Annotated in this window: 79 protein-coding genes and 2 tRNA genes (1 of these 81 running past the window's edge); 41 read left to right on the top strand and 40 right to left on the bottom strand. The window is 67.9% G+C overall.

Annotated features, from left to right (window positions below):
* Positions 1–98: 98 nt before the first annotated feature.
* The 3 genes from mgrA (at position 99) to ACT3S2_RS02545 (ending at position 4150) form a co-directional block, all read left to right on the top strand.
* Positions 99–1160, top strand: coding sequence for an L-glyceraldehyde 3-phosphate reductase (mgrA, locus tag ACT3S2_RS02555; protein ID WP_444553771.1), 1062 nt, complete (start codon positions 99–101; stop codon positions 1158–1160).
* Between the two features lie 324 nt (positions 1161–1484).
* Entirely contained in the window at positions 1485–2885 is a 1401-nt protein-coding gene (locus ACT3S2_RS02550) for an NAD-dependent succinate-semialdehyde dehydrogenase (protein ID WP_444553772.1), read from the top strand.
* Between the two features lie 56 nt (positions 2886–2941).
* Positions 2942–4150 carry an AI-2E family transporter gene (locus ACT3S2_RS02545; protein WP_444553773.1) on the top strand — a complete coding sequence of 403 codons (1209 nt, stop codon included), beginning with the start codon at positions 2942–2944 and terminating at the stop codon, positions 4148–4150.
* 325 nt (positions 4151–4475) lie between these two features.
* On the opposite strand, the gene galK is transcribed toward ACT3S2_RS02545, so the two are convergent.
* Genes galK through ACT3S2_RS02510 form a run of 7 tightly spaced genes read right to left on the bottom strand, consistent with a single transcriptional unit; the run spans position 4476 to position 15391 of the window.
* Positions 4476–5696, bottom strand: coding sequence for a galactokinase (gene galK / locus ACT3S2_RS02540; RefSeq protein ID WP_444553774.1), 1221 nt, complete (start codon positions 5694–5696; stop codon positions 4476–4478).
* Positions 5693–6841: a galactose-1-phosphate uridylyltransferase gene (galT, locus tag ACT3S2_RS02535; protein WP_444553916.1), complete on the bottom strand. Its 1149-nt coding sequence runs from the start codon at positions 6839–6841 to the stop codon at positions 5693–5695. Before galT ends, galK begins: the two co-directional genes overlap by 4 nt.
* 5 nt (positions 6842–6846) lie before the next feature.
* Positions 6847–8964 carry an alpha-galactosidase gene (locus tag ACT3S2_RS02530; RefSeq protein WP_444553775.1) on the bottom strand — a complete coding sequence of 706 codons (2118 nt, stop codon included), beginning with the start codon at positions 8962–8964 and terminating at the stop codon, positions 6847–6849.
* Positions 8961–12101, bottom strand: a complete 3141-nt coding sequence (locus ACT3S2_RS02525) for a glycoside hydrolase family 2 TIM barrel-domain containing protein (protein ID WP_444553776.1) — start codon at positions 12099–12101, stop codon at positions 8961–8963. The genes ACT3S2_RS02530 and ACT3S2_RS02525 overlap by 4 nt, the downstream gene beginning before the upstream one ends.
* A 10-nt stretch (positions 12102–12111) precedes the next feature.
* Positions 12112–13098, bottom strand: a complete 987-nt coding sequence (locus ACT3S2_RS02520) for a carbohydrate ABC transporter permease (RefSeq protein WP_444553777.1) — start codon at positions 13096–13098, stop codon at positions 12112–12114.
* Positions 13095–14006, bottom strand: a complete 912-nt coding sequence (locus tag ACT3S2_RS02515; RefSeq protein ID WP_444553778.1) for a carbohydrate ABC transporter permease — start codon at positions 14004–14006, stop codon at positions 13095–13097. The genes ACT3S2_RS02520 and ACT3S2_RS02515 overlap by 4 nt, the downstream gene beginning before the upstream one ends.
* 23 nt (positions 14007–14029) lie before the next feature.
* Positions 14030–15391: an ABC transporter substrate-binding protein gene (locus ACT3S2_RS02510; protein ID WP_444553779.1), complete on the bottom strand. Its 1362-nt coding sequence runs from the start codon at positions 15389–15391 to the stop codon at positions 14030–14032.
* 305 nt (positions 15392–15696) lie between these two features.
* Between ACT3S2_RS02510 and ACT3S2_RS02505 the strand changes: the two genes are divergently transcribed.
* The 4 genes from ACT3S2_RS02505 (at position 15697) to ACT3S2_RS02490 (ending at position 19278) form a co-directional block, all read left to right on the top strand.
* A complete protein-coding gene (locus ACT3S2_RS02505) occupies positions 15697–16482 on the top strand; it encodes a DeoR/GlpR family DNA-binding transcription regulator (protein ID WP_444553780.1) in 786 nt (261 codons plus the stop codon).
* Between the two features lie 9 nt (positions 16483–16491).
* A complete protein-coding gene (locus tag ACT3S2_RS02500) occupies positions 16492–17559 on the top strand; it encodes a CdaR family transcriptional regulator (RefSeq protein ID WP_444553781.1) in 1068 nt (355 codons plus the stop codon).
* A gap of 146 nt (positions 17560–17705) precedes the next feature.
* Positions 17706–18866 carry a glycerate kinase gene (locus ACT3S2_RS02495; RefSeq protein WP_444561156.1) on the top strand — a complete coding sequence of 387 codons (1161 nt, stop codon included), beginning with the start codon at positions 17706–17708 and terminating at the stop codon, positions 18864–18866.
* A 31-nt stretch (positions 18867–18897) separates the two neighbouring features.
* A complete protein-coding gene (locus ACT3S2_RS02490) occupies positions 18898–19278 on the top strand; it encodes an RNA-binding S4 domain-containing protein (protein ID WP_444553783.1) in 381 nt (126 codons plus the stop codon).
* Here the strand turns inward: ACT3S2_RS02490 and ACT3S2_RS02485 are convergent.
* Positions 19275–19784 carry a ferritin gene (locus tag ACT3S2_RS02485; protein ID WP_444553784.1) on the bottom strand — a complete coding sequence of 170 codons (510 nt, stop codon included), beginning with the start codon at positions 19782–19784 and terminating at the stop codon, positions 19275–19277. The two genes, ACT3S2_RS02490 and ACT3S2_RS02485, sit on opposite strands and share 4 nt — an antisense overlap.
* A 144-nt stretch (positions 19785–19928) precedes the next feature.
* On the opposite strand from ACT3S2_RS02485, the gene ACT3S2_RS02480 reads away from it, so the two are divergent.
* Positions 19929–21626, top strand: a complete 1698-nt coding sequence (locus ACT3S2_RS02480) for an ABC-F family ATP-binding cassette domain-containing protein (protein WP_444553785.1) — start codon at positions 19929–19931, stop codon at positions 21624–21626.
* A 96-nt stretch (positions 21627–21722) separates the two neighbouring features.
* A complete protein-coding gene (locus tag ACT3S2_RS02475) occupies positions 21723–23096 on the top strand; it encodes an NAD-dependent succinate-semialdehyde dehydrogenase (RefSeq protein ID WP_444553786.1) in 1374 nt (457 codons plus the stop codon).
* Between the two features lie 59 nt (positions 23097–23155).
* On the opposite strand, the gene ACT3S2_RS02470 is transcribed toward ACT3S2_RS02475, so the two are convergent.
* Both ACT3S2_RS02470 and ACT3S2_RS02465 read right to left on the bottom strand, forming a co-directional pair.
* Positions 23156–23479, bottom strand: coding sequence for an acylphosphatase (locus tag ACT3S2_RS02470; protein WP_444553787.1), 324 nt, complete (start codon positions 23477–23479; stop codon positions 23156–23158).
* Positions 23476–25464, bottom strand: a complete 1989-nt coding sequence (locus tag ACT3S2_RS02465) for a prolyl oligopeptidase family serine peptidase (RefSeq protein ID WP_444553788.1) — start codon at positions 25462–25464, stop codon at positions 23476–23478. Before ACT3S2_RS02465 ends, ACT3S2_RS02470 begins: the two co-directional genes overlap by 4 nt.
* A gap of 59 nt (positions 25465–25523) precedes the next feature.
* Here ACT3S2_RS02465 and ACT3S2_RS02460 point away from each other — a divergent pair, with 59 nt between their 5' ends.
* Positions 25524–26072, top strand: coding sequence for a DUF1697 domain-containing protein (locus ACT3S2_RS02460; protein ID WP_444553789.1), 549 nt, complete (start codon positions 25524–25526; stop codon positions 26070–26072).
* Here ACT3S2_RS02460 and ACT3S2_RS02455 read toward each other — a convergent pair.
* Together ACT3S2_RS02455 and ACT3S2_RS02450 are read right to left on the bottom strand one after the other, a co-directional pair.
* Positions 26069–27364, bottom strand: coding sequence for an MFS transporter (locus ACT3S2_RS02455; protein ID WP_444553790.1), 1296 nt, complete (start codon positions 27362–27364; stop codon positions 26069–26071). The genes ACT3S2_RS02460 and ACT3S2_RS02455 overlap by 4 nt on opposite strands.
* Positions 27364–27906, bottom strand: a complete 543-nt coding sequence (locus ACT3S2_RS02450; RefSeq protein ID WP_444553791.1) for a TetR/AcrR family transcriptional regulator — start codon at positions 27904–27906, stop codon at positions 27364–27366. Before ACT3S2_RS02450 ends, ACT3S2_RS02455 begins: the two co-directional genes overlap by 1 nt.
* Positions 27907–28021: 115 nt before the next feature.
* On the opposite strand from ACT3S2_RS02450, the gene ACT3S2_RS02445 reads away from it, so the two are divergent.
* From ACT3S2_RS02445 to ACT3S2_RS02415, 7 genes are all read left to right on the top strand, one after another.
* The gene (locus ACT3S2_RS02445; protein ID WP_444553792.1) at positions 28022–29671 is read left to right on the top strand and encodes an MFS transporter; all 1650 of its coding nucleotides are present in this window, start codon (positions 28022–28024) and stop codon (positions 29669–29671) included.
* Between the two features lie 193 nt (positions 29672–29864).
* Complete coding sequence (locus ACT3S2_RS02440; RefSeq protein WP_086995297.1) at positions 29865–30068, top strand: cold-shock protein; 204 nt, start codon at positions 29865–29867, stop codon at positions 30066–30068.
* Positions 30069–30217: 149 nt separating this feature from the next.
* Positions 30218–31084, top strand: a complete 867-nt coding sequence (locus tag ACT3S2_RS02435) for a methylenetetrahydrofolate reductase (RefSeq protein ID WP_444553793.1) — start codon at positions 30218–30220, stop codon at positions 31082–31084.
* Positions 31085–31134: 50 nt separating this feature from the next.
* The gene (locus ACT3S2_RS02430) at positions 31135–32127 is read left to right on the top strand and encodes an LLM class flavin-dependent oxidoreductase (RefSeq protein ID WP_444553794.1); all 993 of its coding nucleotides are present in this window, start codon (positions 31135–31137) and stop codon (positions 32125–32127) included.
* A gap of 95 nt (positions 32128–32222) precedes the next feature.
* Positions 32223–32501, top strand: coding sequence for a hypothetical protein (locus tag ACT3S2_RS02425; protein ID WP_444553795.1), 279 nt, complete (start codon positions 32223–32225; stop codon positions 32499–32501).
* 50 nt (positions 32502–32551) lie between these two features.
* The gene (locus ACT3S2_RS02420; RefSeq protein WP_444553917.1) at positions 32552–33478 is read left to right on the top strand and encodes a LysR family transcriptional regulator; all 927 of its coding nucleotides are present in this window, start codon (positions 32552–32554) and stop codon (positions 33476–33478) included.
* Positions 33479–33615: 137 nt separating this feature from the next.
* The gene (locus ACT3S2_RS02415; protein ID WP_444553796.1) at positions 33616–34680 is read left to right on the top strand and encodes an enoyl-CoA hydratase/isomerase family protein; all 1065 of its coding nucleotides are present in this window, start codon (positions 33616–33618) and stop codon (positions 34678–34680) included.
* A gap of 14 nt (positions 34681–34694) precedes the next feature.
* On the opposite strand, the gene ACT3S2_RS02410 is transcribed toward ACT3S2_RS02415, so the two are convergent.
* Entirely contained in the window at positions 34695–36527 is a 1833-nt protein-coding gene (locus ACT3S2_RS02410; RefSeq protein WP_444553797.1) for an FMN-binding glutamate synthase family protein, read from the bottom strand.
* A 46-nt stretch (positions 36528–36573) separates the two neighbouring features.
* Here ACT3S2_RS02410 and ACT3S2_RS02405 point away from each other — a divergent pair, with 46 nt between their 5' ends.
* The gene (locus ACT3S2_RS02405; RefSeq protein ID WP_444553798.1) at positions 36574–37239 is read left to right on the top strand and encodes a hypothetical protein; all 666 of its coding nucleotides are present in this window, start codon (positions 36574–36576) and stop codon (positions 37237–37239) included.
* A gap of 11 nt (positions 37240–37250) precedes the next feature.
* On the opposite strand, the gene ACT3S2_RS02400 is transcribed toward ACT3S2_RS02405, so the two are convergent.
* The gene (locus tag ACT3S2_RS02400) at positions 37251–39629 is read right to left on the bottom strand and encodes an ATP-binding cassette domain-containing protein (protein ID WP_444561155.1); all 2379 of its coding nucleotides are present in this window, start codon (positions 39627–39629) and stop codon (positions 37251–37253) included.
* A gap of 318 nt (positions 39630–39947) precedes the next feature.
* Here ACT3S2_RS02400 and ACT3S2_RS02395 point away from each other — a divergent pair, with 318 nt between their 5' ends.
* Positions 39948–41843, top strand: coding sequence for a hypothetical protein (locus tag ACT3S2_RS02395; protein ID WP_444553800.1), 1896 nt, complete (start codon positions 39948–39950; stop codon positions 41841–41843).
* Between the two features lie 42 nt (positions 41844–41885).
* Here ACT3S2_RS02395 and ACT3S2_RS02390 read toward each other — a convergent pair whose 3' ends face one another.
* From ACT3S2_RS02390 to ACT3S2_RS02360, 7 genes are all read right to left on the bottom strand, one after another.
* Positions 41886–42644 carry a glucosamine-6-phosphate deaminase gene (locus ACT3S2_RS02390; RefSeq protein ID WP_444553801.1) on the bottom strand — a complete coding sequence of 253 codons (759 nt, stop codon included), beginning with the start codon at positions 42642–42644 and terminating at the stop codon, positions 41886–41888.
* Positions 42645–42670: 26 nt separating this feature from the next.
* Positions 42671–43369: an N-acetylmannosamine-6-phosphate 2-epimerase gene (locus tag ACT3S2_RS02385; protein WP_444553802.1), complete on the bottom strand. Its 699-nt coding sequence runs from the start codon at positions 43367–43369 to the stop codon at positions 42671–42673.
* A gap of 149 nt (positions 43370–43518) precedes the next feature.
* Entirely contained in the window at positions 43519–44460 is a 942-nt protein-coding gene (locus ACT3S2_RS02380) for a dihydrodipicolinate synthase family protein (RefSeq protein WP_444553803.1), read from the bottom strand.
* Between the two features lie 94 nt (positions 44461–44554).
* Positions 44555–45376, bottom strand: coding sequence for an ABC transporter ATP-binding protein (locus ACT3S2_RS02375; RefSeq protein ID WP_444553804.1), 822 nt, complete (start codon positions 45374–45376; stop codon positions 44555–44557).
* Positions 45373–47550: a dipeptide/oligopeptide/nickel ABC transporter permease/ATP-binding protein gene (locus tag ACT3S2_RS02370; protein ID WP_444553805.1), complete on the bottom strand. Its 2178-nt coding sequence runs from the start codon at positions 47548–47550 to the stop codon at positions 45373–45375. The genes ACT3S2_RS02375 and ACT3S2_RS02370 overlap by 4 nt, the downstream gene beginning before the upstream one ends.
* A gap of 3 nt (positions 47551–47553) precedes the next feature.
* On the bottom strand, positions 47554–48510 hold the full coding sequence (locus tag ACT3S2_RS02365) for an ABC transporter permease (protein WP_444553806.1): 957 nt from the start codon (positions 48508–48510) through the stop codon (positions 47554–47556).
* A gap of 97 nt (positions 48511–48607) precedes the next feature.
* Positions 48608–50155: an ABC transporter substrate-binding protein gene (locus ACT3S2_RS02360; RefSeq protein WP_444553918.1), complete on the bottom strand. Its 1548-nt coding sequence runs from the start codon at positions 50153–50155 to the stop codon at positions 48608–48610.
* A 235-nt stretch (positions 50156–50390) separates the two neighbouring features.
* Here ACT3S2_RS02360 and ACT3S2_RS02355 point away from each other — a divergent pair, with 235 nt between their 5' ends.
* On the top strand, positions 50391–51131 hold the full coding sequence (locus ACT3S2_RS02355) for a FadR/GntR family transcriptional regulator (protein ID WP_444553807.1): 741 nt from the start codon (positions 50391–50393) through the stop codon (positions 51129–51131).
* 12 nt (positions 51132–51143) lie between these two features.
* Here the strand turns inward: ACT3S2_RS02355 and ACT3S2_RS02350 are convergent, their stop codons facing one another.
* From ACT3S2_RS02350 to ACT3S2_RS02340, 3 genes are read right to left on the bottom strand one after another with little or no spacing between them, the layout of a single operon-like run.
* The gene (locus ACT3S2_RS02350; RefSeq protein ID WP_444553808.1) at positions 51144–51653 is read right to left on the bottom strand and encodes a GNAT family N-acetyltransferase; all 510 of its coding nucleotides are present in this window, start codon (positions 51651–51653) and stop codon (positions 51144–51146) included.
* Between the two features lie 51 nt (positions 51654–51704).
* A complete protein-coding gene (locus tag ACT3S2_RS02345) occupies positions 51705–52268 on the bottom strand; it encodes an acyl-CoA thioesterase (protein ID WP_444553809.1) in 564 nt (187 codons plus the stop codon).
* Positions 52269–52318: 50 nt separating this feature from the next.
* On the bottom strand, positions 52319–54229 hold the full coding sequence (locus ACT3S2_RS02340) for a glycoside hydrolase family 15 protein (RefSeq protein ID WP_444553810.1): 1911 nt from the start codon (positions 54227–54229) through the stop codon (positions 52319–52321).
* Between the two features lie 195 nt (positions 54230–54424).
* Here ACT3S2_RS02340 and ACT3S2_RS02335 point away from each other — a divergent pair, with 195 nt between their 5' ends.
* The 9 genes from ACT3S2_RS02335 (at position 54425) to ACT3S2_RS02295 (ending at position 63283) form a co-directional block, all read left to right on the top strand.
* On the top strand, positions 54425–55210 hold the full coding sequence (locus ACT3S2_RS02335) for a DeoR/GlpR family DNA-binding transcription regulator (RefSeq protein ID WP_444553811.1): 786 nt from the start codon (positions 54425–54427) through the stop codon (positions 55208–55210).
* On the top strand, positions 55207–56214 hold the full coding sequence (locus ACT3S2_RS02330) for a 1-phosphofructokinase family hexose kinase (protein ID WP_444553812.1): 1008 nt from the start codon (positions 55207–55209) through the stop codon (positions 56212–56214). The genes ACT3S2_RS02335 and ACT3S2_RS02330 overlap by 4 nt, the downstream gene beginning before the upstream one ends.
* Before the next feature lie 2 nt (positions 56215–56216).
* On the top strand, positions 56217–58232 hold the full coding sequence (locus tag ACT3S2_RS02325; RefSeq protein WP_444553813.1) for a PTS fructose transporter subunit IIABC: 2016 nt from the start codon (positions 56217–56219) through the stop codon (positions 58230–58232).
* Positions 58233–58276: 44 nt separating this feature from the next.
* Entirely contained in the window at positions 58277–59977 is a 1701-nt protein-coding gene (locus ACT3S2_RS02320) for a putative PEP-binding protein (protein WP_444553814.1), read from the top strand.
* Positions 59978–60014: 37 nt separating this feature from the next.
* Complete coding sequence (locus ACT3S2_RS02315; protein WP_444553815.1) at positions 60015–60293, top strand: HPr family phosphocarrier protein; 279 nt, start codon at positions 60015–60017, stop codon at positions 60291–60293.
* A 156-nt stretch (positions 60294–60449) separates the two neighbouring features.
* On the top strand, positions 60450–61202 hold the full coding sequence (locus ACT3S2_RS02310; RefSeq protein WP_444553816.1) for a mycothiol-dependent nitroreductase Rv2466c family protein: 753 nt from the start codon (positions 60450–60452) through the stop codon (positions 61200–61202).
* Positions 61199–61696, top strand: coding sequence for an SRPBCC family protein (locus ACT3S2_RS02305; RefSeq protein ID WP_444553817.1), 498 nt, complete (start codon positions 61199–61201; stop codon positions 61694–61696). Before ACT3S2_RS02310 ends, ACT3S2_RS02305 begins: the two co-directional genes overlap by 4 nt.
* 130 nt (positions 61697–61826) lie before the next feature.
* Positions 61827–62498 (top strand): DUF4956 domain-containing protein, encoded by a 672-nt coding sequence (locus ACT3S2_RS02300; RefSeq protein ID WP_444553818.1) that lies wholly within the window; start codon positions 61827–61829, stop codon positions 62496–62498.
* Positions 62495–63283, top strand: coding sequence for a polyphosphate polymerase domain-containing protein (locus ACT3S2_RS02295; protein WP_444553819.1), 789 nt, complete (start codon positions 62495–62497; stop codon positions 63281–63283). The genes ACT3S2_RS02300 and ACT3S2_RS02295 overlap by 4 nt, the downstream gene beginning before the upstream one ends.
* Positions 63284–63318: 35 nt before the next feature.
* On the opposite strand, the gene ACT3S2_RS02290 is transcribed toward ACT3S2_RS02295, so the two are convergent.
* From ACT3S2_RS02290 to ACT3S2_RS02280, 3 genes are all read right to left on the bottom strand, one after another.
* Positions 63319–63615, bottom strand: a complete 297-nt coding sequence (locus ACT3S2_RS02290) for a peptidyl-tRNA hydrolase (RefSeq protein ID WP_444553820.1) — start codon at positions 63613–63615, stop codon at positions 63319–63321.
* 14 nt (positions 63616–63629) lie between these two features.
* Positions 63630–64025, bottom strand: coding sequence for a hypothetical protein (locus tag ACT3S2_RS02285; RefSeq protein ID WP_444553821.1), 396 nt, complete (start codon positions 64023–64025; stop codon positions 63630–63632).
* A gap of 116 nt (positions 64026–64141) precedes the next feature.
* Positions 64142–67873 (bottom strand): proline dehydrogenase family protein, encoded by a 3732-nt coding sequence (locus ACT3S2_RS02280; RefSeq protein WP_444561154.1) that lies wholly within the window; start codon positions 67871–67873, stop codon positions 64142–64144.
* A gap of 118 nt (positions 67874–67991) precedes the next feature.
* On the opposite strand from ACT3S2_RS02280, the gene ACT3S2_RS02275 reads away from it, so the two are divergent.
* The 7 genes from ACT3S2_RS02275 (at position 67992) to ACT3S2_RS02245 (ending at position 74267) form a co-directional block, all read left to right on the top strand.
* The gene (locus ACT3S2_RS02275; RefSeq protein WP_444553823.1) at positions 67992–68921 is read left to right on the top strand and encodes a LysR family transcriptional regulator; all 930 of its coding nucleotides are present in this window, start codon (positions 67992–67994) and stop codon (positions 68919–68921) included.
* Positions 68922–69083: 162 nt separating this feature from the next.
* Complete coding sequence (putP, locus tag ACT3S2_RS02270) at positions 69084–70604, top strand: sodium/proline symporter PutP (protein ID WP_444553824.1); 1521 nt, start codon at positions 69084–69086, stop codon at positions 70602–70604.
* A 253-nt stretch (positions 70605–70857) separates the two neighbouring features.
* Entirely contained in the window at positions 70858–71121 is a 264-nt protein-coding gene (locus ACT3S2_RS02265; RefSeq protein WP_444553919.1) for a GlsB/YeaQ/YmgE family stress response membrane protein, read from the top strand.
* A gap of 115 nt (positions 71122–71236) precedes the next feature.
* On the top strand, positions 71237–72640 hold the full coding sequence (locus ACT3S2_RS02260) for a DUF1731 domain-containing protein (RefSeq protein WP_444553825.1): 1404 nt from the start codon (positions 71237–71239) through the stop codon (positions 72638–72640).
* Between the two features lie 6 nt (positions 72641–72646).
* On the top strand, positions 72647–73165 hold the full coding sequence (locus ACT3S2_RS02255) for a methylated-DNA--[protein]-cysteine S-methyltransferase (protein WP_444553826.1): 519 nt from the start codon (positions 72647–72649) through the stop codon (positions 73163–73165).
* A gap of 16 nt (positions 73166–73181) precedes the next feature.
* Positions 73182–73580, top strand: coding sequence for a hypothetical protein (locus tag ACT3S2_RS02250; RefSeq protein ID WP_444553827.1), 399 nt, complete (start codon positions 73182–73184; stop codon positions 73578–73580).
* A gap of 57 nt (positions 73581–73637) precedes the next feature.
* Positions 73638–74267, top strand: coding sequence for a DUF2249 domain-containing protein (locus ACT3S2_RS02245; protein WP_444553828.1), 630 nt, complete (start codon positions 73638–73640; stop codon positions 74265–74267).
* A 7-nt stretch (positions 74268–74274) separates the two neighbouring features.
* Here ACT3S2_RS02245 and ACT3S2_RS02240 read toward each other — a convergent pair whose 3' ends face one another.
* Entirely contained in the window at positions 74275–75192 is a 918-nt protein-coding gene (locus tag ACT3S2_RS02240; protein WP_444553829.1) for a 2-dehydropantoate 2-reductase, read from the bottom strand.
* A gap of 38 nt (positions 75193–75230) precedes the next feature.
* Between ACT3S2_RS02240 and ACT3S2_RS02235 the strand changes: the two genes are divergently transcribed.
* Positions 75231–75767 carry a DUF421 domain-containing protein gene (locus ACT3S2_RS02235; protein WP_444553830.1) on the top strand — a complete coding sequence of 179 codons (537 nt, stop codon included), beginning with the start codon at positions 75231–75233 and terminating at the stop codon, positions 75765–75767.
* 57 nt (positions 75768–75824) lie between these two features.
* Here the strand turns inward: ACT3S2_RS02235 and ACT3S2_RS02230 are convergent.
* Positions 75825–75900 (bottom strand) — tRNA-Ala (locus ACT3S2_RS02230).
* Positions 75901–76101: 201 nt separating this feature from the next.
* Between ACT3S2_RS02230 and ACT3S2_RS02225 the strand changes: the two genes are divergently transcribed.
* Positions 76102–76527 (top strand): VOC family protein, encoded by a 426-nt coding sequence (locus tag ACT3S2_RS02225; RefSeq protein WP_444553831.1) that lies wholly within the window; start codon positions 76102–76104, stop codon positions 76525–76527.
* A 158-nt stretch (positions 76528–76685) separates the two neighbouring features.
* Positions 76686–78068, top strand: coding sequence for a sugar porter family MFS transporter (locus ACT3S2_RS02220; protein WP_444561153.1), 1383 nt, complete (start codon positions 76686–76688; stop codon positions 78066–78068).
* Positions 78069–78081: 13 nt separating this feature from the next.
* On the opposite strand, the gene ACT3S2_RS02215 is transcribed toward ACT3S2_RS02220, so the two are convergent.
* The 3 genes from ACT3S2_RS02215 to ACT3S2_RS02205 form a co-directional block, all read right to left on the bottom strand.
* Positions 78082–79317: an MFS transporter gene (locus ACT3S2_RS02215; RefSeq protein WP_444561152.1), complete on the bottom strand. Its 1236-nt coding sequence runs from the start codon at positions 79315–79317 to the stop codon at positions 78082–78084.
* 145 nt (positions 79318–79462) lie between these two features.
* A complete protein-coding gene (locus ACT3S2_RS02210; RefSeq protein ID WP_444561151.1) occupies positions 79463–80671 on the bottom strand; it encodes an NAD(P)/FAD-dependent oxidoreductase in 1209 nt (402 codons plus the stop codon).
* A gap of 93 nt (positions 80672–80764) precedes the next feature.
* Positions 80765–81916 carry a N(5)-(carboxyethyl)ornithine synthase gene (locus tag ACT3S2_RS02205; protein ID WP_444561150.1) on the bottom strand — a complete coding sequence of 384 codons (1152 nt, stop codon included), beginning with the start codon at positions 81914–81916 and terminating at the stop codon, positions 80765–80767.
* Positions 81917–82023: 107 nt separating this feature from the next.
* Between ACT3S2_RS02205 and ACT3S2_RS02200 the strand changes: the two genes are divergently transcribed.
* Complete coding sequence (locus tag ACT3S2_RS02200) at positions 82024–82932, top strand: cation diffusion facilitator family transporter (RefSeq protein ID WP_444561149.1); 909 nt, start codon at positions 82024–82026, stop codon at positions 82930–82932.
* On the opposite strand, the gene ACT3S2_RS02195 is transcribed toward ACT3S2_RS02200, so the two are convergent.
* The 6 genes from ACT3S2_RS02195 to ACT3S2_RS02170 form a co-directional block, all read right to left on the bottom strand.
* Positions 82929–84401 (bottom strand): enoyl-CoA hydratase/isomerase family protein, encoded by a 1473-nt coding sequence (locus ACT3S2_RS02195; RefSeq protein WP_444561148.1) that lies wholly within the window; start codon positions 84399–84401, stop codon positions 82929–82931. The genes ACT3S2_RS02200 and ACT3S2_RS02195 overlap by 4 nt on opposite strands.
* Before the next feature lie 14 nt (positions 84402–84415).
* Entirely contained in the window at positions 84416–85627 is a 1212-nt protein-coding gene (locus ACT3S2_RS02190) for an acetyl-CoA C-acetyltransferase (protein WP_444553838.1), read from the bottom strand.
* A 16-nt stretch (positions 85628–85643) separates the two neighbouring features.
* Positions 85644–85874, bottom strand: coding sequence for a hypothetical protein (locus ACT3S2_RS02185; RefSeq protein WP_444553839.1), 231 nt, complete (start codon positions 85872–85874; stop codon positions 85644–85646).
* Positions 85875–85949: 75 nt separating this feature from the next.
* Positions 85950–86025 (bottom strand) — tRNA-Ala (locus ACT3S2_RS02180).
* Between the two features lie 83 nt (positions 86026–86108).
* Complete coding sequence (locus ACT3S2_RS02175) at positions 86109–87263, bottom strand: alanine racemase (protein WP_444553840.1); 1155 nt, start codon at positions 87261–87263, stop codon at positions 86109–86111.
* On the bottom strand, positions 87250–87465 hold the full coding sequence (locus tag ACT3S2_RS02170; protein ID WP_086994207.1) for a helix-turn-helix domain-containing protein: 216 nt from the start codon (positions 87463–87465) through the stop codon (positions 87250–87252). Before ACT3S2_RS02170 ends, ACT3S2_RS02175 begins: the two co-directional genes overlap by 14 nt.
* Before the next feature lie 397 nt (positions 87466–87862).
* Here ACT3S2_RS02170 and ACT3S2_RS02165 point away from each other — a divergent pair, with 397 nt between their 5' ends.
* The gene (locus ACT3S2_RS02165) at positions 87863–88336 is read left to right on the top strand and encodes an Lrp/AsnC family transcriptional regulator (RefSeq protein ID WP_444553841.1); all 474 of its coding nucleotides are present in this window, start codon (positions 87863–87865) and stop codon (positions 88334–88336) included.
* A gap of 21 nt (positions 88337–88357) precedes the next feature.
* Here ACT3S2_RS02165 and ACT3S2_RS02160 read toward each other — a convergent pair whose 3' ends face one another.
* Together ACT3S2_RS02160 and ACT3S2_RS02155 are read right to left on the bottom strand one after the other, a co-directional pair.
* A complete protein-coding gene (locus tag ACT3S2_RS02160; RefSeq protein ID WP_444553842.1) occupies positions 88358–89824 on the bottom strand; it encodes an SDR family oxidoreductase in 1467 nt (488 codons plus the stop codon).
* Positions 89825–89879: 55 nt separating this feature from the next.
* A protein-coding gene (locus ACT3S2_RS02155) for a tryptophan-rich sensory protein (protein WP_444553843.1) crosses the window boundary here: on the bottom strand, positions 89880–90183 show its final stretch. The gene runs 509 nt beyond the window's last position; only the last 304 of its 813 coding nucleotides appear in the window; its start codon lies beyond the right edge, outside the window — the gene reads right to left on this strand; the stop codon is at positions 89880–89882.

Here is a 90183-nt window from a genome sequence, read left to right as displayed (position 1 = left end):
GCTAAGGGACACCGCCTGGTATCGATCACTGAGGGGTAGTTCCCCGGGCACCGCGTAGCATGGGGCTGACCTTGTCTTCCCGTCCCCAGGAGCACCCCATGGCTGATGACGTCCACACCCCCCGCACCCCGGAAACCCACGATCCCTACGTCGCCGCCCTCGAGCGCTACGACGACCTCCAGTACCGCAGGGTCGGCAACTCCGGCCTGCTGCTGCCCCCGTTGAGCCTGGGCCTGTGGTGGAACTTCGGGGACAACAGGACCTTCGGCACCCAGCGGGAGATCCTGCGCCACGCCTTCGACCACGGGATCACCCATTTCGACCTGGCGAACAACTACGGCCCGCCCGCCGGTTCCGCCGAAGAGAACTTCGGACGCATGATGCGTACCGATTTCCGCCCCTACCGCAACGAGATGATCATCTCCTCGAAGGCCGGTTACGACATGTGGCCGGGCCCGTACGGGAACTGGGCCTCGGCCAAGTACCTCCGGGCCTCCGCCGATGAATCCCTGCAGCGTCTGGGCCTGGATTACGTCGACATCTTCTACTCGCACCGACCCGATCCGAACACGCCCATCGAGGAAACCATCGGCGCACTGGACCAGCTGGTCCGCCAGGGCAAGGCCCTCTACGTCGGCATCTCCTCCTACTCACCGGAGCGGACCGCCGCCGCGAAGGCCGTGGCCCGTGAACTCGGCACCCCGCTGGTCATCCACCAGCCCTCTTACTCGATGCTCAACCGCTGGGTCGAGGACGGGTTGCTGGACACCCTGGAGGAACTGGGCATGGGCTCGATCGCCTTCACCCCCTTGGCCCAGGGCCTGCTGACCGGGAAATACCTGGACGACAAGAACGCGGTCCCCGCCGGAGGCAGGTCCTCGCTGGCCGGACTCACCGAGGAGAACCTGTCCACGGTCCGCGAACTGGCCCGGCTGGCCGAGCAACGAGGCCAGACCCTGCCCCAGATGGCCATCGCCTGGCTGCTGCGCGAGGGCGGGGTGACCTCCGTGCTCATCGGGGCCTCCTCGACCCGGCAGCTTGACGAGAACCTTTCGGCCGTGGAAAACACCTCCTTCACCCCGGAGGAACTGGAACTGATCGATGGAATCACCAGCGGAGCCGACAGCGTGGACATCTGGCGCCGCTTCTCCCAGTCCTAGGCAGGTGCAGCCGGTGGACACCGCACCCAGGAGCCGCTCCCCCAACGACCCCGCCTCGGCGGGCACCTCGCCGCAGCGGCACCGGCCGTCGCCGCCCTGAGCGGGGACCGGCTCCGGCGGCAGCGGCGGCAGCTTCTCCGGCTCCGGAAGCTCCTCCAGCGTCCAGCCCCGCACCCCCGCGGCCCCGGGCCCTTGCACTGAAGCAGGGCCGCCAAAATGTGCAGATGCAGTGACTCGATTCACAAAGCCGGGGATCCGGGACATGATGGATCCGTGCGGCCTCCGCCCAGGGCGCCGTGAGTTTCAACGAAGAGGAGACCGGCAGTGACCACCACCGCCCAGCAGTCCAACCCGTCCGGCTACCGCGTGCAGAACCCCGCCACCGGTGAGGTCGTCGAGACCTTCGAAACCGCAACCGACGCCCAGGTCCGCGAGGCCGTGGACGCCGCCCAGGCCGCCTACGATTCCTGGGGCGCCCTGCCCATCGCCGACCGGGCCGTCATCGTCAAGCGCGTCGCCGAACTGTTCACCGAACGGGCCGACGAGCTCGCCTCCACGATCACCCTGGAGATGGGCAAGCCGTTCTCGGAGTCCAAGGACGAGGCCGAGTTCTGCACCGACATCTTCAACTACTTCGCCACCGAAGGCCCCACCCTGGCCGCCGATCAGGAGATCAAGGCCATCGGCGGGGGCCGCGCCATGGTCCAGCGGTTGCCGGTCGGCCCGCTCCTGGGGATCATGCCGTGGAACTTCCCGTACTACCAGGTCGCCCGCTTCGTCGCGCCGAACCTGATGCTGGGCAACACGATCGTGCTCAAGCACGCCGAGACCTGCCCCCGCTCGGCCTTGGCCATCAAACAGATCATGGACGACGCCGGGGTCCCGGCGGGCGCCTACGTGAACCTGTTCGCCACGCATGACCAGATTGCCGATGTCATCGCCGACCCGCGCATCCAGGGGGTCTCGCTGACCGGTTCCGAGCGGGCCGGGGCGATCATCGGGCAGCTGGCCGGCAAGAACCTGAAGAAGGCAGTACTTGAACTCGGGGGTTCGGACCCCTACGTGGTGTTGGATTCCGCGGACGTGGCGGCCGCCGCCAAACTGGCCTGGGACACCCGGGTCGAAAACACCGGACAGGCCTGCAACTCCAATAAGCGCATGATCGTCATGGAGGACATCTACGACGATTTCGTGGCGGGTCTCACCGCGCAGGCCCACGGGCTGGTCCCCGGGGACCCGGCCGCCGAGGAGGCGGGCACGTTCGGCCCGCTGTCCTCCCGCGCCGCCGCCGAGGCGGTGCACGAGCAGGTGCAGGACGCCGTCGCCCAGGGCGCCACCCTGCATGCCGGCGGAACCCTCCATGACGGCCCGTCCTGCTACTACTCCCCCGCCGTGCTGACCGGCGTCACCGAGGACATGCGGGCCTACCGCGAGGAACTCTTCGGCCCCGTCGCGGTCGTCTACAAGGTCTCCTCCGACGAGGAGGCCATCCGCCTGGCCAACGACACCCAATACGGTCTGGGCGGCGCGGTCTTCAGCACCGACGAGGAGCGGGCCCGCAAGCTCGCCCAGCGGTTGCAGGTCGGCATGGCCAACGTCAACGGCATCGGCGAGGACGCTGATCTACCGTTCGGCGGGGTCAAGCGTTCGGGCTACGGCCGCGAACTGGGCCCGCTGGGAATGGATGAATTCGTGAACAAACGTCTGTTCTACATCGCCGATTAGCAGGTCAGCGCCCGGTTGCTCGCCTAGAGTGGTGGCATGAATCCAGAGGTCATCCGATGAGTCTTCGTTTATTCCGTCGCCGCTCCAGGCGCAGCAATGCCCCGGCGCTACCCGTCAGTCCCGGCGCACGCCACGCCCAGATCGATTCGCTGGGAGCCGCGGATCCCCGCGTGGCCCCCACGGACCGGGTGGCATTGCTGTGGTCCAACGCCTTGGGCCGCACCGCGACCCGGGCCGCCCAGGTCCTGCTGGTGCTTGTCCTGGCCGGTGTCGCCGTTGTCGGGCTGGCACAGGTCAGCGTCGTCGTGCTACCGCTACTGATCGCCCTGATCCTCACCAGTGCCCTCTGGCCGCTGGTGCTGCTGATGCGGCGCCATGTCTCCGCGATGTTGGCCGCCTGGACGGTCTTTCTGGGCTCCTTCGTGATCCTGGGGGGCGTCGGGACGGCGATCGTCTTCGCTGTCCGCGCCGAATGGTCGGGCCTGGTCGACCAGGCCGTCCAGGGGTTCGGACAACTCCAGGACATGGTCAAGGACCTGCCCATCCAGATCGGCCAGAAGCAGATCGATGAAGGTGTCCACGTCGTCACCGATTTCCTGACCAGCAAGCAGTTCGGCGCCGGCGCCCTGTCGGGCCTGTCTGCGGCCGGGAGCTTCTTCACCGGCCTGTTGCTGCTGCTGGTCATCCTGTTCTTCTTCCTGAAGGACGGCGACAAGATCTGGGCCTTCTTCCTGTCCTGGATCCCGCGCAGCCACGACGCCCAATGGCGTGCCAGCGGCTACCGGACCATCCACACCCTGGGTGGCTACATCCGCGGGACCGCCACCGTAGCCTTCGTCGATGCCGCAGGTATCGGCATCGCCTTGTGGATCCTGCAGGTCCCCCTGGCCCTGCCCCTGGCCGCCATCGTCTTCATCACCGCCTTCATCCCGCTGGTCGGGGCCACCTTCGCCGGGATCCTGGCGACCCTCGTGGCCCTGGTCGCGAACGGTCCCGTCGTGGCCCTGATCGTTTTGGGCGTGGTGATCCTGGTCAACCAGCTCGAGAGCAACTTCCTGCAACCGGTCGTCATGGGCCAGGCCCTGCACCTGCACGCACTGGTCATCCTGCTGGCCCTGACCGTGGGCACCGTGCTCAGCGGTGTCGTCGGCGCCGTGCTCTCCGTCCCGCTGACCGCCGTCGGCTGGGCGATCGTGAAGATCTGGACCGGACGCGACCCCGAGGCCGTCAACGAATACGAGCCCGCGGCCGTGGAGGAGGAGTAGCGCCCCGGCGGCCCCGCACCGATCCCGGGGCAATGCCCACCCGGCGTACAGCCAACTCAAAGCTTCGGCCCCTAGAGTCATAAGTACCTCATCAGGTGCGAGTGATGAAACACAAGGCCCCAGTCCTGCCCGGACTGGGGCCTTCATCATGTCCGCCCCAGCCCCCCCTGGGCTGCGGCCATGACCGGAACCGAGGGGTTCGCAGCCAACCCCCACCCCACACACAGCGGGCAGCTAGGTTCGGCCCCTAGTGTTTTAAACACCTCATCAGGTGCGAGTGATGAATCCGGCCCCGGCTTTCTCCCCCCGAAAGCCGGGGCCTTCCTCATGCCTGGGTGGTCCGCCTCCGGGCCCCGGCCCCGGGCTGGACGGCGAAGATATCCGGGGGCCGGTATCCCTCGGCGGCGAAGCGTTCCCGAACGGCGGTCCCCACGGCCTCCGCCGCGGCGACGTCGACCAGGGCGATCGCCGATCCCCCGAAGCCTCCCCCGGTCATCCGGGCCCCGAACGCCCCGGCCTGCTGTGCCGCCTCCACGGCGGCATCGAGTTCGACGCAGGAGATGCCGAAGTCATCGCGCATCGAGGCATGGCTGGCATCCAGGAACGGGCCGATGGTGCGCGGGCCCCCGGTCTCCAACGCCGCCACCGTGTCCAGGACCCGCTGGTTCTCGGTCACGATATGGCGCACCCGGGCGAAGGTCGCGGCGTCCAGGACCTCCGCGGCCTCGACAAGCCGCTCGAGACCCACATCACGCAGTGCCGGGACCCCCAGCCCGGCGGCACCGCGGGCGCAGGCTGCCACGAGGTCCTTGTACCCGCCGGATTCATGCGCGTGGACGACCTTGGTATCGATCACCAGAAGCACCAGGGATTCGGCGGCCAGATCCAGCGGCACCTGCCGGGAGAGACGGCTACGGCAGTCCAGGAACAACGCATGGCCCGCGGTGCCCAGCAGGGACGCGGACTGGTCCAGGATCCCGGTGGGGGCCCCGACGAAGTCGTTTTCCGCCTGTTGGCAGACCAGCACCAGTTCCTCCCGGTCGATGCCGGCGTCCAGGAGCTCATCCAGGGCCAGGGCCACCGCGCATTCGATGGCCGCCGAGGAGGACAAACCGGCGCCCGAGGGGACGTCGGAGTCCAGCAGGACATCCACCCCCGGCACGTGGTGCCCGCGCTGTTGGAGGGCCCAGATGACCCCTGCCAGGTATCTGGCCCAGGGGACGACGTCGGCGGGCTCGAGCCGGTCCAGGTCCACCTCGGCGATTTCCCCGGCGAGGGCCGTCTGGCCGGTTCCCGCAGGATCCGCCCCCTGCAGCGAGGCCACCCGCAACCGGGCCGGCCCCGAGGGCCGTAGGGCCACCGCGACCCGGGCACTGTTCCGCAAGGCGAAGGGCAGAACGAACCCTTCGTTGTAGTCGGTGTGTTCGCCCATGAGGTTCACCCGGCCCGGTGCCGCCCAGATGCCATCGGGCCGGCCACCGAAGAGGGTGGCGAAGCCGGCCGAGAGCTGCTCCAGGGATGCGGCGTCCTTCTCCCCGGGCTTCATGCGCTGGCTCCGGTCGGCGTTGCGAGGGCGGCCCGTAGGCGTGCGGCGGTGGTTTCGGGGGTGACGTCGGCGATGAAGGCCCCCATCGCGGCTTCCGATCCTGCCAGGTATTTGAGTTTTTCCTCGGCCCGCCGCGGGGAAGTCAATTGCAGGTGCAGGCGCAGTTCCCCGGCCGCGGGGTGCCGGACGGGGGCCTGGAACCAGGCGGCGATATACGGGGTCGGAGTCGCATAGAGGGCGTCGACGCCGCGGAGCAGGCGCAGGTAGACATCGGCCAGGTCGGAGCGTTCCCGGGCCGTGAGCCCCGCCAGATCGGCGACGTGCCGGTTCGGGACCACATGGACCTCCACGGGCATCCGGGCGGCGAAGGGAACGAACACGGTGAAGTATTCGGTCCTCTCCACGATCCGGGTTCCTGCGGCCACCTCGAAGTCCAGGACGTCCTGCATGAGGTTGCGTCCGGTTTCCTCGCGGTGGCGTTGGGCCTGGTCCAGTTGGGTCAGGGTGCGCGGGGTGACGTAGGGGTAGGAGTAGATCTGCCCATGCGGGTGGTGCAGGGTCACCCCGATCTGCGCCCCCCGGTTCTCGAAGGCGAAGACCTGCTCGACGCCGGGCAGGGCGGAGAGCTCCGCGGTGCGCTGGGCCCAGGCGTCCACGACGGTCCGGGCCCGTGGGACATCCAGGTCGGCGAAGGAATCCCCGTGGTCGGCGCCGAAGGCAATGACCTCGCAGCGGCCCTCGGCCGGGTAAGTCTCCCCCATCGCCTCGGAGCGCTGCTGCTCCTGTTGCCCCGGCCCGAAGGAGGGGAAGCGGTTCTCGAACACGACGACGTCGTACTGTGCGGCGGCGACTTCGGTGGACCGCTCGGGCCCCGAGGGACACAGCGGGCATTCGTCGGCCGGTGGCAGATGCGTCCTGCCCTGCCGGTGGGCGGCAAAGGACACCCATTCACCGGTCAATGGGTCACGGCGTAGCCGGGCGGGGCTGGGCCGCTCCGGCAGTTCCCGCAGGTCCGCCGGGGGGACGAAGTCCTCATGCTGGCCGGGGTGGTCGAAGAAATACAGCAGTTCACGGCCATCGGCCATCCGGGCCCGGACGGGCTGGCGGAGGGCATCGGCTCCTGCGGTTTCGGTGGGGCTGTTCATGGTACTCACAAAGCCTCCAGTGCTTCGGCATGGAGCAGGATGGCCCGCTCGGGGTTCAGTGCGGGCAGGGCCAATCCCACGGTGGACAGATAACTGCCCGTGGCGGTGAAGCCGTCTTCCAGCCACGCGGGCGGTTCCCGGTGGATGAAGGTTCCCGGTTCGCGACCGGGCACGATGGCCCTGACCCGGTAGGTCTTCTCCTCCTGCAGGCCCGGCAGGGCGATGACTCCCGGGCCGGCGCCTTCGGAGGAACGCAGCAGCGCGAAGGCATACAGTGCTTCGCCGCCGTCGGCGGCGACGGTTCCGTAGAGGCTGAATGCCGCGTCCCCCAGGTCGGCCCGGACCTGGATACCGGAATGCAGCAGTCCGCGGTGCTTCTTATACAACCCGACCAGCTGGTGCAGGGTCGCCCGGTCGGCCCCGCGGGCTTCGCGGATATCCCATTCGAGCCCGAAGTGGCCGAAGAGGGCGGTGATCCCGCGGAAGGCCAACGCGTGGGTGCGCCCCGAGGTATGGGACGTGGCCGGGCCGATATGCTGTCCGACCAGTTCGGGGGCCAGCACGCGTTGGGTCAGTTCCTGGATGTGTTGGCGTTCCAGGGCGTCGTTGGAGTCCGAGGCCCAGACCCGGTCGGCGTGTTCGAGCACCCCGAGGTCCACCCGGGCCCCGCCGGAGGAACAGGATTCGATTTCCAATCCGGGATGGGCGGCCTTCAGCTGGTCCATCAGGGCGTAGGCGGCCAGCGTCTGCCCGTGCTGCGAAGGCCGGCCGGCCGAGGCCAGATCGGTCAGATCCCGGTTCTGGTCCCATTTCAGGAACGAGATCGGTGCCCCGGCCTGCGCGGCATCCGTCAACACCGCATCCAGGGCGGTGAAGAGGTGGGTGTAGGCCTCGGGCACAGTCAGGTCCACGACGTGCTGGTTCCGCCAGGTCGGGGCCAACCGGTCTCCCCGGGCCCGGCACAGCCAGTCGGGGTGGTCGGTGGCCAGTGCCGAATCGGGGTTGGCCATTTCGGGTTCGACCCAGAGACCGAATTCCATGCCCAACTCGTTGACCCGGCTGATCAACGGGACCAGCCCCTCCGGCCAGACCTGCCCGGAGACCTGCCAGTCCCCCAGTCCCGAGGTGTCGTCACGGCGGGAGCCGAACCATCCGTCGTCGAGCACGAATCGTTCCACCCCGGCCTCGGCTGCCGCATGGGCCAACGAGACGAGCTCGTCGAGGTCATGCCGGAAATAGACGGCTTCCCAGGTGTTGAGCACCACGGGCCGGGCCCGGCGCGGATGGCCCGGGCGGGAGCGCAGGTAGGTATGGAAACGGGAGGCGACCCCGTCCAGTCCTGCCGGCGAATAGGCGAAGTAGACCCACGGACCGGTATGGCTCTGCCCGGTCTCCAGGACGATCTCCCCGGTCCCCGGCAGTTCCCCGGCCCCCAGGGCGCGGGACGGGTCGGCGGTGCGTTCGGCGAAGACCGTGCTGTTTCCGCTCCAGCCCAGGTGGGCCGCCCAGAGTTCGCCGCGGCGGTGGGCGAAGCCGGGGGTTCCGGCGGCCAGGAGCAACGGGGCGTCGTGCCCGGTCCGACCCCGTCGTCCGGTCCGGGCATGGGTTCCGGTGACGAAGGGCAGGCGTTGTTCGGATCGTTCGCGGGACCAGCGTCCTGCGGTATCCAGTAGTTCGGTGGCCTGCTGTCCGACGGGGAGCATCGTGTTCAGCGCCCTGACCTCATAGCCCGCATCGCCCGTATTGGTCAGGGCGTGGCGCAGCCGCAGTAGTCCGCCGGGCAGCAATTCCACGGTGGTTTCCAGTTCCAGTCCGGCCTCGGCATCGGTGGCGGTGAGGACGAGCTGGCTGTCCCCGCGGCGCACCTCGGGATCGGTGAAGCGCACGGAGGTGTCCCGTCCGCCGCGTCCGCCCTCGAGCAACGGGGTGCCCGCCCAGCCGGCACTGGCCTGCGGCCACAACGGCATGCTCAGCGGGTGGTCGTAGTTCGAATGCAGCACCGGGCCGGTCGATTCCCGTCCGGGCAGGGCCCCCGGGTCGGCGCCGAAGTGCACGACGGCGGGATCGCCGGCGGTCTGCAGGAGCAAGGCGACCCCGTCCCCGCTGAGACGGTGCAGGCTCATGGGGTCCCACCGCGTTCCGGGAGCACGGCCAGTTCCAGGAGCAGCTCGGCACGACGGGCCGTGAAGGCCTCCGCGTCGGCGACGTCGATGCCGCAGGAGCGGCTGCCCAGCCCGTGCTGGCCGGCGTCGATCCCCAGATGCCAGTGGGTGGATTCGGGCAGTTCGGTGGGATGGCTGGCCCCGGCCAGTTCCTGCTGGCTCCAGGGGCTGAGCGTGAATCCGGTATCGGCCGGGCCCTCCAGGATGGTCAGCCGAAGGGTCCTGCCGTCCACCAGGTCCAGGTCCAGGGACCGCAGGTCGCCGCGGCGGCCGTTGGCCTGCGGGCGCGGGTAGCCGGTGCGCAGTTGCCCCACCGGCAACCGGTGGGTGCCGAAGCGTTGGGCCGAGCGGGAGTCGGCGTAGCTCTCGCCCGGTCCGGCCCCGGTGAATCGGGCGGTGCAGTCGTCGGTGAGCGCCGCGGCCGGCAGGGTGAATCCGAGGCCGAGCTGGGCCAGCGGGAATCCGTAGTCCTGCAGGGCCTGCATCTTCGCCCGGAGGCGCAGGGTCGTTCCGGTGGCGCTGAAGTGCAGATCGACGTCGAAGCCCTCGGGCCGGGCCGGGGCGCCATAGCGGTAGACGCTGGACAGTTCCCGGGCCGTGGCCCGCATGGACAGGGTCCGGCGTTGCAGCCGGTGCAATCCGGCGGTCCGCCAGTGTTCCGCCACGGCGATGACGGGGCCCGGGGCCAGCCCGGCGTAGGCCTCCCAGTCGAAGTCCTCCGGGGCCTGGGCGTTGTTCCCTGCCGTATCGGGTCCGCCGGGGCGCATGCCGCGGCTGGGTTCGATGGTGCCTTCGTCGTTGTCGGTGGGGGCCCTGTAGGCCAGTAGTTCGGGCCCGGCCAGTTCCAGGTCGGCGAGGGAGGCCAGCATTCCGGCCTCGTCGAAGGAGGCCAGTTCCCAGGGTTGCCCGGCATCCTGCGCGTGCTGCCCGGCCTGCCCGGGGGCTTCGGCAAGGGCCGGCGTTCCGGCGAGGCGTCCCTGCCCCCAGGCGACCTCGTGGCCGGCCGGCGCCCACCAGGTCGGGTCGGCCAGCTGCACGGAGACACCCAGCAGCGCGCCGGGATGCCGGCCCGCCACCACGGGGACGGGCACGGTGGCCGTGGACCGGGGCGCCGTAGGCGCCACGTCCAGGACCCCTTCGGCCAACGGTGTGCCGGACCCGTCGGGGGCCGGGTCGGCGGCGTCGAGCCGCCAACGGAAGAGGTAGTCGGAGGTGTCCGCGAAGTCCTGCCGGTTCTCGATCCGCAGCTCCTCCCCGACGGTGATCCTGACGGGTTCGATGACCTTGGCATATTCGGTCAGTCCGGGGCTCGGGGTGCCATCGGCGAAGACGAGTCCGTCCAGGACGAAGTTGGAATCGTGGATCGGTTCCGCGAAGTCCCCGCCATAGGCGTGGACCGGCTGGCCATCGGGGGTGGAGGCGAGGATGCCGTGGTCCTTGTACTCCCAGACGAAGCCGCCCGCGGCCCGGGGGTAGGCGTCGAAGAGGGCCTCGTAGTCGCTCATCCCCCCGGGTCCGTTGCCCATGGCGTGCACGTACTCGCACAGGATGTAGGGCTGGGTCCCGATGCGCCCGGAGCCTTCGGCACTGACCGAGGGGACGGGGTTCCCGGCCAGCAGCGACTCCGATTCGGTCGGGGTGGCATACATGCGGGAGTAGACGTCGGTGTAGCGGGCCTCGTGGTCGCCCTCGTAGTGGATGGGGCGCGTGGGGTCGTGGCGGCGCAGCCAGTCGGCCATGGCGGCCAGGTTGGCCCCGGTGCCCGATTCGTTGCCCAGCGAGAACATCACCACACAGGCGTGGTTCGCGTCGCGGCGCCAGGTGCGTTCGATCCTATCCAGGTAGGCCGGCAGCCAGATCGGGTCGTCGGAGGGGTTGGATTCCCAGCCGGTGGCGACGAAGCCGTGGGTCTCCAGATCGCATTCGTCGATGAGCCAGAACCCGAGCTCGTCGGCGAGGTCCAGCAGGTGGTGGTTGGGCGGGTAGTGGCTGGTGCGGATGGCGTTGATGTTGTGCCGCTTCATCGTTTCCAGCTCGCTGCGGGTGAATTCGGTGGTGATCGCCCGGCCGGTGACCGGATGGAATTCGTGCCGGTTCACCCCGCGGAAGCGGATGGGTGCGCCATTGACGCGCAGCACCCCTTCGGCGATGTCGACCCGCCGGAATCCCAGCCGCAGCGTGACGGTTTCCCCCGGGGAGGCCAGGGTGGCGGTGTAGAGCCGCGGGGTCTCGGCGGTCCAGCCGTGGACCCGGCCGACGGGGACGTCGAGCATGGCCGTGGACGTCCCATCGGTGGGGGCCTCGATCGTCTGCTCGATCCCCAGTTCCGGCAGTGAGAACCGCAGCGGGAAGGACCCCGCCGGGGCCGTCGCTTCCAGTGCCAGATGCCCGGCACCGGCGTCGTAATCGGCGACGACGTGGACATCACGGATCCCCGCGGCGGGTTCACCGATCAGGGTGACGTCGCGGAAGATGCCCGGCAACCACCACTGGTCCTGGTCCTCGAGATAGCTGGCGGCGGAGAAGGCGTGCACCCGCACGACCAGCCGGTTGGTCCCGGTTCCGTGGTGCACCGAGGAGGTGACATCGAATTCGTGGGTGAGCCGGCTGCCGGAGGCATGGCCGAGTTCGGTGCCGTTGAGCCAGGCCTTGAACGTCGATTCGACCCCTTCGAACCGCAGGATCACCCGGCCCAGGGAATCCAGGACCCCGGAATCGAAGCCCAGTTCCTCGAGCGTGAACTCGCGCAGGTAGTCGCCGGTGCCGTTCTCGTCGGGGACATGGGGCGGGTCCAGCGGGAACGGGTAGTCCACGTTGGTGTACCAGGGGCTGCCGAAGCGGTTGATCTGCCCGGTCACCAGCGGCCCGTTGGCCGCATCCAACACCCAGTGCCCGGGAACGGCCACCGCGTCGGGGAACAAGGCCTCCTGCGCGGCGGGATCCTGGTGGGCGGCGGCCACCGAGGGCGAATACCTGAACCCCCAGTCCCCGTTCAGGCTGGCTTCGGGCCGGTCCGAGCAGAGATGGGCCCGCGCCGGCAACAGGCCGGCTCCGGGTGAGGGGTCGAGGTGGTACGGCAATGCCTGCTGGTCGGTCACGGGGTTCCTCCTACTTGCTGCTGCCGAGGGTCAGCCCGGCGACGAAGTGCTTCTGCAGGATCATGAACAAGATCACTGTCGGCAGGGCGATCATGACCGCACCGGCGGCCACGAGGTTGTTGTCGGTGAAGAACGCTCCCTTGAGGTTGTTCAACGCACTGGTCACCGGCATGGCGTCGCCATCGCGGAGCAGGACCAGTGCCCAGAAGAAGTCGTTGTAGATCCAGGCGAACTCGAGGGTGGCCAGGGCCGCCAGTGCCGGGCGGGTCAGCGGCAGGACGATCTGGTAGAACTGCCGCCAGACCCCTGCCCCGTCGACCTGGGCGGCTTCTCCGAGTTCGTCGGGCAGTGCCTTCATGAAGTTGCTGAGCACGAAGACGCAGAAACCCATTTGGAAGGCCACATTGATCAGCACGACCCCGAACTGGGTGTTGTAGATGTCCAGGGACAGGAACATCCGGTACAGCGGGGTGATGATGACCTGCTGGGGCAACAGGTTCGCGGCGGTGAAGAACATCAGCATGAACAGGTTCAACTTGAAGCTGAAGCGGGCCAGGACGAAGGCGGCCATCGAGGACATGAACAACACGATGATGACCGCCGGGACGGCGATGTAGAGCGAGTTCAGGAAATAGTGCGGCAGGTCGGCCTGCGTCCAGGCGGTGACGTAGTTGTTGAAGTTCAGCGTGTCCGGCAGGGACACGTAGCCCTTCTCCGCCGTCTCCGAATAGGGACGCAGGGAGGTGTAGACGGCCCAGGCCAGCGGGGCCAGCCACAGGACCGCCCAGACGATGAGGCCCACATGGAGGATGACCCGTCCGGGGCGCAACGGGGCCTTGTTCTTCCGCCCTGGTGCGGCGGAGGGGGCCGAGGTGCTGCTCCTGCGCCCGGTTCCATGGCGGCCCCGGGGCGGCGCTTCCTGCGTCACCACGGTGGCGGAGGATGTGCCGGTGCGGTCCGGATGGGATTCGTCGGGGGTCGTGGTGGCGGCACTCATCGGGCCCCCTCCTTCTTGAAGGTCTGAACCAGGTACGTGATGATGAACACCAGCGAGATGACCAGCAGGACGACGGCGATCGCCGAACCGAAGCCGATCCGGCTGGCCTCGCCGATGATGTTGTTGGTGATCAGCACCGAGAGCAGTTCCAGCCCGTTGGTTCCCTTGTTGATGATGTAGACGATGTCGAAGGCGCGCAGCCCTTCGATGACCGTCACCACCAGGACGATCACGTTGATGGGCTTCAGGGTCGGGAAGACGACCTGGAAGAAGGTCTGTCGCTGGTTGGCTCCATCGATCGCCGCCGCCTCCTTGATCGAGACGTCGACCCCCTTCAGTCCGGCCAGGTAGAGGATCATGATGTAGCCGACATGGCGCCAGCTGGCCGCCACGAGCACGGCCCAGAGGTTGATGTCCGAGTTGCCCAGCCAGTTCACGTTGGCACCGGTGAGCTGGTTGATCAGCCCCTGGTCCTGCGAGTAGAGCAGGGTCCAGATGAAGCCGACCAGGGCCAGGGAGAGCACCACCGGAAGGTAGAAGATGCTCTGGTAGACGCGGGTTCCCTTGATGTTCTTGTCCAGCAGCACGGCCAGGAACAATCCCAGTGGGGTGGCCACCAGGGCCAGGACCAGCAACCAGATCACGTTATGCCACATGGCCGGCCAGAAGGGCGGGTAGATGGTGGCCAGTTGCTGGTAGTTCTGGAACCCGACGGGTTCCATGGCCGTCACCCCGTTCCACCGGGTGAAGGAGAGGAACACCGAGCCCAGCGCCGGCCCCCAGATGAAGGCCAGCACCACCAGCGCCGGGGCACCGAGCATCAGGGTCAGTACCACCCGGTCGGTGCTGCTGTAGCGGCGGACCTTGCGGGGTGGGGCCGCAGGCGCGCTCTGTGTCGTCGTAGTCATGGTGTTCCTCTCCTGCAGCGGCATCAGGCGGTGAAGATGGCCTTCTTCTGCGCCTCGATGTCCTTCAGGATGTTGTTGATGTCCTTCGGGTCCTTGATGAAGGCCTGCAGCGAGGGGATCATCACCGTGGAGGCGAAGTCAGGGCGGGTGTCGCGGTCCAGGAACTGTGCGGTGTGCTTGGCTTCCCCGACCAGTTCCACCGCCTTCTTCTGCAGGGCCGTGTAGTTGGAGGTGTCCACGTTCGTCGCCGGGCCCACGATCGACTTATCGGCTTCGGTGTTGATCTGCTCCGCTTCGGCACTGCCCAGGAACTCGAGGAGGTCCTTGGCGGTTCCACCGTTTTCGGTCTTCGCGCTCATCATGAACCCGTCGGTGGGGGCGTCGATGGAGTCCGTGCCGTGTTCGTCGTTGATCTTGGGGAACTTGAAGAAATCCAGGTCCTCCAAGGCCTCGCCGCCCTCCGCTCCCTGGAACTGCTGTGAGATCGACATGCCGAAGACCGCCATGCCGGTCTTTTTCTGCAGCAGCCCCTGGGCCATTTCCTGCCAGTCACGGCCCAGGCCACCCTTCTGGTGGTAGGGCATCTGCTTGGCCCACGTGTCGAAGACGTCCTTGACCTCATCCGATTCCCACGATTCTTCGCCGGCCAGGAGGCTGGTGTGGAAGTCGTAGCCGTTGATGCGCATGTTCAGGATGTCGAAGGTGCCCATGGCCGGCCACCCGTCCTTGTCGCCGAGGCCGATGGGGGTCAGCCCGTCCTTCTGCATCTCCTTGCTCAGGCTGATGTACTCGTCCAGCGTGGTGGGGATGTCGTAGCCCTTGTCCGCGAACACCGACTTGCGGTAGAACACGGCCCAGGGGTAGTAGGAGACCGGAACGAAATACTGCTTGCCGTCGGTTGCGGTCGCGGAGGCCTTGAAGGCCTCGCTGAAATCGTCACCGATGTTGTCCCAGACGGAGCTGACGTCCCCGGCCAGACCCTGGTCGGCGAAGAAGCGCATGCGGTAGCCGGCGAACCAGCTGAACACGTCATCGGGTTCGCCTTGCAGGTAGGAGTTGATCTGCTCCTGATAGGTGTTGTGGTCCACCGTGTTGATGCTGACCTTGGAACCGGAGTCCTTCTTGAAGGTGTCGATCATCTTCTTATAGGCGGCCTTCGGCACGGCATCGGACTGGTTGGAGCCGAAGGAGATGGCCCCGGTGCCCTCCTTGACGTCCGAGCCTCCTCCGCCTCCTCCGCAGGCGGTCAACGCGGCCATGGCCGACAGGCCCACGGCCCCGCCGAGCACCGAGCGGCGGCCCACCGGGACGCTGAGACCAGCTCCGAGCGAAGACGGGCTGGGTGCGAACGAATATCCGCTCTTCCGGGGGTTGGACTGTGCCACGGTGACTCCTTGGGTTGTGCCGCAGACCCGTTTCAGGTGCCAGGCGACGGAGAATTCTTGAAAAACACTCAAAGTCGATCATAAAGCAACGTAATCAGACTTATCGCTACTATGGCACGCGTCACTTTGGAGCGCAAGGGGTCGATGTCAACCAATTGTCGAGGGCGCTTTTGGCGGGATTTATCGGTATTTTTTGAAAAAAGAACCACTCGCACATTTCCGAACCTCGACTATGCTGATCTGACCGGGCCATCCCGCCCTCCGTCCGTCCGCTCCCCGCAATCCCCGAAAAAGGTGTCCCGAACATGGCAGAAATGCTCCCGCAGCAACGTCGTCGGCACATCCTGGACGAGTTGAACAAATACGGACAGGTGCGCGTCACCGAGCTCTCCCACGAACTGGGCATCTCGGAGATGACCGTCCGGCGGGATCTGAACGCGCTGGCAGCGGCCGGGGAACTGGTCAAGGTCCACGGCGGGGCCACCCGTGAACAATCGGCCACCAGCATCGAGCCCGGCTTCACCCGCAAACTCGGGCTCGCGGCCCCCGAGAAGGAGGCCCTGGCGCTGCGGGCGGCCGAACTGATCGAACCTGGCATGTCCGTGGCACTGAATTCCGGGACCACCACCTATGCCCTGGCCGGTCACTGCACGGGTATTGCCGACCTGACGGTGGTGACGAACTCCCCCCGCATCGCCGAGGTCTTCTACAGTGCCGACAACCCTTCCCAGTCGGTCATCCTCATCGGTGGCATCCGGACCCCCTCCGACGCCCTGGTGGGCCCGTTGGCCACGGCCGCCCTGGCCCAGCTGCATGTGGACATCTGCTTCATGGGGATCCATGGCATGACCGCCGAAGACGGTTTCACCACCCCGAACATGCTCGAAGCCCAAGCCAACCAGGCGTTCATGTCCGCGGCGGCGGAACTCGTCGTCGTCGCGGACCACAGCAAATGGGGCATCACCGGGTTGTGCCAGATCGCCGAACTCGGCACGGCGGATGTCCTGATCACCGGGGACAACCTCTCCCCCGAGGCGGTCGACATCCTCGGGCAATCCATCGAAACGCTCCTGCTGGCACCCACCGCCTAAACTGGCGGCATGCCCCAGCCCCTCAGCCCGGAACTGGCCCAGCGCGTCATCGACCAGGTCGCCCCGACGCTGGAGTTCAACATCAACATCATGGATCCCGCCGGACGGATCATTGCGTCCACCGACCCCGCACGGATCGGCTCGACCCACGCCGTCGCGCGGGCCGTGGCCGCCGGCGAACCGGGGATCGTGCACGACGGCGCGTCGCCCGCCGAACGCCCGGGGGCGAACCTGCCGCTGCGGTTGGACGGGAAGATCGTGGGCGTACTGGGCCTCACCGGACCTCCGGAGCGGGTCTCGCCCGTGGCCCAGGTGCTGGTTCTGACCACGGCCCTGCTGCTCGAACGCGAACGTGAACTCGATGACTCCGCCCGCCGCGAAGCAGCCGACCGCGAACTGCTGTCCGGGATGGTGGCCGGCGATATCGACGGTGCGGCCATCACCGGGGCGCTGGCCTCCGGGCTTCCCGGGCTGGCGGCCCCGTGGAGCCTCTCCGCCGTCCTGGACCGCCAGGAGAGCGGCACGGTGGAACCCGACCCCGGGGCAGTCCCTCCTCCCGGCGCCCAGCGGCGGGCCCGTTTCGGCGGGGCACAGTGGATCCTGACCGGGGCCCGGTCCACCCGCCCGGAAGACCGGGCCACGGCAGTCCCCCCGGCGGGGACCCTGATGATCGACGGCGGCCCCTGCGCCGACGGCGCCGAGCTGGCCGGGGTGGCCCAGGCCCTGGGGGCGTTGGTCGCCGCCGCCGATCTGCTGCCGGAACCACCGGCGTCGGGGATCCTCAGGCTCGATGAATTGGCTCCCGAACTCAGCGTCTCCTGCCTGCCGGCGGCGACCCGCGCCTCGATGGCCCGCCGGGTGGACTCCCTGGGCGCGGGGCACCGAGGCACGGTGGTGGCCTTCCTGCGCTGTGGTGCCTCGGTCGCGGCCGCGTCCCGTGAGCTGTACCTGCACCGGAACACGACCGTGCAACGCCTGGAGCGCATCACCGAGCTGACGGGGCTCGACCCGCGGAGCCCGGCCCAGGCGGCTTCGCTGCAGCTGGCGATCATCGCCGCCCGCCGCCGGACCCGGTAGCCACGCAGGCGGCCGCACCTCCCGGGGGCCTTCCCCGACACATCCGGAAAAACAGTGCATATTGCACATGTTCTGGTGGACCAATGCACCAAAGACCGGACAACTCATCCATATTTCTTCGTTCGGCAGTGTCCTAGAGTGGAGCCATGAGCCCCCAATCACCTCCCGTCATCGTCGTCGCCCCCGATTCGTTCAAGGGCAGTGCCTCCGCCGCCCAGGCTGCCGCCGCCCTCGCCCGCGGGGCCCGCGCCGTCGCCGGACCGGCCGCCACCATCCTCGAACTGCCCATGGCCGACGGCGGCGAAGGCACCCTGGATGCGCTGCTGGCGACCTGGGGGACGGAACCGTTGACCATGGAAACCACCGACGCCCTCCGCCGCCCCGCCACGGCACGGTACGGGCTCTCCGCGGATGGGACCACGGGCATCATCGAGGCGGCCGAAGCCAACGGGTTGCCCCAGGTCGCCGATCTCGACCTGCGCCCGCTGGAGGCCGATACCTACGGGGTCGGGCTGATCGCCGCCCGCCTGCTGGACGCAGGGGTCTCGGAGATCCTGCTGTGCATCGGCGGCTCCGCAACCACCGACGGGGGTACCGGGATGCTCAGCTCCCTGGGGGCCCGGTTCCTGGATCCCGGGGGCGAACCCGTCGCCCCGGGGGGCGGCTCGCTCTCGGCCATCTCCCGGGTGGACGTATCGGGGCTGCACCCCCGGGCCGCCTCCATATCCTGGCGGATCGCCGTGGACGTGGACAACCCGTTGTGCGGGCCACGGGGTGCCGCCGCGGTCTTCGGCCCGCAGAAGGGGGCCGGCCCCGAGGACGTCGCGGTGTTGGATGCCGGTCTGGCCCATCTGGCCACGGTGCTCGACGCCGAGGAGGTGTCCCGGCACCCCGGGTTCGGGGCCGCCGGCGGACTGCCCCTGGCCCTGGTGTCCCTGCTGGGGGCCGAAACGGTTCCGGGGGCCGAACTCGTCTCCACCGCCGTCGGACTACGCACTGCCCTGGCCGGCGCCGACGTCGTGCTCACCGGGGAGGGACGGCTGGATAGCCAGTCCCTGGGCGGCAAGGTCGTCGACGCCGTCCGCCGCACCGCGGACCAGCACAGCCGGATCGTGGTCATCGCCGGTGCCGTGCAGCTCGATGCCGCCTCCTGCCGGGAGGCCGGGCTGACCGCGGCGTTCTCCATTGCCTCGGGAGCGGCGACGCTGGCCGAGCTGCAGGCCGATGCCGAGCGCCTCATCGAGGACGCCGCGGCCCAGGCCTGCGCGGCCCTCGGCCTCGGAGCGCCGGGGGCTTCGACCCGGTAGCTCCCGCCGCGGGCGGCTAGGCTCGGGGATCATGAAGATTCTGGACAAGGCAGTGCGCATCGATGCGTGGCTCTGGGGGATCCGCGCCTTCAAAACCCGCTCCGCGGCGACGGCGGCCTGCCGGGCGGGTCACGTCAAACTCAACGACCGCCCGGCCAAGGCCGCGGCGGTCGTGGTTCCCGGAGACATGATCCGGGTCCGGGAATCCGGGTTCGAGAAGATCCTCGAGGTGCGCGCCCTGATCTCCAAACGCGTCGGGGCTCCGGCGGCGGCCAGCTGCTACACCGACCACACCCCGGAACGTCCGAAGGCGCCGTCGTTGATGATTCCGGTCCGCGACCGCGGAACGGGGCGCCCCACCAAGAAGGACCGGCGCGAACTCGAACGGCTGCGCCGCGAACTGGAAGGCTAGACCGCCTCGTCCGCGCCCGGACGCTCCGCGAGCTCCGCGTCCAGACGCAGCAACCCGTTCCCGTCCTCACCGATCAGGCGGACCCGGCCGATGATCTCCCCGACGGTCGCCTCCTCTTCGAGCTGTTCCTCGACGAACCAGTTCAGCAGCGGCAGGGCGTCGATGTCCCCCTCCTGCTGCGCCAGACGGTAGAGGCTGCGGATGGCTTCCGACACCTTGACCTCATGGGCCAGCGAGGCCTCGAAGGCCTCCAGGACGGTACCGGCCTTCACACCGGGTGCCTTGATGCCACCGATGGAAGGGCTCGCGTCGCGGTCGGTCATATGGGCGATGAACTTCTCCGCGTGGACGACTTCTTCCTGGGCCTGGGCCCGGAACCATCCGGCGATGCCCGGCAGGTCATGGACGTCCATTTCGATGGCCAGCTGGCGGTAGACCACGGAGGCCTCGAGTTCGAGGGTGACTTGGTCGTTGAATGCTTCCTTCAGTGCTCCAGTAAGTTTCATGTGGATTAATCTACGGTGATTCCACCGGGCTGTCATCGCAGTCTGGCCTAACTGACCCGGGCATGGATCCATTAGCGAACACGGGCGTTGTCCCCCACGGGACGGGGTTGGGAAGCCATGCCTGCCCGGCCCTAGACTGGCCGGATGGGTCATATTGATGTTGCCGGAATCGACTATTTCCTCTCCGACGGCACGCAGCTGCTGAACGAGGTCTCCTTCAAGGTCGGCAACGGCAGCAAAACCGCCCTCATCGGACCCAACGGCGCCGGGAAGACGACGCTTTTCAAGATCATTGCCGGTGACCTCACCGCCGACGGCGGGACCGTCGGCCTGTCCGGCTCGATGGGCATCATGCGCCAGTTCGTCGGGCAGGTCCGTGACGAGTCCACGGTGCGCGACCTGCTGGTCTCCGCCGCACCCCCGGCCCTGGCGAAGGCCGCGGCCGAGATGGCAGCCGCCGAGGAGGCCATGCTCGAAGACCATACAGACCCCGCAGCCGAGGAGAAGACGCAGATGCGTTACGCCCAGGCGATCGTGGACTGGGGTGACGTGGGCGGATACGACATCGAGACCGTCTGGGACGTGGTCTGCATGGAGGCCCTCGGTCTGCCCTTCGAGGCCGCCGCCCACCGTCCGGCGACCACGCTCTCCGGTGGCGAGCAGAAACGGCTGGTACTGGAGGCGCTTTTCGCCGGCAACGACGAGGTCCTGCTGCTCGACGAACCGGATAACTACCTTGACGTCCCGGGCAAGCGTTGGTTGGAAGGCAAGCTGCGCAGCTCCGACAAGGCAGTGCTGTTCATCAGCCACGACCGCGAACTACTCAATCAGGCCGCCGAACGCATCATCACCCTTGAACCCGGTGTCAACGGTGCCTCCGCCTGGATCCATGGCGGGTCCTTCGGGAACTACGGCGAAGCACGTGCGGACCGCAACGCCCGCTTCGAGGAACTGCGCAAACGCTGGGACGAGGAGCACACCAAGCTCAAGGAGCTGGTGAACATGTACAAGAACAAGGCGGCCTTCCGTTCCGATATGGCCACCCGGTACAGCGCGGCACAGACCCGGTTGGCGAAGTTCCTGGAGATCGGCCCTCCCGAGGCGCTGCCGATGGAACAGAACGTCAAGATGCGGCTGAAAGGCGGCCGCACCGCCAAACGGGCCGTGGTGGCCACGAGACTGGAGCTCACCGGGCTGATGAAGCCCTTCTCCACCGAGGTCTGGTTCGGGGACCGGGTGGGGGTGCTCGGTTCCAATGGTTCCGGCAAATCGCACTTCCTGCGGCTGCTCGCCGCCGGCGGCACCGACCCCGAACGCGAACATCTCCCCGTCTCGGATATCGCCCTGACCGAGGTTCCCCACGAGGGCAAGGTCAAGCTCGGCGCCCGCATCCGTCCGGGCTACTTCGCCCAGACGCATATCCGGCCGGATCTGGGTCATCGTTCCCTGCTGGACATCCTGCACCGCGGCGACGAGCACCGCTCCGGCATGGGGCGCGAGGCGGCTTCGGGGGCCCTTGATGGTTACGGATTGGCTGCACAGGCCGAACAGGCCTTTGATTCACTCTCCGGAGGGCAGCAGGCCCGTTTCCAGATCCTGTTGCTGCAACTTTCGGGAGCGACCCTGCTCCTCCTCGACGAACCCACCGACAACCTGGACCTGCACTCCGGCGAAGCCCTGGAACGGGCGGTCAATGCTTTTGAAGGAACCGTTCTGGCGGTCACCCACGACCGCTGGTTCGCCAAGTCCTTCGACAGGTTCCTGGTCTTCGGGTCCGACGGGAGGGTCTACGAGTCCGAGGAACCCGTCTGGGATGAGGCCCGGGTCCAACGGACCCGCTGAGCGGGAATACCCGTCCCGTCCGGGACGCTGTGCCCGGCAGGTGACCGTTGAAGGACAACGGCCACGATTGATCGTCCCCCACCGAAGGAGACCACGTTGAGCATGTACGCCGTCACCAACCCAGCCACCGGAGAAGTCGAGAAGGAATACGAGACCTTCACCGACGCGGCCCTGCAGGAAGCCCTCGCCGGCGCCCATGCCTCCTTCGCCACCTGGCGGAACACCTCGGTGGACGACAGGGCCGCCCTGCTCGGACGCGTCGCCGACCTGTACGAGGAACGCCGGGACGAACTGGCAGCGATCATCACCCGTGAGATGGGCAAGCCCGTCATGCAGGCCAAGGGCGAAATCGGCATCGTCGCCTCCATCTACCGGTACTACGCCGCCAACGGCCCCGGCTTCCTCGCCGACGAGGAACTCGACGTCGCCGCCGGCGGATCCGCCGTGGTGCGCAAGGAGGGTCTGGGCGTGTTGCTGGGCATCATGCCCTGGAACTTCCCGTACTACCAGGTTGCCCGGTTCGCCGCCCCGAACCTGATGAACGGCAACACCATCCTGCTCAAGCACGCCCCGCAGTGCCCCGAATCGGCTGTGGCCATGGAGCAGATCTTCCGCGATGCCGGAGCCCCCGAGGGGGCCTATGTGAACATCTTCGCCACCAACGAACAGATCGCCGAGCTCATCGCCGATCCGCGGATCCAGGGCGTATCGCTCACCGGTTCCGAGCGCGCCGGTTCCGCGGTGGCCGAAGTCGCCGGCCGGAACCTGAAGAAGGTCGTTCTGGAACTGGGCGGTTCCGACCCGTTCATCCTGCTCGATACCGAAAACCTGGAGAAGACGGTCAAACGCGCCGTCAACGCCCGCATGGGCAATGGCGGCCAGGCCTGCAACGCGGCCAAACGCTTCATCGTCATGGCGGACCTCTACGACGACTTCGTCGAGAAGTTCACCGCGGCCGCCGGCGCCATCACGCCGTCGGATCCCACCGAGGACCAGACGGCAGTGGGCCCGCTGTCCTCGCAGTCGGCCGCGGACAATCTGCAGAAGCAGGTCGATTCGGCCATTGCCGAGGGGGCCAAGGTACTGGTCGGTGGTTCCAAGGTGGCCGAGGATTCAGCCTTCTTCCAGCCCACCGTGCTGACCGGGGTCACCGATGAGATGGAGGTGTTCCATCAGGAACTGTTCGGCCCGGTCGCCATGATCTTCAAGGTCTCCAGCGAGGAGGATGCCGTGGCCCTGGCCAACGACACCCCCTTCGGACTCGGTTCGTCCATCTTCACCGAGGATCCCCAGCGGGCCCAGCGGGTGGCGCATCAGATCGACGCCGGAATGGTCTTCATCAACGAGCCCGGCGGGACCGCCGCCGAGTTGCCCTTCGGCGGGGTCAAGCGCTCCGGCGTCGGCCGGGAACTGGGCAAATACGGGATGGAGGAGTTCGTGAACCGCAAACTCATCCGCACCCGCAAGTAGACACCCCGTCAGGCCGTTTCCTTCCCACGGGAAGGAAACGGCCTGTATGCCGTGGTGGCTCAGCCGACCTCGAAGCCTCCGCGGCCGGCACGCACCTCGATCTGCCGGACGTCGAGGCGTTCAACCCGGCCCGGGGCATCGGGCGAACGCAGCCAGTCGGCCAGGGCGGCCACCGCCGCCGCGGGACCCTGCGCAGTAACGCACACGCTGCCGTCGGGGAGGTTCTGCGCGCTTCCTTCCACCCCGAGGGCTTCGGCGCGCTGCCGGGTCCGGTACCGGAATCCAACCCCCTGCACCATGCCGTAGGCCATCGCCTCGACGGCCGTGACCGCGTCGCCGGCGTCCGGGCCGCTGCTGCCGCGGGTCCCCGGCCCGCCGTTCATGCCGCCCCTGTCGATCCGCCGGTCAGTTCGATGGGTGCCACCCCGGCGTCGAAACCGAAGACGTGGGCGTAGAACGCCAAGGAGAGTTCCTGGGCGCGTACGATGTTCGCTGCCTGCCGGAACCCGTGCTGTTCCCCGGCAAAAAGCACGTAGGCATGTTCGATCCCCTTGGCCGCCAGCGCGTCGGCGAACTTCTGCGACTGGTTCGGCGGGACGACCTTGTCCTCGTCGCCCTGGAGCAACAGGACCGGGCAGTCCAGGTCGTCGACGTGGTTGATGGGGGCCCGTTCGACATACAGTGCGCGGGCCTGTGGCCACGGGCCCACCAACGACTCCATGTAGTGGGCTTCGAAATCGTGGGTATCGGCGACGAGCGCCTCGAGATCGGCCACCCCATACCGCGAGATCCCGGCGCTGAAGGCCGTGGTGTTGGTCAGGCAGGCCAGGGTGGTCCACCCGCCGGCCGAACCGCCTTCGATGGCCAGCCGGTCGGGATCGGCCAGCCCGGCATCCACGAGGCCGCGCATCACCGCGACGGTGTCCTGGACGTCGGCGACGCCCCACTGTCCGGCCAACCGTTCCCGGTAGGCCCGACCGAATCCGCTGGATCCCGCATAGTTCACGTCCACCACGCCCAGCCCACGGCTGGTGTAGTAGGCGATCTCCAACGACAGGCCGATGCGCGCCTGTCCGGTCGGGCCGCCATGCACCATGGCGATGAAGGGGGGTTTCTCGTCCGTACCGCCCAGGTATCCGGCAAGCGCCGGTTCGTAGACGTTCGCGTGCACCACCGTCCCGGTTTCATCGGTGAACTCCATCGCCCGTCCGGTCGGCAGCACCCCGGGGTCGGGGAGTTCCGCCAGCGACCGGCGGATGGTCCTCATCTGGCAGGAAGCCAGATCGAGCACCCGGATGCCGTTGCCTTCGGTCGAGTTCTGCGACACGGTGAGGACCTGTGGGCCGGTGCCCTCGTCGTGGATCTCGATGGGCAGGGCATGGGTCAGCACGGCCTCGAGGTCCTCCAGGGTCCCTGTCCGTGGATCGAGCACGCCCAGCCGCATCCCGTGGGTGCCATGGGCGGCCAGGATCCTCCCGTCCTCGAGCACCGAATACCAGGTGCTGCCGATCTGCCACAGGGGTTCGGCGAATTCCTCCTCGCGTGGGCACAGCGCCCGGGCCGTCCCGGCGTCGACGTCTTGCCTGTAGAGGTTCCACCAGCCCGAGCGGTCCGAGATGAAGGCCAGGGCCCCGGCGTCGAGCCATTCGGGTTGCAGTACGGATTCAGCCACCGAACCGGCCAGCTCAGTCACCGAGGACACGATCCCTGCGTCGTCGAGTTCCCCGACATGCAGGACGGTCCCGTCCCAGGGCATCTGCGGGTGTTCCCAGCTGATCCAGGCGATCCGCCGGGCATCGGGGCTGAGCCGGGGATAGGCGACGAACCGGGACGGCGGCGTCACCCGGCGCAGCCGCGACGCATCCTGGGCGGCACTGCCGTCCAGCGGGATGGCGACGATGTAGCGTTCCGGGGCGGGCCCGCTGAGATCCTCGCAGACGGCGAGCATCTCGCCGGCATCCGCGGAGGGGACGAACTCGGCGAAGCGCAGTTGCGGGTCCGTCTGACCGCCGGGCCGGGAATCGGGGGTCAGGGCACTGATGCCCGCGGGTCCTCGCAAATGGACCCTCTGATCAGCGAAGTTCGTGAAGACGAAGCGGCCGGTTTGGGCGGAGTCGGCCAGCGGGGCCCAGGCCGCGCCCCCGTATTCGTGGACCCGGCTGCGGACATTGTAGGGCGCTGGAAGCAACTCCACCTGCGGGTCCCCGTCGGCCATGATGGTGTTGCGTCCGCCTTCTTCCGGGCGACCTTCAACCCACCAGACCACGTCGGCCACGAACCGGGGGAAGCCCACCGGCCTACGGGTGGCGATCAGTGATGCCGCGGTGAGTGGGGAGGGCCAGGAGCCGTATGATGCACGAATACTCATGACATACGAGCCTACCGGTGGGCCTTCCGCCGTCGAACCGGCCGAGGCAGGATGGACTCATGACACGCTTTGCCGTCTTCCTCCGTGGCATCAACGTCGGCGGGGTCCGCATCACCATGAAGGACCTGGCTGCCGCGCTGGCTGCTGCCGGATATCGACGGGTCATCACCGTGCTGGCTTCGGGGAACGTGGTGCTCGATGCCGACGAAGACGACGCCGGCTCCCTGGGGACGGCGCTGGAGGCCCTGTTGGGCGAGCGCTTCGGCTATCCGGCGCGGGTCGTCGCCACGACGACGGCCCGGGTGGCGGCGTTGGTCGAGGCCTACCCCTTCCCCCCGATCGACGACGGGGTTCCCCGGCACGACTACGTGGTCCTGGCCGCCTCCGAGACAGCCGTGGCCTCGGTCATGGCTGCGGCCCCACGGCCCGCCGACGGGGAGAGCTTCGCCACCGGGGACTCGGTACTGTATTGGCAGGTTCCCCGCGGCGAATCGCTGAGCTCACCGCTTGCCAAGGTCCTGGCCCGCCCGCAGCACAAGGCGTCCTTGACCACGCGGAACCTGAACACCCTGCACAAGGTCCTGTCCCGGGCGGCTGCCGGGGACTAGACGCGTTCGGGTGTCCGGGCGGCTTCGGCGTCGTCCTCGATCTGCCGGGGCCCGTTGATCATGAAGGCACCGGCCACCATGACCACCAGGCAGATTCCCAGCATTCCGAAGGAGGCGCCCCAGCCGCCGGTGGCCTCGTGGACGACCCCGAAAAGCAGCGGGGCGATCGCGGCGCCGACGTAGCCCAGGCCCTGGCTGAATCCTGCCAGCACCCCGGATCCATAGGTCGTGCGCGAACGCAGGTTGATCATCAGCAGCGCCATGGCGAACGTTCCCTGCCCGAGCCCGGCCGAGGTGATCCACCACCAGGTCCCCTGGGTCGGGAGGAAGTACATGCCCAGATGCCCGATGACCCATAGCAGGACGAAGAAGCCGACGGCGTAGATGGGTTGGCGCATCCGCGGGACCACCAGCGGCACCAGCAGGCTCACCGGTAGTCCAAGGACCGCGAAGTAGGCCAGCGCGCTGCCGGCCACGGCCGGGGAGATCCCCTCGCCGATGAGATAGGGCGGAAGCCAGGTGAAGTAGACGTAGGTCTGTCCGGAGTTCCCGGCCAGGAAGATGGCCAGGCCCCAGGCGACCCGGGAGCGCCAGGGGTTGATCCTGCGGTCCGCTTCCACCGCGACGACGCCGGCGAGTCGGCTTTTGGTTTCGGCCGGGGTCTCTGCCGCCGCCATCCGGGCATGTTCTGCCGCCTCCGCGCCCCGCCGGCGCCGGTCGGCCGCGAACTGGATGAACCAGGGCACCAGGACGACGGCGCTGGCCAGGGTCCAGAAGCCGATGGAGAACCGCCAGTTGGACACCTGCTCGAGCGGGACCGCGAACATGGGGCTCATGGCGGTGCCGATCGCGATCAGGGTCACGTAGCCGGAGGTGACGGTGGAGATCTTATCCGCGAAGTATTTCTTCACCAGTGGCGGCAGAACCACGTTGCCCATGCCGTAGCCGATCATCGTCAGCGCGGAGAGCAGCAGGAAGGAGGTCACGTCCCCCACGAAGGCCCGGCCCGCCTGTCCGACGATGGCCAGTGCCACCGAAAGCAACAGGGTCCGTTCCAGTCCCAGCATGGCTATCATCCGCGGGGTGAACAGCCCCGAGATTCCGAAGATGATCGGGGCCAGCATGGCCAAGAGCCCGGTACTGAAGGCGGTGAAGCCCAGCTCCGGGCCGATGAGGTCCAAAAGCGGCGGAACCGAAACGACGGCGGCACGCACGCTCAGGGCCATGAGCATGATCCCCACCAGAGCGGCGATGCGCCCCTTCCATGGGCGGGACTTGAGCTTCAAGGCCATCAGTGGCCCTCCTTGAGCCGGTCGACCTGCTCGAGCAGGGCGCCGATATCACTGCCGACCAGGGAACGGGACCAGGTGCCGGGCATCGTCGAATGGTAATAGAGGCCTTCACCGATCAGCATGATGGCTTCGGCGGCATGCGGGTCGGCGACGTCTTCGCGCACCAGTCGCTCCCAGTCGCCGTGCACCTGGTCCAGGGCGGCGACCGCCGGGGCATGGGCCCCCGCCGCCAGACGGACGACGGCCTGGTAGAAGGAATCGAATTCGGTTTCCTCGACCGTGGAGGTGCGCACATAGTACCGGGCGGCCCCCTCGGGGGCGGCTTCCATGCGTTCGCTATCCTGCTGCGCGGCGTCCAGCAGACGTTCGATGACGGCTTCGGCGAGGGCGTCCTTGGAAGGAAAGTGGTACAGCAGCCCGCCCTTGGAGACACCGGCCAGTGCCGCGGTCGCGTCCATCGTCGCCGCCCGTTCGCCATCGCTGCGCAGCAGGGCCGCATAGGCGTCGAGGATTTTCTCCCGTGCTGTTGGTGGTCTGGACATGCCTTCGACTCTAGCGTTTTCGACCGCCTCCGCCGTCATCGACATCATATGGACTCCATACCGTCCGGACGGTACAGTTACTCGGGAGATTCCTCCCCACCCCAAGGACACCGGCATGAGCGCGTTGGACGACCGGCAGACCCGAAGCCTGCACCCCGGACGAGCGCGCCGTTGGGCCGCCCTGGCCGTACTGATGTTCCCGGTGTTGCTGGTCGCCGTCGACAACACCGTGCTCAGCTTCGCCGTCCCCTCGCTGTCCCGGGCCCTGGAGCCCTCGTCGACCCAACTGCTATGGATCATCGACATCTATCCCCTGGTGCTGGCCGGCCTGCTGGTTCCCATGGGGAGTCTCGGTGACCGGATCGGCCGACGGAAGCTGCTGCTGATCGGCGGGGCGGGCTTCGGCCTGGTCTCGGCGGCGGCCGCCTTCGTCCCCGACGCCACGCTGCTCATCGCCGCGCGGGCCCTCATGGCAGTCTTCGGCTCCATGCTCATGCCGGCGACCTTGTCGCTCATCCGGAACATCTTCACCGACGACTCCGAACGCCGCACCGCCATCGCCGCCTGGGCTTCGGCCTTTTCCGGAGGCGCGGCACTGGGGCCGGTCCTGGGCGGCTGGCTGCTGGAGCACTTCTGGTGGGGCTCGATCTTCCTGATGGCCATCCCGATGCTCCTGCCCTTGATCGTCCTGGGCCCGTTCCTCATCCCCGAATCCCGCGACCCCCACCCGGGGCGCATGGACCCACCGAGCATCCTGCTGGCCGTGGGGACCCTGCTGCCGATCGTGTACGGCATCAAATCGGTGACGGGCGCCGGATCCCTGGCCGTGGGGATCGTGGCGATCTCCCTGGGGCTGGCCTGCGGCACCACCTTCGTGCGCCGTCAGTTGCGCAGCAGCTCCCCCATGCTCGACGTCCGGTTGTTCTGCAACCCCGTCTTCTCCGCTGCCCTGGTGGTGAATCTCTTCAGCGTCTTCGCGCTGGTGGGATTCATCTACTTCCTTTCACAGCATCTGCAACTCATCGCCGGCCTGTCGCCGATGGAGGCGGGGCTCTTCATGATCCCCGGCCTGGTGTTGACGGTCGTCTTCGGATTCGTCGCCGTGCCGTTGGTCAAGCGGATCGGGCCCGCCGGGGTGGTCATGACCGGTCTGGCCTTCAACGCCATGGCCTATGCCCTGGTCGTGGTGCTGGGACGTTCCGGATCGTTGGGGGGCCTGCTGCTGGCCTTCTGCGTCCTGGGCATCGGGGTCGGCCTGGCCGAGACGATCTCCAACGACCTGGCCCTCTCGGCGGTTCCGCCGGCCCGTGCGGGATCAGCTGCGGCCATCTCGGAGACCGCCTACGAAGTCGGGTCGGTGCTGGGCACCGCGGTCCTGGGGAGCATCCTCAACGCCGCCTACAGCCGGGGCGTAGCCATCCCGTCCTCGCTGGACGCGGACGCGGCAGACCGCGCCCGGCAGACATTGGCCGGGGCCAACGACGTCGCCGATTCGATGCCCCCCGGCTCCGCGGCCAGCGGACTGGCCGAATCCGCGGCACGGGCCTTCGATGGAGGCGTCACGATCACCGCGGCCATCGCCGTGGGCCTCATGGTCGCCGCATTGCTGGTCGTCCGCTTCGCCCTGAGGGACAGGATCCCGGAGGCAGGGAACCCCCTCGAGCCCCCGCAGGAAACCGGCCCGGGAACCTCGGAGGAGCCCGGCGTGGAGGCCCTCTCCGACCCACCCACCGAAGAAATCCCAAAGAATTTGACCATCCAATAGGTTCTTGGCGTGATCTCGCGTATCGTAGAAGGCGTAGTCGTAGTTTTCTCGCAGTAATTTCAGTGTCAAGGCCCCGTTCGCGGGGAGTGTCTCTTTTTGACTCGCGGTAAATACTCGTAGCTGCATGTCACCGTCAAGTCCGATGGTGACAACCCCTACGTCCCCTGCGGACAGTCTCGAAAGGACACATATCATGGCAATTGGTACCGTCAAGTGGTTCAACGCTGAAAAGGGCTTCGGCTTCATCGCCCCCGACGACAACTCGGACGACGTGTTCGCGCACTACTCCGCGATCCAGTCGAACGGCTTCCGCTCCCTCGAAGAGGGCCAGCGCGTTGAGTTCGAGGTGACCCAGGGCCAGAAGGGCCTGCAGGCCACGGACATCCGCACTGTCTAAGTCTTTCATGAGGCCCTAACGGGCCGATGTGAACACCTGGAAATGGTGGCATCCCCGCGGGGATGCCACCATTTCTTTTGGTCCGGACGCACTCTGGACGAACACCCCGGGTCATGGATACGTTGGGGATCCCAGACGAAGGACCGCCCATGACCTCCCCCGCGGAGTCTCCCCCTCCCCCCGGCCTCGAACTGGTGCGCGGATTCTCCTTGGAAATGACCGGCAAGGACCGGCGTTCCCTGGCCGAAGCCGCAGGATCCCTCCCGCCCCGGACCCGCGTCAACGTCACGTTCCTGGGCAACGAGGAGACCGGGCTGCGCGTCGCTGCCGCGGCCGATGTCCGCGCCGCCGGGCTCGAACCGGTCCCCCATATTTCCGCCCGTCGACTGGTCTCCGGGGCTGAACTCGACGAATTCCTCGACCTGCTGGTCGGGCAGGCCCAGGTCACCGACGTCTTCGTCGTCGGTGGGGATCCGGTGGAGCCACTGGGCCCGTTCCCCGATGCCTTGTCGCTGATCACCTCCGGGCGCCTGCAGGCCCACGGCGTGGGAGCGGTCGCCATCGCCGGCTACCCCGAGGGGCATCCGGACATCGATGACGCGACCTTATGGGCCGCCCTCCAGAACAAGGCGACCGCGCTGCAGGAGGCCTCGTTGTCGGGGTCCATCATCACCCAGTTCGGCTTCGACTCGCGCGCGGTGCTCTCCTGGCTGGCCGAGCTGCGCCGTCGCGGCATCGACCTGCCCGTCAGGATCGGCGTGCCCGGCCCGGCCGGCATCAGGCGCCTACTGAGCTACGCCCGCCGCTTCGGCATCTCGTCCTCGGCGGGAATCGCCCAACAATACGGTTTCTCGCTGGCCAACCTGCTGGGCACCGCGGGGCCGGACCGGTTCGTCCACCATCTGGCCGCCGGCCTGGACCCGCCGACCCACGGTGAGGTGCGACTGCACTTCTATACCTTCGGCGGACTGGCTGCCACGGCCCGGTGGGTGGAGGATTTCATCGCCGGGGCCTGAGGGCGGCGCCCCCGGGGAATGTTCGGGGCCGCGAACGGGTTGTCGCCGGTGTGAGTATTCCCCTTTCCCTTCTTGACCTTGCTTCCGTTTCCGCAGGAAGCTCCATCGCCGACACCTTCCGGGGGTCCGTCGAACTGGCGCAGACCGCCGAAGCCGCAGGCTACACGCGCATCTGGTATGCCGAGCACCACAACATGGCCAACATCGCCTCCAGCGCCACCTCGGTCCTGATCGGCCATATCGCCCAGCAGACCTCCACGATCCGGCTCGGTTCCGGCGGGGTGATGCTGCCCAACCACTCCCCACTGGTCATCGCCGAACAGTTCGGGACCCTGGAGACCTTGTTCCCCGGGCGCATCGACCTCGGGCTGGGGCGTGCCCCGGGAACCGACCAGGCCACGTTCCGTGCGCTGCGCCGTGATCCGGCGGCAGCGGACGCCTTCCCCCACGATGTCCTCGAACTGCAGGGCTACCTCACCGGGAACTCCCGGATCCCCACGGTGTCCGCCGTCCCCGGGGCCGGGACCAACGTGCCGCTGTACATCCTGGGTTCGAGCCTGTTCGGAGCCCAGCTGGCCGCCCAGCTCGGACTGCCCTACTCCTTTGCCTCGCATTTCGCCCCCGATGCCCTGCATGCGGCCGTCGCGGCCTACCGGGACAACTTCCAGCCCTCCGAGCAGCTGGCGGAACCGCATGTCATCGCCGGGGTGGGGGTCGTGGCCGCCGAAACCAACCAGCAGGCCCAGGCCCAGATGGAGCAGTCTCGGCGCGACCGGGTCGCCATGTTCCTCGGTCGCGGCCGGGAGGTCCCCTTCACCGAACCCGAGATCGACCTGTTGATGGAGTCCGCCGCGGGCGAGCAGATCCTGAAGATGATGGCGTACACCGCCGTCGGCACCCCGGACGCCGTGAAGGACTACCTCGAGGGTTTCGCCCACAGCGCCCGCGCCGACGAACTGATCACCGTCCACAACGCCTCCACGGCGGCCGACCGGCTCACCTCGATCAAGCTCACCGCCCAGGCCATGGGGCTGACCGGCTGAGGCCCGTTCCCATTGCGGGCCCCACGTCCTACGCTGGAGGAGTCAGACGTGCCCCGGGCATCAGGCCCGGCACGCGGACCAGGAGGGCGACGGCCATGAGCGGAATCTACGACGAGACGGTGTTCGACGAACAGCCCGACGACGATCTCGATGAGCCCGAAGACGGGCGCTACGGCACCCCCGAGGACGGCTCCTCGGACAACCCGGAGACCATGGACCGCATCGACCCGTTGCGCCGACACAGCTATCTGGTCGTGGATGATCTGGAGGACGGCGGAGAGTCCGTGGAGGGCGACTCCGAGGACGAGACGCTGGCCTCGCAATGGGAACTCGACGATGAGCAGGAAGCCGAGCGGGAGGACGACGAAGACTAGCATGGCATAACATTGCTTGCTGTCCCCCGCCTCGACACCCAGGAGTGCTGTTGGTCAACCCGGTGCATCTGCACACCCTGCTGGAAGTCATCGCGCACGGCTCCTTTGCCGCGGCCGCGGTCCCCCTCGGCTATACGGCATCCGCCGTCTCCCAACAGATGACGGCGCTGGAACGCGATACCGGCGTCGCGCTCTTCCGGCGTTCTGCCCGGGCCATCGAGCCGACCGAAGCGGCCACGACGATGGCCCGGCACGCCCGCAAGGTCCTGACCGACATCGACGCCCTCCTGGCGGCGAGCACGACGGCGGCCGGCCGGCCCGGGGAGCACCCCGTCGAGGAGCTGCGGCTGGGGATCTTCCCTTCGCTGGCCACCTTCGCCCTGCCCCGGCTGCTGGGCTCCTCCGGCTGGAACGACCTGGGGATCAACCTGCGCATCAGCGTCGGGGAGCCGCACCAGACGATCGCCAGCCTGCAAAGCGGCAACGAACTGGATCTGGCCCTGGTCTTCCAGGTCGGCCAGACAGGGCTGGGATGGCCCGGCACCATGGACCGGCAATGGTTGGGCGACGACGATTTCCGCGTGGTCGTCCCGGCGTCCTGGAAGATCGCCGAGGGGGCCCAGGTCTCCGCCGCCCAATTGGCCGATATGCCGTGGATCATGCACCACGCCGGCACCTCGGATGCCACCGTGATCTCCCGCCTCTTCGCCTCCTGCGACCTGCACCCGCGGGTGGTGGCCTACTGCGACGATTTCAACGCCTCGCTGCATCTGGCCGGCGCCGGTCTCGGGGCCGCCCTGGTCCCGGCGCTGGCGATGCAGCAACGTCCCCCCGGGCTGGTGGTCCTGGATGTTCCAGAGATCCGGTTGGCCCGCAGCATCTTCGCCCTGCAACTGGGCAATTCCAGAAGCCCCAAGGTCGATGTCTTCATGGACAAGCTGGCCGCCGAGCTACGCAAGATCAGCATCGTCCCCTGAGCCGGCCCGGGCCTTCCTCGGTCGGCAGCCACGGGACACAGCCGGGCACGATGGCCCGCCTTCGGGATTCCACCCGCCGGGAGCGGTAGCTTCAATGAATGGGAACAACGCAGGATGCACCAAGGGGACCGGCTTCGATGACACTGACCAACGGAACGAATGCCGCGGACGATGACGACGTCCTGGTCGAGGTCATGGACGGCATCGGCCTGCTGACGTTGAACCGTCCTCGACAGATCAATGCCCTCACCCGGGGGATGGTCAAGATCCTGACCGACCAGCTCGAGCTATGGCGTGAGGACCCCGAGGTCGGCATCGTCGTACTGCGTGGGGCCGGGACCCGTGGATTCTGTGCCGGAGGGGACATCGTGGCCTTCCATACGGCCATCACCACCGGCAAGCAGCATGAGTTCCTGTCGTTCCTGGCCGAGGAGTTCCGCCTCGATGGACTCATCGCCGCCTACCCGAAACCGGTCCTCGCCTACATGGACGGGGTGTGCATGGGTGGCGGGGTCGGGTTGGCCGGACACGCCGGGATCCGCATCGTCACCCCGCGCTCCTCCATCGCCATGCCCGAAGCACGGATCGGCTACTCCCCCGACGTGGGCGGAACCCACCTGCTGGGGCTGGCGCCCGGACGGCTCGGTGAGCATCTGGCCCTGACCGCCTCGACCATGGGGGCCGGGGACGCGATCCATGCCGGCTTCGCCGACTTCTGCATCTCCGAGGACTCCTTCGAGGAGGTCCTGTCGGCGCTGCCCGATCTGGTGGGGCTGCCGGCCGGGGAGGTCTCCATCGCCCTGGAGATCCTCCACGGCACCCCGGCACCGCCCGCGCCACTGGTGGCCGAGGCCGGATGGATCGACCAGGCCTACGCCGCCGACGACGTCTCGGCCATCCTGGAACGCCTCGATTCCAGCCCCTATCCGGGGGCCGCCACGGCCGCCACCGCCCTGCGGGGCAATTCCCCGCTCTCCACACAGACGGCCCTGCGGGCGGTCCGTGCCGCCCGCGACGAGGCCCACCTGCCCTCGGCCCTGGCCCGGGAGTTGCGGGTGGCCGACTACCTGATGAAGCATCCCGACCTACCGGAAGGGATCCGCGCCCAGATCATCGACAAGGACCGCATGCCGCAGTGGTCCCCCACGGATCCGGCAGAGGTGGACCAGCAGGAAATTGCCGCGGCCATCGCCGTCGACTGACCGGGGATACCCGGCTAGCCTCCGGGACGGGATTCGGGGCGGACGCCGGAGGTTTCGACCCGCTTGGTCTTCCCGGTGTCGGTGTCATCCATCTCGTCACGCGAGGGGCCGACCCGGACCTGGTCGATGGAACTGGTCTCATCCCAACGCGCCATGTCGGGCCGGTCCCGCCGTGGTCCCCCGGAACGGACCGGCTCGCCGGTTCCCGGGCCGCCCGAAGGCTGGAGCCACGGGATGGGGGCATGTTCGCCGAAATGGTCGGCGTCTGCCTCGTCCCAGTCCCCGCTCCACCCCCGGGGCGGATCCTCCAACAACTCGCCGGGGCGCAACCAGTTGTACAGGGCGGCGTAGCTGCTGGTGGTCAGATGGTCGATCCGCCGGCGCAGCATCCGCTGGTTCAGGTTCGCCGGGGTCGAGACCCCCATGGACGCCATGATCTGCTCGGCCTCGGTGACGGTGAGCTTCTGGTAGTTGTAGACGCGGTTGCCCTTGTCCTCAACGTCGACGGCCCGCATGAGCCGCGGGTTCTGGGTGGCGACGCCGACCGGGCAGCGGTTGGTGTGGCAGAGCTGGGCCTGGATGCAGCCGGTGGCCATCATCATCGAGCGGGCGCTCATGGTGAAGTCGGCGCCCTGGATGAGGCGTTTGACGATATCGCTGCCGCTGGCGACCTTGCCGGCGGCACCGAGGCGGATCCTGTCCCGCAGACCGGCACCGACCAGTGCGTTGTGCACCAGCATCAGGCCTTCGGTCAGCGGGGTGCCGATATGGTCCTCGTATTCCAACGGGGCGGCACCGGTGCCACCTTCGGAACCGTCGATGATGATGTAGTCCGGGGTGATCCCGGTATCGAGCATCGCCTTGCACATGGCCAGGACATCGGTCCGTGAACCCACGCAGAACTTATAGCCGATCGGTTTACCCTCGGTGAGTTCGCGCAGCGTTCCGACGAATTCCATCAGCTCGCGTGGGGTGTGGAACGCCGAATGCGAGGCCGGGGACACGCAGTCCCGGTCCATGGGGATCCCGCGGGCCTCGGCGATTTCGGGGGTGATCTTCGACTTCGGCAGCACGCCGCCGATGCCCGGCTTGGCGCCCTGGCTGAGCTTGATGGTGACGGCCTTGACCGCGTCGGTGGCGGCCTTGGTCCGGAAGGTCTCCGGGGCGAACCTGCCGTGTTCGTCACGGCACCCGAAGTAGCCCGACCCGATTTCCCAGAACACGTCGGCACCGTGCTCCAGGTGGTACTTGGTCAGACCGCCCTCACCGGTGGCGTGGACGAATCCGCCCATGGCCGCGCCCTTGTTCATCGCCTGGACAGCATTCTTGGACAACGATCCGAAGCTCATCGACGAGATGTTCATCAGGGCGATGTCATAGGGCTTGCGGCAATCCGGGCCGCCGATCCGCACCCGGTGGTGCTCCTCGGGCGGGGCCAGCGGGGCGCTGGAGTGCAGCAGGAACTCGTAGCCCTGCGAGTTCACATCACGTTCGGTGCCGAAGGCCTTATGGCTATCGGCCCCCTTGGAGCGGGTGTAGATCAGCGAGCGCGTGTCCCGGTCGAAGGGCCGGCCGTCGGTGTTCCGCTCGATGAAGTACTGCTGGATCTCGGGGCGGATGGACTCCAGCAGGTAGCGCATGCGTCCCAGCACCGGGAAGTTGCGCAGGATCGCATGCTTGGTCTGGAAAAGGTCATGCAGGCCCAGCCCGACCAGCAGGAGCACGAGCACGCCCAGGACAACCCAGCCGGTGGTCCCGAACGAGGCGGCCACGACGGCGGCCGCTGCCAGGACGACGAATAAGGTCAGAAGGAAGAAACGCACCATGGGGCCGAGTTTACGCGTCATGGGGCCGTGTCGACACAGCAGCGTCCGGTCGGAGACAATGTTGGGCATGTTGGAGCATCCAGGACGGTCCGCCGCACGCTTGACGGGGCTGGTCGGCATCACGACGATCGCCGTACTATTGACCGGCTGCGCCGCCGGGAACATGATCGATCCCGGCGCACCGGATGAGGCCACCCCGACCGTGACGCGGACCCCTGCCGACACGGTCCCCTCCTCTTCCGGGGCCCCGGAGGCGAGCATCCCCGCCCATGAGTCCCCGGTGCGCCTCATCAGTGAACGCGGTCTGCCCCTCTACGCCCCGGGGGACGAACTGGCGTTGCAGGGTTCCGAAGCCGAACCACGAATCACCTTGACGGTCACCTCGCTCTCGGTCGAGCAGACCTGCCCGATCGACGGTGGGAAACCCGATCACGGCGCCTTCGCCGTGCTGGAGATCGATGCCTCCTTCGCGGCCCCGGACGACGAGACACAGCGCCCGCTGCGCCTCTCCCCGCAGATGTGGTCCTTCTTCTCCACCGATAATGTCCCGTTCGACGACGATCTGGGCACCACCGCTGCCGCCTCCTGCCAGAATGCCGGCACGGCGTTGCCCGCCGAGCTCAAGGCCGGCGCCTCGGTCCATGGGACCCTCGTCCTGGACATCCCCGAGCCGGAAGGATCGCTCACGCTGGCCGATGCCGACACCGACATCGCCGAGTGGCAGCTTCCCTGACGGACCAGGCCTCAGGAGCGGACGTAGGCCGCCAGGTGTTCTCCGGTGATCGTTCCCCTCTCCGCCAGCAGTTCGGCGGGGGTCCCTTCGAAGACCAGGGTCCCGCCGTCGTGTCCCGCCCCGGGCCCAAGGTCGATGATCCAATCGGCGTGGGCCATCACGGCCTGGTGGTGTTCGATCACGATGACGGTCTTGCCCGCATCGACCAGTCGGTCCAGCAGGCCCAGCAGCTGTTCGACGTCGGCCAGATGCAGCCCCGAGGTGGGCTCGTCCAGAACATAGATCCCGCCTTCCTCCCCCATCCGGCTGGCTAGTTTGAGCCGTTGCCGTTCGCCGCCGGAGAGGGTGGTGAGCGGTTGGCCCAACGCCAGGTAGCCCAGTCCGACCTCGCGCAGCCGTTCAAGGATCCTGACCGCTGCCGGAACCCTGGCCTCACCGGCGGCGAAGAAGCCCAATGCCTCATCGACCGGCATGGTCAGCACCTCGCTGATGTTGCAGCCACCGAGCCGGTAGTCAAGTACCGACGTCTGGAAGCGCCGGCCCTCGCATTCCTCGCACACGGTGGACACCGTCGCCATGACGCCCAGTTCGGTGAAGATGATCCCGGCTCCGTTGCAGGCCGGGCAGGCACCTTCCGAGTTGGAGCTGAACAGCGCCGGTTTGACCCCGTTGGCTTTCGCGAACGCCTTGCGGACCGGCTCCAGCAATCCCGTGTAGGTCGCCGGGTTGCTGCGTCGCGAACCCTTGATGGCCCCTTGGTCGACGGTGACGACCCCTTCCCGGCCGGCGATGGAACCGTGGATCAACGAGCTCTTCCCCGAACCTGCCACCCCGGTGATCACGCAAAGGACCCCCAGCGGAATATCCACGTCGACGTCGCGGAGGTTGTGGTGGTCCGCTGACCGGATCTCCAGCGTTCCCGACCCCCGCCGTGGCGTCTCCTTCAGTGCCGCCACATAGCCCAGGTGCCGGCCGGTGGGGGTGTCGCTGCGGCGCAGGCCCTCGAGGTCCCCCTCGTAGCAGAGCAGCCCACCCCCGGATCCTGCCCCCGGCCCCAGATCCACCACATGGTCGGCGATGGCGATCATTTCCGGTTTGTGCTCCACCACCAGGACGGTGTTGCCCTTGTCCCGCAAGCGCATCAGCAGCTGGTTCATGCGCGCGATGTCGTGGGGATGCAGGCCCACGGTGGGCTCGTCGAAGACATAGGTGACATCGGTCAACGCCGATCCCAGGTGGCGGATCATCTTCGTTCGTTGGGCCTCGCCTCCCGAGAGGGTTCCGCTGGGCCGATCCAGGCAGAGATAGCCCAACCCGATCTCCACGAACGAGGCCAGCAGCCCAGCCAATGAATCCAGCAGCGGTGCCACCGAGGGTTCGTCCAGGGTGCCGACCCAGTCGGCGAGATCACTGATCTGCATCGCGCAGGCCTCGGCGATGGACAGGCCCCGGATCCGTGAGGAGCGGGCCGCCTGGCTCAACCGGGTTCCCCCGCAGTCGGGGCAGTCGGTCAGTGTGACGGCACGCTCCACGAAGGCACGGATATGCGGTTGCATGGCGTCCAGGCCCTTGGAGAGCATGGATTTGCGGATTTGTGGGATCAAACCCAGATAGGTGAGGTTGATGCCTTCGACCTTGATCCTGGTGGCTTCCCGATGGAGCAGGTCCTCGAGTTCCTGCTCGGTGAATTCACGGATCGGCCGATCCGGGTCGAACCATCCGCAGCCCCGCAGGATGCGCCCGTGCCACCCCTGCATCGAGTAGCCGGGAATCGTCAGCGCCCCCTCGTTGAGGGATCTGTCGGCGTCGTACAACTGGGTGAGATCGAAGTCCGAGACGGTGCCGGATCCTTCGCAGAGCTGGCACATCCCGCCGGTGACGGAGAATTCCCGGCGCTCCTTGACCTTCCTGCCCCCGCGTTCCATGGTCACCGCCCCGGCACCACTGATCGAGGCGACGTTGAAGGAGTAGGCCTGCGGAGAACCGATCCGTGGTTCGGCGAGTCGGCTGAAGATGATGCGCAACAAGGCATTGGCGTCCGTTGCGGTGCCCACGGTCGAGCGCGGGTTCGAGCCCATGCGCTCCTGGTCGACGATGATCGCCGTGGTCAGCCCCTCCAGGACGTCGGCGTCGGGGCGGGCCAGCGTGGGCATGAAGCCCTGGACGAAGGCACTGTAGGTTTCGTTGATCATCCGCTGGGATTCGGCGGCGATGGTCCCGAAGACCAGCGAACTCTTCCCCGATCCCGAGACCCCCGTGAAAACGGTGATCCGCCGTTTCGGCAGGTCGAGGCAGAGGTCCTGCAGGTTGTTTTCCCGGGCTCCGCGGACCCTGATCAGATCGTGGCGATCGGCGGGGACGCCGTCTGCGGGGGCATGGGTATCGGACATGATCACCAGTGTAGGCGCACCCCGGCGAGGCGGAAGGCTACGGCGTCGAGCTCGCGGCAGCACTTTGTTACTGATTCGTAGATTTTTTCCACGAACCCCTTGAAAAGCTACCGGACAGTAGGTTCAATGTAAGGCAGGTCACAACCAACGACGTTTGTCCGCTGCGTAAATCCACCGCTCGGGCCACCGCGATCGCCTTCCACCCGGTGAGGCATCGCGGACCAATCCATCCGGTTACTGGATCCGGCCAGCACGCAGCGGCACCATGCCGAACGGTGCTGGGCCGGCCAGCCCGATCCGACCTCTTCGAGGAGACGCATGCATGCTCATCACGCTGCCAAGCAGCATTCGCTGATGCACACCATCATCACCGTCCTGCTGGGCCTGTTCCTGGTGGCCGTCCTGGCGTTCTACGTCATCTATTCGAGCCAGGTGGCCACCGGGGCCTCCAAACTGGACAACGGAATGGGCCAGGCCCAATCCGGCATCAGCGAACTGAACAACGGGGCCACCCGTGCTGCCAGCGGTGCCATCAAGCTCCACGACGGCACCGGGGAGCTCGACGACGGCGCAGCAAAGCTCTCCAAGGGCATCAGCACCGCCTCCAACGGCGCCGGGGAGCTGGACGACGGGGCCAAGGAACTGCACTCGGGCACCGGCGAACTGGCCACGGGGGCAGGAACGGCCGCCCAGGGGGCCACGAAGCTCTCCGACGGCGGCAAACGCCTGGCCGTCGGATCCCAGAAGGTCGCCGCCGGTGCCGGCCGCGCCGACCGCGCAGCCAAGAAGCTCGACGACGGCGCCGTGAAGCTGGTCGACGGCACCAAGAAGGCCGCCGCCGGCGCGGACGAACTCGACGCCGGGGCCACCAAGCTCGGCGACGGGGGCCAGAAGCTCGGCGACGGGGCCCAGGAGCTGAAGGCCGGCGCCAAGAAGGCCGCCGCCGGTTCCACCGAGCTCTCTGCGGGCACCAAGGAGCTGCATACCGGCGCCCAGAAGGCCTCGACCGGCGCCAATGAACTCTCCGCGGGCACCAAGGAACTGAACACCGGCGCCCAGAAGGCCTCGACCGGAGCCAATGAACTCTCGGCAGGGGCCAAGAAGCTCACCGCCGGCACCGGGGAAGCCCTCGCCGGCAGCGCCCAGTTGAAGGAAGGCACGGCCGAGGCCGCCCCCGGCGCCCACGAGTTGGCCGATGGTTCGGCCGAACTGGCTGCCGGGACGCAGAAACTTCTCGATGCCGCCAACGGACCGCAGGGCGCGGTCCCGCTGGGGCTGCTGAAGGCGCAGCTGAAGGAACTCAATGACGGGGCCCAGAAAATCGCTGCCGGCAATGGCGAACTCGCCGCAGGAACCGATGAGCTCAAGGACGGGACGGCCCGCCTGTATGCGGGTCTGAGCGAGATCGACAACGGCGCCAACCGGCTGAACGACGGTGCCGCCGAATTGGCCAAGGGCAATGCCGCCTTGGCCACCGGTGCCGGCAAGCTCAACCAGGGGGCCGCCAAGCTGGCCAAGGGCAACGCCGCCCTGGCCACCGGTGCCGGCAAGCTCAACAAGGGCGCCAAAAAACTGGACACCGGCAATGCCGCACTGGCTACCGGCGCCGGGGAACTCGCCAAGGGGGCCGACAAGCTCTCCGCCGGGTCCGTCCGGGTCGCGGCCGGGGCCTCGGAGCTCGCCGAGGGCAACCAGGCACTCGGCGCCGGTTCCATCAAGCTCCATAAGGGGACCAGCGAGTTGGCCCGCAAGACCCCCGATCTGGTGAGCGGTGCCGAGGAGGCCGCCGCAGGGTCGGTGAAGATCCGTGATGGGGCCGGGGAACTGGCCGTGGGCAACGGCAAGCTCGCCGCAGGGGCCGGCAAGCTCGACGCCGGGGCCGAACGTCTGGTGGCCGGCACCGGCCAGCTCGGCGATGGCCTGGGCAAGCTCGATACCGGGTCGAAGACCCTGCAGGCCGGCATCGGCAAGGTCGATGACGGGGCCGGCGAATTGGCCGACGGCAACACGAAGCTCTCCGACGGCACCGCGGAACTGTTCTCCGGCTCGACCGAACTGGCCGGCGGGACCGAGGAGTTGCGTGGATCCACCAACGCGGTTTCCGCCGACTCGATCGTCACCTCACCGAAGGGCCTGTTGCTGTTGCTCCCGCTGTTGCTCTTAGCGATCCCCGCCGTCCTGCTCCTGCGGGCACGCCGGCACCTGGGCCGCTAGGAGGACCCCGTCCGGCCCCCAGGCCGGACGGGCCGTCCGCGTCTAGTCGCTTGCCCGCTGCCCCAGTCGGGCCGCGGCTTCCCGATCCAGTACCACGGTGACCTGGGGATGGCGCTGGATCACCGAGGCCGGGAACTGCTCGCCCACCGGTCCTTCCAGGGCCAGTCGGACGGCGTCGGCCTTATGCGCGCCGTGGGCGATCAGCAGCAGGTGCCGGGCCTCGAAGATCGTGCCGATCCCCTGGGTGACGCATTGGTCCGGGACTTCCGCCAACGATCCGAAGAAGCGGGCATTATCCTGCCGGGTCCTCTCGGCCAGCGGCACCACACGGGTCCGCGAGTCGAAGGCGGACCCGGGCTCGTTGAATCCGATATGTCCATTTGATCCAATGCCCAGGATCTGCACGTCGATCCCTCCGGCCGCCGCGATGGCCGCGTCGTAGGCCGCCGCGCGGGCCGCGTGGTCCTCGCCCTGCGGATCCGGAGTGTGCACCAGCGCCGGATCCAGTCCCAATGGTTCGGTGACCTCGGTGCGCACCACTTCCGCATAGGACTGCGGATGCCCCTCGGGCAACCCGAGATACTCGTCGAGGGCGAACCCCGAGACCGCCGAGAAATCGGCGCCGGAGGCCGCCAGGGCGGAATAGAGCGGCAAGGGGGAGGACCCCGTGGCCAGGCCGATCACTGCCGCCGGGTCGGTGGTGACCACATCCAGAAGCACCTGGGCGGCCAGACGGCCGGTTTCCTCGGCGTCCTCCCCGATGAGGATGCGTGCGTTCGGATGCTTGAGGCTGCTGGCCATGTGGTCTCCTTCTGCTGCGGTGGGGCTCATGATCGGGGTCCGTTTGGGGGAAGGGCGGCGTCGAACCAGCCGGTGATGCTGGTCGGATGGGTGATGGCCGTTCCCACCACGACGGCGTGGGCCCCCGTGTCGAGTGCCGCCCGGGCCTGCGCCGGGGTGTGGATGCGCCCCTCGGCCACCAACGGCGCCCCGAGTCCTGCGTCGGCGATCGCGGCCAGCAGCTGCAGGTCGGGTCCGTCGGTCTTCGGGCGTTCGTCCGTATAGCCGGCCAGGGTGGTGCCGATGAGGTCGGCCCCCGCCTCGACGGCGGCTCGGGCATCGTCCAAGGACCCGCAGTCGGCCATGACCAGGGCCGGGGTCTCCGCATGCACCCGGGCGATGGTCTGTGCCAATGTCAGTCCGTCGGGGCGGGGGCGGCGGGTCCCGTCGAGGGCCACGACGTGGGCTCCGGCGGAGGCCACCGCCAGGGCGTGGTGGGCCGTGGGGGTGATGAAGACCCCTGTGGTCCCGTCCTTCCACAAGCCGATGACCGGGACCTCGACGGCGGACCGGGTGAATTGGATGTCGGCCAGGCCCTGGACCCTCACGGCCGCGGCCCCGCCGGCGACCGCCGAGGCCGCCATCTGTGCCATGGCCTGGGGGTTGCGCAGCGGTTCGCCGGGATAGGCCTGGGCGGAGACGATCAGGCGCCCGTGGACGGTGGAGAGGAAATCTTCGGGCGACATGCTGCGGTCCTTCTGTGCGGAGGTGCTTCGGGGCGACGACTGCGGGGCCTGCCGGTCCCGTCCGCATTCTTCCACGCTGGGGATGCGGACGGGAACCCGGCGGGTCCTCCGGCCTGTGCATGAACCGGCGGATATCCGCCGGCTGCGGATCAGAGCAATCCGGCCCGGCGCAGGATTGCGGCGATGGCCTGGCTTTCGTCGTCGTTCAACGAAGCCATGGGCACGCTCATGGTGTTGGATTCGATGATCCCGAGCAGGACCAGCGCGGTCTTGAAGGAGCCCAGTCCGGAGGCCCCGCCCGAGACACGGGTGGAGTCGGGGGTGAAGGCGATCTCAAACAGGTTCGCCAGACGGTCCTGCTCGGCGCGGACCGCCGACCAGTCCCCGGCCGTGGCGGCATCGAACATCCGCCGGTATCCGGCCGGATCAACGTTGCCCAGTCCGGGCACGACGCCGTGGGCGCCGCCGAGCAATGCCCCGTCGACCACCACCTCGTGTCCGGTGAAGACACAGAACCCTTCGATATGGGCGGTGGCCAGCAGCAGGCGGCGGCAGGCCACGTCGTCACCGGAGGAATCCTTCACCCCGACGATGACCCCGTCCTCGGCCAGGCGGATCGCCACGTCCAGGGGTAGCTTGGCGTGGGTGCGCACCGGCACGTCGTAGGCGAAGAGATCCACCCCGGTCGCCTTCTTCACCGCACGGAAGTGGTCTTCGATCTCGGCGGCGTTGGACAACGCGTAGAACGGCGTCGTGACGACCAGGGCGTCGGCCCCGAGTTCGATCATGCGCAGGCCTTCGTTGATGACACGGTTGGTGGTCTGTTCGCTGGCACCGGCCAGCAGTGGAACCCGTCCGTTGTTGCGGGCGGAAATGGTGGTCATGACCAGCTCACGCTCGTCATTGGTCAGGTACGGGACCTCCCCGGAGGAGCCCAGGACGAACAGACCGGAGACCCCGCCGTCGATCAGGTGGTCCACGACCCGTTCCAGGGAGGCCGTGTCGATCGCCCCGTCCTGGGTGCGCGGGGTGACGACCGGCGGGATGACCCCGGAGTAGGTGCGGGTGGGTGCTGACGATGTTGCGGTCACGGAATGCGTTTCCTGTTCTGCTTGATACTGGAGGGAAATTTATCGGTGGCGGCCGGAACCGGCCGCCGGTCTCGGCTGGCGGGAACGGGCCCGGCTAGCCTGCGTGGAGCAGCGAGGGGGCCGCGCCGAGCAGTTTGCGGGTGTAGTCATTCGTCGGGGCGTCGAAGACCCGGGCCGCGGGCCCCTGCTCGACGATCTCCCCGGCATTCATGACACAGATCCGGTCGGAGACGTAGCGGACGGTTTGGATGTCATGGGAGATGAACACCATGCCCAGGTTCAGTTCGGTCTTCAGGTCCGAGAGCAGGTTCAGCACCTGGGCCCGCACCGAGACGTCCAGGGCCGAGGTCGGCTCGTCGGCCACGATGACATCCGGGTCCAGGGCCAGTGCCCGGGCAATGGCCACCCGCTGTCGCTGTCCGCCGGAGAGTTGGTTCGGCACGGCGGCCCCGGCGGAGGCCGGCAGGCCCACCAGTTCGAGCAGCTCGGCGGCCTTCCGGCCGCGGCTGGCCAGGCTCCCGATCCCATGCACGGTCAGCGGGTCCATCAGGATGTCGCGGACCTGCATGCGCGCATTCAGTGCCGTGGAGGGGTCCTGGAAGACGACCGAGACGCTGCGCCCGAATTCCTTGCGCAGGGCGGCGTTGCGTTTCAGTGCCGGCTTCCCACGGAAAAGCACCTCCCCGGAGGTCGGCGGCTGCAACCCCACCAGGACGTTGGCCAGTGTCGACTTCCCGCAGCCGGATTCCCCGACGATGCCCACGGTCTCACCGCGGCCGATGGTGAAGTCCACGCCGTTCACCGCCTTGACGATCAAGGGTTTGAACGCCTTGCCGGAACGGGCCCGGTGATGGACGTGCAGGTCCTTCAGTTCGATGACCGGGGTGGCCTGCTGTTCCGATGCCGTCTGGCTCATGGCCGTACTCCCTTCGTGATGGTTCCTGCGGCCGGGTCCGGCGCCCTGTCCTGCGGGCTGGCCCAGAGGTGGCTCTCGTTGCCGCCGACCGGTGTCAGGACCAGTTGACGGGACGAATCGGCCCCCGGCAGCGTGGAGCGGTCGGCGAACCGGTCCCCCTCGCCGAAGTCGTTCGGGGACGGCACGGTCCCGGGGATCTGGTGGAGTCGTTCGGCCCCCGATTCGATGGACAGCACGGCCCCGAGCAGGCCCCGGGTGTATTCGTGCGTCGGGTTCGTCAACAGCGCGTTGACCGGGCCCGATTCGACCACCTGGCCGGCATACATGACCGTGACCCGGTGGGCCAACGAGGCCACCAAGGCCAGGTCGTGGCTGACGAACACCATGGCGAACCCCAACTGTTCACGGAGTTCGTTGAGCAGATCGACGACCTGTTTCTGCACGGTCACGTCCAGCGCCGTCGTCGGCTCGTCGCAGACCACGAGCTTGGGCGAACGGGACAGTGCCATGGCGATGAGCACCCGTTGGCGCTGGCCTCCGGAGAGCTCGTGCGGATAGGACTTCAGCGTGCGCGAGGGATCCAGCTTGACCAGTTCCAGCAATTCCGCGGGGGTCTTCCGGCCGCCGCGGCGGGTGAGCTGTCCGAGCTGGTCCTTGATGAGCATGGCGGGGTTCAGCGAGGACAACGCGTCCTGGTAGACCATGGCGATCTGTGAACCGCGCAGCCCCTTGTAGACCGTGGCATCCCCGGCCAGGGTTCCACCCCTTCCGTCGTCCGGCAGCAGCTCGCGGTCGCCGAAGCGGATGGATCCGGTGATCCGGGCGTTGTCCGGCAGCAGGCCCATGATCGCCAACGAGGTGATGGACTTGCCGCAACCCGATTCCCCGACCAGGCCCATGGTTTCGCCCTCGTGGACGGTGAAGGAGACGTTGTCCACGATGCGGGTCCGGCCATAGCGTTCCGGGAAGCGGATCGAGAGGTTGCTGACCTCGAGCACCGTGCCGGCATCGGTCCCGCCGCCGGCCAGCTGCAGCCGGTCGGTGCGGGCGGATTCCACCGACGCCAGCCGGTCCAGTTCCCGGGCCAGGCGTCGGCGGTCGGCCTCGGCATCCCCACGGGGGGAGCTTCCGGCGCCGACGGCTGCCGAGAGGTCCCCCGGACGGCTGCTGCCGGCCTCGAGGTCATGCACGTCGGAACCGTCATCCTCGGCGTCGGGGACGGTCAGTTCCTCCGTGACACGGCGGACGGTGGAGTCACCGGCGGCTTCGACCTCGACACTGGCGGTATCGGAGCCCTTGGACTTGCCACGCAGCTTCGGGTTCACCAGGGCGTCGGTCATCCCTTCGGCGAGGATGTTCAACGCCAGGACGGTCAGCAGGATGACCAGGCCGGCGAAGGTGGTGGCCCACCAGGCGCCGTTGAGCACGAGGGTGCGCCCGTAGGAGATCACGTTGCCCCAGGACGGGTCGGGGTCCTGGACGCCGGCACCGAGGAAGGACAGCGAGGCCTCGAGGATGATCGCGTCGGCCACCATGACCGTGGCGAAGACCAGGACCGGGGCCGCGGTATTGCGCATGATGTGCTTGATCAGGATGTGGAAGCGACCGGCACCGATGACGCGTTCCGCGCGGGAGTAGTCCTCGTCCCACTGGGAGAGCACGTTGGCGCGGACCACCCGGGCGATCTGCGGGGTGTAGATGATCGCGATCGCGATGATGATCACCGGAATGGAGTTCCCCAGGGAGGCCAGCAGTGCGGCGGCCAGCGCGATGCCGGGGAAGGCCATGAGCATGTCCATGATGCGCATGATGACTTCGTTGGTGGCCTTGCTGCTCGTGGCCGCCAGCGAACCCAGCAGCCCGCCGGCCAGCAGGGCCAACGCCACCGAGCCCAGGCCGATGACCAGCGAGGAACGGGCGCCGTAAAGCAAGCGGGAGAAGATGTCGCGACCGAGCCGGTCGGTGCCGAAGAGGTTCTCGGCACTGGGCTTCTGCGCAGGCATCCCGGAGAGCAGCGGGTCGTGCGGGGCGAGGACCGGGGCGAAGACCGCGGCCAGGATGATGACCACCAGGAAGCCCAGCGCGATCTTCGAACCGGTGGTCAGTGAGGTGAAGCGGGTGGCGCCGGAACTCAGGCGCGCCACCAGGGCATTGCGTGGTGCCAAGGGAGCCATCGGTTACACCGTCCTAATGCGGGGGTTGATCAAGAGGTATACGAGGTCCACCAGGATGTTGACCAGCACGAACGTCACGGCGATGGCCAGCACCACCCCCTGGACCAGATTGGTGTCGTGGGCGGTGATGCCGTTGAGGATCAGCTGACCCATGCCCGGCAGGGAGAAGATCATTTCGATCACGACGGCGCCGCCGAGCAGATAGCCGATCCGCAGGCCCAGCACGGTGACCGGGGTGACCAGCGCATTGCGCAGGACGTTGCGGCTGATCACCTCGTTGCGCGGTACGCCGTTGCCGATGGCCGTGCGGACGTAGTCCTTGTCCAGTTCCTCCACCATGGAGGTCCGCACCACGCGGATCAGTGAGGCCGACACGGGGATCGCCAGGGCGAAGGCAGGAAGGGTCATATGCGCCAGCCAGCCGCCCAGCCCCTCTCCCGGTCCCGCCATGCCGCCGGAGGGGAAGAGCGGGTTCTTGCCCAGGGCCAGCCACTGGATGAGCAGGATGCCCAGCCAGAACGACGGCGTGGCCACCGCGGCGATGGAGAAGACGCGGATCAGCTGGTCGGGCAGCCGGTCCCGGTAGAGCGCACCGAGCACGCCGAAGACCAGGGAGATCACCACGGCGATCAGCACGCCGAAGGCGGTGAGTTGCAAGGTCAGCGGGAAGGCCTGGGCGATCATGCCGGCCACCGGGCGCGATGGAGGGGTGGTGACCCCGAAGTCCAGCGTCAGCAAGCGGCCCAGGAAGGCGATGTACTGCACGGGCAGTGACAGGTTCAGACCGCGTTCGGCGCGGTAGGCTTCCTTGGCTTCGCTGCTGGCGCCCTCACCGAGGGCCTGGGTGGCCTCGTCCCCGGGGGAGAGTTTGAGGATCACGAACACCAGGAACGTGACGCCCAGGATCATGAGCGGAAGCGCGGCAAGGCGGCGTAGCAAGAGTCGCAGGAGGGTCCCCACGGTTGAACTCCCATGTGTCGGGGAAGGATGTGCTCGAAGAAGTCCGGTACGGGGTGGCGCGGACGGAGGTCCGGCGCCACCCCGTACCGGGTCGGCGCTAGGCCGTGGGGGTGACTCCCATGAAGGACACACCGGTGGTGGGCAGCGGCTTGAACCCCTCCAGCTTGTCCTCGTCCCAGGCGGTGGGCAGCTGGCGGTGGAAGATCGGGTAGAGCGGTGCCTCCTCGGCGAGGATGTTGATGATCTCGCTCCAGGCCTCGTTCGCCGTCGATTCGTCCTGGGCCGTCGCGGCCTCGTCGAGCTTCTTCTGGACCGTCTTGTACTCGGCGGTCTTGTTCCAGCGGAAGCGGTTCTTGGGCCACACATCGCCGCGATAGAACCAGCTCAGCAGCAGGTCCATGTCGTTGCCGAAGACCGAGGGGTCACCGGGGGCCGCCACGACCGAGAACTTGCCGGAGTCGACGTTCTCGTCGTACAGGGCCCCGGACTGCAGGCTCCGTAGGGTGACCTTGACGCCGGGGATCTTGTTCCAGGATTCCAGGATCAGCGGGGCGACGTCCTTGACCCAGGAGGTGTCGGTGGTCAGCAGCTCGAACTCCAGCGAGGTGACGCCGGCTTCCTTGAGCAGCGACTCGGCCTTGGACTGGTCGTAGGTGTAGACCGTATCGGCCTCCACGTACTGCGGGTGGGTGTCCTGGACGTAGGAGGTGGCCGGTTTGGCGTTGCCCAGCAGCGCGGTCTTGATGATCGACTCGGTGTCCATGCCATAGTGCAGCGCCTGGCGGACCTCCTTCTTGTCGAAGGGGGCCTTGGTGCAGTTGAACATCAGGAACAACAGACCGAAGGACTGGACCGATTCGACGTTGATCTTCGAATCCAACCGGTCCATATCCAGGTAGGGGACGTCCTCGATGGCGGCAACGCGACCGGATTCAGCGGCCGTGACCCGGGCGGCGGCGTCGGAGAGCAGGTACCAGGTCATGTCCGCGGCGCCGGCGGGGTAGTCGCCGTTGTAGTCCTCGAACTTCTTGAAGACGATCTTGTCGTCCTTGGTGGCCGAGACTAGCTGGTACGGGCCCGAGCCGATCGGCTTGGCGTCGAAGCCTGCCTGGTCCTTGGAGGCCACCTTCTCCGGAACGATCTTGACCACGGAGATGCGGGTGGCGAACAGCGGGAAGGCGTACTTGAGCTTGAAGACCACCGTGTCCTCGCCCTTGGCCTTGACCGATTTGATGAATGGCACGAATTGGGCGAACAACGAGGCGTTCTTGGGATCGATCACGCGCTCGAAGGAGTAGACGACGTCGTCCACGGTGACGTCATCGCCGTTGTGGAACGTCGAGTCGGAGCGGAGCTTGACCTCCCACGTGGTCTCATCCACTTCCTTCGGCTCCGCGGCGGCCAGCGCCAGGTAGGGCTCACGGGTGGCCGGGTGCAGATCGACCAACCCTTCGAAGATGTGCATGTTCGCGGCGAACGGGGTGGCCCCCGAGGAGGTCATCGGGTCGAATCCCGTCGACAAGGCATAGGAGATGCCGGCCTCGATCGTCCCCGTGCCGGCCGCCCCGGACGCTGCGCCGGCCCCTGCCGAATCGGTGCTGCTGCACGCCGCGATACCGGCCGAGAATGCTGCGGCGGCCCCCATCAGTCCGGAGACCTTGAGGAAGTTGCGTCGGCTGCCTTCTTTGGCCACCAGGTTGTTGAGGGGCACGGTTTACCTCTTCTGTACGATGAGAAGTCGGACGTAGGATGTCCGACGTATTCATGTAGACTGTAAGCGTCATCACAGATGATGGTCAAGTGGTGTTGCCCACATTCGAAAGAGTCATCCGTCAAGGGACCGATCACCCCGGCCCCTCCCCCGAGGAAGGAAGCCCGCCTTGAGCGCTCCCGCACGTCATATCCGACTCGGCGCCCAGGAACGCCTGCGCGCCCTGACCACGGATCTCATGGACCTCATCATCGATCGCGGACTCAGGGCCGGTGACGCACTACCCACCGAGGCCGTCCTGACTGCGGAGCTCGGCGTGGGCCGCAACACCCTGCGCGAGGCCATCAAGGTCCTGCAGGCCCTCGGGGTGGTGGAGATCCGCCACGGCTTCGGCACCTTCGTCGCCGCCAACAACCTGGTCGCCCTGGCCGACAGCCTGACGTTCCGCGGACGGATGTCCTTGCGCCATAAGGGTCATGAGGCCCATGAACTCGTCGAAGTCAGGCAGGCCCTGGAGTCCGGCCTGATCGGTTCCGCGATCGACTCCCTCGATGACGCCCATCTGGACGAGCTCGAGGCCCTGGTCGCCCGGATGGAGGTCCTGGCCGCCGACGGGCGGACCTTCGTCGAGGTCGACCAGGAGTTCCACCGGCTCCTGTTCTCCCGCCTGGAGAACGAGTTGCTGACCAACCTGCTGGGAGTCTTCTGGCAGGTCTACCGCACCATCCACGAAGCCATCGACGGCCTCGGGGGCAACACCTCCGGGACCACCCTGCCCGAGACGGCCCAGATCCACCGCGACATCCTCGGGGCGGTCCAGTCCAAGGACAAGGACGCCGCCGCACGATTGATGCATCGCCACTTCGATGGCATCCGCGAACAACTCGCGGACTTCGCCCTCGAGGCCTAGGCGTATCGGGGCCTAGGGGCCGGACGCGGCGGCCGGGCGGACGAAGCGAAGTTCGGCCCCCTCGGCGGGCTCGGGCCGGAAACCGTGGGATTCCAGCACCCGGATCGAGGCCTCGTTCCCCGGAAGGACCCGTCCCAGCAGGGCCCGCCCGCCGAAGACCGAACGGATCGGCTCCAGGGCGGCACCGAGCATCCAGCCGGCGATCCCCCGCCCCCAGGACCCGGGGTGGACCCAGTACCCGATTTCCACGGCGGGACCACGGCGCGAGGAGACGAACAGACCCACGCGATGGCCGTCTTCGAGGCCGATGAACCATCGCACGGCGCCCGGGTCCCCGCCCGGGAGGCCACCGAGGGCGTCGCGGACGCGCCGGCCGGTGTATCCGGGGCTCCAGGGCTCTCCGTTGCCGACATAGCGGGTCACCCGGGGATCGCCGGCCAGCGTCGCGACGAATGCCGCATCATCGGCGGCAAAGTCGCGCAGCACGCGCGCGGCGGGGCCCGTGGCCGGAGCATCGGTCATGTCCCGATTTTTGCACCGACCCGGCGGGCCTGTCCACGCTGCGGGACCCGTCTAGCTGCGGACCCGCCGCCCCCACGTGTGCGGGGCCGGTTTGCGCGCCCCGGGAAGCGCCGTCGATTCGCGCCACTGCGTCGCCCACTCGGGCAGCTGCAGGTCCTCGGGGACTTCGGCACCGAAAGCCGTGAGGATCTCCTCATTGGTCAGCGGCCCCTGGCGCCCCAACAGGCGGGTGCAGATCAGTGCGCTGACATAGATCTCGCCGCCGGAGACGATCCGCTGCTCGAAGTAGATGCTGCGTTCGTCCATGCCGGCGATCCGTGTTTCCACGCTGAACTTCTGGTTGAAGACCACCGACTTCCTGAACGTGATGGTCTCCGCCTGGACCACCGGGGTCCAACGGCGGCGCTTCATCGTGTCCCACGCCCCGGCGCGGACCATCAGATCGAACCGTCCCAGGTCGAAGATCGAGAAGTACATGCCGTTGTTGATGTGCCCGGCCACGTCGATGTCGGTGAGCAGGGCACGCATCGGCATCGAATCGACGTCGAAAAGGTCGAGTTTCGGCCGGCGTCGGGCCTGCAGGAGCATGAGCAGGAGGCGGAAGATCATGTGCATGCCCTCATGTTACCCATGAGTAACCAGTTCGTCACTCCCCCGGCGGCGGGTCAGCGGTTGCGCAGGGAGTATCCGTTGATCGCATCCGCCGCACGAATGAGGGTCAGATGCGAGAAGGCCTGCGGGAAGTTCCCGGCCATCCGCCCGCTGACGGTGTCGTATTCCTCGGCCAGCAGCCCCAGTCCGTTGGAATACCCCACGAGCTGGTCCATCAGGGACCTGGCATCGTCGATGCGCCCCGTGCGGGCATACTGCTCCACCAGCCAGAACGAGCAGGCCATGAAGGGATGCTCGTCACCGGCCAGGCCGTCATGTCCCGCGGAGGTCCTGTACCGCAGGAGCAATCCCGACTCGTCCATCAGATCGCGTTCGAGGCGTTCCACCGTTCCGAGCATCTTCGGATCGTCGTAATCGATGAACCCGACCTGGGGCAGCACCAGCAGCGAGGCGTCGACCTCGGTGTCACCGTAGGTCTGGGTGAAGCAGTTCTCCCCGGTGTTGAAGCCGTGCTCCATGATCTCCGCGTGGAGGCGGTCGCGCAGCTGTGCCCAGGAGGCGTCGTCGCCGTCGAGCCCGTGTTCACGCACCGCCCGCACGCCACGGTCGAACGCGGCCCACATCATCACCCGCGAGTGGGTGAAATACTGCAGGTCCCCGCGCATCTCCCAGATGCCGTGGTCCTTATGGTCGAAGTGCCGTTCCACGTACCCGAGCAGGGTCTTCTGCAGGGGCCAGGAGAAGTGGTCCTCCACGCCCCCGATGTTCCGCAGCTTCTCCAGCGCCACGAGCACCTCGCCGACGACATCACCCTGGTACTGGTCCACGGCTCCGTTCCCCACGCGCACCGGCAGCGAGCCCTCGTACCCGGGCAGGTGGTCCAGGTCGCGTTCGGGCAGCCGCCGCTCCCCGGCCAACCCATACATGATCTGCAGGTCCTCGGGGTCCCCGGCCACGGCGCGCAGGAGCCAGTCGCGCCAGTTGAGCGCCTCCTTCTCGTAGCCGTGGGTCATCATCGCCTCGAGCGTCAGGGCGGCGTCACGCAGCCAGCAGAAGCGGTAGTCCCAGTTCCGTTCCCCGCCGAAGTCCTCCGGAAGCGAGGTCGTCGGCGCGGCGACGATCCCGCCGGTGGTTTCGTGGGTCAGCGCCCGCAGCACCAGCAGCGAGCGCTTGACGACCTCGTGGTAGGACTCCTGGGCAGGAATGTCCCGGGACCAGCGCTGCCAGTAGGAGATGGTCTCCTGGATGCTCGACCCGGGATCGATGCGTGAGGGGACCTTGCGGTGCGAGGGGAACCAGCTCAGCTCGAAATCGACGGCTTCGCCGGCCGAGACGATGAAGTCCCCGAGGTGGCGGTGGCCCTCCCCGTGGGGCAGCCGGTCGCCGTGGAGCACCATGGCGTCGGGCCCGGCCATCGCGACGATCGAGCTCACCCCGGTGGAGGCGTCTTCATGGCGGCGGACCCAGGGGATCACCGACCCGTAGCCGAAACGGAAGCTGATCTCCTGGTGCATGGTCACGCTGCCCACGAGTCCTTCGACCCGGCGTACGATCGATGCCCTCCGAGCGCCGACCGGCATCAGATCGGTGACCAGCACCTGGCCTTCGGAGGTCTTCCAGAGGGTCCTGAGCACGAAGGTGGAGTCGATGTAGGTGCGCTGGACGACGACGGGGCGTCCGTCATCGGCCGGGCCGCCGGCCGACTCGGCGTCCTCGACCCCTGCGGCCCGGGCCGCCTTGATCCGCTCGGAGCGTCGGGCAGGGTGGTCCGACTCGCAGTCGTCGGCCGCGCCGGCGGGGGCCAGCAGCCAGCGACCGTGCTCGGAATCGCCCAGCAGGGCGGTGAATGCCGCATCGGAATCGAAGCGGGGGAAACAGAGCCAGTCGACACTGCCGGATTCGGACACCAGCGCACCGGTGCGCTGGTCGGAAAGAAGTGCGTAGTCTTCGATCAAAGAGGCCATCCCCCTAGCAAACCGCAGCGCGGGCGCCGGGGCAAGCCATCGTTGAAGGACACCATGTGGGCAGACGGGACCCTTCCCCACATAAGCCCGTTTATGTGTGTATTTCTGTTTTTCTGTTGACTTGCACTTCAAGGACCATCTAAAGTCAACGAAACACAGATTCATTGTGATGGAGACCACCGAAGGGACAACGCCATGTTTGCCGAGGAACGGCACCGTTTGATCGGCGACCGCGTCGCCGACCAAGGTCGGGTCACCGTCGCCGAGTTGGCGCGGCAACTGGATATCACCCGCGAAACCGTCCGCCGGGATCTGGCCCAGCTGGAGCAGGAGGGGGTCCTGCGCCGCGTCCACGGCGGAGCAGTCGCCGGGCGGACCACCAGCACCGTGGAGGAAAGCCTCAGCGTCAGGACCTCGTTGAACCACGAACAGAAGTCCCGTATCGCCGCTTCGGCCGTTGACCTGCTGCCGGCCGGAGCCACCTCGGTGGTGCTCGATGCCGGAACGACGACGGAACTGTTCGCCCAGCAGATGGCCTCCAGCCTGGGCGCTTCCCGGGCCGCGGACCTGTTGGTGCTCACGCATTCCGTCCCGGTCGCCTACCGGGTCGCCGCCAGCGGTTCCTTCCAACTCGAGGTCATCGGCGGTCGCGTCCGCGCCCTGACCAGCGCAGCGACCGGGGCCTCGACCATCGACCAGTTCCGTGCCCTGCGCCCGGATATCGCCTTCATCGGCGCCAACGGCGTCGACGCCGATTTCGGGCTGAGCACCCCCGATCCGTTGGAGGCCGCGGTGAAATCGGCGATCGTCGCCTGCGCGCGCCGCGTCGTCGTACTGGCCGACTCCAGCAAGCTCGGGGAACAGACCCTCATCCGCTTCGCCGCCCTGGAGCAGATCGACACCCTGGTCACCGACACGGCGCCGGGCCCCGAACTGGCGGCGGCGCTGGACCGGGCCGACGTGGAGGTGACGCTCGCATGATCACCACCTTCACCGCCAATCCCAGCATGGACCGCACCATCGACCTGGGGGCCACCCTGGTCCGGGGCGCCGTGCAGCGTGCCCTCCGCGCCGACGCCCAGGCCGCAGGAAAAGGGGTCAACGTCACCCGGGGGCTGGTCGCCGCGGGGGTCCCGACACTGGCCGTGCTGCCCGGGGACGCCACGGATCCCGTGGTGATCGGCCTCGGCATCGACCATCTGCCTCATCGGGCCCTGCCGATCGGGCAACCACTGCGCAGCAACGTCACGGTCACCGAACCCGACGGCACCACCACGAAAGTCAACGAGCCGGGCCCCACCATCGACGCCGCCCACCAGGCAGTCATCACCGAGGCACTGGTCCGGGCCGCCAACGGATCGTCCTGGGTCGTCCTGGCCGGCTCGCTGCCCCCGGGCCTGCCGACCGGCTACTACGCGGGAATCATCAACCACCTGCACGACTCCCTCGGAGGGAACTGCCCGCTGATCGCCGTCGACACCTCCGAGGCCCCGCTGACCGAATTGTATGCAGGAGCCGGCCCGCTTCCCGATCTGATCAAACCCAATGCCGAGGAACTGGCTAGCCTGGCCGGGAGCCACAGCGCGGCGGAACTGGAGGCGTGCCCGGAGTCGGCTGCCGCGGCGGCGCAGCGACTGGTCGAGCGGGGCACCGGGGCGGTCCTGGCCACCCTGGGCGCCCGGGGAGCGGTCCTCGTCACCGGCTCAGGCTCCTGGTGGGCCACACATCCGCCGGTGAAGGCCCGCAGTACCGTCGGCGCCGGGGACTCGTCCCTCGCCGGCTACCTCATCGCCCACGACCGCGGCGCAGCAGCCACCGACTGCCTGCGCTGGGCCGTGGCCTACGGGGCGGCAGCCACCTCGCTGCCCGGCTCGCTGATCCCCACCCCGGAACAGACCAGCCCGGATTCCGTCACCATCACGGAACTGCCCCCCTCCCCGATCGGCGGCCCCCGGTCCGCCGCACCCCAGACCGCTAAGGAATAACCATGTCCGAGCTCATCACCGCCGATCTGGTCCTGCTGGACCGGGACCTCGGCACCACCAGCGCCGAGGTCATCCGCGCACTCGCCGCGGTCGTCACCGAGGCAGGTCGTGCCACCAGTGCGGAGGCCCTGGCCGGCGATGGCATCGCCCGCGAATCCAAGACGGCCACCGGTGTCCCCGGAGGGATCGGCATTCCGCACTGCCGCTCGACGGCGGTCACCCGGGCCACCCTGGTGATGGCCCGTCTGGCACCGGCCGTCGACTTCGGGGCCAAGGACGGGCCCGCCGACCTGGTGTTCTTCATTGCCGCCCCCGAGGGTGCCGACCAGGAACACCTGAAGCTGCTCTCCAAACTGGCCCGTTCGCTGGTCAAGAAGGATTTCACCGCAGCACTGCGCTCCGCGGGCGCCGCCGCCGAGATCGTGTCATTGGTGGACGCTGCCATCTCCCCCGCCCCCGCCGCGCAGGCTCCCGTGGAAGCCACCGCCGCCCCGGAACCGGCGACCGGGCCTTCCACCCGCCGCACCTTGGTCGCGGTGACTGCCTGCCCCACGGGGATCGCCCACACCTACATGGCCGCGGATTCGCTCGTCGCCGCGGCGGCCGACGCCGGGGTCGACCTCCAGGTAGAAACCCAGGGCTCCTCCGGGTCGACCCCCTTGGACCCGGCAGTCATCGCGGCCGCGGATGCGGTGATCTTCGCGGTCGACGTCGACGTGAAGAACAAGGAGCGTTTCGCCGGGCTGCCCGTCATCCAGGTCCCCGTGAAGCGGGGCGTGGACGAGCCGGCCAAGCTCGTCGCCGATGCCCTGGCCGCCGCGGACAACCCGCAGGCCCGCCGCGTGCCCACCGGCGCGGGAACCGCGGATACCGATTCCGCCCCGGAAGGCCGGGAACGGGTCGGTGCCGCACTGAAGCGCTCGCTGTTGACCGGGGTCAGCTACATGATCCCCTTCGTCGCCGGCGGGGGGCTGCTCATCGCGTTGGGCTTCCTGCTCGGCGGCTACGAGATCTCCGATGTCGCCGACCAGGTATCGGTGGAGAACAACTTGTTCAACCTGCCCGATGGCGGGCTGCACATCTACCTTGCCGCCGTCGCCTTCAAGATCGGGAACCTCTCCATGGGGTTCCTGGTCCCAGTCCTCGCCGGATACATCGCCTATGCGCTGGCCGACCGCCCCGGCCTGGCTCCCGGCTTCACCGCCGGCGCCGTCGCCGGGTTCATGGGGGCCGGCTTCCTGGGCGGCATCATCGGCGGGCTGCTCGCCGGTGTCCTGGCCCGCTGGATCGGCAACTGGCGCGTCCCCAAGCTGCTGCGCGGGTTGATGCCGGTGGTGATCATCCCGCTGATCGGTTCGATCCTCGCCTCCGGGGCCATGTTCCTCTTCCTCGGCGGCCCGATCGCGGCCCTGAGCAACGGCCTGAACAGCTGGCTTTCGGCGCTCTCCGGCTCGGCCGCGGCCCTGGTCGGCCTCATCCTGGGGCTCATGATGGCCGTGGACCTCGGTGGCCCGATCAACAAGGTGGCCTATTCCTTCGCGGTCGCCGGTCTCGGGGCCGGGTCGATGGCCAATCAGGCCCCCTGGGAGATCATGGCGGCGGTCATGGCCGCCGGCATGGTGCCCCCGCTGGCCCTGGCCCTGGCCACCGCCCTGGACAAGAAGCGCTTCTCCGCCGCGGAACAGGAAAACGGGAAGGCAGCCTGGCTGCTTGGTGCGGCGTTCATCTCCGAAGGCGCCATCCCCTTCGCCGCGGCGGACCCGCTGCGCGTCATCCCCGCCAGCATGCTCGGCGCCGGGGTCACCGGAGCCATGATCATGGGATTCCACGTCACCAGCCAGGCCCCGCACGGAGGCATGTTCGTCTTCTTCGCCATCGGCAACGTGGCCATGTTCATCGTCTCGATCATCGTGGGCATGGTTATCTCCGCCCTCGCCGTCCTGGCCCTGAAGCGCTACGCAGTGAAGAAGCAGCCCGCCTCCGAGGACCAGGCCCTTCCGGTCACCGTCCAGGGATGACCCCGGACACCCTGACCCCCCCTCGACACAGTAAGGACAGACAGATGAGCACCATCCACGGAATCGGCGTCAGCCCCGGCCGCATCATCGGTCAGGTCCGCCGCATGGCCGATCCCATCGACGCCCCGCAGGACCCCGGAGCCCAGGAACTGGCCTCCCCCGGATACGTCGAGGAGGCCACGGCCCGGTTGACGGAGGCCGGTCGGGCCGTCGCCGCGGGGCTGCGCGCCCGGGCCGGGCAGGCCCATGGTGCCGGCGCCGAGGTCCTCTCGGCGACCGCATTGATGGCCACCGACTCGATGCTCCACAAAACCGCAGGAAAGGCACTGGCCGCCGGACGCGGGCTCGAACCGGCGATCTGGGAGGCGGCGGAAACGGTGGCGGCGATGCTGACGTCGTTGGGCGGCTACATGGCAGAACGGGCCGCCGACGTGCTCGACGTCCGTTCGCGCCTCATTGCCGAGCTGCGTGGCGTCCCCGCCCCGGGGATCCCCGACTCCGGGAGCCCGTTCATCCTGCTCGCCCGGGATCTGGCTCCCGCCGACACGGCCACCCTGGATCCGGCACAAGTCACCGCCCTGGTCACCAGCGAGGGCGGGCCCCAGTCCCATACCGCCATCCTCGCCCGGGCCCTGGGCCTGCCCGCGATCGTCGCCGCGGTCGGCGCGGAGTCCATCGTCGAGGGCACCGACATCTATGTCGATGGTGCCGCCGGGACCGTCTGCACCTGCCCCGGGACGGAGGAGCAGGCCGCGGCCCTGGCCTTCGCGGCCCGGGGCCCTTTGGAGGTCTTCAACGGTCACGGCACGACGGCGGATGGGCATCCGGTGCCCCTGCTCGCCAATGTCGGCGGCGGGTCCGATGCCGTCGCCGCGGCGGCCGCCGGGGCCGAGGGCGTGGGGTTGCTACGCACCGAATTCTGCTTCCTGGGACGTGATGCCGAACCCGGGCACGACGAGCAGGTCGCCGCCTACGGGGCCGTCTTCGTCGAATTCCCCGGGCGGAAGGTCGTGGTCAGGACCCTGGACGCCGGAGCCGATAAGCCACTGCCCTTCCTCACCGATGCCACCGAGCCGAATCCGGCGCTGGGCGTGCGGGGGTTCCGCACCAGTGCCGGCACCCCGGGGGTATTGGCCCGGCAGTTGGCGGCGATCGCCGCCGCGGCCGCGGCCCATCAGGCGCAGGTGAAGGTCATGGCCCCGATGATCTCCACAGCCCAGGAGGCCACCGACTTCGCTGCCCTCTGCGCCGTGGCCGGGCTGCCGGACCCCGGGGTCATGGTCGAGGTTCCCTCCGCGGCGGTACGTGCCGCCTCGGTGCTGCGTCCGGTCGCCTTCGCCTCGATCGGGACCAACGACCTCACCCAGTACACCCTGGCCGCCGACCGCCAGCTCGCTCCCCTGGCCGCCTTGAACGATCCCTGGCAGCCGGCGGTCCTGGAACTCATCCGGCTCACCGTCGCCGGGGCCGAAGCCGCGGGGGATTCCTCCGCCCCGCTCCGGCCGGTGGGCGTCTGCGGGGAGGCCGCCGCCGATCCTGCCCTCGCCGTCGTCCTGGTGGGCCTGGGGGTTGCTTCCCTGTCGATGACCGCCCGGGCGTTGGCCCCGGTGGCCGCCGTCCTGCGGACCGTCACCCACGCACAAGCCGTCTCGCTGGCCGCCCTGGCGGTGGAGGCCGAAGGCCCCGCCCAAGCCCGCGCCGCAGTGCGCGCGGCCTTGCCGGTTCTGGACGAGCTTGGACTCTGACCACCCACCATCCGAACCACCACCACAGGAGAAAACCATGGCAGAACGTACCGCAACCATCGCCAGCCGCGTGGGGCTCCATGCCCGTCCGGCCGCCATCTTCGCCGAAGCCGCCGGGGAACTCGATCTGGAGGTCACCATCGCCCTGCCGGGCGAGCCCGCCGATGAGGCGATGGACGCCTCAAGCATCCTGTCCCTGATGGGCCTGGGCGCCGAACACGGGACCACGGTAGTCCTGCGGGCCGAAGGGCCGGGGGCCGACGCCGCCCTGGACCAGCTCGTCGGCATCCTCGAAACGGACCACGACGCCGAATAGGCTCCCGGAGGGGAGCCAGGGCGACCGTGCGTCGCCACGGCCTGCGGGTCGGCGGTGGAACCGCCGGCGGCTCGTCCCAGCACCGAATGTGCATTTTTGGTCCCAGGGCCTGGCCCGGCATGGACGCGGGTTGCCACCCGGTGCCAAGGTGGGGGGATGAGCGCCACCATCAACTTCTACTTCGACCCGGTCTGCCCCTTCGCCTGGATGACGAGCAAATGGGTGCGGCAGGTGCAGGCACAGCGCGACTACACCGTGGACTGGCGTTTCATCTCGTTGCGCCTGATCAACGCCGAGGTCGACTATGACGCGCATTTTCCGCCGGAGTACGAGGCCGGGCACACGGCAGGCCTCCGCCTCCTGCGGGTGGCCGCTCGAGCGCGTGCGGAGCATGGCCGCGCCTCGGTGGCCGGATTATATGCGGCCCTCGGGGCACACATCTTCGACGCTGCCCCCGACCCGGCCGACCAGCGAGGCGAGGGTGGGGTGCGTGAGCGTCGAGGCACGCGTGGGTTCGTGGAGCCGATCCTCGACGAGGCCGGCCTGCCCCGGGCGTTGGCGCAGGCCCTCGACGACGAGTCCTGGGACCGCGGGATCCGCCAGGAGACCGACGAGGCGCTGGCGCTGACCGGAAAGGACGTGGGCACGCCCATCATCCACTTCGAACCACCCGCCGGTGTGGCGTTCTTCGGGCCGGTGATCAGCCGGCTGCCGGACGAGGATTCGGCCGCCAAGCTGTGGGACCACGTGGTCGGGCTGGCCCGGTTCCCGGGCTTCGCCGAACTCAAGCGCAGCCTGCGTGAGCAGCCACAATTGGCTGCCCTCCGCGGCAACACCACCACGGTCGGCCAGCAGGAGGACTGGCAGGGCGGCAGAAAGGCCGACCCGTCAGGAAGGAACAACCCATGACCCGGACCGCCCTCCGCCACCATGAGCAGTCCATCACGGTCGCAGCCACAACCGGGACGCTCTACGATCTGGTCTCCGACATCCGCCGAACCGGGGAATGGAGCCCGGTATGCACCTCCTGCTGGTGGGACGACGAGGCCGGCGCCGGGCTGCCCGGCGCCTGGTTCACCGGCCGGAATGAACTCCCGCACCGGACCTGGGAGACCCGTTCGCAGGTCGTGGCTGCCGAGTACGGGCGCGAGTTCGCCTGGATCGTCGGTGGCAGCTTCGTCCGATGGGGCTTCACCATGACCCCCGCCGATCCCGGAACGATCCTGCGCGAATCCTGGGATTTTCTGCCGGACGGGATCTCGATGTTCGAGGAGAAATTCGGTGACGGAGCGGACGCCCAGATCACCGACCGTACCCAGCAGGCTCTCGACGGCATCCCGAAAACACTCGCGGCGATCAAACGGATCGCCGAGTCCATCGGCCTGCATGAGGACGCCCGGTAACCTCGCCGCCCTCCGGCGACCCAGCAGCGCGAACCACCCATCAAGTGGTCTCATTCTTCTCTCCTTGCGGTCTCATCTTCGTCTCATCTTCGGTCCCTAGAGTTGTCCACCAGAGCAACGAGAGGGAATCATGTTTACGTTTTGGATGGCCTTGCTGGCCAATATCCTGGGCACCGCCGTCCTGGTGTACGTCGTCTACTTCCGCAGGCACCACCGCCGGGATCTTGCGCTGGCCTATGTCGCCCTGAGCATGGGGATCTTCGCGGTCACCCTGCTGCTGACCACCAGTGACGCAGGAATGGGCCTGGGCCTGGGGCTGTTCGGCATCCTGTCGATCATCCGACTGCGTTCAAATACCCTGACCCAGGAGGAAGTGGCCTACTACTTCGTTTCCCTGGCCATCGGGCTGGTCAATGGCCTGCATCCGGATCCCGCCTGGCTCGCCCCGACGATCACCGCCGCACTGCTGGTGGTCATGTTCGCCGCAGACCACCCGCGCTTCGCCGCCACCACGACCCGCCAGGTCGTGACCATGGACACGGCCTACCCGCGCCGGGCGGAGATGGATGCCACCCTGGAGCAGCTGCTCGGGGCCCGCATCCTGCGCACGGTGGTCCTGGAACTGGACATGGTGCGTGACACCACCGTCGTGGATGTGCGCTTCCGCGAATTGCCGGCCAAGACCAGCCGTCGGGCCCGGGACACCGTGGCCGAGCCGGTCCCCCGGCAGGAAACCACCGGTGCTTCCGCGCCCGCCGCGGCCGAAAGGGAGTACGCCACCCAGGGCCAAGGCTCCAAGTGAAGGCCCGCCAGGCGTTGGAGGACGCCGTCGCCGCCCGGGAACCAATCGGGCTGCAGGAGGTCAACGAAGGGGCCGCCCTGCAGACCCGGGTGGACCATAAGTACCTGCTGACCCCCGGGCAGTTCACGGCCCTGGCCGCGAAGCTGGACGACCGGTTCCGGGTGCTCACCATCGATGGCAGACGCACCTTCCGCTACGAATCGGTCTACTTCGACACCCCGGAATTCGAGCAGTATCGCGCCCACCGGCAGGGTCGCCGCCGCCGCTACAAGGTCCGCACCCGCACCTATGCCGACACCGGGCTGTGCATGTTCGAAATCAAGACCAAGGGCCTGCGCGGGGCGACCGTCAAACACCGGATCCCCCACCAGATGGACGACGCCGGCCGGATGACCTCCGACGCCCGCTCCTTCCTGGACGGGGTGATCGCCGCCGAATATTCCATGTCCCCCGCCGCACTGCAGCCGGTGATGGAAAGCGACTACCGGCGGGCGACCTTCGTCGATCCCGTCGACGGCGAACGCCTGACCTGCGATGTCGATCTGGTCTACTCCGACCAGGCCCGCACCTTGCACGGCCCCGAGCTGTTCGTGATCGAAACCAAGACGGCCTCCGGGCAGGGGGCCGCCTCCACCGCACTGTCCGAACTGGGCATCCGTCCGGTGAGCATGAGCAAGTACTGCGTGGGGATCGCCATGCTCCACCCCGAACTCCCGGCGAATAAGTGGAGCCGGCTGCTCCGGCGCAACTTCCAGTGGGAACCGGACCGCGCCGCCGCCGCCTGATCCCCTCCCCCTGACGGGCAAGGCCCGGGCCTTCTTCATCGTTTCCGACCGGTGAGCTGCCACCAGCGGCGCCGGCGGGGAGTCCCCGCTGGGACCGGGGCGACCACCAGTGCGGTGACGGACCCGGGGGCGATTTCGGTGTGCCCGGCGTCGTGGATCAGTGGCCCGGCGCCCACGGCGGCCGCACCGGCCAGCAGTTCGACTTCCCCTTGCCACCCGACGCAGACCTGTGGGCCGGCCCGGAACCATTCGACGCTGGGTTCCGGCCCCAGTTCCATCACCCAGGCGAAGAGTGCGTGGGCCGCCTGGGCTGCCGCCTTCCCGGTGCTCATCCCCAGATCCCGGTTCAGCACGATCCTCGGCCGGTCACCGGGTCCTCCGGGCCCGCAGGCAGCCGGGTCCCGGAGACCTGGAGCCGGGCCAGCGTCCTGGGCAACGCATCCATCGGCAGCGGAGGCAGGGCCATGGCCCTGCCCCGGCCGTGGGTCGCTTCGACGGCTTCGGGGTGGGCGGCGGCGGTCTTCGCGTAGTTTTTGGCATCGGCCCGGCGCACCGATTTGCCGACGGGACCTGACAACCACCGCTCCCAGGCGGGATTGGAAGGGTCCCTGGCCCGGGCCATCACCGAGGCCAGCGCCACGGCGGCGAGGCCATCGGGCTCGGGGGCCGGGCTTTCGCGGTCCACGAGCAGGACAATGACCTGGACCAGGGCCGCGGAGGAGCCCGGGGTTTCTTCGCTCATGGGCGGGCGGCTTTCGTGATGGGAGGGTAGTTGACTCCACCGATGATGCCACACAGACGAACGACGCCGGCCCGGGGTCGGAACCCCGGGCCGGCGTCGTTGGACACGCTGCGGATCTAGATGATCGCGTCGCTGAGGTGGTCGGGCGTACCGAAACGGTGGGCCGTGATCGAGATCGCCTGTTCACGCAGGAACGGGAGCATCTCGACCCGCCCCGCGGCCACGACCGGGTGGTCGTAGATCGCGACGTCGGGTTTGCCCTGTGCCGCGGCGTAGGTGGCCCGCGACGAGGCGCCGATGTAGCGGATCCGGGTTCCGGAATCGGGGCCGGTCCGGCGTGCCAGACGCTCGACGTGTCCCTTCCACATCCGGTCGTCCTCGACCGCCACCTCGACGCCCTCGGAACGCAGTGCCGCCAGCACGCGGGCCGGCAGTTCGGTGGTGACGCTGACACTGATCCCCGCCCCCGGGCGTTCGGTGGTGCCGATCCGTCCGCTGGCCCCGGCGCTGGAGGTGGCCTTATGGGCGCGGAGCCCGGCAGCCACCACCCGCAACAGTTCGGCCATCCCGTGGCCGGAGGTGCCCTCCTCGTAGCGCACGGTCACCGGGACCGGACGATAGCGGAAGAGGTTGCGTTCGGCCTGCAGCATGGAGACGTCCTTGACGGCCCCGAACTCCTTGACCACCTGGTGGTAGTCGGTCGCCCGGGCGGTCTGCAGCCAGAGGAAGTCCTCGGCGGCGATGGCGTTGCCCGTCGCGGGACCGGCCTCGGCTGCGACGACCCCGAGGATGTCGCTGCCTCCGGCGACCTCCGCGTTCGAGGTGGCCGAGGTGTCGGTCCCCGTCGCGGTGCGCACGGTGGCGTGGGAGACGGCCGCATGGGATTCGGCCGCGGCTTCGGCCTCGGCGCTGACCGGGGCGTCGGCCCAGGAGCCCATGCCGACCAGGTAGTTCGGCCCACCGGCCTTGGTCCCGGCGCCGACGGCCGACTTCTTCCAGCCCCCGAACGGCTGCCGGCGCACGATCGCCCCGGTGATGCCGCGGTTGACGTAGAGGTTGCCGGCCTTGACGTTGTCCAGCCAGTACTCCAGCTCATCGGGGTCCAGCGAGTGGAGCCCGGTGGTGAGTCCGTACTCGATGTCGTTGACCATTTCGACGGCTTCTTCGAGGGTCTCGGCGGTCATGACCCCCAGGATCGGGCCGAAGTACTCGGTCAGGTGGTATTCGGAGCCACGCTGCACCCCGGTGCGCACCCCCGGGCTCCACAGTTGGCCGGTGTCGTCGAGTTGGCGCGGTTCCAGCACCCAGCGTTCACCGGCCCCCAGGGTGGTCAGCCCGCGCAGCAGCTTGCCCTGCGCCGGTTCGATGACCGGGCCCATCTGGGTTCCGGCGTCGTCCGGGTAGCCGACCTGTAGTGAACGGACGGCGTCGATGAGCTGGCTGTGGAAGCGCGGCGACTTGGCGACCGCGCCGACCATGATCACCAACGAGGCAGCCGAGCACTTCTGTCCGGCGTGGCCGAAGGCGGAGGCCGCGACGTCGCGGGCCGCCAGATCCAGGTCGGCCGAGGCCGTCACGATGAGCGCGTTCTTGCCCGAGGTCTCCGCCAGCAACGGCAGGTCCTCGCGGAAGGAACGGAACAGTTCGGCGGTTTCATACCCACCGGTGAGGATCAGCCGGTCGACGCTGGGATGCGAGACCAGCCGGGTGCCCAGATCGCGTTCGGAGAGCTGGACGAAGGAGAGCAGTTCGCGACCGATCCCGGCCGCGTCCAACGCCTCCCAGATGGCCTGGACCATGATGGCCCCGGAGCGCGCCGCCTGCTTGGCCGGTTTGATGACGACGCCGGAGCCGGCGGCCAGTGCCGAGAGGGTGGAACCGGCGGGGATGGCCACCGGGAAGTTCCACGGAGGGGTCACCACGGTCAGCCGTGAGGGGACGAACGTGGCCCCGTCGACGGTGTCCAACGCGCGGGCGGATTCGGCATAGAAGTGGGCGAAGTCGATGGCTTCGGAGACTTCCGGGTCGCCCTGGTCCAGGGTCTTGCCGCATTCGGAGGCCATGACCTCAAGTAGTTCACCGCGATGGGCGGCGAGCCGTTCGCCGGCGTGGTGCAGGACCGCGGCACGCTCGGCACCGCTGAGCCCGCCCCAGGATTCCGCTGCCGCGTGGGTGGCCGCGATGACGGCGTCGACCTCGTCGGTGGTGTTCAGCAGATGGGATTCGATGGTGTCCCGGCCCAGTGTGCTGTGCGGGACCCTGGCCAGGATGTCGTTGGCCCAGGCCCGGTTCCCGGCCAGATCGGGGTCGGTGTCGGGGGTGTTGGAGAACTTCCGTTCCCCCGAGGCGTATTCGGCGACCTCCGCGGCGGCTGCTTCGGTGTCGTAGCTGCCGCGGTCCTGGATGCGGTTCGGGGTGGGGACGACATCGCTCAGGTCCTCCAGGGAGGCCCGGAACCGGTCCGTCTCGCGTTCGAAGAGGGCTTCGTTCTCGTGCAGTTCGAAGACGGCCGACATGAAGTTCTCCTGGCTGGCCCCTTCTTCGAGCCGGCGGATGAGGTAGGAGATCGCCACGTCGAATTCCCCGGGGTGGACCACCGGGGTGTAGAGCAGCAGGGAGCCGACGTCGGCCTTCACGGCCGCTGCCTGGCCGGTGGCCATGCCCAACAGCATCTCGAAGTCGATGCCTTCGGAGATCCCGCGGGCCTTCGCCAGCAGGTGGGCCAGGGCGACGTCGAAGAGGTTGTGCCCGGCGATGCCCAGGTGCACGTTGGCGGTGCGCTCGGGACGCAGTGCGTAGTCGATCACTGCCTTATAGGAGGTATCCGTGGCCTGTTTGGAATGCCAGGTCGCGGCCGGCCAGCCGTGGATGTCGGCTTCCATGATCTCCATGGGCAGGTTGGCGCCCTTGACCAGGCGGACCTTCACCGGTGCGCCGCCGGAGCCGACGCGTTCGGCAGCGAACTCCTGGAGTTCGATCATCGCCGGCAGGGCGTCCGGCAGGTACGCCTGCAGCACGATGCCGGCTTCGACGTCCTTGAACTCGGGCAGGGCCATGAGCCGTTTGAAGACGGCCATGGTCAGGTCGAGGTCCTTGTATTCCTCCATGTCCAGGTTGATGAACTTGCGCGGGGAGGAATCGCGGGCCTGCCGGTAGAGCGGGGTCAGCTGCTCCACGATGTTCCCGACGGCCGTGTCGAAGTCCCAGTGGTTGTGCGGGGCGACGCTGGAGGAGACCTTCACGGACACGTAGTCCACGTCGGGGCGGCGCAGGAGCCGGGAGATGCCCGCCAGCCGGCGACCGGCCTCCTTCTCGCCGAGGATGGCCTCGCCGAGCAGGTTGATGTTCAGCCGCACGTCCTCCTGCTGGATCTTCTCGATGGCCGGACCGAGTTTGGCATCGGTGGCATCGACGATCAGGTGGCCGACCATCTGGCGCAGGACGCGACGGGCGACGGGGATCACGACCCCGGGCAGGGCGGGGGCCATGGCCCCTCCGAGGGCGACGGCGGAACGCATGTACCAGGGCAGGAAGGAGGGGACCTTCGGGGCCAGTGCCCGCAGGTTCCGGGCGGCGACATGCAGGTCCTCCGGGCGGATCACCCCGTCGACGAAGCCGACGGTGAAGTCCAGACCCTGCGGATCCTTCAGCACTCCGGCCAGTTGGCGGGCCGAGGCATCGACGGGTTGTTTGGAACCTTCGGTCAGCCAGTGGCGGACCAGGGCAATGGCGTCGTCGGCCAGGTCCCGAGGGGAAATGGGGTCCGTCCCGACGGAAGGAGAAGTAGTGGTCACGTCAGTGATGCTCCTAGCAGAAAACGACCGGTGGGGAACCGGCCTGCGCGACATGGGGCAGAGTCCCCCACGAAGTAAGTATCCAACGCCCATGAGTTAAGGAAAAGCGACGAATAGTGAAGGATGATGTTAAGCGGAAGTGAATCGACGATGAATCGTGAAAGGGGTCACCATGCTGGAGGTCAGGAGGCTGCGCCTTTTACGGGAATTGAGCATCCGCGGCACGGTATCCGGGGTCGCCGCGGCGCTGAATTACAGTCCGTCGGCTGTCTCACAACAGTTGTCCCTGCTCGAGAAGGAAGCCGGGGTGGCACTCCTGCGCCGTAGCGGTCGGATGTTGGCCCTCACCCCGCAGGCGCAGGTCCTGGTTGCACACACCACCGAGTTGCTCGCGGCGCTGGAACGCGCCGAAGCCGCCCTGTCCAGCACCCTGCCGGCGATCTCGGGGACCGTGCGGCTGGCCATGTTCCAAAGTGCCGTACTGGCCCTGATGCCAGCCGCACTGGAGGCCTTGCGCACCGACCATCCGGGAATTCGCGTGGAAATGACCCAACACGAACCGGAAACGGCACTGCATGAGACCTGGGCCCGCGATTTCGACCTGGTGGTCGCCGAACAGTATCCGGGCCATGCGGCCACCCACTACCACGGGCTGGACCGGCAACCGCTGGCACTGGACTCCATCCGGTTGGGGGTGGCGGCCGAGGCGACCGGCCCCTCGGCGGTCGATGCCCTGGAGCAGGCCGCCACCCTGCCCTGGGTCATGGAACCGCGCGGCACCGCCTCGCGGCACTGGGCCGAGCAGCTTTGCCGGACCGCGGGCTTCGAACCGGATGTCAGATACGAATCGGCCGATCTGCAGGCACATATCGCCCTCGTGGAGTCCGGGCAGGCGGTGGCCCTGCTACCTGATCTGGTCTGGGCCCACCGTGAACCGCGGCTGCGACGCCTCGAAGTCCCCTCACGCCCCTGGCGGACGACCTTCACCGCCGCCCGGGAATCCAGCACCCAGAACCCGGCCATCGCCGCGGTCCGCAAAGCCCTGGAGGACCAGGCGGACTCCTTGGCCCGGAACACCCCCCATGTGGTCACGGAAAGATAACACCCCCGTGACGCCAATCACACAGATCATTGACAATGCCCTACTCTGAGAAGCACACACTCGCATCGCCCGGTGGTTGACAAAGGTTGACAGCTGGCCGGACGTACCTTTCCGGGGACTCCTCGGACGCACATTCCACCTTCCAGCCAAACGAGGAACACCATGTCTGAACAAGCATTCCAGCTTGTGGCCATCGTCATATATCTCGCCGCAATGCTCGGGATCGGCTACTACGCCTACCGCCAAACCTCCGACCTCGACGACTACATGCTCGCGGGCCGCGGACTCCGCCCCGGGGTCGCCGCACTCTCCGCCGGCGCCTCCGACATGTCCGGCTGGCTGCTGCTGGGCCTTCCCGGTGCCATCTACGCCTCCGGGCTGATCGAAGCCTGGATCGCCATCGGCCTGACCGTCGGCGCCTGGTTGAACTGGAAGTTCGTCGCCCCGCGCCTGCGCTCCTACACGGAGATCTCGCAGAACGCGATCACGATTCCCAGCTTCTTCGAGAAGCGGCTCAAGGATAATTCGCACGTGCTGCGCATCGCCGCCTCGGCGATCATCCTGGTCTTCTTCACCTTCTATGTCTCCTCCGGCATGGTCGCCGCAGGCAAGTTCTTCGAGAGCTCCTTCGGCTGGAACTACACCATCGGCATGGTCACCGTGGCCGTGATCACCCTGGGCTACACGCTCTTCGGCGGCTTCATCGGCGCTACCCTGACCGATGTCGCCCAGGGACTGCTGATGTTCGTTGCCCTGATCACCGTGCCGATCGTGGGCGTGATCGCCACCGGCGGCATCGGTGCCACGGTCGACGGCATCAAGGCGGCCCAGCCCGGCGCACTGAACCTCTTCGATGGATTCGGTGTGGAGCCGACCGGGCTCTGGCTGCTGGGCATCATTTCCGCCGCGGCCTGGGGCCTGGGCTACTTCGGCCAGCCGCACATCATCGTCCGGTTCATGGCACTGCGGAGCCCCGCCGACGCCAAGGCCGGCCGCCGGATCGGCGTCAGCTGGATGGCCATCTCGGCCCTCGGCGCCGTGGCCACCGCCCTGGTCGGCATCGCCTACTTCGCCGACGACCCGGCCAAGGAAATCACCGACCCGGAGACGGTCTTCCTGCTGTTGAGCCAGATCTTCTTCCACCCCTTCCTCGCCGGCCTGGTGCTGGCGGCGGTGCTGGCGGCGGTCATGTCCACGATCTCCTCGCAGCTCATCGTCTCCTCCTCCGCCTTGGTGGAGGACCTCTACAACATCGTCGGCCGGGAATCGACGCCCAAGAAGCAGGTCGCACTGGGCCGGGCCGGCGTGCTGGTGATCGCCGTGATCGCCTTCCTCATCGCCCTGGACCGCGAGGCCAGCGTGCTGGATCTGGTGGCCTTCGCCTGGGCCGGCTTCGGCGCGGCCTTCGGCCCGCTGGTGCTGCTGAGCCTGTACTGGCGCAAGCTGACGAGCACCGGCGCCTTGAGCGGCATGATCGTCGCCGCGGCCACCGTGTTCATCTGGGGCAAGACCCCCGTGTTGACGGAGAACCTGTACGAGATCATCCCGGCGTTCATCCTCAACGTCGTCGTTGCCGTCGTCGTCTCGAAGATGACGGCGAAGCCCAACGAACTCATCGACGAGGAGTTCTCCGCCATGGAGGGCCAGGTGGCAGCAAAGCCCCGCCAGGCCTCCACCAAGTAGAAGCAGGCGACCGCCGACGGCGGCATGCCACCAGCGTCCCGGATTCCGGGATGCCGGTGGCATGCCGCCGTCGTCTTTCCCGAGGGGGTGGACGGCTCGTGGCGGACCTCACGGACGCGATGTGACGACAAATCTGGTCCAGAGCGATTTTTGTCAATTCTTGCTGCTAATATTTCGATACGTACCCCGGAGACAGCATGTCCCCGGGGCAAACCGCCCACGCCACGTGGGAACGTAAAGGAGGAATATCGTGCTGCATTTCCTGGCTTTTCTACTTCTTGGACTGATTGCCGGTGCCATCGCGAAGGCGATCCTGCCCGGTAGGCAGGGAGGCGGCTGGATCGCCACCCTCATCCTCGGCGTCATCGGCGCCATGCTGGGTGGTTGGATCGGCGGCGAGTTGTTCAACGCTAATACAGGCCAATTCTTCAGCATCGTTTCCTGGATCTGGGCCATCATCGGTTCGTTGATCGTTCTGGTCATCTGGGGCTTCATCACAGGGCGCCGCAAGGCCTAGGCCATAGCGGCAACACCGACGAAGGTGGCCATCCCGCACGGGGTGGCCACCTCACGCGTTAACGCCCCTTTTCATGGCCCCTGTTTGTCCGGTGGTTCGCGGCTAAGCTGAAACCATGGCCTGGAACCGCACGCAAGAGCATGTGCTCGCCCTGGCGCCGGACGATGTCTGGCGCATCATCTCCGATCCCGCCCGCCTGCCCGACTGGAACCCCGCGGTCAGGTCCCTGGTCCCCGCCCACGACGGCGCCCTGGTTCCGGGCAGCCGGCTGGCCTTCACCCCGAATCCCCCGTTGCTGGGCGCGGTGCATTCGCGGACGGCACCGGATGCGGTGGTCACACGCAACCAGGCGGGGGTCTCCTTTGCCTGGCGCCAGCCGCAGCCCGGTGGTGGCCTGCTGGTGCATTGGGAGATCGCCGAGCATCCAGCCGGGACCCTGCTGACCCAACGGGTCGCCATCGAAGGCCACGGGTCCTGGCTGTTCACCGAGTCGAACGCCAAGCCGCTGGCCTCGCACTTCGCGGAGAATTGTGCCCGGCTCTACCGATTGGCCGGCGGAACCCCGGATCCGTCCCACCGGATCGTCATTGCCGGCGGCAGCGGCTTCCTCGGCATCCGGTTGGCCGCAGATCTCCTCTGCCACGGCCTGGACCCCGTGATCCTCACGCGGAGTCCCGACCCCGTCTCTCCGTTCCGCCAAGTCCGTTGGGATGGGCACAGCCAGGGCGCCTGGACCACCGAACTGGACCCTGCCGAGGGCAGCGTCAGCCTGGTCAACCTGGCCGGACGGCTGGTGGATGCCCGCCCCACGGCAGAGAACATCGCCGAACTGCGCGACTCGCGGGTCGATGCCACCCGCGCACTCGTCCAGGCCAGCCGGAAACACGAGGTCCCGCTGGACCACTGGGTCCAGGCCAGCACGACCGCCATCTACTCCGATGCCGGTGATGAACGGCTCACCGAGGACTCCCCCTTGCCCGAGGCCACGGCCGCCCTGCCGCAGATGACCGGTGTCGCCCGGCCCTGGGAGGAGGCACTGAACGGCGCCCGGGCCCTCCGGTCCACCATCCTGCGCACCGGCGTCGTCCTGGAACAGGAGAGTCCTGCCTTCGACCGGTTGTCCCTGCTCGCCCGCACCGGACTGGGCGGCCCGGTCGGCTCGGGCGTCCAATGGGTCAGCTGGATCCATCTGACCGATTGGCTGCGCATCGTGCGGGCCGGCCTCGGACTGGAGCCCGGGATCGATCTGGATGAAGGGGTCGTGATCGCCGCTTCCCCGGCTCCGGTCCGCAATGCCGGGTTCATGGCGGCACTGAGATCCGTGCTGGCGCCGGGCCCGTTGAAACGTTTCTCACTGGCCACCCCGGAACCGATGCTCAAACTCGGCGCGGCCGCCCTCCGCACCGACCCCGCCCTGGGTCTGACCGGACGGCATGCGACGTCGAACCGGCTGCCCCGGGCCGGGTTCGCCTTCACCTATCCCGAACTCGATGGCGCACTCGCGGCCATCACCGGTTAGTCCGCCATGCTCCGCTACGCGTACATGGACTCACCGATCGGTCGGATCCGGCTCTCCGCCACCGGGAAGGGGTTGGCCGGCGTCCACATGGAAGACCATGCCCACCAGCCCGCGGGGCCGCCGGAAGGCACCGAGGTCTCCGATTCCGCGCCCTGCCCGATCATCGGGCAGGGCATCGACGAACTCGGCGAATACTTCGCCGGCACCCGAACCCGTTTCGACGTGACCCTGGATCCCTCCGGCACCGACTTCCAGCAGCGGGTCTGGGCCCTGCTGCGCACCATCGACCATGGGACGACGCGCAGCTACGGGGATCTGGCCGCCGCACTCGGTGACCCTCATTTGTCCCGCGCCGTCGGTACCGCCAACGGACGTAACCCGCTGTCGATCATCGTCCCCTGTCATCGCGTCATCGGCGCCGATGGGTCGATGACCGGCTATGGCGGAGGGGTCGACCGCAAACTCTTCCTGCTCCGGCTCGAGGGCGTCCTGCCGTCGGCCGAGGACCAGCCCCCGTTGTTCTGACGCCCGAGGAGGCACCATGCGTACCGTCGCCATTGTCTACTACGGCCGCCACGGCCCCAGCCGCGCCTATGCCCAGGCACTGGAGAATGCCCTGCGCGGTGCGGGGAACCTGGCCGAACAGATCCAGGTGCGTGACGCCGCGGCCAACGACGTCGTCTTCTACGACGGGCTGGTCCTGGTCGGGCCGCCACTCTTCGGCCGCCTGCATGGCCTGGCCCTGGCCCGCGCGCTCGCCCCCGAACGCCGTAGCGCCGTCGTGGTCCTCGGCGGAAACCGGCCGGCGGAACACTACCGGAAGCTGTTCCGTCCGGCCGAGCGCCCCAGCATCTCCTTCTTCCAGGAGCAATCCCACCAGGACACCTCGGTGGTCTTTTCCACGGTGGCCCCGGTGGTGGACTGGGCCAGGAAGCTCTAGGAACGGCCACGGCCTACCGTGGAGTCACCAGTTCCCCCGAAATCAAGGAGACCACCGATGACCAACACCGATCCTCCCGGAACCACGCAGGAACTGGACCTGCGGGAACTGGATGCCCCCGAGCGCCACCGGCACGTCCTGGAACGGTATGCGCAGCTGCCGGTCGAGGCGTCCCTTCTTCTGGTCGACGACCGCGACCCGCACGACCTGCGCCACGAGTTCGAGTCCGAACACCCGGGCAGCCACGAGTGGGAGCAGCTGGCCTCCGGCCCCGGACGGTGGCGTATCCGCCTCACGAAAATGGCCAGCACCCCGCTGCCTCGGTTGCTACTCGACACCCGGGCCGTGGCCGGGCGAACGGGCGAACCCGGGGTCTCGGGAGCGGTGTGGAACATTCCGGCCCGCGAACGCGACCTCGACTCGAACATCATCTCCCTGGAGCCTGGAGGCTCCATCGACGCCTACGCCGGCCCCGAACTCGATGTACTCATCCACGTCCTGGGCGGCGAGGGCACCCTGGGCACCGAACGCGGGGACGTCCCGCTCTCCCCCGGGTCGCTGGTCTGGTTGCCCCGCCGGTCCCGGCGGTCATTCGCGGCCGGGCCGGGCGGGCTGCGCTACCTCACGGTGCATCAGCGCCGGCAGTCACTGGTGCTGCGGACCACGCGTCCCGACGCCCCGGCCTGACCCCTCCTCAGGGTGCCGGTGCGGCCGCGGCCCGCCCGCCGGCCCGGAGCTGCACCAACGTCAGATCCACCAGCGGAGTGTCCACCTCCACGGCGCGGGCCCGCACCTGGAGGTCCCCCAGGATGTGTTCGGCCTCCGTGGCGTGTCCGGAGACCACATCACGGTAGAGCGAGGAAACGAACGCCGAACCGGGATCGGTGAGCAGACCGACGGCCTGGTCGTGGCTGGCCGTCTGCGTGCGATGCCCGGCCGCCGCGGCGACGGCCTCGGTTTCGGCGATCGCGGCATCGATATGGGCCCGCCCCCCGGCGGCGAGGATGTTGCCGACACTGTTGCGGAACAGGCAGGTGACGACCCCGGCGGCGGCAATGAACACCCACTTGTCCCAGAGCGCCTGCAGCACGTCGTTCGTTTCGAAGAGCTCCAGCCCGGGGACCCGCAGCGTGTCGGAGATCCGTGCAGGCACGGCACTGCCGTCGAAGGTGCCGATGGTCATGGTGGCCAGGTCCGTCATTTGCCGCACGGAACCCTCCTCGCCCAATGCGGCAATGATCTTCACCAACCCGCCCAGCGGGATTCCGGCCGGCAGGGACCGGATCAGGTCGATATGGCGCATCCCGTTGAGGAAGGGGACGACGGTGGTCCCGGTGCCGATGAACGGGGCCGCGTCGTCCAGGGCGGCGTCGAGGCCGGTGGCCTTCACGGCCAGCAGGACCAGATCGAATTCCCCGGCGGACTGACCGGCCGTGATGACCTGGACGGGCAGGACCCGGTCACCGTCCGGGGCCATGAACCGCAGCCCCCCGCGGCGGAGTTCTTCGGCCCGGGCGGCCCGGACCAGATAGGTGACGTCACGGCCTGCTTCCAGCAGTCGTGCACCAAAAGCACCACCGGTGGCCCCGGCGCCTACGATCAGTATCCTCATATCGACAGTATCCCCCACCCCCATGCCAGAATGTCCGAATGGACTTGAGTTACTTCTGGACCGGCTGGGAGCCGGTCATACATACCCTGCTCATCGGCATCGTCGGCTATCTCGTGCTGGTGATCCTGCTCCGGGGGACCGGGCCGCGCACCATGGCGAAAATGACGCCGTTGGACTTCGTCATCGCCGTCACCCTGGGGTCCACCTTCGGCCGCACCGTCACGGCGGTCGATGTCAGTCTCGCCCAGGCGGTGGCAGCACTGGTGCTGCTCGTCGGGGTGCAGTGGGCCCTGGCAGGTCTCCGGGCGCGCTGGAACGTCATGCGCCGTGTCCTGGACTCACCCCCGGTGCTGCTCTACTACAACGAGGAACTGCAGCACCGGGCGTTGCGCCGCCACCGGTTGACGGAAGCCGATGTGCACACCGCTGCCCGGCAATCGGGGCAGGGGTCCCTGGCGGACGTCCAGGCAGTGGTCCTGCAACAGGACGGCTCGCTGGGAGTCATCACCCGTTCCGCGATGGGCGACGGCTCCAGCATCCTGCCCTACGCCGAGCGCGAGGGTGAAGGCCACTAACCCGGGAAAGACAAAAAGGGCTTCCCGATTCCAATGAACCGGGAAGCCCTTTTCCTGTGGTGGAGGTAAGGGGATTCGAACCCCTGACCTTCTGCATGCCATGCAGACGCGCTACCAACTGCGCCATACCCCCGCAGGTCGTCCCCACCGTCGGCTTCCGACGTCCGGGACGATTCAATAATCTACAGCACCGGCCCCGTGATGCGCCAATCGGGGCCTCCCACGCGGGAGCGCCACCGGCAGGAGCACCCCTCCCCTTCACAAGCCCGCGCTGCGGCAGCAGGATGGGTGGAGGACACCACCGTGTCCGTTCCCCCGGACGAAGGGCACCACCATGAGCATCGGAATGACCCCCTACTTGAGCTTCGGCGGCAATGCCCGTGAAGCCATGGAATTCTACAAATCAGTTTTCGGCGGCGAGCTGAGCGTGCTGACCTTCGCCGAGGGCATGGGCGAAAAGGATCCGGAACAGAGCCAAAAAGTCATGCACTCCTCGTTGTTCCTCGAACGGGGCATCCACCTGATGGCCAGTGATCCGGGCCCGGGATGCGATCCCACCCCGAACGGGACCATCTCGCTGAGTTCGGACGGGTCCGAGGGCGGCGACGGGGACACCCTGCGCGGCTGGTGGGACCGGCTCGCCGCCGACGCCACCATCACCATGGCACTGGAAGAAGCCCCCTGGGGCGATTCCTTCGGACAACTGACCGATGGGTTCGGCATCAACTGGATGTTCAACATCACGGCCGCCCACGGCTAGGCCCCGGGCCGCCTTCCGGCCCCGGAGGGTGCTGGCTGTTCCGGAGGGGACCAGGACCAGTAGGCTGAAAACGGTGGACCAGGCCACCTCGTCCAGGTGCTTCGCCTGCCGTGGCAGCCCCACGGCCCGCGTCCCGACCATCTCTCAAGAAAGCCGCCATGCGCACAGAATCCCGGGACCGCACGAACCCTGCCCCGAAATCGCCCAAACTGGTCTACGCGGTCAGTGCCATCGCAGCGGTCGGGGGTTTCCTCTTCGGCTACGACACCGGGGTGATCTCCGGGGCCCTGCTGTTCATCAACGACGACTTCTCCCTGACACCGCTCACCGAAGGCGTGGTCGTCAGTTCCATCCTCGTCGGGGCGATCATCGGCGCCGTGGGATGCGGGCCCCTCGCGGACCGTCATGGACGGAAGAACACCATCATCGCCGCGGCAACCGTCTTCACGATTGGTGCACTGTTGGCGGCCTTCGCCCCCACGGCGGAACTACTGGTCGTCGCCCGCCTGGTCCTGGGTCTGGCGGTCGGGGCCGCGTCGGTGCTGGTTCCGCTCTTCATCGCCGAAGCAGCACCCCCGGCGATCCGCGGTCGGCTGGTTTCGGCCAACCAGCTGCTCATCACCATCGGCATCCTGGCTGCCTACCTGACCAACGCACTGTTCGCCTACGACGGCGGATGGCGGTGGATGTTCGGTCTGGGCGTGATTCCGGCGATCGTGTTGGGCGTGGGGATGCTCTTCCTGCCGGAGACCCCCCGGTGGCTCTTCGAGAAGGGGCGGACCGAGGAGGCCCGCACCGTATTGGGCCGGCTCCGGGACCCGCAGACGGCCGATACCGAGTTCCAGGAGATCCACCGGTCCCTGCATGAGGACCTCGAACCCAAGTCCACACTGCGCGACCTCACCACTCCGTGGGTCCGGCCGGCGCTGATCGCCGGCATAGGCGTGTCCATCTTCGGCCAGGCCAGCGGCATCAACAGCGTCATCTACTACGCCCCGACGATCTTCAACTCCACCGGGCTCGGAGCCTCCACCGCCATCCTGGGCACCGTGGGCATCGGGGCCGTGAACGTCGTCATGACCATCGTCGGCATGTCCCTGGTGGACAGGATCGGGCGTCGCATCCTGCTGATGACCGGATTCGCCGTCATGAGCATCACGCTCCTCGTCCTCGGCTTCGTGCTCCACGGCGACAGCCTGGACCCCTCGGCCGGGTGGATCGCCATGGTGTGTCTGGCCGTCTACATCGCCGCCTTCGGCGCCAGCGTCGGCATCGTCGTCTTCGTGCTGCCCTCCGAGGTCTACCCGCAGCGGATCCGCGGCTCGGCCATGAGCGCCACCCTGATGTGCAACTGGGGCATGAACTTCGTGGTGTCGCTGACCTTCCTGTCCCTGTTCGACGCGCTCGGCAAGTCGTGGACCTTCTGGCTCTATGCCCTCATCTGTGCGCTGGGCTGGCTCTTCGCCGTCAAGCTCGTTCCCGAGACCAAGGGACGCAGCCTGGAGGAGATCGAGTCCTGGTCACGGGCGCGGGCGAACTGATGCCCCCTGGGGTCTAGTTGGCCCCGGCGGCCGGGATTTGCGCCGCGGCCGCGTCGGCGGCCGCCCGGACCTTGAAGACCCGGGCGGTCAGCAGTGCCAGGCACAGACCCAGCAGGGCCAGGCCCGCCCCCAGGAAGGCCGGGGCCTGGTAGCCGAAGCCGAGTTTGATCACCACGGCACCCAGGGCCGCACCGAGGGCGTTGGCGACATTCAGCGCCGAGTGGTTCAACGAGGCCGCCAACGATTGGGCCTTCGGCGCCGAATCCATGAGCAGGGCCTGCAGGCTCGGCACCAGGATGGAGCCGGTACCGCCGAGGATGAAGACCAGGATCAGGGCGGGCACCGGGTAGGGCGAGAGGACCCCGAAGGCGCTCATGAACACGACCATGGCCGAGGTGGCGATGTAGATGCTGCCATGGACCGACCAGTCGGCCAGCCTCCCACCCAGCAGGTTCCCCAGGACCATCCCGATCCCGTAGAGGCTCAGGACCAGCGGGACGGCCCCTTTTTCCAGACCGGTGACATCGGTCAGGGTCGGTGAGATGTAGGAGTAGACGGCGAAGAAGCCCCCGAAGCCGACGATGCCGGTGGCCATCGCCAACCAGACCCGTCCGCTGCGCAACGCGGACAGTTCCCGGCGGATGCTCGCCCCCTCATGGATCGGGTTGTAGGGGACCCAGAGGCGGATGCAGATCAACGTCAGGACACCGACCAGGGCCACCGAGGCGAACATCCACCGCCACCCCAGCTGCTGACCCAGCCAGGTCACCGCGGGCACCCCGAGGACGTTGGCCACCGACAGGCCCATCATGACCCAGGCGATCGCCCGGCCACGCATGGTGGCGGGGACCAGGTTCCCGGCGAGGATGGCGGCGAGTCCGAAGTAGGCCCCGTGGGGCAGCCCGGAGAGGAAGCGGGTCACCAGCATCGAATCGTAGGTCGGGGCCAGGAACGAGGAGAAGTTGGCGAGGGTGAAGAACACCATCAGCCAGGACACCATCGTCTTATGCGCCACCCGGGCCCCCAGGGCGGTCAGCAGCGGGGCCCCGACCACGACGCCGAGGGCGTAGGCGGAAATCATCAGCCCCATGTCGGCGTTGCCGACACCGAGGTCCGTTGCCCCCTCCTGGAGCAGGCCCATGATGGCGAACTCGGTGGTGCCGATGCCGAATCCGCCCAACGCCAGCGAGACCATGGCAATGAACAGGGGACGCCCGGTAAGCATGGTGTTATGTGGCGGGTGGGTCATGCGGCGGTTCCTACCTTCGGGGTTCTGCGGTGGAGGGTGACCGGCCAGGTGCCTCTTTGCCGTCCGTGGCGCGTATCGACCACAACAGTCTATGGACCCCGTTCCATTCCCGCACCATCGACGACGCGGAGCCCCGCCCCGGGGCTCAGAGGTCGGCCAGTTCCACCCCGGTGTCGGCCAGCCGCTCCTCAGCCACCGTGCGGCCCACTATGGAACGCAGGGTGTCGTTGACATCCCAGATGTTCACGTTCATGGCCGCCGTAACGACGCCTTCCTCGAGCCAGAAGGCAATGAACTCCCCCGAGTCCAGGCTCCCCCGGACGACGGCCTGGGCACCGGGCCCGGCATGCCCGACGTATTCCATGCCCAGATCGAACTGGTCGGTGAAGAAGTAGGGCAGCCAGTCGTAGCGGTCCGCATGCTTCAGGATGGTCTTGGCCGCGAGTTCACCTTGCCGGATGGCGTTGTCCCAGTGCTCGACCCGCAGCCGGCCCAATTTGGTGTTCACCGCGTTGGCGAGGTCCCCGGCGGCGAGGATATCGGGATCGCTGGTGCGCAACGACGCGTCCACCAGCACCCCGTTGTCGGTTTCGAGCCCGGCGGCCTCCGCCAGGGAGGTGGCCGGGACGGCGCCGATGGCAATGAGCACGACGTCGGCCGGCACCTCGCCGTCCGAGGTGTCCAGGCCGGCGGCCCGTCCGTCCCGTTCGATGATGCCCTTCACCTGGGTGCCCAGGCGCAGCTGGACCCCGTTGCTGCGGTGCACCTCCGCGAAGTGTGCGCCGATCTTTTCGCCCATGACGTTTTCCAGCGGCGTGTTGTTCGGGGCGACCACGGTCACTTCCATCCCGGCCTGCCGGGCGCTGGCGGCGACTTCGAGGCCGATCCAGCCGGCCCCGACGACGGCGAGGCGCCCTCCGGCGGCCAGGGCGTCCTTGAGAATCTGCGCATCGCCCAGCCGGCGCAACATCATCACCCCGGGCAGATCGGTCCCGGGCAGGTCGAGGTGACGCGAATCGGCGCCGGTGGCCAACAGCAACTGGCCATAGGGGAACTCATCCCCCGAATCCAGCCGCACCACATGACGTTGACGGTCGATCTCGGAGGCGTGCCCACCGAGCACCAGGTTCACCTCGTGCGCGGCGTACCATTCGGCGTCGTGCTCGACGCCTGCCTCGGCGTCCTGCTTGCCCTGGAGGAACTCCTTGGACAGCGGGGGACGCTCATAGGGCGGGGTCGCCTCATCGGCGATCAGGGTGATGCTCCCGGAGTACCCCTGCTCGCGCAGGGTCTGGGCGGCATGCGATGCCGCGAGTCCCCCACCGATGATGACCGTACCGTCCGATGTTGCCATGATGACCTCCCGGCTGATGCTGCTTTTCCCCGGTATGGGGACTCCTTCCTTCAACGTAGGCCCGTCCCCGCCGGGGTGCAAGCACCGGTGGGATCAGGCCGGCTCGTGCGGGTACCCCAGCGCCCGGTGCTGGAATTCGAGGATCGCCGGGTTGGCGACCGCACCGTCCCGGATCTCGATGGCCCGGGTGACGGTTTCGCTGTTTCCCCAGGCGTCCGGACCGCCCATGACCAGGGGCAGGAACGGCAGAAGTGCCTCGCTGATCTCCCAGCTGGCCGAGTTCCAGAGATAGGACGGGCTGTGGTCCACCGCGTAGTAGTCGATGTTCTTTCCAACGGTGAACATCGGCTCCGCGAAGGTGGTGGGACGGGCCCAGTCGAAGCCCATTCCCGCGTCGCAGGAGACGTCGATGATCAGGCTGCCCGGTTCGAACGCCCCCAGGTCCTCCGTGCGCAGATACAGCAACGGGTCGTTGGGGTCCTGCAAGGTGCAGTTCACCACGATGTCGCTTTCGGCCAGGAACGGTGCCAGCGGGACCCGCCCCCGGTCATCGGTGATGACCTCGGAGAGGTAGGGGCCGCCGTCGTGGTCGAATTGGATCATCTGTGCGGCGTGGATCGGCGCCGCCACCGAGGCGACCTTGCGGTTGGTGAGCACCCGGATGTCGCTCACCCCGTGGGCCTTCAGCGCGGTGACCGCACCCCGGGCGGTGGCCCCGAAACCGATGACGACGGCGGTGAGCCGGCGCCCGTAGTCCCCGGTGACCCCGGTCAGGGCCATCGAATGGATGACCGAGCTGTAGCCGGCGAGCTCGTTGTTCTTATGGAAGACATGCAGGGAGAACCCGCCGTCACCGGCCCAGTGGTTCATGGCTTCGAAGGCGATCAGCGTCAGCTTCTTGTCGATGGCCAGCTGGGTCATTTCGCGGTCCTGGACGCAATGCGGCCACCCCCAGAGCGTCTGGCCTTCGTGCAGGTCCTCGAGGTCCCGGGCCTGCGGTTTGGCCAGCAGGACCGTATCGGCGGCATCGATGACAGCGGTACGGTTCGATACCCCGCGAACCAGGGTGGTCAGATCGGCGTCGGAATATCCGAACCTCTCCCCGTAGCCCTCCTCCAGAACCATGCGGGCCCGCAATGCCGGATCGATGCGTTCCAGGTGCGCGGGGTGGATGGGGACGCGATGCTCGTCGACTTTTCGCGATATGCCCAGTACGCCCAGAACGGGTTCCTTCTCAGTTGCCATGGTCCACATCCCTTATCGGGGCGCCGCCCTGGCGCCATTGGCCTTAGGCTACACCGCAGCCGGGCCCACGGTCCCCGGTCCTAGACTGGCACCATGGGGAAGCCAACATGACCGTGGTCATCGCGTTCATCGCCAACATCCTGGTGGCGATCGCGAAGTCGGTGGCTGCCGTGGTGACCGGCTCGGCCTCCATGGTCGCGGAGGCCGCCCACTCCTGGGCCGATGCGGGAAACGAGATCTTCCTGCTCATCGCCGACCGGCGTTCGGCCCGCCCGAAGGACTCAAGGCACCCGCTGGGTTTCGGGCGGGAAGCCTACGTCTGGTCGATGTTCGCCGCCGTGGGGATCTTCACCGCCGGCGCCGTCTTCTCGATCATGCACGGGCTCCAGGAACTCAGCAACCCGGCCCCCGTGGAGTCCCCCGGGATCGCCTTCCTCATCCTGGGGCTGGCCTTCCTGATCGAGGGCACCTCCTTCACCCAGGCCGTGGTGCAGGCCCGGCGCAAGGCCCAAGCGCAGGGCACCTCGACGTTCGAGCTGGTGCTGCGGACCTCCAATACGACCCTGCGGGCCGTGGTGGCGGAGGACTTCGCCGCCCTGATCGGTCTCCTCGCCGCCGGCACCGGCATCTACCTCCACCAGGTCACCGGCGATGCCCGATGGGATGCGGCCGGCTCGATCGTCATCGGCGTGCTGCTGGCCGTCGTGGCGTTGGTGCTCATCGACAGGATCCGGTTGTTCCTGATCGGCGCCAGTTCCACCCCGGAAATCCGGGCGCGGGTCGGCCGGGCCCTGCAGCGGCATCGGGAAATCGAGCGGGTCACCTACCTGCATCTGGAATACATCGGACCGGACCGGCTTTTTCTGGTCGCCGAAGTGGATCTGGTGGGAAACGATCCGGAGGAGGACGTGGCCCGGCAGATGCGCCGGCTCGAACGTGAGCTCGAAGCCCATGAAGGCATCGAAACAGCCGTGTTGTCGCTCTCGGTCAGCGACGAGGCGTCACTGGAGTTCTAGGCCTCACGCCAGCGGGTGATTCCACCGGTCCACGCCGGGAATCCGGCACCATCTACCGAGGCGATGTTCAGTGCTGCGGCCATCGCCGGCCCCTGGTCCTCCAGGTGTTTGCGTCCGGCCCGGGCCATCGCCGAGAGCAGGCGTGTCTGGGCCGGATCGGTGGACAGCCCGGGGGCCTCCTGCCCTCCTTCGGGGGCCGGGGCGATGGCGTCCCGGCGGGGCGGCTCCTGCAGGCTTTCGACCACGGCCTGGAACAGCGGGGACGCCAGCCCCGCCTTCTCGGCGGCCCGTTCAACGGAGATGGCTGACATCCCCCCGACCACCAGGTCCCGTGCGGTGTCCCGGGCGGCCGCCAGGAGGTCCGCTCCCATCCGCCGGGCCATTTCCGGGGCGCTCATCCGCGCATCCTCGCCGACTTCGTCTTCCACCACCGCAGCGGTTCCCGCGGCGGCAGGAGTCTGGGCAGCGGCGGAGGTCACCGCATCGGGAACGGCACCGGTGGTCGCGTCGATGGCCTGGCGTCCGGCCGCCTTGCGGTCGGTGTGCCGCAGGCCGATCATCGCCGTGGAGACCGGCGAAACGACGGTCTGCGTGTAGTAGCGGGCCTCGATGGCGGTGGCTGTCTCCACGTCGACCTGTGCCCCTTCCACGGCGGCGGCGAGGATGGCGCGTGGCGCCGGGTTGTGCAGCGCGTCCGGGCGGCCGCGCAGTCGGGCGGGCAGGAACTGCAGGATCTCGGTCAACGCGTTCCGGCCGGGTCCGGTGGGAACCTGCGGTGCCCCGTCGGGAAAGACGTAGCCCTCGGCGTCCCAGGGCTGGCGCGCCACGGGATGCTCCCGGATCCACCGTCGTGCTGCCGGCAGCAGGTGTTCCTCGGTCTCGAGCGACTCGTCGATGATGCCCAGTTGGAGCCCGTCCCGGGCGCCCACGATGGTTCCGCTGAGCAGCAGTTCGTCCAGGGCGCGTTCGATGCCGAGCAGCCGGGTGGTGCGCAGGACGCCTCCGGCGCCCGGGCAGATCCCGAAATCGACTTCGGGCAGACCGAACCTGTTGCCGGGGGCGTCCACGGCGATGCGGTGGTGGGTGGCCAAGGCCAGCCCCAGGCCGCCGCCGATGGCCGCCCCGTTCAGTGCGGCCACGACGGGGACCCCGGTCGTTTCCAGGCGGCGCAGCAACCGGCCCCACCCCCGGGCCAGCTCATCCACCGTCCGGGCATCCGCGGCGGTCGCCGCGGCCATCGCCTCCAGATCGGCGCTGGCGCAGAAACTGCTCTTCGCCGAGGTGAGGATGATTCCGGCGACGGAGGCGGGGTCCGCGGCCCGGCGTTCGTCGAGGGCATCCAGCCGTCGGGTCATCGAGGCGATGAAGGCAGCATCGAGCAGGTTCACCGTCCGTCCGGGGGCATCGAGGATCCAGGTGAGGATCCCGGCGTCGTCCTCCTGCTCGCGAATGGCCTCTTGCTCTTCCATGTCCATCCTCCGGTTCAGCTGCGTTCGATCAGGGTGGCGACGCCCATGCCGCCGCCGATGCACAACGTGACCACCGCACGGCGGAGCCCGGTGCGTTCGAGTTCATCGACCATGGTGCCCAGGATCATCGCCCCCGTGGCACCGAGGGGGTGGCCCATCGCGATGGCGCCACCGTGGACGTTGAGCCGGTCGTCGGCGATGGCGAAGTCACGCTGGTATTTGAGTGCGACGGCGGCGAAGGCCTCGTTGATCTCCCACAGGTCGATGTCCTCGGGGCCCAACCCCGCGGTGGCCAACAGCTTGCGGGTGGCGGGGGTGGGGCCGGTGAGCATGACCGTCGGATCCGCTCCGGAGACCGCGGCTGCGGTGATACGCGCCCGCGGGGTCAGCCCCAGGTCCTCGCCCACGGTTTCGGAGCCGATCAGGACCAGACCGGCCCCGTCGACGATGCCCGAGGAGTTGCCCCCGGTATGGACGTGGTCGATCTCCGGGACCCAATGGTATTTTTCCAGCGCGACGGCATCGAAGCCGCCATCGGTGCCCATCCGGGCGAAGGCGGGACGGATCGAGGCCAGCGTGTCCACGGTGGTCCCGCGGCGCAGATGCTCGTCGTGGTCCAGGACGGCCACCCCGTTCTGGTCCTTCACCGGCACGATCGACCGCTCGAAGTACCCGTGGTCCCACGCCGCGGCAGCCCGTTGCTGTGATCTGGCGGCGAAGGCGTCCACGGTCCTGCGGTCGAAGCCTTCGATCGTGGCGATGAGGTCGGCGCTGATCCCCTGCGGGACGTAGGAGGTGTCGAAGCTGGTGGCCGGGTCGAAGGCCCAGGCCCCGCCGTCGGAGCCGATGGGGACCCTGGACATGGATTCGACGCCGCCGGCGATGACCAGATGTTCCCAGCCGGAGCGGACCTTCGCGGCGGCAAGATTGGCGGCCTCCAGTCCGGAGGCACAAAACCGGTTGAGTTGGAATCCGCCGACGGTGTCCGGAAGTCCGGCGGCGATGGCCGCGATCCGGGCGATGTCGGCCCCCTGGTCGCCGATCGGGGTGACCACCCCGAGGATGAGATCGTCGATGCGTGATTCATCCAGCCCCGGATTGCGTTCACGCAGGGCATCGATCAGACCGGTGACCAGCGAAATCGGTTTGGTCCCGTGCAGGGCCCCCTGGCGACCGCGACCGCGCGGGGTGCGCACGGCGTCATAGATATAGGCTTCGCTGCTCATGCCAGCTCGGCTCCCTTCAGCGCATCCGTCCTGCGTGCAACATCGCACGGTGGTTCCATCGTAGGCGGTTCGGCTCCACGGGGGCAGGGTCGGGTGCTTCACCGGTCGGCGGCAGGGAAACCATGGCCCGGATCTTCTGCGGTGCTGCCTGCGACTTCGCGGGCGAGGCATTATGCCTGGCCGTCCTTCCCACGGGCCAGCCGTGGGCGGCGGCGAACCAGCTGGCAGGAGCCGCAGGTGAACTCATTGGAAGCCCGGGACCCGGTCGGCCGAAGGGCAGAAAAAGAGTCCAGTCGGGGTGACACCCGGCTGGACTCCGCTGTGGTGGAGCTTGGGGGAATCGAACCCCCGACCTTTTCATTGCGAACGAAACGCTCTACCAACTGAGCTAAAGCCCCGCGCGCATGAAATCACACGCTGATACCACTTCCGTCAGCTTAACGCACTCCAAGGGGTCAACACAAAACATGCCGGCCCCGGCTCAGCTATTGCGGCCGCGCGCAGCCACGATCCAGCGGTCGACTATGTCGTAACCGGCCTCCGGACCGGTCCTGCCGTCCTTCCGCCGGACCACCGTCACCGCATCCACGAGATTCGGCACGAGGCACACGTGGTTCGGGATGACCTGCAGGACCTCCCCATGGCCCGGAAGCCGACTTCCCGCCGGGTACTCCACGGTCCCGTGGTGCTCCGATAGTGCCGAGACATGCGCCCGTGGGGCACCCAGGATCCGCCCGAATCCGGTGGCCCAGGCGGGGCGGTCCCCTCCGAGGACCTTCGACCCGGCATCGAGCACCACCTGCCCACCGCCCTCGGGGCGGTCCCGCCGGGAGACGACCGTTGCCGCGACCGTCAACGCGATGTCCCCGACGTCGCAGTGGCCCATTTCCAGCTGCTGGGCATCGTTGAACACATAGACCCCGGGCCTGACCTCGGTGGCCGCGCCGGGCTCCGAGGCATAGGCCGTCGGGGTTGAACCGCCACTGAGCTCCAACCCTTCGAAGCCGGCGGCCCGCAGCGAACCGGCGGCCTGACGCAGAACCCGGGATTCGTCGTCCACGGCGCCCGCGGAGGCGCCGGGGCCATAGCTGTGCCCGGGGAAGGTGAACAAGCCCACGATGCGCAGCCCGGCCTCGCGGGCCGCCACGGCAACGGACGCGGCCTCCTGCGGATCCGCGCCGCTGCGGTGGTGTCCGCTGTCGAGTTCGATCATGATGCCGGCCGTAGCTGCTTCCTCGCCCAGTCGGGAGGCCAGGTTCCGTGCTCCTTCGAGGGAATCGACGCCGACGCGCAACCGGGTCCGTCGGGCCAGTGCCGCCAATCGGGGTGCCATCGGCTCGCCCACCCAGAGCGGATAGGCGATGAACAGGTCCTCCACGCCGGCGTCGGCGAAGACCTCGGCCTCCCCGAGGGTCGCTACGGTGAGTCCGGTTGCTCCGGCGGCCCGCTGCATGGCCGCGATCTGCAGGATCTTATGGGTTTTGGCATGGGGACGCAGTCGCTGTCCCCGTGCGGAAACGGCCCGCCCCAGCGCGTCGATGTTCCGGCGAAGGATATCGAGGTCGATCAGGACCTCGGGGGTCTGCAGCGTCGAGGGGACGACGGCGGGGAGCTTGCTGCCCCTAGCGGCTTCCATCACTGGTGATGCCACCGTCCTGTTTGAGCCCTTCGCGGGTGGCGACATATTGACGCTCGATATAGGCCTCGAGTTCGCTGCGCTCCACGCGCCAGACGCCCCGCCCGCCGACCTTGATGGCGGGGAGCTCGCCGCTACGGACCAGCGAACGAACCTGGGGCATGTTCACGCTCAACTCCTCGGCGACGTCTTCCAGACGCATGAATCTCATATCTCGAAGTTAGCCCGTGTTTGACGTCGTTTCCAGTCATTAGGAGCACGTGGGGACAATCAGGGGTCACGTCACGTAGGCCCGCAGGATTCCCTCTGGGGGAATCTCGCGGGCCATACTCGTAGTGGACTATTGGTTGCGGGGCTTCTTGGGCCGTACCGTTCCGGAAGCGCTGGTGGTGCCGCCGAACCGTCAACCTGACCTTCGAATGCTTGTGGCATTGCCCAGTTCCTCTCATCAATAGACCATTCGCCGGTCAGACCGCGCAACAGTATTGATTTTGATTGATCAATATGACTACTCTTGGATTCCGTTCGCGGAGAACGTTGGTCATTTTGACCGGCATCCGGCCGAGGCCATCCGCAGCACCCCAGCAAAGGAGCACCGGGTGACACCCGAGCGATATCAACTCGACACCACGGATCGCCGCATCCTGGCCGCCATGGACCAGGACCCGCGCATCCCGATCATGATGCTGGCCCAGCGGCTGGGCCTGGCTCGTGGGACCGTACAATCCCGCCTCGAGAAGCTGGCAGCCTCGGGTGCCTTGCGTCCCAACAGCAGTCGCGTCACCCCTGCCGCCCTGGGCCGCGGGGTCTCCGCCTCCGTCTCCGCGGAATTGGACCAGTCCAAGCTGGACGAGGCGATCGCTGCGTTGCGGGACATTCCCGAGGTGCTCGAATGCTTCGCGCCGGCCGGTGACACCGACCTGCTCATCCGGGTCGTGGCCTCGGACCCGGATGACCTGTACCGGGTCAGTGAGGTCATCCGTTTCTGCCCGGGCATCACGCGCACCTCGACGTCGATGTTCCTGCGTGAGGTCATCCCCTACCGCACCACCGGCCTGCTCCACGAACCCTGATCCGTCGAAAGGCAGTGGGTTTCAGGCCCCGGAGCGTTGATGCGCTGCGCGGACCACGCGGTCCACCATGCTCTTGAAGATGACCCCATGGAAGGGCAGAACCCCCAGCCAATAGAGCCGACCCCATAAGCCGCGGGGGAAGAAGATCGCCCGCTGACGGTACATGCTTCCGCCCCCGGGCGCCGGCTCGACCCTCAACTCCAGCCAGGCGCCACCGGGCACCTTCATCTCGGCGCGCAACAGCAGTGACTTCCCGGGCTCGATGGCCTCGACGCGCCACCAATCAACGACGTCATTGAGCATGAGGTTCGTTTGACTCCTGCGCCCACGACGCAGCCCGACACCACCGGCCAGCTTGTCCATCCAGCCACGGACCGACCAGGCCAGGGGCATGGAGTACCAGCCGTTATCGCCACCGATGCCCTCGATGACCTTCCACACCTGCTCGGGGGAAGCGTCGGAGGCCCGTTCCCGGTCGTCGGTGAAAACGGTCCGCCGGGCCCATTCCGGGTCACTCGGCAAGGGTTCGGCCGGCTCCGCCAGTACTTCGGCATTGGCCCAGGACGTCTCCACGGCCCCCGCCTCGATCTTGATCAGAGCCAACTCCACCGACCGCTCATAGCCGGTCAGGCCGCCCTCGGGAGGAGAAATCAGATCATCGATGCGCCGGTCCTTCACCACGCAGTCATGCTGCAACGACTCCACCAGCGGGATGGCCAGTGCGCGGGGAATGGGCGTGACCAGATTGACCCACTGGCCGGCGAGCCACGGGGTGAGCACGGGCAGCGCAATCACCCAGGGTTGGCGCAGACCCGCGACCTTGGCATAACCGCGCATCATCTCCGAATAGGTCGGGGCGTCGGGCCCGCCGATATCGAAGGTTCCGGCGGCCCCTTTGGGCAACTCGGCGGCATTGACCAGATAGTAGAGCGCGTCCCGGACGGCGATGGGTTGGACCCGGTTCCTCACCCAGCGGGGCGCGGGCATGACCGGCAGGACGTCGGTGAGGTGCCTGACCATTTCGAAGCTGGCGGATCCTGAGCCGATCAGTAGTCCGGCTTGCAAGACCACCGTTGGGGTTCCCGAGGTGGAGAGGATCTCACCCACCTCCTTGCGGGAGGCCAGATGGCGGCTGAGCTCACCTTCGGGGTGGAGCCCGGAGAGGTAGACAATCCGCTTCAGACCAGCTTCGCGCGCGGCCTGGGCCACGTTGAGCGCACAGCTACGCTCGATTCGTTCGAAGGAGGCGTCCCCACCCATGGAGTGCACCAGATACATCATGACGTCGACCCCCTCGACCAGCTGCTGCGCGGCCCGGGCGTCCTCGAGGGCCCCTTCGACGACTTCCACCTGATGGGCCCACGGAATATCGCGGAGCTTGGCGGGATTGCGGGTCAGCACCCGCACGGTGTGCCCCCGTTCCAGCAATAGCGGAACCAACCGGCCCCCGACGTATCCGGTGGCTCCGGCCACGGCAATGCGGCTCATCTGCTTCTCCTTCGTCGGTGGTGCTCTTGAAAACTGGTGGTTCAACGAACAGCTGTCACGACCGCGCGACCTCGGCTGCCGGCCCGTGCGTGACCAGTCGTGCCGCCACGACGGCTACCAGGACGAGGGCTGCGGCACTGGCCGCAGTGACGGCCACGGGGGTGGATTCCAGCCCGCCGTCGCTGCGGCCGACGGTGATCCAGACCAATCCCCACGCCAGCGCCACACCGGGTCCCAGCCGACCGCGCGAGTACACCGCGGTTCCCACGCCGATCGCTGCGACCACCAGTAGGACGGCACCGGCGATGACCGGCACCGGAAGCCCGAAACCCGTGAACCCGGAGGAGGCCAGCAAGGCC

This window comes from Arthrobacter sp. AOP36-A1-22 (genome assembly GCF_052377615.1).
GTDB lineage: Bacteria > Actinomycetota > Actinomycetes > Actinomycetales > Micrococcaceae > Arthrobacter_H.
This window is presented reverse-complemented; position numbering and strand designations above follow the sequence as displayed.

Excerpts from the sequence above, each read along its gene's own strand:
- ACT3S2_RS02190 (WP_444553838.1), bottom strand. The coding sequence starts at position 85,627 with ATGAGCAGCGAAGCCTATATCTATGACGCCGTGCGCACCCCGCGCGGT.
- ACT3S2_RS02290 (WP_444553820.1), bottom strand. The coding sequence starts at position 63,615 with ATGAGCACCGGGAAGGCGGCAGCCCAGGCGGCCCACGCACTCTTCGCC.
- ACT3S2_RS02490 (WP_444553783.1), top strand. The coding sequence starts at position 18,898 with ATGAAGATTCTGGACAAGGCAGTGCGCATCGATGCGTGGCTCTGGGGG.
- ACT3S2_RS02455 (WP_444553790.1), bottom strand. The coding sequence starts at position 27,364 with ATGGCCTTGAAGCTCAAGTCCCGCCCATGGAAGGGGCGCATCGCCGCT.
- ACT3S2_RS02410 (WP_444553797.1), bottom strand. The coding sequence starts at position 36,527 with ATGACGCGTAAACTCGGCCCCATGGTGCGTTTCTTCCTTCTGACCTTA.
- ACT3S2_RS02415 (WP_444553796.1), top strand. The coding sequence starts at position 33,616 with ATGACACTGACCAACGGAACGAATGCCGCGGACGATGACGACGTCCTG.
- galK (WP_444553774.1), bottom strand. The coding sequence starts at position 5,696 with ATGAAGCCCGGGGAGAAGGACGCCGCATCCCTGGAGCAGCTCTCGGCC.
- ACT3S2_RS02530 (WP_444553775.1), bottom strand. The coding sequence starts at position 8,964 with ATGAGCCTGCACCGTCTCAGCGGGGACGGGGTCGCCTTGCTCCTGCAG.
- ACT3S2_RS02385 (WP_444553802.1), bottom strand. The coding sequence starts at position 43,369 with ATGTCGCCCGAAGATTTCCTCTCCACCGTCCACGGGCGCCTGATCGTC.
- ACT3S2_RS02440 (WP_086995297.1), top strand. The coding sequence starts at position 29,865 with ATGGCAATTGGTACCGTCAAGTGGTTCAACGCTGAAAAGGGCTTCGGC.
- ACT3S2_RS02195 (WP_444561148.1), bottom strand. The coding sequence starts at position 84,401 with ATGGAAGAGCAAGAGGCCATTCGCGAGCAGGAGGACGACGCCGGGATC.
- ACT3S2_RS02375 (WP_444553804.1), bottom strand. The coding sequence starts at position 45,376 with ATGAGCCAGACGGCATCGGAACAGCAGGCCACCCCGGTCATCGAACTG.
- ACT3S2_RS02245 (WP_444553828.1), top strand. The coding sequence starts at position 73,638 with ATGACCAACACCGATCCTCCCGGAACCACGCAGGAACTGGACCTGCGG.
- ACT3S2_RS02205 (WP_444561150.1), bottom strand. The coding sequence starts at position 81,916 with ATGGCAACTGAGAAGGAACCCGTTCTGGGCGTACTGGGCATATCGCGA.
- ACT3S2_RS02215 (WP_444561152.1), bottom strand. The coding sequence starts at position 79,317 with ATGACCCACCCGCCACATAACACCATGCTTACCGGGCGTCCCCTGTTC.
- ACT3S2_RS02395 (WP_444553800.1), top strand. The coding sequence starts at position 39,948 with ATGCATGCTCATCACGCTGCCAAGCAGCATTCGCTGATGCACACCATC.
- ACT3S2_RS02320 (WP_444553814.1), top strand. The coding sequence starts at position 58,277 with ATGAGCACCATCCACGGAATCGGCGTCAGCCCCGGCCGCATCATCGGT.
- ACT3S2_RS02210 (WP_444561151.1), bottom strand. The coding sequence starts at position 80,671 with ATGGCAACATCGGACGGTACGGTCATCATCGGTGGGGGACTCGCGGCA.
- ACT3S2_RS02495 (WP_444561156.1), top strand. The coding sequence starts at position 17,706 with ATGAGCCCCCAATCACCTCCCGTCATCGTCGTCGCCCCCGATTCGTTC.
- galT (WP_444553916.1), bottom strand. The coding sequence starts at position 6,841 with ATGAACAGCCCCACCGAAACCGCAGGAGCCGATGCCCTCCGCCAGCCC.
- ACT3S2_RS02175 (WP_444553840.1), bottom strand. The coding sequence starts at position 87,263 with ATGGAAGCCGCTAGGGGCAGCAAGCTCCCCGCCGTCGTCCCCTCGACG.
- ACT3S2_RS02285 (WP_444553821.1), bottom strand. The coding sequence starts at position 64,025 with ATGAGCGAAGAAACCCCGGGCTCCTCCGCGGCCCTGGTCCAGGTCATT.
- ACT3S2_RS02500 (WP_444553781.1), top strand. The coding sequence starts at position 16,492 with ATGCCCCAGCCCCTCAGCCCGGAACTGGCCCAGCGCGTCATCGACCAG.
- ACT3S2_RS02310 (WP_444553816.1), top strand. The coding sequence starts at position 60,450 with ATGAGCGCCACCATCAACTTCTACTTCGACCCGGTCTGCCCCTTCGCC.
- ACT3S2_RS02330 (WP_444553812.1), top strand. The coding sequence starts at position 55,207 with ATGATCACCACCTTCACCGCCAATCCCAGCATGGACCGCACCATCGAC.
- ACT3S2_RS02435 (WP_444553793.1), top strand. The coding sequence starts at position 30,218 with ATGACCTCCCCCGCGGAGTCTCCCCCTCCCCCCGGCCTCGAACTGGTG.
- ACT3S2_RS02280 (WP_444561154.1), bottom strand. The coding sequence starts at position 67,873 with ATGTCGCGCAGGCCGGTTCCCCACCGGTCGTTTTCTGCTAGGAGCATC.
- ACT3S2_RS02505 (WP_444553780.1), top strand. The coding sequence starts at position 15,697 with ATGGCAGAAATGCTCCCGCAGCAACGTCGTCGGCACATCCTGGACGAG.
- ACT3S2_RS02275 (WP_444553823.1), top strand. The coding sequence starts at position 67,992 with ATGCTGGAGGTCAGGAGGCTGCGCCTTTTACGGGAATTGAGCATCCGC.
- ACT3S2_RS02360 (WP_444553918.1), bottom strand. The coding sequence starts at position 50,155 with ATGGGGGCCGCCGCAGCATTCTCGGCCGGTATCGCGGCGTGCAGCAGC.
- ACT3S2_RS02260 (WP_444553825.1), top strand. The coding sequence starts at position 71,237 with ATGGCCTGGAACCGCACGCAAGAGCATGTGCTCGCCCTGGCGCCGGAC.
- ACT3S2_RS02425 (WP_444553795.1), top strand. The coding sequence starts at position 32,223 with ATGAGCGGAATCTACGACGAGACGGTGTTCGACGAACAGCCCGACGAC.
- ACT3S2_RS02545 (WP_444553773.1), top strand. The coding sequence starts at position 2,942 with ATGAGTCTTCGTTTATTCCGTCGCCGCTCCAGGCGCAGCAATGCCCCG.
- ACT3S2_RS02200 (WP_444561149.1), top strand. The coding sequence starts at position 82,024 with ATGACCGTGGTCATCGCGTTCATCGCCAACATCCTGGTGGCGATCGCG.
- mgrA (WP_444553771.1), top strand. The coding sequence starts at position 99 with ATGGCTGATGACGTCCACACCCCCCGCACCCCGGAAACCCACGATCCC.
- ACT3S2_RS02400 (WP_444561155.1), bottom strand. The coding sequence starts at position 39,629 with ATGTCCGATACCCATGCCCCCGCAGACGGCGTCCCCGCCGATCGCCAC.
- ACT3S2_RS02350 (WP_444553808.1), bottom strand. The coding sequence starts at position 51,653 with ATGACCGATGCTCCGGCCACGGGCCCCGCCGCGCGCGTGCTGCGCGAC.
- ACT3S2_RS02345 (WP_444553809.1), bottom strand. The coding sequence starts at position 52,268 with ATGCACATGATCTTCCGCCTCCTGCTCATGCTCCTGCAGGCCCGACGC.
- ACT3S2_RS02240 (WP_444553829.1), bottom strand. The coding sequence starts at position 75,192 with ATGAGGATACTGATCGTAGGCGCCGGGGCCACCGGTGGTGCTTTTGGT.
- ACT3S2_RS02370 (WP_444553805.1), bottom strand. The coding sequence starts at position 47,550 with ATGGCTCCCTTGGCACCACGCAATGCCCTGGTGGCGCGCCTGAGTTCC.
- ACT3S2_RS02405 (WP_444553798.1), top strand. The coding sequence starts at position 36,574 with ATGTTGGAGCATCCAGGACGGTCCGCCGCACGCTTGACGGGGCTGGTC.
- ACT3S2_RS02305 (WP_444553817.1), top strand. The coding sequence starts at position 61,199 with ATGACCCGGACCGCCCTCCGCCACCATGAGCAGTCCATCACGGTCGCA.
- ACT3S2_RS02520 (WP_444553777.1), bottom strand. The coding sequence starts at position 13,098 with ATGAGTGCCGCCACCACGACCCCCGACGAATCCCATCCGGACCGCACC.
- ACT3S2_RS02450 (WP_444553791.1), bottom strand. The coding sequence starts at position 27,906 with ATGTCCAGACCACCAACAGCACGGGAGAAAATCCTCGACGCCTATGCG.
- ACT3S2_RS02250 (WP_444553827.1), top strand. The coding sequence starts at position 73,182 with ATGCGTACCGTCGCCATTGTCTACTACGGCCGCCACGGCCCCAGCCGC.
- ACT3S2_RS02390 (WP_444553801.1), bottom strand. The coding sequence starts at position 42,644 with ATGGCCAGCAGCCTCAAGCATCCGAACGCACGCATCCTCATCGGGGAG.
- ACT3S2_RS02185 (WP_444553839.1), bottom strand. The coding sequence starts at position 85,874 with ATGAGTTCACCTGCGGCTCCTGCCAGCTGGTTCGCCGCCGCCCACGGC.
- ACT3S2_RS02340 (WP_444553810.1), bottom strand. The coding sequence starts at position 54,229 with ATGGCCTCTTTGATCGAAGACTACGCACTTCTTTCCGACCAGCGCACC.
- ACT3S2_RS02325 (WP_444553813.1), top strand. The coding sequence starts at position 56,217 with ATGTCCGAGCTCATCACCGCCGATCTGGTCCTGCTGGACCGGGACCTC.
- ACT3S2_RS02235 (WP_444553830.1), top strand. The coding sequence starts at position 75,231 with ATGGACTTGAGTTACTTCTGGACCGGCTGGGAGCCGGTCATACATACC.
- ACT3S2_RS02315 (WP_444553815.1), top strand. The coding sequence starts at position 60,015 with ATGGCAGAACGTACCGCAACCATCGCCAGCCGCGTGGGGCTCCATGCC.
- ACT3S2_RS02465 (WP_444553788.1), bottom strand. The coding sequence starts at position 25,464 with ATGAGTATTCGTGCATCATACGGCTCCTGGCCCTCCCCACTCACCGCG.
- ACT3S2_RS02480 (WP_444553785.1), top strand. The coding sequence starts at position 19,929 with ATGGGTCATATTGATGTTGCCGGAATCGACTATTTCCTCTCCGACGGC.
- ACT3S2_RS02445 (WP_444553792.1), top strand. The coding sequence starts at position 28,022 with ATGAGCGCGTTGGACGACCGGCAGACCCGAAGCCTGCACCCCGGACGA.
- ACT3S2_RS02170 (WP_086994207.1), bottom strand. The coding sequence starts at position 87,465 with ATGCGTCTGGAAGACGTCGCCGAGGAGTTGAGCGTGAACATGCCCCAG.
- ACT3S2_RS02300 (WP_444553818.1), top strand. The coding sequence starts at position 61,827 with ATGTTTACGTTTTGGATGGCCTTGCTGGCCAATATCCTGGGCACCGCC.
- ACT3S2_RS02335 (WP_444553811.1), top strand. The coding sequence starts at position 54,425 with ATGTTTGCCGAGGAACGGCACCGTTTGATCGGCGACCGCGTCGCCGAC.
- ACT3S2_RS02485 (WP_444553784.1), bottom strand. The coding sequence starts at position 19,784 with ATGAAACTTACTGGAGCACTGAAGGAAGCATTCAACGACCAAGTCACC.
- ACT3S2_RS02515 (WP_444553778.1), bottom strand. The coding sequence starts at position 14,006 with ATGACTACGACGACACAGAGCGCGCCTGCGGCCCCACCCCGCAAGGTC.
- ACT3S2_RS02460 (WP_444553789.1), top strand. The coding sequence starts at position 25,524 with ATGACACGCTTTGCCGTCTTCCTCCGTGGCATCAACGTCGGCGGGGTC.
- ACT3S2_RS02255 (WP_444553826.1), top strand. The coding sequence starts at position 72,647 with ATGCTCCGCTACGCGTACATGGACTCACCGATCGGTCGGATCCGGCTC.
- ACT3S2_RS02225 (WP_444553831.1), top strand. The coding sequence starts at position 76,102 with ATGAGCATCGGAATGACCCCCTACTTGAGCTTCGGCGGCAATGCCCGT.
- putP (WP_444553824.1), top strand. The coding sequence starts at position 69,084 with ATGTCTGAACAAGCATTCCAGCTTGTGGCCATCGTCATATATCTCGCC.
- ACT3S2_RS02470 (WP_444553787.1), bottom strand. The coding sequence starts at position 23,479 with ATGAACGGCGGGCCGGGGACCCGCGGCAGCAGCGGCCCGGACGCCGGC.
- ACT3S2_RS02220 (WP_444561153.1), top strand. The coding sequence starts at position 76,686 with ATGCGCACAGAATCCCGGGACCGCACGAACCCTGCCCCGAAATCGCCC.
- ACT3S2_RS02160 (WP_444553842.1), bottom strand. The coding sequence starts at position 89,824 with ATGAGCCGCATTGCCGTGGCCGGAGCCACCGGATACGTCGGGGGCCGG.